At 70.0% G+C, this 110,590-nt stretch carries 116 protein-coding genes, 1 tRNA gene, 1 pseudogene and 1 riboswitch (1 of these 119 only partly in view); of the genes and pseudogenes, 69 read left to right on the top strand and 49 right to left on the bottom strand.

Annotated features, from left to right (window positions below; translation table 11 throughout):
• Together Q9R27_RS02995 and Q9R27_RS02990 are read left to right on the top strand one after the other, a co-directional pair.
• Positions 1–54 carry the 3' end of a hypothetical protein gene (locus Q9R27_RS02995; RefSeq protein WP_311250832.1) on the top strand. The gene continues 261 nt to the left of window position 1, outside the view, so only the last 54 of its 315 coding nucleotides appear in the window; the start codon falls outside the window, past its left edge; its stop codon occupies positions 52–54.
• The gene (locus Q9R27_RS02990; protein ID WP_311250831.1) at positions 51–326 is read left to right on the top strand and encodes a hypothetical protein; all 276 of its coding nucleotides are present in this window, start codon (positions 51–53) and stop codon (positions 324–326) included. The genes Q9R27_RS02995 and Q9R27_RS02990 overlap by 4 nt, the downstream gene beginning before the upstream one ends.
• 10 nt (positions 327–336) lie before the next feature.
• Here the strand turns inward: Q9R27_RS02990 and Q9R27_RS02985 are convergent, their stop codons facing one another.
• The 3 genes from Q9R27_RS02985 to Q9R27_RS02975 all read right to left on the bottom strand — a co-directional run bounded on the left by Q9R27_RS02985 (position 337) and on the right by Q9R27_RS02975 (position 2,840).
• Positions 337–957 (bottom strand): SecDF P1 head subdomain-containing protein, encoded by a 621-nt coding sequence (locus tag Q9R27_RS02985; protein ID WP_311250830.1) that lies wholly within the window; start codon positions 955–957, stop codon positions 337–339.
• A 104-nt stretch (positions 958–1,061) separates the two neighbouring features.
• Positions 1,062–1,838: an SDR family NAD(P)-dependent oxidoreductase gene (locus tag Q9R27_RS02980; RefSeq protein WP_311250829.1), complete on the bottom strand. Its 777-nt coding sequence runs from the start codon at positions 1,836–1,838 to the stop codon at positions 1,062–1,064.
• Between the two features lie 159 nt (positions 1,839–1,997).
• Positions 1,998–2,840 carry a DUF2249 domain-containing protein gene (locus Q9R27_RS02975; protein WP_311250828.1) on the bottom strand — a complete coding sequence of 281 codons (843 nt, stop codon included), beginning with the start codon at positions 2,838–2,840 and terminating at the stop codon, positions 1,998–2,000.
• Positions 2,841–2,910: 70 nt separating this feature from the next.
• Here Q9R27_RS02975 and Q9R27_RS02970 point away from each other — a divergent pair, with 70 nt between their 5' ends.
• The gene (locus Q9R27_RS02970; RefSeq protein ID WP_311250827.1) at positions 2,911–3,630 is read left to right on the top strand and encodes a helix-turn-helix domain-containing protein; all 720 of its coding nucleotides are present in this window, start codon (positions 2,911–2,913) and stop codon (positions 3,628–3,630) included.
• Positions 3,627–6,302, top strand: a complete 2,676-nt coding sequence (locus Q9R27_RS02965; protein WP_311250826.1) for a multicopper oxidase domain-containing protein — start codon at positions 3,627–3,629, stop codon at positions 6,300–6,302. The genes Q9R27_RS02970 and Q9R27_RS02965 overlap by 4 nt, the downstream gene beginning before the upstream one ends.
• On the opposite strand, the gene Q9R27_RS02960 is transcribed toward Q9R27_RS02965, so the two are convergent.
• Complete coding sequence (locus Q9R27_RS02960; protein ID WP_311250825.1) at positions 6,243–7,190, bottom strand: SGNH/GDSL hydrolase family protein; 948 nt, start codon at positions 7,188–7,190, stop codon at positions 6,243–6,245. The two genes, Q9R27_RS02965 and Q9R27_RS02960, sit on opposite strands and share 60 nt — an antisense overlap.
• 134 nt (positions 7,191–7,324) lie before the next feature.
• Between Q9R27_RS02960 and Q9R27_RS02955 the strand changes: the two genes are divergently transcribed.
• On the top strand, positions 7,325–8,911 hold the full coding sequence (locus Q9R27_RS02955) for an AMP-binding protein (protein ID WP_311250824.1): 1,587 nt from the start codon (positions 7,325–7,327) through the stop codon (positions 8,909–8,911).
• A 99-nt stretch (positions 8,912–9,010) separates the two neighbouring features.
• Here Q9R27_RS02955 and Q9R27_RS02950 read toward each other — a convergent pair whose 3' ends face one another.
• The 6 genes from Q9R27_RS02950 to Q9R27_RS02925 all read right to left on the bottom strand — a co-directional run bounded on the left by Q9R27_RS02950 (position 9,011) and on the right by Q9R27_RS02925 (position 14,399).
• Complete coding sequence (locus tag Q9R27_RS02950) at positions 9,011–9,472, bottom strand: OsmC family protein (protein WP_311250823.1); 462 nt, start codon at positions 9,470–9,472, stop codon at positions 9,011–9,013.
• A gap of 191 nt (positions 9,473–9,663) precedes the next feature.
• Positions 9,664–10,437, bottom strand: a complete 774-nt coding sequence (locus tag Q9R27_RS02945; RefSeq protein WP_311250822.1) for an ABC transporter ATP-binding protein — start codon at positions 10,435–10,437, stop codon at positions 9,664–9,666.
• Positions 10,434–11,453, bottom strand: a complete 1,020-nt coding sequence (locus Q9R27_RS02940) for an iron chelate uptake ABC transporter family permease subunit (RefSeq protein WP_311250821.1) — start codon at positions 11,451–11,453, stop codon at positions 10,434–10,436. The genes Q9R27_RS02945 and Q9R27_RS02940 overlap by 4 nt, the downstream gene beginning before the upstream one ends.
• Positions 11,450–12,445, bottom strand: coding sequence for an iron ABC transporter permease (locus Q9R27_RS02935; RefSeq protein ID WP_311250820.1), 996 nt, complete (start codon positions 12,443–12,445; stop codon positions 11,450–11,452). The genes Q9R27_RS02940 and Q9R27_RS02935 overlap by 4 nt, the downstream gene beginning before the upstream one ends.
• Entirely contained in the window at positions 12,442–13,386 is a 945-nt protein-coding gene (locus Q9R27_RS02930; RefSeq protein WP_311250819.1) for a siderophore-interacting protein, read from the bottom strand. Before Q9R27_RS02930 ends, Q9R27_RS02935 begins: the two co-directional genes overlap by 4 nt.
• The gene (locus tag Q9R27_RS02925; protein ID WP_311250818.1) at positions 13,383–14,399 is read right to left on the bottom strand and encodes an ABC transporter substrate-binding protein; all 1,017 of its coding nucleotides are present in this window, start codon (positions 14,397–14,399) and stop codon (positions 13,383–13,385) included. Before Q9R27_RS02925 ends, Q9R27_RS02930 begins: the two co-directional genes overlap by 4 nt.
• Before the next feature lie 190 nt (positions 14,400–14,589).
• On the opposite strand from Q9R27_RS02925, the gene Q9R27_RS02920 reads away from it, so the two are divergent.
• The gene (locus Q9R27_RS02920; protein ID WP_311250817.1) at positions 14,590–15,399 is read left to right on the top strand and encodes an AraC family transcriptional regulator; all 810 of its coding nucleotides are present in this window, start codon (positions 14,590–14,592) and stop codon (positions 15,397–15,399) included.
• A 166-nt stretch (positions 15,400–15,565) separates the two neighbouring features.
• On the opposite strand, the gene Q9R27_RS02915 is transcribed toward Q9R27_RS02920, so the two are convergent.
• A complete protein-coding gene (locus tag Q9R27_RS02915) occupies positions 15,566–15,844 on the bottom strand; it encodes a MoaD/ThiS family protein (RefSeq protein ID WP_311250816.1) in 279 nt (92 codons plus the stop codon).
• A gap of 130 nt (positions 15,845–15,974) precedes the next feature.
• Positions 15,975–17,240 (bottom strand): threonine synthase, encoded by a 1,266-nt coding sequence (gene thrC, locus Q9R27_RS02910; RefSeq protein ID WP_311250815.1) that lies wholly within the window; start codon positions 17,238–17,240, stop codon positions 15,975–15,977.
• A 9-nt stretch (positions 17,241–17,249) separates the two neighbouring features.
• Positions 17,250–17,390, bottom strand: a riboswitch (SAM riboswitch).
• Positions 17,391–17,500: 110 nt separating this feature from the next.
• Between thrC and otsB the strand changes: the two genes are divergently transcribed.
• Positions 17,501–18,352 (top strand): trehalose-phosphatase, encoded by an 852-nt coding sequence (gene otsB / locus Q9R27_RS02905; protein WP_311250814.1) that lies wholly within the window; start codon positions 17,501–17,503, stop codon positions 18,350–18,352.
• Here the strand turns inward: otsB and Q9R27_RS02900 are convergent.
• Both Q9R27_RS02900 and Q9R27_RS02895 read right to left on the bottom strand, forming a co-directional pair.
• Positions 18,340–18,867 carry a LytR C-terminal domain-containing protein gene (locus Q9R27_RS02900; RefSeq protein WP_311250813.1) on the bottom strand — a complete coding sequence of 176 codons (528 nt, stop codon included), beginning with the start codon at positions 18,865–18,867 and terminating at the stop codon, positions 18,340–18,342. The two genes, otsB and Q9R27_RS02900, sit on opposite strands and share 13 nt — an antisense overlap.
• A gap of 4 nt (positions 18,868–18,871) precedes the next feature.
• Positions 18,872–19,174, bottom strand: a complete 303-nt coding sequence (locus Q9R27_RS02895; protein ID WP_311250812.1) for a DUF3263 domain-containing protein — start codon at positions 19,172–19,174, stop codon at positions 18,872–18,874.
• 231 nt (positions 19,175–19,405) lie between these two features.
• On the opposite strand from Q9R27_RS02895, the gene Q9R27_RS02890 reads away from it, so the two are divergent.
• The 3 genes from Q9R27_RS02890 to Q9R27_RS02880 are packed head-to-tail and all read left to right on the top strand — an operon-like array spanning position 19,406 to position 22,324.
• Positions 19,406–19,822: a cyclic nucleotide-binding domain-containing protein gene (locus tag Q9R27_RS02890; protein WP_311250811.1), complete on the top strand. Its 417-nt coding sequence runs from the start codon at positions 19,406–19,408 to the stop codon at positions 19,820–19,822.
• A 3-nt stretch (positions 19,823–19,825) separates the two neighbouring features.
• Positions 19,826–20,863 carry an adenylate/guanylate cyclase domain-containing protein gene (locus Q9R27_RS02885; protein ID WP_311250810.1) on the top strand — a complete coding sequence of 346 codons (1,038 nt, stop codon included), beginning with the start codon at positions 19,826–19,828 and terminating at the stop codon, positions 20,861–20,863.
• A 30-nt stretch (positions 20,864–20,893) separates the two neighbouring features.
• Positions 20,894–22,324, top strand: coding sequence for a trehalose-6-phosphate synthase (locus Q9R27_RS02880; RefSeq protein ID WP_311250809.1), 1,431 nt, complete (start codon positions 20,894–20,896; stop codon positions 22,322–22,324).
• Between the two features lie 66 nt (positions 22,325–22,390).
• On the opposite strand, the gene Q9R27_RS02875 is transcribed toward Q9R27_RS02880, so the two are convergent.
• Entirely contained in the window at positions 22,391–23,986 is a 1,596-nt protein-coding gene (locus Q9R27_RS02875; protein WP_311250808.1) for an FMN-binding glutamate synthase family protein, read from the bottom strand.
• A gap of 55 nt (positions 23,987–24,041) precedes the next feature.
• Between Q9R27_RS02875 and Q9R27_RS02870 the strand changes: the two genes are divergently transcribed.
• Positions 24,042–25,412, top strand: coding sequence for an alpha/beta fold hydrolase (locus tag Q9R27_RS02870; RefSeq protein WP_311250807.1), 1,371 nt, complete (start codon positions 24,042–24,044; stop codon positions 25,410–25,412).
• A gap of 184 nt (positions 25,413–25,596) precedes the next feature.
• On the opposite strand, the gene Q9R27_RS02865 is transcribed toward Q9R27_RS02870, so the two are convergent.
• Positions 25,597–27,234 carry a hypothetical protein gene (locus Q9R27_RS02865; protein WP_311250806.1) on the bottom strand — a complete coding sequence of 546 codons (1,638 nt, stop codon included), beginning with the start codon at positions 27,232–27,234 and terminating at the stop codon, positions 25,597–25,599.
• 135 nt (positions 27,235–27,369) lie between these two features.
• On the opposite strand from Q9R27_RS02865, the gene Q9R27_RS02860 reads away from it, so the two are divergent.
• From Q9R27_RS02860 to Q9R27_RS02830, 7 genes and pseudogenes are all read left to right on the top strand, one after another.
• A complete protein-coding gene (locus Q9R27_RS02860) occupies positions 27,370–28,692 on the top strand; it encodes an MFS transporter (RefSeq protein ID WP_311250805.1) in 1,323 nt (440 codons plus the stop codon).
• Positions 28,689–30,113 (top strand): aminotransferase class V-fold PLP-dependent enzyme, encoded by a 1,425-nt coding sequence (locus Q9R27_RS02855; RefSeq protein WP_311250804.1) that lies wholly within the window; start codon positions 28,689–28,691, stop codon positions 30,111–30,113. Before Q9R27_RS02860 ends, Q9R27_RS02855 begins: the two co-directional genes overlap by 4 nt.
• A 204-nt stretch (positions 30,114–30,317) precedes the next feature.
• Positions 30,318–30,656: a hypothetical protein gene (locus Q9R27_RS02850; RefSeq protein ID WP_397219640.1), complete on the top strand. Its 339-nt coding sequence runs from the start codon at positions 30,318–30,320 to the stop codon at positions 30,654–30,656.
• Positions 30,566–30,823, top strand: a complete 258-nt coding sequence (locus Q9R27_RS02845) for an AMP-binding enzyme (RefSeq protein ID WP_311250856.1) — start codon at positions 30,566–30,568, stop codon at positions 30,821–30,823. The genes Q9R27_RS02850 and Q9R27_RS02845 overlap by 91 nt, the downstream gene beginning before the upstream one ends.
• The gene (locus tag Q9R27_RS02840; protein ID WP_311250802.1) at positions 30,810–31,496 is read left to right on the top strand and encodes a TetR/AcrR family transcriptional regulator; all 687 of its coding nucleotides are present in this window, start codon (positions 30,810–30,812) and stop codon (positions 31,494–31,496) included. The genes Q9R27_RS02845 and Q9R27_RS02840 overlap by 14 nt, the downstream gene beginning before the upstream one ends.
• 39 nt (positions 31,497–31,535) lie before the next feature.
• Complete coding sequence (locus Q9R27_RS02835; protein WP_311250801.1) at positions 31,536–31,787, top strand: hypothetical protein; 252 nt, start codon at positions 31,536–31,538, stop codon at positions 31,785–31,787.
• A pseudogene (locus tag Q9R27_RS02830) lies at positions 31,715–31,975 on the top strand (SDR family NAD(P)-dependent oxidoreductase); the annotation flags it as partial. The gene Q9R27_RS02835 and the pseudogene Q9R27_RS02830, both read left to right, overlap by 73 nt.
• A 221-nt stretch (positions 31,976–32,196) precedes the next feature.
• On the opposite strand, the gene Q9R27_RS02825 reads toward Q9R27_RS02830, so the two are convergent.
• Entirely contained in the window at positions 32,197–32,892 is a 696-nt protein-coding gene (locus Q9R27_RS02825; protein WP_311250800.1) for a uracil-DNA glycosylase, read from the bottom strand.
• A gap of 106 nt (positions 32,893–32,998) precedes the next feature.
• Between Q9R27_RS02825 and Q9R27_RS02820 the strand changes: the two genes are divergently transcribed.
• A complete protein-coding gene (locus Q9R27_RS02820; protein ID WP_311250855.1) occupies positions 32,999–33,724 on the top strand; it encodes a class III extradiol ring-cleavage dioxygenase in 726 nt (241 codons plus the stop codon).
• Between the two features lie 37 nt (positions 33,725–33,761).
• Here Q9R27_RS02820 and Q9R27_RS02815 read toward each other — a convergent pair whose 3' ends face one another.
• Positions 33,762–35,321, bottom strand: a complete 1,560-nt coding sequence (locus Q9R27_RS02815; RefSeq protein ID WP_311250799.1) for a succinic semialdehyde dehydrogenase — start codon at positions 35,319–35,321, stop codon at positions 33,762–33,764.
• A gap of 11 nt (positions 35,322–35,332) precedes the next feature.
• The gene (locus tag Q9R27_RS02810) at positions 35,333–36,961 is read right to left on the bottom strand and encodes a GMC family oxidoreductase N-terminal domain-containing protein (RefSeq protein WP_311250798.1); all 1,629 of its coding nucleotides are present in this window, start codon (positions 36,959–36,961) and stop codon (positions 35,333–35,335) included.
• Positions 36,962–37,140: 179 nt separating this feature from the next.
• On the opposite strand from Q9R27_RS02810, the gene pdxY reads away from it, so the two are divergent.
• Positions 37,141–37,992 (top strand): pyridoxal kinase PdxY, encoded by an 852-nt coding sequence (gene pdxY, locus Q9R27_RS02805; RefSeq protein ID WP_311250797.1) that lies wholly within the window; start codon positions 37,141–37,143, stop codon positions 37,990–37,992.
• A 20-nt stretch (positions 37,993–38,012) separates the two neighbouring features.
• Here pdxY and Q9R27_RS02800 read toward each other — a convergent pair.
• A tRNA-Thr gene (locus tag Q9R27_RS02800) sits at positions 38,013–38,088 on the bottom strand.
• Between the two features lie 172 nt (positions 38,089–38,260).
• Between Q9R27_RS02800 and Q9R27_RS02795 the strand changes: the two genes are divergently transcribed.
• Complete coding sequence (locus Q9R27_RS02795) at positions 38,261–39,409, top strand: glycosyltransferase (protein WP_311250796.1); 1,149 nt, start codon at positions 38,261–38,263, stop codon at positions 39,407–39,409.
• Between the two features lie 25 nt (positions 39,410–39,434).
• Here the strand turns inward: Q9R27_RS02795 and mptB are convergent, their stop codons facing one another.
• From mptB to Q9R27_RS02770, 5 genes are all read right to left on the bottom strand, one after another.
• Positions 39,435–40,874 (bottom strand): polyprenol phosphomannose-dependent alpha 1,6 mannosyltransferase MptB, encoded by a 1,440-nt coding sequence (gene mptB, locus Q9R27_RS02790; protein WP_311250795.1) that lies wholly within the window; start codon positions 40,872–40,874, stop codon positions 39,435–39,437.
• A gap of 208 nt (positions 40,875–41,082) precedes the next feature.
• Positions 41,083–42,759 (bottom strand): metallophosphoesterase, encoded by a 1,677-nt coding sequence (locus tag Q9R27_RS02785; RefSeq protein ID WP_311250794.1) that lies wholly within the window; start codon positions 42,757–42,759, stop codon positions 41,083–41,085.
• Entirely contained in the window at positions 42,752–43,702 is a 951-nt protein-coding gene (rlmB, locus tag Q9R27_RS02780; protein WP_311250793.1) for a 23S rRNA (guanosine(2251)-2'-O)-methyltransferase RlmB, read from the bottom strand. The genes Q9R27_RS02785 and rlmB overlap by 8 nt, the downstream gene beginning before the upstream one ends.
• Positions 43,702–45,156 (bottom strand): cysteine--tRNA ligase, encoded by a 1,455-nt coding sequence (gene cysS / locus Q9R27_RS02775; protein ID WP_311250792.1) that lies wholly within the window; start codon positions 45,154–45,156, stop codon positions 43,702–43,704. Before cysS ends, rlmB begins: the two co-directional genes overlap by 1 nt.
• Positions 45,157–45,270: 114 nt before the next feature.
• Entirely contained in the window at positions 45,271–46,038 is a 768-nt protein-coding gene (locus tag Q9R27_RS02770; RefSeq protein WP_311250791.1) for an SDR family oxidoreductase, read from the bottom strand.
• A gap of 29 nt (positions 46,039–46,067) precedes the next feature.
• On the opposite strand from Q9R27_RS02770, the gene ispF reads away from it, so the two are divergent.
• Positions 46,068–46,571 carry a 2-C-methyl-D-erythritol 2,4-cyclodiphosphate synthase gene (ispF, locus tag Q9R27_RS02765; protein ID WP_311250790.1) on the top strand — a complete coding sequence of 168 codons (504 nt, stop codon included), beginning with the start codon at positions 46,068–46,070 and terminating at the stop codon, positions 46,569–46,571.
• Positions 46,572–46,649: 78 nt separating this feature from the next.
• On the opposite strand, the gene Q9R27_RS02760 is transcribed toward ispF, so the two are convergent.
• Positions 46,650–47,213 (bottom strand): hypothetical protein, encoded by a 564-nt coding sequence (locus tag Q9R27_RS02760; RefSeq protein ID WP_311250789.1) that lies wholly within the window; start codon positions 47,211–47,213, stop codon positions 46,650–46,652.
• A gap of 195 nt (positions 47,214–47,408) precedes the next feature.
• Positions 47,409–47,894, bottom strand: a complete 486-nt coding sequence (locus Q9R27_RS02755; protein ID WP_311250788.1) for a CarD family transcriptional regulator — start codon at positions 47,892–47,894, stop codon at positions 47,409–47,411.
• A 213-nt stretch (positions 47,895–48,107) separates the two neighbouring features.
• Here Q9R27_RS02755 and Q9R27_RS02750 point away from each other — a divergent pair, with 213 nt between their 5' ends.
• The 3 genes from Q9R27_RS02750 to Q9R27_RS02740 all read left to right on the top strand — a co-directional run bounded on the left by Q9R27_RS02750 (position 48,108) and on the right by Q9R27_RS02740 (position 50,395).
• Positions 48,108–48,896, top strand: coding sequence for a UbiA family prenyltransferase (locus tag Q9R27_RS02750; RefSeq protein ID WP_311250787.1), 789 nt, complete (start codon positions 48,108–48,110; stop codon positions 48,894–48,896).
• Positions 48,897–48,971: 75 nt separating this feature from the next.
• Positions 48,972–49,652, top strand: coding sequence for a hypothetical protein (locus Q9R27_RS02745; RefSeq protein ID WP_311250786.1), 681 nt, complete (start codon positions 48,972–48,974; stop codon positions 49,650–49,652).
• Positions 49,652–50,395 (top strand): phosphoglyceromutase, encoded by a 744-nt coding sequence (locus tag Q9R27_RS02740; RefSeq protein WP_311250785.1) that lies wholly within the window; start codon positions 49,652–49,654, stop codon positions 50,393–50,395. Before Q9R27_RS02745 ends, Q9R27_RS02740 begins: the two co-directional genes overlap by 1 nt.
• A gap of 128 nt (positions 50,396–50,523) precedes the next feature.
• On the opposite strand, the gene Q9R27_RS02735 is transcribed toward Q9R27_RS02740, so the two are convergent.
• The 3 genes from Q9R27_RS02735 to phoU all read right to left on the bottom strand — a co-directional run bounded on the left by Q9R27_RS02735 (position 50,524) and on the right by phoU (position 52,584).
• A complete protein-coding gene (locus Q9R27_RS02735; protein ID WP_311250784.1) occupies positions 50,524–51,159 on the bottom strand; it encodes an NAD(P)H-binding protein in 636 nt (211 codons plus the stop codon).
• Positions 51,156–51,848 carry a hypothetical protein gene (locus Q9R27_RS02730; RefSeq protein ID WP_311250783.1) on the bottom strand — a complete coding sequence of 231 codons (693 nt, stop codon included), beginning with the start codon at positions 51,846–51,848 and terminating at the stop codon, positions 51,156–51,158. Before Q9R27_RS02730 ends, Q9R27_RS02735 begins: the two co-directional genes overlap by 4 nt.
• Positions 51,849–51,933: 85 nt before the next feature.
• Positions 51,934–52,584 (bottom strand): phosphate signaling complex protein PhoU, encoded by a 651-nt coding sequence (phoU, locus tag Q9R27_RS02725; protein WP_311250782.1) that lies wholly within the window; start codon positions 52,582–52,584, stop codon positions 51,934–51,936.
• Between the two features lie 121 nt (positions 52,585–52,705).
• Between phoU and Q9R27_RS02720 the strand changes: the two genes are divergently transcribed.
• From Q9R27_RS02720 to Q9R27_RS02710, 3 genes are read left to right on the top strand one after another with little or no spacing between them, the layout of a single operon-like run.
• Complete coding sequence (locus tag Q9R27_RS02720) at positions 52,706–53,836, top strand: ATP-binding protein (RefSeq protein WP_311250781.1); 1,131 nt, start codon at positions 52,706–52,708, stop codon at positions 53,834–53,836.
• Complete coding sequence (locus Q9R27_RS02715; protein WP_311250780.1) at positions 53,833–54,513, top strand: response regulator transcription factor; 681 nt, start codon at positions 53,833–53,835, stop codon at positions 54,511–54,513. The genes Q9R27_RS02720 and Q9R27_RS02715 overlap by 4 nt, the downstream gene beginning before the upstream one ends.
• A gap of 60 nt (positions 54,514–54,573) precedes the next feature.
• Positions 54,574–55,857, top strand: coding sequence for a peptidase C39 family protein (locus Q9R27_RS02710; protein WP_311250779.1), 1,284 nt, complete (start codon positions 54,574–54,576; stop codon positions 55,855–55,857).
• Here Q9R27_RS02710 and Q9R27_RS02705 read toward each other — a convergent pair.
• From Q9R27_RS02705 to Q9R27_RS02695, 3 genes are all read right to left on the bottom strand, one after another.
• The gene (locus tag Q9R27_RS02705) at positions 55,841–56,380 is read right to left on the bottom strand and encodes a YbjN domain-containing protein (protein WP_311250778.1); all 540 of its coding nucleotides are present in this window, start codon (positions 56,378–56,380) and stop codon (positions 55,841–55,843) included. The two genes, Q9R27_RS02710 and Q9R27_RS02705, sit on opposite strands and share 17 nt — an antisense overlap.
• The gene (gene mshA, locus Q9R27_RS02700; protein WP_311250777.1) at positions 56,367–57,620 is read right to left on the bottom strand and encodes a D-inositol-3-phosphate glycosyltransferase; all 1,254 of its coding nucleotides are present in this window, start codon (positions 57,618–57,620) and stop codon (positions 56,367–56,369) included. Before mshA ends, Q9R27_RS02705 begins: the two co-directional genes overlap by 14 nt.
• Before the next feature lie 127 nt (positions 57,621–57,747).
• Positions 57,748–58,197, bottom strand: a complete 450-nt coding sequence (locus Q9R27_RS02695) for a hypothetical protein (RefSeq protein WP_311250776.1) — start codon at positions 58,195–58,197, stop codon at positions 57,748–57,750.
• 108 nt (positions 58,198–58,305) lie between these two features.
• On the opposite strand from Q9R27_RS02695, the gene Q9R27_RS02690 reads away from it, so the two are divergent.
• The 3 genes from Q9R27_RS02690 (at position 58,306) to Q9R27_RS02680 (ending at position 61,610) form a co-directional block, all read left to right on the top strand.
• Positions 58,306–59,052: an SDR family NAD(P)-dependent oxidoreductase gene (locus Q9R27_RS02690; protein ID WP_311250775.1), complete on the top strand. Its 747-nt coding sequence runs from the start codon at positions 58,306–58,308 to the stop codon at positions 59,050–59,052.
• Between the two features lie 67 nt (positions 59,053–59,119).
• Complete coding sequence (locus Q9R27_RS02685; RefSeq protein WP_311250774.1) at positions 59,120–59,809, top strand: aspartate/glutamate racemase family protein; 690 nt, start codon at positions 59,120–59,122, stop codon at positions 59,807–59,809.
• Positions 59,810–60,275: 466 nt separating this feature from the next.
• Positions 60,276–61,610, top strand: coding sequence for an AarF/ABC1/UbiB kinase family protein (locus tag Q9R27_RS02680; protein ID WP_311250773.1), 1,335 nt, complete (start codon positions 60,276–60,278; stop codon positions 61,608–61,610).
• Positions 61,611–61,629: 19 nt separating this feature from the next.
• On the opposite strand, the gene Q9R27_RS02675 is transcribed toward Q9R27_RS02680, so the two are convergent.
• Positions 61,630–61,980 carry a protealysin inhibitor emfourin gene (locus tag Q9R27_RS02675; protein ID WP_311250772.1) on the bottom strand — a complete coding sequence of 117 codons (351 nt, stop codon included), beginning with the start codon at positions 61,978–61,980 and terminating at the stop codon, positions 61,630–61,632.
• A gap of 148 nt (positions 61,981–62,128) precedes the next feature.
• Between Q9R27_RS02675 and typA the strand changes: the two genes are divergently transcribed.
• Positions 62,129–64,066 carry a translational GTPase TypA gene (gene typA, locus Q9R27_RS02670; RefSeq protein WP_311250771.1) on the top strand — a complete coding sequence of 646 codons (1,938 nt, stop codon included), beginning with the start codon at positions 62,129–62,131 and terminating at the stop codon, positions 64,064–64,066.
• 132 nt (positions 64,067–64,198) lie between these two features.
• Here the strand turns inward: typA and Q9R27_RS02665 are convergent, their stop codons facing one another.
• Entirely contained in the window at positions 64,199–64,444 is a 246-nt protein-coding gene (locus Q9R27_RS02665) for a hypothetical protein (RefSeq protein WP_311250770.1), read from the bottom strand.
• Positions 64,445–64,719: 275 nt separating this feature from the next.
• Between Q9R27_RS02665 and Q9R27_RS02660 the strand changes: the two genes are divergently transcribed.
• Positions 64,720–64,956, top strand: coding sequence for a type II toxin-antitoxin system Phd/YefM family antitoxin (locus tag Q9R27_RS02660; RefSeq protein ID WP_311250769.1), 237 nt, complete (start codon positions 64,720–64,722; stop codon positions 64,954–64,956).
• A gap of 96 nt (positions 64,957–65,052) precedes the next feature.
• Positions 65,053–65,541 carry a hypothetical protein gene (locus tag Q9R27_RS02655; protein WP_311250768.1) on the top strand — a complete coding sequence of 163 codons (489 nt, stop codon included), beginning with the start codon at positions 65,053–65,055 and terminating at the stop codon, positions 65,539–65,541.
• Here Q9R27_RS02655 and Q9R27_RS02650 read toward each other — a convergent pair.
• Both Q9R27_RS02650 and Q9R27_RS02645 read right to left on the bottom strand, forming a co-directional pair.
• Positions 65,514–66,950, bottom strand: a complete 1,437-nt coding sequence (locus tag Q9R27_RS02650) for an MFS transporter (RefSeq protein ID WP_311250767.1) — start codon at positions 66,948–66,950, stop codon at positions 65,514–65,516. The two genes, Q9R27_RS02655 and Q9R27_RS02650, sit on opposite strands and share 28 nt — an antisense overlap.
• A gap of 198 nt (positions 66,951–67,148) precedes the next feature.
• Entirely contained in the window at positions 67,149–68,768 is a 1,620-nt protein-coding gene (locus Q9R27_RS02645) for an ABC transporter substrate-binding protein (RefSeq protein WP_311250766.1), read from the bottom strand.
• Between the two features lie 196 nt (positions 68,769–68,964).
• Between Q9R27_RS02645 and Q9R27_RS02640 the strand changes: the two genes are divergently transcribed.
• The gene (locus Q9R27_RS02640) at positions 68,965–69,696 is read left to right on the top strand and encodes a sulfite exporter TauE/SafE family protein (protein WP_311250765.1); all 732 of its coding nucleotides are present in this window, start codon (positions 68,965–68,967) and stop codon (positions 69,694–69,696) included.
• A gap of 130 nt (positions 69,697–69,826) precedes the next feature.
• Here Q9R27_RS02640 and Q9R27_RS02635 read toward each other — a convergent pair whose 3' ends face one another.
• From Q9R27_RS02635 to Q9R27_RS02625, 3 genes are read right to left on the bottom strand one after another with little or no spacing between them, the layout of a single operon-like run.
• Positions 69,827–71,827: an ABC transporter ATP-binding protein gene (locus Q9R27_RS02635; RefSeq protein WP_397219637.1), complete on the bottom strand. Its 2,001-nt coding sequence runs from the start codon at positions 71,825–71,827 to the stop codon at positions 69,827–69,829.
• Complete coding sequence (locus Q9R27_RS02630) at positions 71,824–73,554, bottom strand: ABC transporter ATP-binding protein (protein WP_311250764.1); 1,731 nt, start codon at positions 73,552–73,554, stop codon at positions 71,824–71,826. Before Q9R27_RS02630 ends, Q9R27_RS02635 begins: the two co-directional genes overlap by 4 nt.
• Entirely contained in the window at positions 73,554–74,162 is a 609-nt protein-coding gene (locus Q9R27_RS02625) for a helix-turn-helix domain-containing protein (RefSeq protein WP_311250763.1), read from the bottom strand. The genes Q9R27_RS02630 and Q9R27_RS02625 overlap by 1 nt, the downstream gene beginning before the upstream one ends.
• A gap of 113 nt (positions 74,163–74,275) precedes the next feature.
• On the opposite strand from Q9R27_RS02625, the gene Q9R27_RS02620 reads away from it, so the two are divergent.
• Positions 74,276–74,923, top strand: coding sequence for a response regulator transcription factor (locus Q9R27_RS02620; RefSeq protein ID WP_311250762.1), 648 nt, complete (start codon positions 74,276–74,278; stop codon positions 74,921–74,923).
• Between the two features lie 67 nt (positions 74,924–74,990).
• On the opposite strand, the gene Q9R27_RS02615 is transcribed toward Q9R27_RS02620, so the two are convergent.
• The 8 genes from Q9R27_RS02615 to Q9R27_RS02580 form a co-directional block, all read right to left on the bottom strand.
• Positions 74,991–77,021 carry a methyl-accepting chemotaxis protein gene (locus tag Q9R27_RS02615; protein ID WP_311250761.1) on the bottom strand — a complete coding sequence of 677 codons (2,031 nt, stop codon included), beginning with the start codon at positions 77,019–77,021 and terminating at the stop codon, positions 74,991–74,993.
• On the bottom strand, positions 77,018–77,482 hold the full coding sequence (locus Q9R27_RS02610; RefSeq protein WP_311250760.1) for a chemotaxis protein CheW: 465 nt from the start codon (positions 77,480–77,482) through the stop codon (positions 77,018–77,020). The genes Q9R27_RS02615 and Q9R27_RS02610 overlap by 4 nt, the downstream gene beginning before the upstream one ends.
• Positions 77,479–79,899 (bottom strand): chemotaxis protein CheA, encoded by a 2,421-nt coding sequence (locus tag Q9R27_RS02605; protein WP_311250759.1) that lies wholly within the window; start codon positions 79,897–79,899, stop codon positions 77,479–77,481. Before Q9R27_RS02605 ends, Q9R27_RS02610 begins: the two co-directional genes overlap by 4 nt.
• Before the next feature lie 272 nt (positions 79,900–80,171).
• The gene (gene csrA, locus Q9R27_RS02600; RefSeq protein ID WP_311250758.1) at positions 80,172–80,405 is read right to left on the bottom strand and encodes a carbon storage regulator CsrA; all 234 of its coding nucleotides are present in this window, start codon (positions 80,403–80,405) and stop codon (positions 80,172–80,174) included.
• A 160-nt stretch (positions 80,406–80,565) separates the two neighbouring features.
• Positions 80,566–81,054, bottom strand: a complete 489-nt coding sequence (fliW, locus tag Q9R27_RS02595) for a flagellar assembly protein FliW (RefSeq protein WP_311250757.1) — start codon at positions 81,052–81,054, stop codon at positions 80,566–80,568.
• Positions 81,051–81,941 carry a flagellar hook-associated protein FlgL gene (gene flgL / locus Q9R27_RS02590; RefSeq protein WP_311250756.1) on the bottom strand — a complete coding sequence of 297 codons (891 nt, stop codon included), beginning with the start codon at positions 81,939–81,941 and terminating at the stop codon, positions 81,051–81,053. The genes fliW and flgL overlap by 4 nt, the downstream gene beginning before the upstream one ends.
• Positions 81,941–83,329: a flagellar hook-associated protein FlgK gene (gene flgK, locus Q9R27_RS02585; protein WP_311250755.1), complete on the bottom strand. Its 1,389-nt coding sequence runs from the start codon at positions 83,327–83,329 to the stop codon at positions 81,941–81,943. Before flgK ends, flgL begins: the two co-directional genes overlap by 1 nt.
• Positions 83,330–83,331: 2 nt before the next feature.
• Positions 83,332–83,811: a flagellar protein FlgN gene (locus Q9R27_RS02580; RefSeq protein ID WP_311250754.1), complete on the bottom strand. Its 480-nt coding sequence runs from the start codon at positions 83,809–83,811 to the stop codon at positions 83,332–83,334.
• A gap of 272 nt (positions 83,812–84,083) precedes the next feature.
• On the opposite strand from Q9R27_RS02580, the gene Q9R27_RS02575 reads away from it, so the two are divergent.
• From Q9R27_RS02575 to Q9R27_RS02555, 5 genes are all read left to right on the top strand, one after another.
• Positions 84,084–84,935, top strand: coding sequence for a FliA/WhiG family RNA polymerase sigma factor (locus Q9R27_RS02575; protein ID WP_311250753.1), 852 nt, complete (start codon positions 84,084–84,086; stop codon positions 84,933–84,935).
• 107 nt (positions 84,936–85,042) lie between these two features.
• The gene (locus tag Q9R27_RS02570) at positions 85,043–86,164 is read left to right on the top strand and encodes a flagellin (RefSeq protein WP_311250752.1); all 1,122 of its coding nucleotides are present in this window, start codon (positions 85,043–85,045) and stop codon (positions 86,162–86,164) included.
• 149 nt (positions 86,165–86,313) lie between these two features.
• Positions 86,314–87,633 (top strand): flagellar filament capping protein FliD, encoded by a 1,320-nt coding sequence (gene fliD, locus Q9R27_RS02565; protein ID WP_311250751.1) that lies wholly within the window; start codon positions 86,314–86,316, stop codon positions 87,631–87,633.
• Positions 87,634–87,644: 11 nt separating this feature from the next.
• On the top strand, positions 87,645–88,043 hold the full coding sequence (gene fliS / locus Q9R27_RS02560) for a flagellar export chaperone FliS (protein WP_311250750.1): 399 nt from the start codon (positions 87,645–87,647) through the stop codon (positions 88,041–88,043).
• Entirely contained in the window at positions 88,040–88,393 is a 354-nt protein-coding gene (locus Q9R27_RS02555; protein ID WP_311250749.1) for a hypothetical protein, read from the top strand. Before fliS ends, Q9R27_RS02555 begins: the two co-directional genes overlap by 4 nt.
• A gap of 133 nt (positions 88,394–88,526) precedes the next feature.
• On the opposite strand, the gene Q9R27_RS02550 is transcribed toward Q9R27_RS02555, so the two are convergent.
• On the bottom strand, positions 88,527–89,573 hold the full coding sequence (locus Q9R27_RS02550; protein ID WP_311250748.1) for a chemotaxis response regulator protein-glutamate methylesterase: 1,047 nt from the start codon (positions 89,571–89,573) through the stop codon (positions 88,527–88,529).
• A gap of 129 nt (positions 89,574–89,702) precedes the next feature.
• On the opposite strand from Q9R27_RS02550, the gene Q9R27_RS02545 reads away from it, so the two are divergent.
• The 28 genes from Q9R27_RS02545 to Q9R27_RS02410 all read left to right on the top strand — a co-directional run bounded on the left by Q9R27_RS02545 (position 89,703) and on the right by Q9R27_RS02410 (position 110,418).
• A complete protein-coding gene (locus Q9R27_RS02545; protein ID WP_311250747.1) occupies positions 89,703–90,575 on the top strand; it encodes a protein-glutamate O-methyltransferase CheR in 873 nt (290 codons plus the stop codon).
• 4 nt (positions 90,576–90,579) lie between these two features.
• Entirely contained in the window at positions 90,580–90,963 is a 384-nt protein-coding gene (locus tag Q9R27_RS02540) for a response regulator (protein ID WP_311250746.1), read from the top strand.
• Positions 90,960–91,433 (top strand): chemotaxis protein CheX, encoded by a 474-nt coding sequence (locus tag Q9R27_RS02535; protein ID WP_311250745.1) that lies wholly within the window; start codon positions 90,960–90,962, stop codon positions 91,431–91,433. The genes Q9R27_RS02540 and Q9R27_RS02535 overlap by 4 nt, the downstream gene beginning before the upstream one ends.
• Positions 91,430–91,795 (top strand): response regulator, encoded by a 366-nt coding sequence (locus tag Q9R27_RS02530; RefSeq protein ID WP_311250744.1) that lies wholly within the window; start codon positions 91,430–91,432, stop codon positions 91,793–91,795. The genes Q9R27_RS02535 and Q9R27_RS02530 overlap by 4 nt, the downstream gene beginning before the upstream one ends.
• Positions 91,795–92,274 carry a hypothetical protein gene (locus Q9R27_RS02525; RefSeq protein ID WP_311250743.1) on the top strand — a complete coding sequence of 160 codons (480 nt, stop codon included), beginning with the start codon at positions 91,795–91,797 and terminating at the stop codon, positions 92,272–92,274. The genes Q9R27_RS02530 and Q9R27_RS02525 overlap by 1 nt, the downstream gene beginning before the upstream one ends.
• A 209-nt stretch (positions 92,275–92,483) precedes the next feature.
• Complete coding sequence (locus tag Q9R27_RS02520) at positions 92,484–92,837, top strand: flagellar basal body protein (RefSeq protein ID WP_311250742.1); 354 nt, start codon at positions 92,484–92,486, stop codon at positions 92,835–92,837.
• Complete coding sequence (locus tag Q9R27_RS02515) at positions 92,837–93,229, top strand: flagellar basal body rod C-terminal domain-containing protein (protein WP_311250741.1); 393 nt, start codon at positions 92,837–92,839, stop codon at positions 93,227–93,229. Before Q9R27_RS02520 ends, Q9R27_RS02515 begins: the two co-directional genes overlap by 1 nt.
• Positions 93,229–93,540, top strand: a complete 312-nt coding sequence (gene fliE, locus Q9R27_RS02510; protein WP_311250740.1) for a flagellar hook-basal body complex protein FliE — start codon at positions 93,229–93,231, stop codon at positions 93,538–93,540. Before Q9R27_RS02515 ends, fliE begins: the two co-directional genes overlap by 1 nt.
• A gap of 2 nt (positions 93,541–93,542) precedes the next feature.
• Positions 93,543–95,138, top strand: a complete 1,596-nt coding sequence (fliF, locus tag Q9R27_RS02505) for a flagellar basal-body MS-ring/collar protein FliF (RefSeq protein WP_311250739.1) — start codon at positions 93,543–93,545, stop codon at positions 95,136–95,138.
• 2 nt (positions 95,139–95,140) lie between these two features.
• On the top strand, positions 95,141–96,151 hold the full coding sequence (gene fliG / locus Q9R27_RS02500; RefSeq protein WP_311250738.1) for a flagellar motor switch protein FliG: 1,011 nt from the start codon (positions 95,141–95,143) through the stop codon (positions 96,149–96,151).
• Entirely contained in the window at positions 96,135–96,860 is a 726-nt protein-coding gene (locus Q9R27_RS02495) for a FliH/SctL family protein (RefSeq protein WP_311250737.1), read from the top strand. The genes fliG and Q9R27_RS02495 overlap by 17 nt, the downstream gene beginning before the upstream one ends.
• 85 nt (positions 96,861–96,945) lie before the next feature.
• Positions 96,946–98,262, top strand: coding sequence for a FliI/YscN family ATPase (locus tag Q9R27_RS02490; protein WP_311250736.1), 1,317 nt, complete (start codon positions 96,946–96,948; stop codon positions 98,260–98,262).
• On the top strand, positions 98,259–98,708 hold the full coding sequence (locus Q9R27_RS02485; RefSeq protein WP_311250735.1) for a flagellar FliJ family protein: 450 nt from the start codon (positions 98,259–98,261) through the stop codon (positions 98,706–98,708). Before Q9R27_RS02490 ends, Q9R27_RS02485 begins: the two co-directional genes overlap by 4 nt.
• Positions 98,705–99,643 carry a transglycosylase SLT domain-containing protein gene (locus Q9R27_RS02480; protein ID WP_311250734.1) on the top strand — a complete coding sequence of 313 codons (939 nt, stop codon included), beginning with the start codon at positions 98,705–98,707 and terminating at the stop codon, positions 99,641–99,643. Before Q9R27_RS02485 ends, Q9R27_RS02480 begins: the two co-directional genes overlap by 4 nt.
• Before the next feature lie 434 nt (positions 99,644–100,077).
• Complete coding sequence (locus Q9R27_RS02475; protein ID WP_311250733.1) at positions 100,078–100,833, top strand: flagellar hook-length control protein FliK; 756 nt, start codon at positions 100,078–100,080, stop codon at positions 100,831–100,833.
• Between the two features lie 11 nt (positions 100,834–100,844).
• Positions 100,845–101,273: a flagellar hook capping FlgD N-terminal domain-containing protein gene (locus Q9R27_RS02470; RefSeq protein ID WP_311250732.1), complete on the top strand. Its 429-nt coding sequence runs from the start codon at positions 100,845–100,847 to the stop codon at positions 101,271–101,273.
• Positions 101,274–101,312: 39 nt separating this feature from the next.
• Positions 101,313–102,167 carry a flagellar hook-basal body complex protein gene (locus Q9R27_RS02465; RefSeq protein ID WP_311250731.1) on the top strand — a complete coding sequence of 285 codons (855 nt, stop codon included), beginning with the start codon at positions 101,313–101,315 and terminating at the stop codon, positions 102,165–102,167.
• Positions 102,168–102,478: 311 nt separating this feature from the next.
• A complete protein-coding gene (locus Q9R27_RS02460; RefSeq protein WP_311250730.1) occupies positions 102,479–102,760 on the top strand; it encodes a flagellar FlbD family protein in 282 nt (93 codons plus the stop codon).
• Entirely contained in the window at positions 102,760–103,518 is a 759-nt protein-coding gene (locus Q9R27_RS02455) for a flagellar motor protein (RefSeq protein WP_311250729.1), read from the top strand. Before Q9R27_RS02460 ends, Q9R27_RS02455 begins: the two co-directional genes overlap by 1 nt.
• Position 103,519: 1 nt before the next feature.
• Complete coding sequence (locus Q9R27_RS02450; protein ID WP_311250728.1) at positions 103,520–104,431, top strand: flagellar motor protein MotB; 912 nt, start codon at positions 103,520–103,522, stop codon at positions 104,429–104,431.
• The gene (gene fliL, locus Q9R27_RS02445; RefSeq protein ID WP_311250727.1) at positions 104,428–104,862 is read left to right on the top strand and encodes a flagellar basal body-associated FliL family protein; all 435 of its coding nucleotides are present in this window, start codon (positions 104,428–104,430) and stop codon (positions 104,860–104,862) included. The genes Q9R27_RS02450 and fliL overlap by 4 nt, the downstream gene beginning before the upstream one ends.
• 107 nt (positions 104,863–104,969) lie before the next feature.
• Positions 104,970–105,950 (top strand): flagellar motor switch protein FliM, encoded by a 981-nt coding sequence (locus tag Q9R27_RS02440; protein ID WP_311250853.1) that lies wholly within the window; start codon positions 104,970–104,972, stop codon positions 105,948–105,950.
• The gene (fliN, locus tag Q9R27_RS02435) at positions 105,947–106,798 is read left to right on the top strand and encodes a flagellar motor switch protein FliN (RefSeq protein WP_311250726.1); all 852 of its coding nucleotides are present in this window, start codon (positions 105,947–105,949) and stop codon (positions 106,796–106,798) included. Before Q9R27_RS02440 ends, fliN begins: the two co-directional genes overlap by 4 nt.
• A 3-nt stretch (positions 106,799–106,801) precedes the next feature.
• Positions 106,802–107,374: a flagellar biosynthetic protein FliO gene (locus Q9R27_RS02430; RefSeq protein ID WP_311250725.1), complete on the top strand. Its 573-nt coding sequence runs from the start codon at positions 106,802–106,804 to the stop codon at positions 107,372–107,374.
• Positions 107,371–108,201 (top strand): flagellar type III secretion system pore protein FliP, encoded by an 831-nt coding sequence (gene fliP / locus Q9R27_RS02425; protein WP_311250724.1) that lies wholly within the window; start codon positions 107,371–107,373, stop codon positions 108,199–108,201. The genes Q9R27_RS02430 and fliP overlap by 4 nt, the downstream gene beginning before the upstream one ends.
• Positions 108,202–108,206: 5 nt before the next feature.
• Entirely contained in the window at positions 108,207–108,476 is a 270-nt protein-coding gene (gene fliQ / locus Q9R27_RS02420; protein ID WP_311250723.1) for a flagellar biosynthesis protein FliQ, read from the top strand.
• 3 nt (positions 108,477–108,479) lie between these two features.
• Complete coding sequence (locus tag Q9R27_RS02415; protein WP_311250722.1) at positions 108,480–109,250, top strand: flagellar biosynthetic protein FliR; 771 nt, start codon at positions 108,480–108,482, stop codon at positions 109,248–109,250.
• Between the two features lie 4 nt (positions 109,251–109,254).
• The gene (locus tag Q9R27_RS02410; RefSeq protein ID WP_311250721.1) at positions 109,255–110,418 is read left to right on the top strand and encodes an EscU/YscU/HrcU family type III secretion system export apparatus switch protein; all 1,164 of its coding nucleotides are present in this window, start codon (positions 109,255–109,257) and stop codon (positions 110,416–110,418) included.
• Positions 110,419–110,590: the final 172 nt, after the last annotated feature.

Here is a 110,590-nt window from a genome sequence, read left to right as displayed (position 1 = left end):
GGCACCTGTGCCTGCCTGCCGTGGGCCGCGCTGATCGCAGATGACCTGCTGTGAGCCAGGACGTGCTGGACCGTCGTGCGCCGTTCGGCGCGGGGCTCTTCGGGCCTGCCAGCGTGGTGGCCGTGGCGATCGGGATCAGCCTCTCGTTTGCGCCGTGGTTGACCGACATCCCGGGCGGCTGGTGGTGGTCGATCGGCTGGCCGCTGCTGGGCGTGGTCGCGTTGCCCGTGCGCGGCGTGGTGCGCCAGGCTGGCGTCGGCACGCTCGCCTCGGCACTCACCTGGCCGGTGTGGTGGCTGTTCTTCGGCGTACTGGGGCTCTTCTAGGCCGCACGACCTAGCGCCCAGTGATGCTCGCGGCGAGGTCGGTCGCCTCCTGCTCGGTGAAGTTGCCGGCGATGTCGGTGCCGTCCTCGAGACGGACGCCGCAGTCGATGGTGACCGCTGGTGCGCTGACCAATTCACCGTCGGCCATGATCGCGATCCTATTGCCGGGGTCGCCGGTGCCGGCACAGCCCGCTGCCTCGGTCAGGTCACCGAACCTGGCATTGCCTTCGTCGGTGAACTCGATCCTGACCACCCAACCGACACCGTTCTCCGGCATCTCGGCGGAAGCGCTGAGCACGTCCGCCTCGGTGAGGGCAGCCGGCCCGATCTCCAGGACCGCCCCGTCGGCCGCGACCACGATCGCGTTCCCTGCCTCGCTCGGCTCGGCGTCCACACTGTCGGCCGCGGCCACCACCGGGTGGATCCCCAGCGCCACGGTCGGTGCAGTCGGCGAGGTTGAGGTGGGCTCGTTCGAAGCTGGCCAGTCCGAAGCGGGCTCCTCCGAAGCAGGCACCGTCTCCGACGAGCCGGGCGCGTCGGGGTCCTGCTCACCGCTCGATTCCGCGTCACCACATCCGGCCAGGGGCAGGAGCAGGAACAGGGCCGCAACACCAGTCGCGATCGGGCGCATGGGACGACACTAGACCCTGCTCGTCGCCCCCGAGCGCTTCGAAGCAGGACGGCCCGCCCCGGACGCGGAGTCCGTGGCGGGCCGTCGACCGACGCAGGTGTCAGTCACTTGGGTGGCATCCGGATGCCACCGTCGACGCGGATCACCTCGGCGTTCATGTAGGAGTTGGTGATGCACTCGACCACCATCGAGGCCAGCTCGTCCGGCACGCCGAGGCGCTTGGGGAAGAGCACGCTCTCACCGAGCTTGGCCTTGAACGCCTCGGCGGCCTCGCCCTCGCCGTAGATCGGGGTGTCGATCAGGCCGGGGGCGACGGTGTTGAGGCGGATGCCGGCCGAGGAGAGGTCACGCGCGACCGGCAGCGTCATCCCGACCACGCCACCCTTGGACGCGGAATACGCCGCCTGGCCGATCTGGCCGTCGAAGGCGGCGACCGAGGCGAGGTTGACGATGGCGCCGCGCTGGCCGTCGGCGTCCGGCTCGTTCTGGCTCATCTTCGTGGCCGCGAGACGGACCATGTCGAAGGTGCCGATCAGGTTGATGCCGATCACCTTGGTGAACGCACCCAGGTCGAAGGCCGAGTCGTATTCGCCGTCGCGGCCGATGGTGCGCTGGGCCCAGCCGATGCCGGCGGAGTTGACCACCGCACGCAGCGGGCCGAGCTCGACGGCCTCGTTGACTGCGTTGCGGTTCTGCTCGGTGTCGGTCACGTCCACGCTCACGAAGACGCCGCCGATCTCCTGGGCCAGGGCCTGGCCCTTCTCGGCGTTCAGGTCCGCGACGACGACCTTGGCTCCCTTGGCGGCCAGCTGGCGGGCCGCGGCGGCACCGATCCCCGAGGCCCCACCGGTGACGATTGCACTTGCTCCATTGATGTCCATGGCGCCGATGCTAGATGAACCATTCCACGAGGTCTTGAGCGGCGTGGGGACCATTCGCCAGCGCGGAAGGTGTCCGGGGTCGGCGTTCACCACCCCCGGACAGGCTCAGCCTGCGCGTTGGGCAGTTTCACAGGTGAGCCTGTGGTTCTGCCCAAACGATCAGCCCGGGCGTCGCGTGATCAACAGACGCCAGTCCTCCGGCCCGCGCTGCAGGTAGTCGACCTCGAAGACGCCGGGCTGGCGACCCTCGAGCTGCCGCAGCAGCGGGATCGGATCGTGCGGGGCGACCAGGACCAGTGCCTTGCCGGGGCGGACGGCGTCCAGGGCACCGAAGACGGTGGCGTGCCGGATCGCATGAGGCACCACGCGGGCGTCGAGCTCGGGGAAGCCGGAGACGTCCCGTTCACCGCAACCGCACTCACCGTGCTCGTGGCCGGTCGCCTCACCCGTTGCCTCGACGTTGGGGAGCGGATGTCCGTACCCGTCGTCGGTGATGCGCGGGCCCGCATCGCGAGCCTCGCCGACCAGGCGGACGAGTTCGTGGTGCACCTCGGCAAGCGAGACCCCGGGATGACGCACCAGCAAGGGCACCAGCTGGTCGTTGACCTTGGTCAGGTGGGTGGCGAAGAGCTGCCGCAACGCGGCGGTGTGCAGCGCGACCTCGATGCCGTCGTCGGCACGACCGATCTGCTCGACCAGGTCGGCGATGATTCGGTGCTCGACCACCATCGCCTCGACCAGCAGGCGTGCCTCGGTGATGTCGGCACCGGCCCGGCACAGGGTCTCCTCGGCGGCCCGGACGTGGGGCACGAGCAGTTCGCGGCACCACTCGAGCAGGCTGGCGCGGGCGCTCATCGCGGCCTCGGTCGAGGTGGACCGGGCAGCGGTGGTGACCAGGTCCACCTTCAACCCCAGGGCCCCGTCCATCTCGGCGTGGTGGGCGACGATGCGTTCTGCGGCCTGTGCGTCGGCTTCCGACGAAGCCAGGACCAGGTCTTCCATGACGGGCCTCCTGTTGCTGGGGGACCACCGGGCTGGCGATCCGTACCGAGAATTTACTACACTTTATTCCGTGAAAAATAATCTGCGGTCACCGGGCCGCTTGGGGCCGCGCACGGGCGCCTCGCGCCGCCCCCTCTCCACCTCACGCCAGGCGTTGCTCGATCGTCTCCGCATCCAGTCCGAGCCGACCACCCTGGCCGCACTGGTCAAGCTCTCCGGGCTGCACCCCAACACCGTCCGCGAGCACCTCGACGCCCTGGTCTCGGCCGGGCTGGTCCGGCGCGAACAGGAGCCACCCTCCGGCCGCGGCCGTCCACCATGGCTCTACCAGGCCGTGGACGAGGAAGCGACCAACGAGTACGCCGTCCTGGCCTCCGCCCTGGCCGGCGCCCTGGCCCGCAGCAGCGACGACCCCCACGCCGCAGGGGCAGAGGCGGGCCGCGCCTGGGGCAGCCGCCTGGCCCGTGACCGCGGTGCATCGCCCACCTCTCCCGAGGCGGCCCGCACCATGGTGCTCCGCCTCCTCGACGAGATGGGATTCGCTCCCGAACCCACACCGGGCGACGAGGACCGGATCCGGCTCACCCGGTGTCCCCTGCTCGAGGCCGCCCACCGGCATCCCGAGGTGGTCTGCGGCGTACATCTGGGCATCATCGACGGCGCGTACGCTGAGCAGGGGGTGGTCGCCGCAGGGACCGAACTGCTCCCCTTCGCCGAACCCGGTGCCTGCCGCCTCACCCTGCCGATGCCGCAGGCGATGGTGCCCGGACCGGGCACGGAGACCCGGTGAGGATCCAGGCTTCGCCGCCGCCCGCAACGACGCGGAACCCACGCGGCTTCTGGCCGATGCGCGACCTCCCGGTGATCGGATGGCTGCTGGCCACCATCGTGGTCGCCCTGGTCCACCCCTGGTTGCCGGCACCGCGCTGGCTGCTGATCCACCTGACGCTGCTCGGCGCGGTGACCCACTCGATCCTGGTCTGGAGTCGCTACTTCACCGACACCCTGCTCCGCTCCCCCGCCGATGCCACCCGTGGGCCGCAGAACGCCCGCCTGGCGCTGCTGGACCTTGGCGTCCTGGCCGTCGTCGCCGGCGTGCTGACCGGTTGGTGGCCGGCAACCGTGCTCGGCGGGGCCTCGGTCCTGGTCGCGGTCGCCTGGCACGGCGCTGCCCTGGCCCGCCGCCTGCACGCCGCCCTGTCGCGGCGCTTCGCGATGGTGGTGCGCTTCTATGTCGCGGCCGCAGCCCTCTTCACCGTCGGGATCGTGATCGGTGTCCTGGTCGCCCGGGTGCAGGCCGACCCGTGGCACGAACGCCTCCTGGTCGCGCACGCGAGCACCAACCTGCTCGGCTGGATCGGGCTCACCGTCCTCGGCACCCTGGTCACCCTGTGGCCGACGATGCTGCGCACCCGGCTCGCGGACGGCGTGGAACGGGCCGCGCGCCGGGCACTGCCCGTGCTGCTGGTGGCCATCGCCGTGACCGTCGCCGGCGCCCTGGCCGGTTCACCCCGCGCGTCGGCACTCGGCCTGGCCTGCTATCTCGCCGGACTGTCCTTGCTCGCCCCCGGCTTCGTCGCTGCTGCCCGCCAGCGCCGCCCCACGTCGTACGCCGCGGCCTCGGCGCTGGGCGCCGTCTGCTGGCTGGTGCTCTGCCTGGTCCTGCTGGTCGCCGGGTTCGCGGTGGCCGCCGACTGGGCGGAGGCCGGATCCTGGTTCGAGCGGTTCACCCCGTTCCTGGCCGCGGGCTTCGGCGCCCAGGTGCTGCTCGGGGCGATGTCCTACCTGGTCCCGGTGGCGCTCGGCGGCGGGCCGCGCGCGGTGGCCACAGCGACCCGGGCAATGGATCGTGGCGGCCTCTTCCGGGTCGGTGTCGTCAACGCCGGTCTCGTGGCGTGCCTGGTGCCGCTGCCGGCGATCGTCCGGGTGGCCTGCTCGGTGCTGGTGCTGGCAGCGCTCGCCTCCTTCCTGCCGCTGATGATGCTGGCGATCAAGGCGTCGGTGACCACCCGTCGCCAGCAGGCCGAGGAGCCAGCCAGGACACCGATGCCTCCCGTGGTGGCCACCGGCAACCCGCTCGGCGCCCTGGCCCTGGCCTGCTGCCTGGTCCTGGCCGCTGTCGCCGGCGGCACCGTGGTCGACCAACGCCTCGGTCCGGGTGCCGGCTCGATCGCGGCAGGTGTCGCCGCGACCGGCGAGACCACCGTGGTCGAGGTCGAGGCCCGGGACATGGCGTTCTTCCCCTCCCGGATCGAGGTGCCGGCCGGCAACCGGTTGGTCATCGAGGTGCGCAACACAGACACCTCCGAGGTGCACGACCTGGTCCTCGATGACGGCACCGACAGCGGGCGGCTGGCGCCCGGGGAGAGTGCCCGCCTGGAGATCGCCGTGGTGGGGCGCGACGTGGCCGGCTGGTGTTCGGTGCTCGGACACCGCCAGATGGGGATGACCCTGGAGATCATCGCCCTCGGTGCGCCTGTTGCTCCGACTGCTTCCGGCGCGGACGGCGGGACCGGTGGCCATGGTGGGCACCAGCACGGGCCCGCCGACGGCGCGCCGGCCGTGGTGGACCCGCATGCCGAACCGGATGCCGACTTCACGGCGTACGACGCGACCCTGCCGCCGCTGCCCGAGCCGACCGGCGTGCCGAGGGTGCACCGCCACACGTTCCGGATCAGCGACACCGTGGCCGAGGTGGCGCCGGGCGTCACCCAGACGCTGTGGACCTACCAGGGCAGTGCGCCGGGGCCGACCCTGCACGGCCGCGTCGGGGATCGCTTCGAGATCACCCTGGTCAACGACGGGACCGTGGGCCACTCGATCGACTTCCACGCCGGCGCGCTCGCCCCGGACGAGCCGATGCGGACGATCCCACCCGGGGAGAGCCTCACCTATGTGTTCACCGCGACCCGCGCCGGGATCTGGATGTATCACTGCGGCACGATGCCGATGGCTGCCCACATCGCCAACGGGCTCTTCGGTGCCGTGGTGATCGAACCCGCGGACCTGACGCCCGTGGACCGGTCGTGGGTGCTGGTCCAGTCCGAGTTCTACCTCGGCCCCGCCGACGCCGGGGTCGACCTGGCCAAGGTGCAGGCCGAGACACCCGACCTGGTGGTCTTCAACGGCTATGCCAACCAGTACGACCACCAGCCGTTGACCGCGCGCGTCGGTGAACGGGTGCGGATCTGGGTGCTCGACGCGGGCCCGAACCGGAGCAGTTCGTTCCACGTGATCGGTGGCCAGTTCGACACCGTCTGGCTGGAGGGTGCCTACCACCTGCGCCAGGGCGAGGGCGCGTTCGGCGAGGAGGACGGCGGCAGCCAGGCCCTCGGCCTCTTCCCCGCGCAGGGCGGCTTCGTCGAGCTCACCTTCGACGAGGCCGGGCACTATCCGTTCGTCTCACACCTGATGGTCGACGGCGAGCGGGGCGCGCACGGGATCGTCCGGGTCACCGACTGAGGGCGCCTCGCCCTCCGTGGCGTCGTCCGCGGTTGTGTCGTCGTCCGCGGTTGCGTCGCCGGCGGCGGGCGCATGGTGGCCCAGCGGCAGCGTCTCCGCGGCACCCAGCGCCGCCAGCACCGAGGGCAACATCGCCTTCGCCGTCCTCTTGTAACCGGTCGAGGAAGGATGGAAGCGGTCCAGGCTGAACATCTCGTCCGGGTTGGTGATGAAGAACGGGCCCACCACCGTCGACAGCGACACGGCGTACGCACCCTCGGCCAGGGCTGCCGCCTGCTGGGCGTGGGCCAGCGTCCGCGAAGCCCGTGACCCCAGGGCGCGCAGCGGTTGCGGCACCGGGCGCAACATGCCCAGGTCGGGGCACGTGCCTACCACGACGCCCGCGCCGCGCCTGCGCAGCAGGCGGATCGCCTCCCGCAGGTGCGCCACCGACTCGCTCGTCGCCACCCGGTGGGTGACGTCGTTGCCGCCCACGATGATCACCGCGACATCGGGCCGATACGACGTCCGCAGCCCGGCGACCTGGTCGGCCAGGGCACTGCTCTCCGAGCCGACCACGGCCGCGGTCCGCAGGCGCACCGAACGGCCGGTGGCCCGGGCGACGTACTTCGCGAGCCGAGCACCCGGGGTGTGGCCGGGCGATTCGGCGCCAAGTCCGGCCGCGATCGAGTCGCCGAGCAGCAGCAGGTCGACCGGGTCGCCGAACCGCTTCTTGTAGACCTTGTCCGCCCGCGGCGCCTCCTCCCCCAGTGGCTTGCCGATGGCCGCGCGTGCGGCCGCGGCCTGGCGGACCAGCAGGTGGCGCGAGCCAGCGACGAATCCAGTCGCGCCCGCCAGGCCGACCAGGCCGAGCAGCACGACGTCGGGGACGTTGTCACGGATGCGCATCGTGCCCAGTTCAACCATGGCCAGCGATCGGCGCGGCCAACGCGGGCTGTCCGGCGGGTGAAGGTTGTGGGGTGTTCACCCCATTCACTGGGAATGACTTGATGAGAACACGTTCTAGTTGGCATCCTTGGGGCGTGACCCAGACCACAGGACCCCGCCGCCCGATCAACCTTGCCGACCTGCTGGAGGCGATGGCCGACACCATCGGCGACCGGGTGGCCATCAAGTCGATGGAGCGCGACTACACGTTCGCCGAGATCGACGAGCGGGCCACCCGTCTGGCCAACCACATGGTCGGCCTGGGCGTGCAGCCAGGCGATCACGTTGCCGTCCACGCGACGAACTGCATCGAGTGGGTCGACGCCTGGTATGGCCTGATGAAGGCACGCGCCGTGCCGATCAACATCAACTTCAAGTACCTGCACGACGAGCTGGCCTATCTCTACGACAACTCCGACTGCGTGGCCGCGGTGATCGCGCCCGAATACGTCGACGCGGTCAAGGCGCTCGACCTGCCCACCCTGCGCGAGATGGTCGTCATCGGCGAGGAGTACGACGCCGCGATGGCCGCCGCCTCCCCCGAGCGGCAGGTGCAGGGACGCTCCGGCGACGACCACTACGTGATCTACACCGGTGGGACCACCGGCAACCCGAAGGGCGTCGTGTGGCGCCAGGAGGACTTCATGCGCGCGGCGCTGAACGCCAGCCGGTTCGGCGCGCCGTTCGACTCCATCGAGCAACTCGCTGCCGAGGCCGCCGCCAACGAGAACCCGATGACCCTGCTCGCCTGCGGCCCGATGATGCACGGCGGCAGCCAGTGGATCATGGGCAACGGCCACGTCGCGGGCTATGCGGTGGCGCTCTACACCGAGCGGAACTTCAGCGCGGAGACGATCCTGGACCTGGTCCAGAAGGCCGGCGTCGGCTCGCTTACCTTCCTCGGCGACGCGATGGGGCGCCCGGTCGCGGAAGCCATCCTGGCCGAGCCCGACCGCTGGGACCTCTCCTCGCTGGCGGCCGTCTCCAACGGTGCCGCTCCCCTCTCGGAAGGTGTCCGCGACGAGATCCGCAAGGCGTTGCCGGGCCGGTTCATCCTCGACTCCTACGGCGCCTCCGAGTCCGGGGCGACCGGGTCGCGGATGGACGACGGGTCCGAGGGCCCCTCGGGAGCCCCGAAGTTCTCCGTCGGCCCCGACGTGGAGGTCTTCGACGAGAACCTGAAGCCGGCACCGGTCGGCGTACGGGGGATGCTCGGCCGCTCCGGCGCCGTACCGCTGGGCTACTACAAGGACGAGGTGAAGTCGGCGGCGACGTTCAAGGAGATCGACGGCGTCCGGTGGTCGATCCCCGGCGACTTCGCGCGGCGCGAGGAGGACGGCTCGGTCACCGTGCTCGGGCGCGGATCGGTGAGCATCAACACCGGCGGCGAGAAGGTGCACCCCGAGGAGGTCGAAGCGGTGCTGCTGCGCCACGAGGACATCTTCGACGCCGTCGTGGTCGGCACCGCGCACGAGCGCTGGGGCCAGCAGGTCACTGCCCTGGTCCAGAAGCGCGAGGGCACCGAACTCACCGAGGACGAGGTGCGCGAGCACTGCCGCAGCCTGATCTCCAACTACAAGGTGCCCAAGGTGGTCTTCTTCGTCGACGAGGTGCCACGCACCCCGGTGAGCAAGGTCGACTACCCGGCCAGCATCGAACTCGCCAAGCGACTCATCGGCTGACCGTCGAGGCGGCACGTGTTGACGCGGTACGACGCCGAGGCGGCACGTGTTGACGCGGTACGACGCCGAGGCGGCGTCAATTGACGCCGACTCGCCGTTTCAGCAGGCGGTCACCACGGGTTCGTGGGTGACCGGGAAGTTCACCGAGGCCGCGATGAAGCAGTTCTCCGCGGCCTCGGCATGGATCGCCACCGCGGTCTCCACCTGGTCCGCGGCGGCCACCGTGACCCGGGGGCGCAGCACCACCGAGGTGAACCGGCCACCCTGGCCGACCTGATCCAGGGTGGCCACCGGCTGATCGTCGTACGCCGTGACCACGACGCCGTGGTTCACCGCCGAGTGCAGGTAGGACAGGCAGTGGCACTGCGCCAACGCCGCCAGGAGCATCTCCTCCGGGTTCCAGCGGGAGGCGTCGCCGCGGAATGTCGGGTCGGCCGAGCCTGCCAGATCGGGCTTGCCGGTGGCCCGCAGGAGCACGTCACGGCCATAGTCGCGATAGCCGCTGGTGCCGGTGCCGCGGTTGCCCTGCCAGGTCATGTCGAGGCGGTAGTGGTGCTCCATCCACCCATCCTTGCGCATGCCTGGCCCGCGGCCCCGGCGCGACGGCGTACGGCGGCACTTGTGCGGTGCTGTGGCGCGGCGTACGGCGGCACTTGTGCGGTGGTGTTGACGGAAACGGGCACACAGCCCTACTCAAGCGACGAAGACTCCGCGTTACAGGCGCGTGCAGGAGGAAAGGCTCCGCCGGTGAGTCAGTCGGCCGGGACCACCATCGGGGTGCCGGTGACCGGGTCCGGGACCACGACGCAGGCCATCGAGAACACGTCCTCGACGGTCTCCGCCGTGATCACCTCGGCCGGTGGCCCCGCGGCCACCACCGTGCCCTCGCGCATCGCCACGACATGGTCGGCGAAGCGGCAGGCCTGGTTCAGGTCGTGGAGCACGACGACCACGGTCCGGCCCTCGTCGACCTGCCGACGCAGCAGACGCAGCAACTCGTACTGGTGGGCGATGTCGAGGAACGTGGTCGGCTCGTCCAGGAGCAGGTACGGCGTCTGCTGGGCCAGCACCATCGCCACCCAGACCCGCTGCCGCTGGCCGCCGGAGAGTTCGGAGACCAACCGGTCGGCGAGATCGCTGCCCCCGGCCGACTCCATCGCAGAGGCGACCGCGTCCTCGTCCGACGGATTCCAGGTGCCGAGCAGGGACTGGTGGGCATAGCGGCCACGGCGCACCAGCGCCTCGACCCGGATCCCCTCCGGGCTGACCGCGACCTGCGGCAGGAACCCGAGTTCGCGGGCAACCTCCCGGGCCTTCCACGCTGCCACCGGGCGCCCATCCAGTTCCACGGATCCGGCCCGCGCCGCCTGGAGGCGGACCAGCGAGCGCAGCGTGGTCGACTTGCCACAGGCGTTCGGTCCGATGATGGCGGTCAGCGCGCCGTGCGGCACCTCCAGGTCGAGCCCCTCGACGACCAGGCGGTCGCCGTACCCCAGGCTCAGCCCCTGGGCACGCAAGCGGTTCATCGGCGGATCTCCTTCGTCAAGAGCCACAGCAGGTAGAGGCCACCGACTCCGGTGGTCACCACCCCCACGGGCAGCATGGTCGGTGCCAGCAAGGACTGGGCGATCAGGTCGGAGCCGGTGAGCAGGAAGGCCCCGGTCAACGCCGCCGGCAACAGCGGTACGCCGGCAGCCGCGGCCAGGCGACGACCGATCTGTGGCGCGGAGAGCGCAATGAAGACGATCGGCCCGGCGACGGCAGTGACCGTGGCGGAGAGGCCGACGCCGATCAGGACCAGCAGGATCCGCAACCGCGGCAGGGTGATCCCCGAGGTGACCGCGAGCTCGTCACCGAGGGCAGCCTGGTGCAGCGGCCGCGCGAGCACAACCAGCAACCCGGACAACGCCACGATCACGGTCACCGGGGCGTCGATGTCGACCCAGTCCAGGCCGTTGAGCGAGCCGGCCTGCCAGACGCTGGCCGAGATCGCGATGTCGAGGTCCGAGCGCAGGATGATCCAGGAGTTGACCGCGGTCAGGACCGCCTGGATCCCGATGCCGATCACGATCAGCCGCAAGCCGGAGAATCCGCCACCGGCGGAGAGGAGGTAGACCACCAGCGCCGCGCCGAGTCCGCCGCCGATCGCGGCAAGCGTGATCGTCGCCTCGCTGGCCACTGTGAGGCTGAAGACGAGGAGCACCCCGGTATAGGCGCCGGCGTCCAGCCCGATGATGTCCGGCGCGCCCAACGGGTTGCGGGTCAGGTTCTGGAAGATCGCACCGGCCAGGCCCAGTGCTGCCCCGAAGACCAGTGCGGCCACCACCCGCGGCATCCGCCACTGGGTCACCGAGACCCGGATCGGGCCCTCGCCGCGCAGTGCCGCCAGCACGTCGCCGGGCCGGTCCCAGCCGCTGCCATAGCAGAGGGCGGCCAGGACGACGGCCAGGGAAAGGACGGCCAACACGGCGCACACGACGGCGGTCCGGGCATCAATCCGCAGCACGTGTCCGGCCCGCAGGCGCACCTTCAGGATGCTCATCCGCCCACCGTCCCGTGACGGCGTACCACCCAGATCAGCACCGGGCCCCCGATCACCGCGGTCAGGATCGCCACCGGCACCTCCCCGGTCTCGAGCAGCACCCTGGCCAGGATGTCGGCCGCGACCGTGAGCAGGGGACCGGCGACCAGGCAGAGCAGCATCAGCCAGCTGATCGAGGCCTGGCTGAACCGGCGTACCACGTGCGGCACGATCAGGCCCACGAACATGATCGGCCCGGCCACCGCAGTGGCGGTCGCGGCAAGGATCGTGGCGACCAGCAGCGTCAGCACCCGGACCCGGACGACCTTGACCCCGAGGCCATGGGCCACGTCGTCGCCCAGCATCACCGCACCCAGCGGTGGTCCCAGGAGCAGCGCGGCCAGCAGGGCGATCGCCAGCACCAGGCAAGGCAGCAGCAGCGGCAACTGCTCCCGGCCGGCCAGCGAGCCGACGGACCAGAAGCGGTAGCGGTCGAAGGTGGCCGGGTCGGTCAACCGGATGCCGATCGAGAGCCCGGCCAGCACTGCGGTCAGCGCCACGCCGGCCAGCAGCAGGCGCAACGGGTCCGCTCGCCCGACGAGCTGGACCGCGAACGCCGCCACCGCAGCGCCGACGAAGGCAACCACGAGCGTGGCCACCTGCCCCGACGCGTCGAAGTAGCGGGTCGCCACCACCACCGCGAAAGAGGCCCCGGCGGTGATGCCGAGCAGGCCCGGCTCGGCGAGCGGGTTGCGCGTCAGCGTCTGCACCAGGGCGCCGGAGAGGGCCAGTGCGGCCCCGACCAGGATGGCGAGCATGGCCCGCGGCAACCGGACACTGCGCACGGTGATGTGGGCGCTGTTGCCGTCCTCGGGAGAGACCAGCGCGCGCAGCGACTCAGTGACGCTGACGTCGCCCTTGCCGACGGTGAGGCTGACCAGGACGACGCCGACCAGCAGGATCAGTCCGGTCCCCACGGCCACCGCCGGGGTGCGGTACGTCGTGCTGCTCACGCGCCGTGCTGCTCCGCGTGGTCGTGCCCGTGTTCGTGTTGGTGATCGTGGTCGTGGGCCTCCTCGCCGTCGGCCAGCCCCTCGTCGTCGTGATCGAGCTCGACCGCTCCACGCTTCCAGTATCCGGTGACCAGGCTGTCGATGCCCTGCTCCTTCGACCAGCGGCGCAACGGCTTGATGTCGCCTGCCTCGCCGGCTGCGAAGAGGAAGGTATCGCCCGGGTCGGCCCCGGCCAGGTCGAGCTCGGCGACTGCCGTGGCCAGCTGCGAACCTCCGGCCCGCGGCAGCCACGCGACGGTGAGGCCCGGGCGCGACGGCAGCGGATAGTCGACCTCACCGGGATGGTCGTGGTCGACCAGCACGTGGACCGCGACACCCCGCTCCTCGATCCAGTCCCCCTCCTCCAGCCAGCGCGCCAGCGCCGGCAGGGCGGTGGTGTCGATGGCGAAGACATAGCAGGAGTAGGTGTGCGCGAAGGCGAGTGACCCGGGTGGACCGGCCAGCACCACCTCGTCGCCGGGCTGGGCGCCGACCGCCCAGTCCGAGGCGAGGCCACCGGGGTGCAGCACGATGTCGAGGTCCAGTTCCCCCGCGGCGGGGTCGTGGCGACGGATCGTGTACTTGCGCATCGGCGGCGCCGGGGCACTCCAGTCGAGCATCAGCCGGTCCGGGTCGTACGTCGGATCGTTGCGGGTGCCGTCCTCGAGCGGGAAGACCACCCCGACATGGTCATCGCAGGCGTGCGAGTGCAGCCGGGCGATCTCCGGACCGGCCAGGGTGAGCCGCAGCATGTGCGGCGTCACCTCGGTGCGGGCGAGGACCGTGGTGGTCCGGATCCCCACGGGATAGGGCACCCGGACGGTGCCGCGCCCACGGTCCTGGTGGGCGCGGACCGCGGGCTCGGGGTCACGGCGTACGTCGTTGCCGCGGGCCTCGGTCACGGGGCGAGCTCGTCGGCGAACGCGCCGCCGAACGCCTTGTCGATTGCCTCCAGCGTGATCATTGCCGAGGCGTACGTCGCGGCCTCGGTGTATTGCAGCGCGATCACGCGACCAGCCTGCACCGCAGGCAGGTTCTGCCACAGCGGCGAGTCGAGGACGTACTGCACCTCCGGCGAGACGGACCCGTCGACCTCGATCGTGTAGGTGATCCAGTCGGCGTCGCCGAGGCTGGCAGGGAGCTCCTCGATGGAGGGATACTCGCTGACCTCTGCCGAACCGCCAGCGCTGGCGTCCTTGACCTCGCCGTAGTAGGTCACCCCGATGTCACCGGCGATGTTGGTCCCCCACGAGCCCGCGAACTCGCGCTGGAACTCGCCCGCGGTGATGTCGCCATAGGCGCCGACGTGGCCGAACTCCAGACCGTCCAGGACATCGGCGTACTTCGCCTTCAGCTCGTCCGCCCGGGCATAGTAGGCGTCCTTCTGCTCCTCCCAGTTGCTGAGCACGCCGGCCGCCTCGGCCTGGCGCCCGCCCAGTTCCTTCCAGGAGTCCGGGACGCTCGGGCCCAGAACGACGACAGGGGCGACCTGCTCGAGGCGCTCCATGTTCACCGAGCCGAGCACCGGCAGGGGCACGCCCAGGATGATCACGTCGGGGTCGACCTTCTCGACCGCGTCGTAGTTGATGCTGTCCGCGGTCTCGCCCATGATCTTCTCGGTCGACTCATAGGTCTTGAGGTCCTCATCCGTCATCATCGCGGTGCCGCGACCCCACTCGGAGATCCCCACCAGCGGGGCGTCAGCCTCGAGCATCACGGGAACGGCGTACCCCGTGGCGACGACGCGCTTGGGCTCCTTGGGGATCACCACCTCTCCGTTCTCGGCGGTGATGGTGATCGTCTCGCCCTCGACCTCGGCACTCTCCTCGCCGGCCCAGCAACCGCTGAGCGAGAGGCCCATGGCGGCCGTGGCGACGAGGACGGTGGCGCGGCGGAGCAGGGAATGCGAACGCATGGAAATCCTTCTTCTCGGCGAGCCGCCGGCCTGACACGCGGCGGCTCCGGACTGCGGGCCCACGAACGTGGTTGCACGCACAGCGGGACCCAGCGGATCCCGGAGCGAGGTTAGGTTAGCCTTGCTATTGCTGGAGTCCGTGTCGCAGAGGAGTCAGATGGTGTCGCCGAAAGGACAACCCACCTCCCTCGTGGCACCCCTGACCGCCTCCGATGTCGGCGAGATCACAGTCGAGGACTATGGCTACGGCCTGGGGCCGCCGAACGGCATCCTGGTGCTGCGCTATCCACCGGCCGCGACGATCCCTGACTTCCCCGAGGGGCGCGACGACTTCCTGCACCAGGTCTTCTTCTCCCCCGACGGTGCCCTGGTCGTACGCCGCGGCGAGACCAGCCACTTCCTCTCCTCCACCGAGATGCTGTGGGTGCGCCGCGGTGCCGTCATCGAGGTCCGTGGCCTGGGCCTGCAGACCGTGCTGCGCACCTGCGTACGGGAGGCACCCGCCCGCCTGACCCGGCACGGTGCTGCCGTGCTGGCCCCCAGCCGGCAGGTGCGCGAACGGATCCTGGCCCTCGCCCGTCCGGGGGTGAGCCAGGCCGAGGGGCTGCAGGCCCGCGCCGAGATCTTGGAGGGGCTCTGCGCCAGTCCGGCGGCCGAGGTCGAACACGCCGCCAGTGCACCGATGACGCCCGCTCGGGCCGTGGCACGCGCCCTGCGCGTCGACCCTGCCGACCCGACCGGCCTCACTGCATGGGCCGAGCAATTGCACGTCAGCCCCAAGACCCTCCAGCGTGACATCGAGCGGCAGTTCGGCCTCACCTTCACCACGCTGCGCACCCAGATCCGGCTCAGGGCCGCACTCGCCCTGCTCCCCGGGCTCTCGGTCACCGAGACCGCGCACCGGGTCGGCTATGGGAGCGCGTCCGCCTTCGTCGCGGCGTTCACCCGCGAGTTCGGCCAGTCACCGGGCCGCTACGGGCAGGCGCCGCTCGCCGGCTGAGCCCGCCCGGCTCCGCTGCGTACGTCGTGGCCCGAGCTCGTGCGGTGGTGTGGCGCGGCGTGCGGCGGCACTTGTGCGGTGGTGTTGACGGAAACGGGGCGCACAGCCCTCCTCAAGCGACGAAGACCCCGCGTTACAGCCGGGAAGGGAAGGAAGCGGCGGGCGGTCAGCAGCCGCCGGCCACGGCCGGGATCACCGACACCTGGGCACCAGCCGGAGTGGGGGTGTCGAGGTTCTCCAGGAAGCGGACGTCCTCGTTGCCGACGTACACGTTGACGAAACGCCGCAGCGCCCCGCCCTCGTCGAGGATGCGGGCCTTGATGCCGGCGAAGTTGGCGTCGAGGTCGTCCAGCACCGCGGCCAGGGTGTCGCCGGTGGCGCTCACCTCGGACTCGCCGCCGGTGTAGGTGCGCAGGATGGTGGGGATGCGGACGGAGACGGACATGGACTTCTTCCTTTGCTGCGTTGCTTGGTGAGCGTCGTCAGGTGGGTGCGGCTGCACGGCGGATCCGCGCAGGCGACGCCGGGAAATCAACGATTGAGCTTTCGAGCATCAACGAGTGAGCGTTCGTGGGTCAGACGATGTTGGCGGCGACGAAGGCGTCATACGCCGGGGCGATGGTGGCCCGGGCGCCGACGCGGTCGGAGATCGCGTCCAGGGTCTTCAGGCCGTGACCGGTGTTGATCACGACGGTCTCCAGGAACGGGTCCAGCTGGCCGGTCTCGACGAGCTTCTTGAGTACGCCGACGGTGGTGCCGCCGGCGGTCTCGGTGAAGACCCCCTCGGTGCGGGCCAGCAGCACGATCGCCTCGCGCACCTCGTCGTCGGTGATGTCCTCGACCGCACCACCGGTGCGCTTGCAGACGTCGAGCACGTAGATGCCATCGGCAGGGTTGCCGATCGCCAGCGACTTGGCGATCGTGTCGGGCTTGACCGGGCGGATTGCGTCCACGCCGGACTTGAAGGCGACCGAGACCGGCGAGCAGCCCTCGGCCTGGGCACCGAAGACCTTGTAGGGCTTCTCCTCCACCAGGCCGAGCTTGATCAGCTCCTGGAAGGCCTTGTCCACCTTGGTCAGCTGGGATCCGGAGGCAACCGGGATCACGATCTGGTCGGGCAGGCGCCAGCCCAGCTGCTCGGCGATCTCGTAGCCCAGGGTCTTGGACCCCTCGGCGTAGTAGGGGCGGACGTTGACGTTGACGAACGCCCATCCGTCCTCCTCGCCAGCGATCTCCGAGGCGAGCTTGTTGACGTCGTCGTAGTTGCCGTCGACGGCGACCAGGTTCTCGGTATAGATCGCGGAGTTGACCTGCTTGGGCTGCTCCAGGTTGCTCGGGATGAAGACGACCGTCTTGATCCCGGCCCGGGCACCGGCCGCGGCGACGGCGTTGGCGAGGTTGCCGGTCGAGGGGCAGGCGAAGACCTTCGCGTCGAGCTCGCGGGCGGCGCTCAGGGCGCAGGCCACGACGCGGTCCTTGAACGAGTTCGTCGGGTTGGTCGAGTCGTCCTTGACCCAGAGGTTCTCGATGCCGAGCTCGCGGCCGAGGTTGTGCGCCTTGAGCAGGCGGGTGAAGCCGGGCTCCATGTTGGGGCTGGTCTCGATGTCGGACGGCACCGGCAGGAGCGCCTTGTAGCGCCAGATGTTGCGGGGGCCGGCCTCGATCTCCTCGCGGGTCACGGCCGGGAAGTCGTAGGCAATCTCCAGCGGGCCGAAGCACTCCGGACAGGCATAGTGCGGACCGAGGTCGATCTGGTGGCCGCACTCGCGACAGGAGAGGGCCGTGGCGTGGCCGAAGGCGCCGTCCCGCAGGGTCCGCTTCTCAATGGTGCTCGCGCTCATGAGTCCTCCTCCTCATCTTCCCCGTCGACGTCTCTCGTCGCGGGCCGGAATTAGCACCGTTTCCACGACTGGTCCGACGGGCGGATCAGGGGACTCGTGGCGGTTGCCGGGACTTCACTGGGCCGTTCCCTCAGTCCCTCTCGATGAGCTGTGCAGAACACTACGCACTCGTCTCAACATGTGCACATCGATTCCGCCATCCGGACAGCGCGGTCCAGGCCCCCGCCGCCGGGCCGACCGGCTGTGGTTGGCTGGTCGTCATGGAGTACCTCTCCGCCGCTGCGGGTGACCGCTGGCATGCCGTGGCTGCTGCAGCCGCCGGCACGGTGATCGGACTGGACTTCGACGGCACCCTGGCCCCGATCGTCGACGACCCGGCCCAGGCCAGGCTGCACCCGCAGGCACACGGCGTACTGGTGGAGCTGGCGGAGGTCTTCGCCGGCGTCGCGATCATCACCGGGCGCCCGGCCCGGCAGGTGATCGCACTGGGCGAACTCGACGACGTCGCCGACGCCTTCACCGAGCGGGGCACGGTGCTCCACGTCCTGGGCCAGTACGGCAACGAGACCTGGTCGTCGCAACAACGGCGCATCGTCTCCCCGCGCCCGCCGCGAGGTCTGGGCGCATTCCTGGCCGACCTGCCGGCGACCCTGCGCGCGGCCGGGGCCCCGGATGCGTACGTCGAGGAGAAGGGCCTGGCGGTCGCCGTCCACACCCGCCGCCTGCCCGACGGACCCGAGGCGTTCGGCCGGCTGATGACGCCGTTGCGGCAACTCGCCACCACCCACGGCCTGGTCCTCGAGCCCGGCCGGAGCGTGATCGAGGCCCGCGCACCCGGAACCCACAAGGGAGACGCCGTGGTCCGCCTGGCCCGTGAACTGGACGCTTCGGGCTTCCTCTTCGCCGGCGACGACCTGGGCGACATCGAGGCCTTCGCCGCCGTGGCAGAACTCCGTGGCGCCGGACTGGCGACCCTGCTGGTCTGTTCCTCCTCCGACGAGCAGGGGGCGCTGCTGTCCCTGGCCGACATCGCGGTGCCGGGGCCCGACGGCGTACTGGACCTGCTGCGCCGGCTCAGTGCCGACGCGCGGGAAGCCGCTCAGCCCTCGTAGTCGGCCGTCAGGATGACGGTGAGCCGGTCGCCCTTCATCGGGTCGACGGCGGGGACCAGGCGGTCGATGCCCAGGTCCTTGGCGAGCAGTTGCGCCTCAGCCTTGAGCCGGTCCGGGTAGTAGACGGTCGAGGACGGGATGTTACCGCCCTGCCAGTCGTCGACACCGACGACCTGCCAGCCGGCGTCACCGGCCTTGGTGCTGGTCCGTCCGGCGAGCCCGTTGATCCGGGAGCGGTTGTAGATCTCGACGAAGATCTCACCGCGCTCCACGACCGGTTCCTCCGGCGTGGGCGTGCTGGTCGGCTCGGCGCTGGGGCTCTCCTCCGGCGCCTCGGGCGCCTGGGAGGCATCGGCGCTCGGGTCGTCGGCGGGCTGGGAGACGGTCGACATCTTGCCCTGGTCGTCGTCGCCGTTGGTGACCAGGAAGGTGATGCCGGCCATCGCCACCGCGACGATGCTGAGCATCACCAGCGGCGAGGGGACCGCCACCCCGCTCTCGTCGCGCGTGCGCATGGCCTCAGACCTCGAAGCCCAGTCGACGGGCAGAGCGCTGGCGCTGGCGGGCAGCGCGCAAGCGGCGCAGGCGGCGGACCAGCAACGGGTCGGCGGCCAGGGCCTCCGGGCTGTCGATCAACGCATTGAGCACCTGGTAGTAACGGGTCGAGGACATGTCGAACTTCTCCCGGACCGCCTGCTCCTTGGCGCCGGCGTACTTCCACCACTGCCGCTCGAACTCGAGGATCTCGGCGTCGCGCTCGGACAGCGCGGAGGAGGTTGCCCCTGCACTGACCGGCTGGTTGACGCTCTCGGCAGCTTCCATGCGCTTCGACCCCTCTACTTGCTGAACGGGTCCGCTTCCCCGGACTCCGGAACCCATACTAGACGGTGAATCACAAACATGTCATTCGTTGTTCGGCGAGTTGCCTGATGGTGCAGGAGTGGCGACTTTGGCCGTCCGTGGGCCCGCTCTGGACACTTGAGCCGTGTCCGGTAAAGATCTATCCGGGAGGGGAGTACGGCGCCAACGCCAACGCCTCGAGAGGAACCACACATGAACGACGACGCCATCCAGCGCCGCAAGCTTGCCGCGATCGACCGCTTCAGCAACCTGACCGACGCCGAGGTGCAGTCGATCGTCGACCGCGGTACGCCGGTCCGGATCCCCGCCAACTGGTCCCTGATCTGGGAGAAGACGCCGGCCGACAAGGCCTACATCATCATCGAGGGCGAGGTGTCGGTGCGCCGCAACGGCGAGGAGATCGCCCGCCTCGGTCCCGGCGACACGGTCGGCGAGACCGCCATCGTCACCCACAAGCTGCGCAACGCCAGCGTGGTGTCCCTGACCGAGCTCCAGGTCCTCCACTTCACCAGCGAGGCCGTCCAGGAGTTGCTCGGGATCGAGACGTTCCGCACCGCCCTGGAGCAGACCAGCCAGGACCGTCTGGCCAAGCCCGCTCCCCCGGCCTGAGCCGTGGTCGACGCCTCGGGGGCTGACGAAGCCACGGCTGCGCCCGAGGCGGTCGGGCCGGACCCGGAACTCTTCGCCGCCCTGGAGGCGACCCTGCTCGGCCAGGCACCCCACCTGACCCGGCCCGAGGTGCTCGAGCGGGCCGGGGTCAGCTTCGAGCACGCCCACGGGCTCTGGCTCTCCCTGGGATTCCCTCCCCCGGAGTCCGACGAGTCCCGCGTCTTCACCGATGCCGACGTGGAAGCCATCCGGATGCTCGGCGGCCTGATCGACGGCGGCCTGGTCGATTCCCGGCTCGAGTTCGCGCTGACCCGGAGCATGGGGCGCAGCTTCGCCCGGCTCGCCGAATGGGAGATCGCCGAGGTGGGCGCCGCCGTCCTGGCCTCCGACGAGGCCCTGGCGCTGGACCGGGTGGACGCAATCGTCGAGGCCGCCCTGCCGACCCTGGAGAAGCTGCAGAACTATGTGTGGCGCCGCCACCTGGCCGCCGCGGCCGGTCGCCTGCTGCTCCAGGCGACCACCGAGGAGTCGACGCTGATGGCGGTCGGCTTTGCCGACATCGTCGGTTACACCCGGCGCACCCGCAGCCTCGATGCCGAAGAACTCGGCGAGATGGTCGAACACTTCGAGGAAGGCGTGAACCTGCTGATCGCCGAGCACGGCGCCCGGATCATCAAGACCATCGGCGACGAGGTGCTCTTCGTCTGCGACGACCCCGTCGCCGCTGCTCGCCTGGGCCTGGCACTGGTGATGGCGCACGAGGAGGACGAGGAGTTCCCCGAGATCCGGGTCGGGATGGCCCACGGGCAAGTGCTCAGCCGCCTCGGCGACGTCTTCGGCGAAGTGGTCAACATCGCCGCCCGTCTCACCTCACTGGCCCGCCCCGGCCGGATCCTGATCAACCGCGACCTGGCCGACCTGGTCCGCGCGCACGACGAGGAGTTCCGGGTACGCCGCGCCCCCAGCCGCCCGGTGAAGGGATACAGCCGGCTGGAGACGTGGGCACTGAAGCAGCCGAAGAAGCCCCGCGGCGTCGGGTGAGGGCTTGCCCGATCTCGTTAGGGTTGACGCGTGACCAGCCCCGCCGCCGACCTCGTCATCGTGGCCAACCGGCTGCCCGTGGACCGCGTCACGCTCCCCGACGGCGGCCAGGGGTGGCGTCGCTCGCCGGGCGGCCTGGTCACCGCACTGGAGCCGGTGATGCGCAGCAACGACGGCGCCTGGATCGGCTGGACCGGGCAGGCCGATGACGACCCGGGGGCGTTCGTCGACGACGGCCTGTCCCTGGTGCCGGTGCCGTTGAGCGGAGGCGAGATCGAGGAGTTCTACGAGGGCTTCTCCAACGCCACCCTGTGGCCGCTCTACCACGACGTGGTCGCCAAGCCGGAGTTCCACCGCGAGTGGTGGGAGGCGTACGTCCGGGTCAACCAGCGCTTCGCCGAACGGGCCGCCGAGGTCGCCGCCCGCGACGCCACCGTCTGGGTGCACGACTACCAGTTGCAACTGGTGCCCCAGTTGCTGCGCGAACTCCGCCCCGACCTGCGGATCGGGTTCTTCCTGCACATCCCGTTCCCGCCCACCGAGCTCTTCGGCCAGATGCCGTGGCGCCGCGAACTCCTCGAGGGCCTGCTCGGGGCCGACGTGGTCGGCTTCCAGTTGACCGGGGCCGCGGGCAATTTCGTGCGCCTGGTCCGCCAGCGGGTCGGCCACAAGACGCACCGCGACCTGGTCTACATGCCCGACGGCCGCACCGTGCAGGCGATGGCGTTCCCGATCTCCATCGACACCGCGGCCTTCGAGGAACTGGCCCGCTCCGACTCGGTCACCGAGCGCGCCGCGGCGATCCGTACGGCGCTGGGCAACCCGGAGCGGATCCTGCTCGGCATCGACCGGCTCGACTACACCAAGGGCATCAACCCGCGCCTGCGTGCCTGGTCGGAACTCGTCGCCGAGGGACACTTCTCGGTCCGCGACAGCGTCTTCGTCCAGGTCGCGACACCGAGCCGGGAACGGGTGCAGCAATACCGCGTGCTGCGTGACGACATCGACCGCCTGGTCGGGCGGATCAACGGCGACCTGGGCCGGCTCGGCTCCCCCGCCATCGCCTACATGCACTCCTCCTTCCCGCGCCACGAGATGGCCGCGCTCTATCGCGCCGCCGACGTCATGGTGGTCACCCCGTTCCGCGACGGGATGAACCTGGTCGCCAAGGAGTACGTCGCCTGCCGCTACGACAACGACGGCGCGCTGGTGCTCTCCGAGTTCGCCGGAGCGGCCAACGAACTGCGCCAGGCCTGGCTGGTCAACCCCTGGGACATCAACGGGATGAAGGAGGCGCTGGTGGAGGCCACCCGCGCCGAGCCAAAGGAACTCACCCGCCGGATGAAGGCGATGCGCAAGACGGTCAGCGAGAACGACGTCGCGGCCTGGGCCAACCGGTTCCTGGCCGAACTCGAGTCCGCCCGGCCCGCGCACAACAAGAAGTTGCGTCCGGTGCGCTGACCGGTTCCGCCACGACCGCCCGGCGCACCCTCCGCTGCAGTGGCGCGGGCATCGGCGTGGTCGACCTCAGCCGCGGGCGCCGGTCCCGCTGGCCGAGCCCGAGCGTTCACCGGGCACCTGCTGGCGGTTCACCGACTCGCCGCGCATCAGCCGGCGTACGTCGTCGACGTGGTGCTCCGCCAGTCCGCCCCAACCCGGCTGGTAGCCGTACTGCTCGCCCAGGCCGATCCGCTCGCGCGTCCCGGTGACCAGGTCGATGTCGGCGGAGGTGATCAGTCCGGGGTGGACCACGCCGATCGCCTCGGAGACCTTGAGCAGGTCACGGCGCAGGGACTTGATGTAGTTGAAGGTGCGCACCGACTTGTCGGTCGGGTCCAAGCCGCGGGCCAGCCAGGGGTTCTGGGTGGCGACACCGGTCGGGCAGTGGTCGGTGTGGCACTTCTGGGCCTGGATGCAGCCCACCGCCAGCATCGCCTCGCGGCCGACGTTGACCATGTCCACGCCGAGCGCGAAGGCGACCAGGGCGTTCTCCGGGACCCCCAGCTTGCCGGCGCCGATGAAGGTGACGTCGTCGACCAGGCCCGCCTCGGCGAAGCGGCGATAGACCTCGGTGAAGGCAAGCCGGAACGGGAAGGCGACGGTGTCGCTGAAGACCAGCGGCGCCGCACCGGTGCCGCCCTCGCCCCCGTCGATGTTGACGAAGTCGACCCCCCGGTCACCCTCGGCGGCCATCGTCGTGACCAGGTCGTCCCAGAAGGCCAGGTCCCCCACGGCGGACTTGATTCCGACGGGCAGGCCGGTCTCGGAAGCCACCAGTTCGACGAAGTCGAGCATCGAGTCCACGTCATCGAAGGCGGTGTGGCGCGCCGGGCTGGCGCAGTCGACACCTTCCTCGATGCCGCGGATGCGGGCGATCTCCGCGGTGACCTTGGCGCCGGGGAGCATGCCGCCCAGACCGGGCTTCGCCCCCTGGGAGAGCTTGATCTCGATCGCCCGGATCGGCTCGGCATCGACCAGTTCCTTGAGGCGGGCGATGTCGAACCTGCCGTCCTGGTCGCGGCAGCCGAAGTACGACGTACCGATCTGGAAGACGATCTCGCCGCCCTGGCGGTGGTACGGCGAGAGCGCACCCTCGCCGGTGTTGTGCAGGCAACCGGCCAGGGCTGCGCCCTTGTTCAGTGCGGTGATCGCATTGCCGGACAGGGAGCCGAAGCTCATCCCGGAGATATTGACCACTGAGTTCGGCCGGAATGCCTTCGCGCGACCGCGGGCGGCGCCCATCACCTTGGCCGACGGCAAGGCCACCTCCTCGCCGGAGTGGCGGGCGGTGTGCGCCTCGACGTCGGCAAAGGTGCGGTGCTTGATGATCGGGTAGCCGACCACGTTCTCGACGTCGTTGTCGGTGCCGAAGCCGAAGTAGTTGTTCTCCAGCTTCGAAGAGGCATAGACCCAACTGCGCTGGTCCCGGTTGAACGGGCGCTCCTCGTCGTTGCTCGCCACGACGTACTGGCGAAGCTCGGGTCCGATCGTCTCGATCCAGTAGCGGAAGTTGCCGACGATCGGGAAGTTGCGCTTGATCGCGTGCTTCTTCTGCAGGACGTCATGGGCAGCCACCGCACCGAGCGCAGCCGCTCCCGTGGCAAGGATCGTGTTCCACTTCATGGTCCGTGTCTATCGATCTGCGGCGAATATGTCGAGCCTGCGGTACTTTTCGGACATGGACCTGATCCCCAAGCCGAACCAGGTCGTCAGCGCTGCCGCGAACGTGGCCCAGAAGGTGCTGTACGGCGGAGTGGCCGACCTGCGGAAGATGCCGCGCACCCTGATCGACGAGGGGTTGCTGCGGCAGGTCTACCACTACCGCCCCACCGGGACCGCGCAGGAGACCGGCGACCCGGTGCTGCTGGTGACGCCCCTGGCCGCGCCGTCGATCTGCTTCGACCTGCGCCGCGGCTGCTCGCTCGTCGAGCACCTGGTCACCTCGGGACGGCGTACCTATCTGGTCGAGTACGGCGAGGTGTCGTTCAAGGACCGCAACCTGGGCATGGAGCACTGGATCGACGAGGTCGTGCCGGCCGCGATCCGGGCCGCGTCCGCGCATGCCGGTGGCCGCGGCGTACACGTGATCGGCTGGAGCCTCGGCGGCATCTTCATGACTCTCGCCGCAGCGAACGACCCCGACCTCCCGATCGCCTCGATGACGGTCGTCGGCTCCCCCTTCGACGTCTCCAAGGTGCCGCTGATGGCACCGCTACGACCGCTGGTCCGGCTGGCCGACGGGCCCGTGCTGGGTGGCCGGACCCGCAGCGGGCGCGGCCCCGTGCAGCGCATCTACCAGTCGATGGGTGGCGCCCCGAAGCCACTGGTCCGCTGGGCGTTCCAGCTCAGCGCCGCCCAGAAGTTGGTCACCAAGCCCGTGGTGAAGTTGCAGAACCTCGACGACACCGAGTTCCTCGCCCAGATCGAGGCGGTGGACCACTTCACCGCCAACATGATCGCCTATCCCGGGCGCAGCTTCGGGCAGCTCTACCACCGCTTCTTCAAGACCAACGACCTGAAATACGGCTACTTCGAGTTCGGCGACCGACGGATCGAGATCGCTCGTGTCGACAAGCCGGTCCTCGTCTTCGGTGGTGCCAGCGACGGCATCGCCCCGGTCCCCTGCGTCAAGGCAGTGGTCCCCCTGCTCACCGGCTCGCCCGAGGTCCGCTTCGAGGTCGTCCCAGGTGGCCACCTCGGCATGCTCACCGGGCGAGCTGCCCGCAACACCACCTGGAGATTCATCGACGACTGGCTGGAGCAGTGGTCGACCGATGGTGCTGCGGATGGCGAGGATGCGGCTGGAGAGTCGGAGTCCGGCACGCGGGCACAATCCGGGGCACGGGCGAAGTCGCCCGCCGGGGCGAAGTCCGGCGCGCGAGCGAAGTCGCCGGCACGTCCCGCCCGGTCCACGAAGGAGCGTGGCGCGAGCGCGGACCAGGCCAGTCCGGACCAGGGCAGTCCGGAGCAGGACAGTCCCGAGAAGGGCATCGGCGCGAACCCGAAGCGTCGCTACGGCTCGGCCGGGTCCCGTTCCCTGGCGAAGTGATCCGCGCCCGACGACGTACCTGACCCGCCCTGGCGGCGTACCTGTGGTGCGGCGGTGTGGCGTGGCACTTGTGCGGTGCTGTTGCCTCTACCTGTGCGGCGCTGTTGACGCAAAACGGGCGCACAGCCCTGCTCAAGCGACGATGACCCCGCGTTACAGCTGGAATATCGGGCGGGGCGGGGCGTCAGAGGGCTTCGGCCATCGCTGCGCAAGCCTTGAGCCAGGCGTCCCGCGTCTTGGCGGAGAGTTGGCCGTACTGGATCACCGAGCCGGCGACCAGGGCCGGGTCATAGGGGATCCGGAAGACCGCGCGGGTACGCCGCTCGTAGACCTCGGTCAGGTCCTTGGCCAGTTGGTCGTCGACCTTGGCCGACGGGTCGCAGAGCACCGTGATCGTCTTGTTGCGGATGTCGGGGTGACCGGCATCGGCCAGGGCGTCGAGCATCCACAGTCCCGAGTAGCCGGTGTCCTCGCGCACCGTCGAGGTGACCACGATCAGGTCCGCGGTCCGGGCAGCGGCGAGCCAGTTCTCGGCGCGCAGGTTGTTGCCGGTGTCGACCAGGATCAGGTGGTAGAACCGCTCGAGCAGCCGGTGCACCGCGTCGAAGTCGTCGGCATGGATCATGCCGGTGACGTCCGCCCGCTCGTCGGAGGCGAGCACGTCGAAGTGGGCATCGCCCTGGCTGCGGACGAAGGCGCCCAGGTCGCCGATCCGTGACTCGTAGACGTCCTGGAACCGCTCCAGGTCATCGAGGAGTTCCCGGGTCGTGTTCGAGTGGCTGGCCCGCTCCCCGCGGATGCCGAGCGTGCCCCGGGTCTCGTTGTTGTCCCAGGCCACCACGCCACCACCGCGCACGGTGCCGAACGTGTAACCAGCCGCGAGCACGCTGGTCGTCTTCGCAGCGCCGCCCTTGGGGTTCGCGAAGACGATGGTGCGTGGTCCGTCGAACGAGCGCTGCACGGACGCGCGGCTCTCACGCCAGGATCGCTCCGCCTTGCCCATCTTCACCTTGACCAGCCCGAAGGTGATCTTGCGCAGGAAACCGCGCCACCCCCAGGTTGCCGGACCGATGTCGAGGGTGCGGTGCCGGTTGAGCAGGAAGTCCTGCGCCGTCGGCACCCGTTCGGGCACGTGCGGCATTTGCGGCCCGGCCTGCTGGTTGTGTTGCTGTGGGCCCTGGTTCTGCTGGTACGCCGCCGGAGCCTGCGGGCCGGGCCGTACGCCGGCAGGCTGCGCGCCCGGGTACCCGGGGTTCGCAGCCTGCGGAGGGAGCACGGGCTGCGCCGGACGGGTGTGCTGCTGCGCGCCACTGGGACCCTGGCCCGACTGCTGCTGGTGACGGCCGGGCTGCATCGGGGCGCCCTGGTGGTAGCCCTGCTGCCCCTGCGGAGGCTGGCCCTGGCCGAACTGCTGACCCTGACCAGGCGGCGGGGCCGACTGCTGCGGCGCAACCGGGGTGTTCCCGGTGGGCGGCCCGGACGGTGCTGGCTGCGCCGCCTGGCCCTGCGCAGCCGGCGCGGCCGGCGCGGCCGGCGCAGGCGTCGGCGCGAACTGCGACTGGCCGCCGCTGGCGACGCCGAATGGGTTCACCGGGACGGGGTCGTGCTCGACGATCTCGGCCGGAGTCGACGCGGGCGGTCCAGCCTCGGCGGCCGCAGGCGCCGCACCAGCGGCATCCGCGGACGCCGCCTCGGGTGTGCCCTCGTCCGGTGCACCCCCGACCAGCGCGGCCTGCGCGGAGGGTGCATCGCCCAGGCCCAGCGGGTCCGCGGGGTCCACCATCGGCATGGCATCGGGTCGTGGATCGGGCTCGTTCGACATTGCATCCTCCGAGATCTGGGCCTGTCGTCGCACACATTCTTGCATCGAGTCACCCGAGCGGCCGTGTTGCCAAACGGCCCCCGGCCCTGCCCGGCACGGCCCAGGCCGTGTTGGGCAGGGCCTAGGATCGGATCCATGCCAGAGCCACTCACCCGCGGCACCCGCTTCGGCTATGCCACGGGCTCGGTCGCCACCGGCGCATTCGGCACCGTTCCCGGCCTGATGCTGCTGCCGTTCCTGACCGACAACCTGGGCATCGGCGCCCTCTATGCGGGCCTGATCGTGCTGCTGCCCAAGGCCTGGGACGTCATCCTCAACCCGATCGCCGGCCGGATCAGCGACCGCACCAGCGACCCACGCGGCCCCCGGCGTCCGTGGCTGCTGCGCGGGGGCATCGGCCTGGCAGTGGCCTTCGCCCTGCTCTTCGCCGGCCCCTCCCTGGGGCCCGGGCTCGACGCCGTGTGGGTGCTCTTCTGGTTCCTGGCCTGCGCCACGGCGTACGCGTTCTTCCAGGTGCCCTACGTCGCGATGCCGGCCGAGATCACCGACTCCTACGACGAGCGCACCCGACTGATGTCGTGGCGGGTCATGGCGCTGGCCTTCACCATCATGCTGGCCGGCGCCTCCGCGCCCGCGATCCGCGACGCCGTGGGCGGGCGCGACGGCTATCGGGTGATGGGCGTGGTGATGGCGGGGCTGATCCTGATCGGCGTGCTCGGCTCCTACCACGGCACTGCCCGTACGCCGCAACGCCAGGTCGATGCCGGGGCCGGGACGCTGCGTGATCAACTCCGCGTGGTGGCCGGCGCCCGCGACTTCCGCCTGCTGCTGACCACCTTCGTGCTGCAGGCGCTGGCAACCGGGGCCATGCTTGCCGGGGTCGACTACATGGCCAGCGACGTGCTCGAGGACAAGGGCGCCACCACGATCCTCTTCATCTGCTTCGTCGGCCCGGCCCTGCTGCTCACCCCGCTGTGGGCGCGGCTCGGCGTACGGGTCGGCAAGAAGCGGGGATACGTCGCCTCCTCGCTCGTGCTCGCCACCGGTGCCGCCCTGGCCGTGGTGGCCCGCGAAGCGCCAGAGGCCGCGGTCTTCGTCGCGGTGGGCCTGATCGGGGTCGGCTATGCAGGGGCCCAGGTCTTCCCCCTGGCCATGCTGCCGGACGCGGCGGCCGCTGATGCACGGCGTACCGGGGAGAACCGGATCGGCGTCTTCACCGGGGTGTGGACCGCCGGCGAGACGCTCGGCCTCGCCCTGGGCCCGGGGCTCTTCGCGCTGATGCTGGCCATCGGCGGCTACCAGTCCTCCACCACCGGCGGCGCCGAGCAGAGCGACGCGGCGATCACCGCCATCGTGGTTGGCTTCTCCGTGGTGCCAGCCATCATCGTCCTGGCCTCGCTGTGGTGGCTGGGCCGCTACACACTGACCGCTGCCGACCTCGAGGAGCCCCTGGCATGAACGACGTACTCGCCCGACTGCGTGAGCTCCAGGCCGCGGACCTGCCGGTGCACGGCGGCCGCACCCTGGCCTACGTCTATGACTCCGGGCTCGCCGAGGTGGACGAGGTGGCCCGGGCCGCGGTGGCGGCGTACGCCGGGTCGAACGGCCTGGACCCGACCGCTTTCCCGTCCCTGCTGGCGATGGAGAACGACCTGGTCGGGTTCGCCGCGGACCTGCTGGACGCGCCCTCCTCCGCGGTCGGCACGGCAACCTCGGGCGGGACCGAGTCGGTGCTGCTCGCGGTGCAGTCCGCGCGCGACGGCGCACCGGGCGTGGAGCGCCCCAACATGGTGCTGCCCTCGACAATCCATGCCGCCTTCTTCAAGGCCGCACACTACTTCGGCGTCGAGGCCCGGGTGGCCCCGGTGGGTGCCGACTTCCGTGCCGACGTGGAGGCGATGGCCGCGCTGGTCGACGACTCCACCGTGCTGGTCGCCGGCAGCGCGCCCTCCTATGCGCACGGCGTGGTGGACCCGATCACCGAACTGGCAGCGATGGCTGCCGGGCGCGGGATCCGCTTCCACGTCGATGCCTGCATCGGTGGCTGGGTGCTCCCGTACGCCGCCCGTCTGGGGCGCGACGTACCGGGGTGGACGTTCGCGGTGCCCGGCGTCACCAGCATCTCGGTGGACCTGCACAAGTACGGCTACACCCCAAAGGGCATCTCGCTGCTGCTGCACCGCGACCCCGCACTGCGCCGCTCGCAGTATTTCGCCCATGCCGACTGGCCCGGCTACACGATGCTCAACTCGACGTTGCAGTCCACCAAGTCCGGTGGGCCGCTGGCTGCCGCCTGGGCCGTGGTGCAGCAACTCGGCAACGCCGGTTATGAGCGGCTCACCGCCGACGTGTTCGCCGCGGTGGACGCGATCGTTGCCGGCGTCGCCCGGATCCCCCACCTGCGCGTGGTGGCCGCACCGGACTCGACCCTGGTCGCGCTGGGGACCGACGAGACATGCGACCCGTTCACGATCTGCGACGAGATGGCCGCGGCCGGTTGGTTCGTCCAGCCCCAGATGGCCTTCGGTGGGCACCCGGCCACCATCCACCTCTCCGTCTCCGCCGCGACCCTGGGTGCGGTCGACGACTTCCTCGCCGCGCTGGTCGCCGCGGTCGACAATGCCGTGGCGGCGGGCCCGGTGGGGGTCGACCCGGAGGTGGTCGCCTTCATCGAGGCGCTCGACCCGACCGCCCTCAGCGATGCGGACTTCGATGGCCTGCTCGCCGCCTCGGGCCTGATCGACGCCTCGGCAGGTGGTGACCTGGAAGTCCCGGACCGGATGGCCGAGGTGAACGCGATGCTCGACGTGGCCTCGCCGCGGATGCGCGAGGCACTGCTGGTCGCCTTCCTGGACCGACTGCAGCGCCCTCGCCGCTGATCCCACGAACGCTCAATCGTTGCGCTTCGAGCGCTCGTGGGGCCTGTTGACAAGCACCCGGGATCACGCCTACCTTCCTGTTACCTGAATCACCTTTCAGATTCTCTCAGGAAGGCCCCGAGATGCGGATCAGGTGCTGCCGGGAGCGGCGCCCGCCCCTATCCGGACGTCGAGGTCCGCCTGGTCACCCCGGAGGCCGGCGAGGTGGTCCCCGGCCCGGGCACCGGCGAACTCCAGGTGCGCGGGCCCGGCGTCTTCGCCGGCTACCTCGGCGACCCGGCCGCCACCGCCCGGTCGATGGACGAGGGGTGGTTGCGCACCGGCGACCTGGCCGCCAGGGACACCGACGGCGGATCCACGATCGTGGACCGGCTGAAGAACATCTACATCTCCGGCGGGGAGAACGTCGCCCCGGCCGAGGTCGAGGTCGGCTATGCGCCGCGCACCCGTTCATCGCCGAGGCAGCCGTCCTCGGCACCGCCGACCCAGTCTGGGGCGAGGTCGGGGTCGCCTTCGTGGTGGCCCGCTCGGGCGCCGCGCTGACCGAGGCCGAGGTGAGCGAGCACGCCGCGAACCGCCTGGCCCGGTTCAAGGTGCCGCACCGGGTGCACCTGGTCGACGAACTCCCCCGCACCGCGCTCGGCAAGGTCGCCCGCGGCCAACTGCGCAACTCCATCACCAGCGAAGGGACCCACCATGGAAGGCCTTGACTTCAACGCACCCGGGCCCGCCGCTGGCGATGGCACCGGCGCGCCTGCGGAGAAGCCGCTGACCAAGCGCGGGGCCGCGACCCGGGCCAAGCTGCTGGACGCGGCGGAGCACGTCTTCGCCGAGCTCGGCTACCACGAGGCCTCGATCGTGAAGATCACCGAACGGGCGGGCGTCGGCCTGGGCACGTTCTACCTCTACTTCGCGAGCAAGCAGGCGGTCTTCGAGGCCCTGGTGATCGACCTGAACCGTCGGGTGCGCCACTCCATGGCCGAGGCGATGGCCGGCGCCGCCAACCGCCTGGAGGCCGAACGGGCCGGCTTCGCAGGCTTCTTCCGCTTCACCGCCGAGCACCCCGCCCTCTACCGCGTCGTACGTGAGTCCGAGTTCGTCTCCCCGGAGACCCTCAAGCTCCATTACACCCGGATCGTGGAGGGCTACGTGGAGGGGCTCACCAAGGCACAGGCCGTGGGCGAGGTCGACGACATCGACCCGTCCGTGGCGGCGTGGGCCCTGATGGGGATGGGTGAACTGATCGGGATGCGCTTCATCCTCTGGGAGCGCGACGCGGACGGCAATCCGCCCTCCGAGCTCCCGGCCGACGTCTTCGACAACATGATGCGCTTCATCAACAACGCGCTGGCACCCCGGCGCGAAGGAGGGGACCAACTGTGACGGACCAGGACCTGGTCGGGCGGCGGGCAGTCATCACCGGTGGAGCCAGCGGGATCGGCCGCGCCTGCGCTCGAACTCGCCGGCCGCGGCGCGAGCGTGGTGGTCGCCGACGTCGACGGGGACGCCGCTGCGTCGGTGGCCTCCCAGGCCGGCGGCGAGGCGTGGCAGGTCGACCTCTCCGACACCGACGCCCTGGTCGAGGCCTCCCTGGAGGCGACATCCTGGTCAACAACGCCGGCATCCAGCGGGTCAGCCCGATCCCCGACTTCGACCCGGAAGCCTTCCGGCTGATCCAGCGGATCATGCTCGAGGCCCCGTTCCTCTTGATCCGTGCGGTCCTGCCGGGCAGGTACGCCAAGGGCTGGGGCCGCATCGTCAACCTCTCCAGCGTGCACGGCCTGCGCGCCAGCGCCAACAGGTCGGCGTACGTCGCGGCGCAGCACGGACTGGAGGGGCTGTCCAAGGTGACCGCGCTGGAGGGTGGCCCGCACGGGGTGACCAGCAACTGCGTCAACCCCGCCTATGTGGGCACACGATCACCCTGGCCAAGGAAGGCGCCGCGGCGACCGCCGCCGCCATCCGCGAGGAACTGTCCTGACACGAACGCTCACTCGTTGTGTCGCGAACGCTCACTTCTTGATCTCCGAAAGCTCAATCGTCGTCGTCGCGCATCAACGAGTGAGCGTTCGTGGGGCCGGTTTCAGGGGTGCGCGGGCAGTGACCAGTCGACGGGCTCCCCGCCCTGCTCGACGAGCAACTGGTTGACCCGGCTGAACGAGCGGGAGCCGAAGAAACCGCGGCTCGCCGAGAGCGGGGACGGGTGGGCCGAGGCGACCACGGGCACGCCGCCCAGCCGGGGCTTCAGCGACTGTGCGTCGCGGCCCCACAGGATGGCGGCCAGCGGCCCGCCACGGCGCACCAGCGCGTCGATCGCGCATTCGGTGACCGCCTCCCAGCCGCGCCCGCGATGGGAGGCGGCTTCGCCGGGCCGCACGGTGAGCACACGGTTGAGCAGCATCACGCCCTGGTCGGCCCACGCGCCCAGGTCGCCGTGGGCGGCGCGGGGCAGGCCGAGGTCGGCCTCGAGCTCGGCATAGATGTTGGCCAGGCTGCGCGGGATCGGACGTACGTCGGGGGCCACCGCGAAGCTGAGGCCAATCGGGTGCCCCGGCGTGGGGTAGGGATCCTGGCCCACGACCAGCACCTTGACCTCGGCGAGCGGCCGCTGGAAGGCGCGCAGGACGTGGTCGCCGGCCGGCAGGAAGGGGCGTCCGGCGGCCAGTTCCTCGCGGAGGAACTGGCCCATCCGGGCGATCTGCTCGTCCACGGGCGCCAACGCCTCCGCCCAGTCCCGTGCAACGAGCCCCTTGTCGACCAGTCCTGCCAACGCGCTCATGGGGGTCACGATAGGCGACCATGGAATACAGTTTAGATTTCAACTATTGTGAGGGCATGACCACTACGAAGATGCCCGCCCTCTACATCGGCCACGGCGCCCCCCGCTGCTCGACGACCCGATCTGGTCGAGCCAGCTCGCCGCCTGGGCCAAGGACCTCCCTCGCCCCAAGGCGATCCTGATCGTCAGCGCCCACTGGGAATCCGCGCCGGTCAGCCTGACCGCCTCCGGTGTGCCCCTGGTCTATGACTTCGGCGGATTCGCGCAGAAGTACTACGAGATGACCTATGCCACCCCGGACGCCAGTGACCTCACGGCCCGGGTCGCGGCGATGATGCCCGACGGCGAACCGGTCCACCAGCACCGCAGCCGCGGCCTGGACCACGGCGCCTGGGTGCCGCTGAAGATCATGTACCCCGACGCCGACATCCCGGTGCTGCAGATGTCCCTGCCCACCAACGACCCGTACACGCTGCTCAAGCTCGGCGAGCGGCTGCGCCCGCTGCGCGACGAGGGCGTGCTGATCATCGGCTCCGGGTTCCTCACCCACGGCCTGCCGTTCCTCAAGGAGTGGAGCATCGACGCCGCCGCACCCGGGTGGTCGAAGGACTTCGACCTGTGGGCCGGCGAGGCCCTGGCCCGGGGCGACGTGGACGAGCTGGCGGCATACCGCTCGAAGGCGCCCGGGATGCCCTATGCACACCCGACCGTGGAGCACTACATCCCGCTCTTCATCACCCTCGGCGCTGCCGACAAGGCCGACGACCCCGGTGAGCAGAAGATCGACGGCTACTGGATGGGCCTGGCCAAGCGTTCGCTCCAGGTGGCCTGACCCGGCACGAACGCAACGCAACGAGTGAGCGTTCGTGTCAGCGGATGCCGAGCTTGCGCATCACCCGCAGGCCGATGATCTGCTGCTTGACGTTCTCCTCGAACGGGACGCCCTCGGGGGCGCCCATCACCTGCTTCTTGAGGATGCCGACGTTCTGGCAGTCGGTGTACTTCAACAGGCCCTGGTCGCCGTGGCGCGCGCCGACGCCGGACTGCTTCACGCCGCCGGACGGGGTGCCCTTGGAGGCGTACGCCGTGGCAAGGATGTCGTTGATGTTCACGTTGCCCGAGTGGATCCGGCGCCCCACCCGGATGGCGTTGTCGATGTCGCCACCCCACACGGAGGCGTTGAGGCCATAGTCCGTGTCGTTGGCCAGGGCGATCGCCTCGTCCTCGGTGCGATAGCGGTGCAGCGCCACCACCGGGCCGAAGGTCTCCCCCACGCCGGCCAGCATCTCCTTGGTGACGCCCTCGAGGATGGTCGGCGCATAGAACGCCGGCCCGATTTCCGGCAGTTCGCGTCCGCCGGTCAGCACCGTGGCGCCCTTGGCAACGGCGTCCTCCACGTGCGAGGCCACCCGGTCCTTGTGGTCGACCGAGACCAGGGAGCCGACCTCCGGGTCGAAGTCGTACGCCGCACCCACCACAAGCGCCTCGGTCGCCTCGACGAAGCGGCGCTTGAAGTCGTCATAGATGGTGTCGTGGATGTACATCCGCTCGATGTGCATGCAGATCTGCCCGGTGTTGCCGAAGGCCCCGAAGAGGGCACCCTTGACCACGTCGTCGAGGTTCGCGTCCGGAAGCACGATCATCGGGTTCTTGCCGCCGAGCTCGAGGCAGGCGCCGATCAGGTTGCGCCCGGCCCGCTCCCCGATCACCCGGCCGGTGTTGGTGGAGCCGGTGAACATCACATAGTTGGCGTTGTCGATCAGCGTCGGGCCGACGTCCGGCCCCTCCCCGCAGACCACCTGGAAGAGGCCCTTGGGCAGGCCCGCCTGCTCCAGCAGTTCGATGCCGTACAACGGCGAGAGCGCAGTCTTGTTGTCCGGCTTGACCACCACGCCGTTGCCGGCGATCAGCGCCGGGATGGCATCGGAGATGCCGGTGGCGAAGGGGAAGTTCCACGGCGCGATGATCCCGACGACGCCCTTGGGCTGGCGGGTCTCCAGCGACGAGGAGACCATCGGCACCGGGCCGGCGTGCTTCTTCGGCGCAAGCACCTTGGGGGCGCGCTTGATGTAGTAGCCGGCCACCATCGGGATGTCGAGGGTCTCCTCGAACGCCATCCGGCGGGCCTTGCCGGACTCCACCTGGATCAGGTCCACGATGGTGGAGTTGTGCTTGAGCACCAGCGAGTGGAACTTCTTGAAGACCTTGAGCCGCTTCTTCAGCGGCCACTGCGACCACTCGGCCTGGGCCGCGCGGGCGGTGGCGAACGCCTGCTCGATGTCGGCCGGCGTCGACTGCGGGAGCTCGACGAGGACCTCGCCGGTGTAGACCTCGGTCAGCTTCCAGGTGCCCCCGGAGGTCGACGGCACCCGCGAGACGAGGCGCTCGAGGAAGCGGTCGGTGACGGCGGCTGGGCGGGTCAGGGCCATGGTGTTTCCCCTCAGTTGCTCTCGGACAGGATGATCTCGCCGGCCTTGTCGCCGATCATCATCGACGGGGCATTCGTGTTGCCGCCGGTGATGCTCGGCATGATCGAGGCGTCGGCGACCCGGAGGCCCTCGATGCCCCGGACCTTGAGGTCGGGCCCCACGACAGCGCGCTCGTCGACACCCATCCGGCAGCTGCCGACCGGGTGGTAGACGGTGGTCACCCGGCGCAGCGCCTCGGCGCGCAGGGACTCCCCGGAGTACGACGGACCGGGCTCGTACTCCTCCTTGACGTGCTTGGCGATCGCGGAGTCCGCCATGATCGAGCGGATCATCTCCATGCCCTCCACGATCACGTCGAGGTCGTCCGGCTCGGCGAGCAGGTTCGGGTCGATCAGCGGCGCCTCCAGCGGGTCGTTGCTGGCCAGGCGCACCGTGCCCCGGGAACGGGGGCGGATCAGCGTGGAGAAGACCGACAGCGACGGGCGCTTGTCCGGGGACAGCCGCGCCGGCTCGTCCTGGAACGGCGGGTAGGACCACGGGATCGCGAAGAGCTGCAGGTCCGGGACCACACCGTCGGAGAGCGACGTGTGCACGAAGCCGCCGGCCTCGAAGACCGAGTGCGACAAGAAGGTGCTGCCGGGCTTGAGCCGGTCCTTGATGATGCCGCCACCGAAGTGGAGCGCGGTGGATCGGTGCGGCGAGTTGTCCACGGCGTACGTCATCGGGACGAAGAGGTGGTCGTGCAGGTTGTCGCCGACCGGCAGGTCGGCCAGGGTCCGGATGCCCTTCTCCTCCAGGTGCGCGGCCGGGCCGATCCCCGACAGCATCAGCAGCTGCGGGGAACCGAAGGCGCCGGCAGAGAGGATCACCTCGCGACGGGCCCGGACCGTACGGCGTACGCCCTTCTTGTCCAGCACCTCGACGCCGGTGGCGCGGCCGTTGGTGACCACGACCTTGGAGACGGTGCCGCGCTGCTGCACCTCGAGGCTGGGCAGCTCCGCCTCGGTGAGGTAGCCGCGTGAGGAGGAGTAGCGCAGGTTGTTCCCGGTGTTCTCCTGGATCACGTGCATGCCGAACTGCTCGGCGCCGTTGTAGTCACTGTTGACCGGCACGCCCAGCGCCGAGGAACCGGCAGCGATGAAGGTCTTGGCCGCGTCGCAGATGTCGCCGTTCTCGAGGACCTTGATCGGGCCTCCCTTGCCGCGGTACTCACTCGCGGGGCCGGCCCAGTCCTCCATCCGCTTGAAGTTCTGGAGCACGTCCTCATAGCCCCAACCCTTGTTGCCCTCGGCCTCCCAGGAGTCGAAGTTCTCCTTGTTGCCGCGCACGAAGATCATCCCGTTGACCGAGCCGGAACCACCCATCACCTTGCCGCGGGTGGCGGGGAGCTTGCGGTCCAGGACGTGCTTCTGCGGGGTGGTGTAGAAGCCCCAGTCGAAGCGGCTTTTCAGCTTCGGGTCGCTGTAGATCATGGTGATCATGCCGGGACGCTTGAACATGATCGACCGGTCGCTGCCGCCGGCCTCGATCATGATCACCGAGTGCCCGGCCTCGGCCAGGCGGCCGGCCACGGCACAACCGGCGGAGCCGGCTCCGACCACGACGTAGTCGGCTTCGCTGGAGTACGGCTTCTTGCCCATGTGTTCCTGTCCTCTTCTGCATCCGGGTGTGGCGCGGCCCACACGCGGATTCACTGTAACAAGTTCTAGTTTCCGGGGGAAGGGCAAACCGACCGTCGGTATGTGACTCGGGAGCCCGCCTGCCGGCGCGGCTGCCACCGGCTTGGGGCCATGCCCCACCCGGGTGCCAGAATGAGCGGGTGAAGGTGCTCTCCATCCAGTCCTCGGTCGCCTATGGCCACGTCGGCAACTCCGCGGCAGTCTTCCCGCTGCAACGCCTCGGCCATGAGGTGTGGCCGGTCTTCACCGTGCACTTCTCCAACCACACCGGGTACGGCGCCTGGCGCGGTCCGCTGCTCTCGGCCGACGACGTACGCGAGGTGATCACCGGGATCGAGGAGCGCGGCGTCCTGGACCAGGTCGACGTCGTGCTCTCCGGCTACCAGGGCGGCGAGGAGATCGGCGGCGTCATCCTCGACGCAGTGGCCCGGGTCAAAGCAGCCAACCCGCAGGCCATCTATGCCTGCGACCCGGTGATGGGCAACGCGAAGAGCGGCTGCTTCGTGCACCCGGCGATCCCGGACCTGCTGCGCGACCGGGTGGTCCCCCACGCTGACCTGATCACGCCCAACCAGTTCGAGCTCGGCTACCTGACCAACACCTCTCCCCGCTCCCTGGCCGAGACGCTGGACTCGGTCGATCTGGCCCGCGCGATGGGGCCGAGCACGGTCCTGGTGACCAGCGTCGAGCAACCCGACGCACCGGAAGGGACGATCGAGATGCTGGCCGTCACCGACGACGGCGCCTGGCTGGTGCGTACGCCGCACCTGCCGATCAAGGCCAACGGCTCCGGCGACCTGACCGCCGCCCTCTTCACCGCGCGGCTGCGCGCCACCGGCGACCCGGCGTACGCACTGGCCGCCACCGCGAGCTCCGTGCTCGGCGTGCTGCAGGCGACCGTGGACTCCGGCGAGCGCGAACTGCAGATCGTGCTCGGCCAGGAGGCGATCGCCAACCCGGCCATGGAATTCGAGGCGACGCAGGTGCGGTGACCACACCGCAGGCGGTGGATTGGAGCCGGTGACAGGAGTCGAACCCGCGACATCCTCATTACAAGTGAGGCGCTCTACCAACTGAGCTACACCGGCATGCCGTCCGTGACGGCGCGCCCATGCTAGTGGGTATCGCCGCAGGTTCGTCGAGGGTGGTCCGTGCCGTGACCTCCGTCCGTGCCCGGGGCGCAGGTGCTGTGGCAATGCGACACGTGACATCCACCCGGGCACAACACCTCGTTCATCCGCACGGTGCAGATTCATGCCCATGCGCATTGCCCAACTCGCCAACTTCTTCGGCCCCGCCTCGGGCGGCATCAAGACCGCGATCAACGCGCTCGGCACCGGCTATGCCGCGGCCGGCGCCCAGCGGATGCTCCTGGTGCCCGGTCCGGTCGACGCCCGCCTGGAGAGCGCAGCTGGCCCCGTGGTCCAGTTCCGGGCGCCTCGGGTGGGTGGCGGCTATCGGTTGATCGTGGAGCCGTGGCGGGTGATCGCCGCGCTGGAGGAGTTCGGCCCGACCTCGATCGAGGTGAGCGACAAGTCCACCCTGCTGCCGCTCACCCGGTGGGCGCGGCGCAACGGAGTCGGCTCCCTGCTCTTCTCCCATGAGCGACTCGACCTGATGCTGGGCATGCGCACCGGCTTCGGGGAGACGGCGCGCGTGGCGATCGGGATGCACAACAAGATCCTGGTCCGCCAGTTCGATGCCGTGGTGGTCACCTCCCGGTTCGCGCAGCGTGAGTTCTCCGCGGCTGCCGCCAGCGCCGGGAAGCCGGTGCACCGGATCCCGCTGGGCGTGGACCTGGTCGACTTCTGCCCCGCTGCGGCGCTGGAGGCGGATTCAGTCATGCCACGGCGACGTGACGACGTACTCCGCCTGGTCCACGTCGGCCGGCTCTCGCGGGAGAAGAGTCCCCACCTGGCGGTGGCCACTGCGGTGGCGCTGCACCGCCGCGGCGTACCGGTCCACCTGGATGTGTACGGCGAGGGGCCCCACCTCCACGAACTCAAGGCCATCGCCGGCGACGCATCGGTCACCTTCCACGGCCACATCTGCGGTCGCCGCGCGCTCGCCGCCCGGATCGCATCGGCCGACATCGCGCTCTCGGTCTGCCCCGGCGAGACCTTCGGCCTGGCCGTGCTGGAGGCCCTGGCCTGCGGCACCCCGGTGGTGACGGCCTCCGTGGGCGGCGCCAGCGAACTCGTCGACGCCGACTCGGGTGAGCGCGGTGCCCCGGATCCGGACTCCCTGGCCGACGCCGTGCTCCGGCTGGCCGCGCGCGACGTCGTACGCCGCCGGGCGGCCGCCCGGGCCCGGGCCGAGCAGTTCGCCTGGTCGACCACGGTGGACCGGATGCTCGCGGTGCACGCCACCCTCGGCGCCGGCATCGGCACCGAACTCGCCACCGCCTGACCCGGGCCCGGCCCACCGGGCGCGTTCAGTCGGCCGGCTGGGCGATGTGGGCGATCCGGGAACGGGCCCGCGTGGTCAGCAGCACGATCCCACCGAGCGCGGCCGCGCAGGTGCTGCCGACCACGATGATCAGGTAGGCGCCGTGCAGCGACGAATCCAGCGGCGCGACCAGGCCGGCGACCACCGAGAGGGCGATCAGGAAGACGGTGCCCGAGCGCCCGAGCCGATGCACGGCCAGGAAGGGCACCAGCCACAGGAAGTACCACAAATGCACCACCGGGCTGAGCAGCAACGAAGCGGAGACGATGAAGACCGTTGCCGCGATCCCCGTCGACCGGTCGCCGGTGCGCCAGCGCAGCGCCACCCAGCCGGCCACGACCAGCGCCGCCACGGTGGCCAGGGCCCGCGTCCACTCCAGGAAGAATGCCTCGGGCGCCCCCGCCCCGAGTCCGCGGGCGATCAGATCGACGACGCCACCGAGCACCGTCGGCGCGGAGAGCGGTGTGTTGACGGTGCCCGGGACGGCCAGCGCGGCGAGCCACCCGGTGCCCAGGCCCCAGATCGCGCCCAGCCCCCACAGGGTGCCGATGGCCACCACGCCGACCGCCACCAAACGGCGTACCCGCTGCGCGAGGGTGGCGGCGAGCGGCAACGAGACCAGCGCGACCGCGATGCAGATCAGGCCTCCCGGCAACTTCACTGCGGCCGCGGCGCCGCCCAGCGCTGCAGCCCACGGCCATCCCCGCTCTTCGGCCACGACCAGGGCCGCGGCCATCAGGCCCACCATCAGCAGGTCGTTGTGGAGCCCGCCGACACCGTTGGACACCATCAACGGCGAAGCCAGCACCAGCCCCGAGGCCAGCGCCGGGTTCACTCCGTTCCAGCGCGCCAGCCGGGGCAGCGCCCAGGCCAGCAGCACCAGGCCGATCATGGCGACGCAGCGGTGCGCGATGACGAGGACCCATGGGTCTGCCGTGAGCCGGGCGGCGATGTCGCCGAGGATCAGCGGCAGCGGACCGTACGGCGTCGGGGTGTTCATCCACTGGGGATCGACTGCCTGGCTGATCGGTCCGCGCAGCACGCCGGGCCCATGCTCGTACGGCGACATGTCGAGCGTGGTGAGCATGCCCTGGGCCGCATAGCTCCAGCCGTCCCGGGAGAAGAGCGGTGGGGCGATCAACAACGGCAACGCCCACACGACGGTCGCCTGGCGGACCAGGCCGAGTGCCTCCGCCTGCTCCCCCGCCCCCGCCCCGGCAGCGTGGCGACAGAGCCGGATCCACGCGGCCGCCAGCATGCCGAGGCCGACCAGGACGACGGCCAGGCCGAGCATCCGGCCAGCGGTCGAGCCACGCAGCAGGAGCAGGGGATCCAGGTGCAGCACCCGCGCGGATCGCGGCAGTGGCGAGACCACCATGCCGCCCGCCAGGACGAGCAGTGATCCGATCATTCCTCGCGTGAGCATCCCGGCGATGCTCGCCCGCGCCGACGTCCATCATGCGACCGTGCTGCGAGGGCCGGGTGAATGGTGTCCGAACAGGGCCTGCGGCTCGCTCCCCTTGTGCGGTGCTGTTGACGAAAACGGGGCGCACAGCCCTACTCAAGCGACCGTTTCCCCGCGTTACAAGGAGAAGGGGACGGGCGTCGTACGAGGAGAGGAGGAGGCGGGACGCCTACTCGCCGGGCTGGGACTCCGGCGAGGGATCGGCCGGCGCCGTCGGCCGGTCGGGGGCCGCCGGCGAGGTGTCTTCGTCGGTGTCGGCAGGTGCCAGGGCACCACCGGGCAGCGCCACCCCGGCCTCGCCGCCACCGTCGGGCGGCAATTCAAAGGTCAGCTCGACCCAGTCCTGGACGGTGAAGTAGCCCGTGGTCTGCAGGGTGACCACCTGGATGCCGACCGGGCGACCGTCGCGATAGGTGATCAGCGACATCTCGGCGGCACGGCGCAACTTGCTGCCGACCGCGATCGCGTACGCCGCTCCCCCGGTGGTGCCGTTGGTGAACTGGTAGCCGACCTCGCCGTTCTCCCCGAGCACGGCATCGGGCCCGGTCTGCACGTGGATGTGCCCGGCCACGGCCAGGTCGACGCAGCCACGGGCCAGTGATTCCTTGGCCATGTTGATGTCGTGGACCATCAGCGTGCCGACCCGGTCACTGGCACAGAGGATGTCGGCGATGTAGGCGCTCTTCTCGCCGATCGTCATCCCGACCTGGTCGCGCCAGTTGCCCAGGCCGCTGGAGCGCGGGTCGTTGAAGGAGGCGAACCTGCCCATCGGCTCGGTGTCGATCGGCTCATGGGTCGCGACCGTCCAGCCCAGGTCGGCCATGTAGGTCTCCACGAAGTCGCCGCTGTCGTGGTTGCCGACGATCGAATAACGGTGCTCGAAGTCCTCGAAGGCATCGGCGAGCGAGTCGAGGGAGAACGCCTCCCAGCGCGCCCCGGTCGAGGTGTCGTCACCGGCGTCGAGCACGACGGTGGCCCCGGCCCGGTCCGCTACGGCACGCACCACCGGGTCCATCCCGATGTTGTCGTGGCGGTCCGAGACCAGGATCGCGACGGTCTCGCCCTCGCCGGGGTCGCGGACCGTTATGTCGGCGGCGCGGTCCCTGGCCGCGGCATAGAAGGCGTGGCTGGACTGGTAGGTGTCGATGGCGCTCATCACCAGTCGGCGGGTGCCCTCGGCGGAGAGCGAGCCCTGGATCTCGATGCCGCGCACTTCGTCGGGCATCGGCACGCCGGGCAGGTATTCGTCCAGGGTGAGCCAGGTCGTCGCGTCGACCACGCTCGGCTGGCCGGCCTGCCACGACTTGTTGACCAGCACCACGCCGGCGCCTGTGCACACCACGATCACCAACCCCGAGGTGGCGATGCGACGCAGGCGGGTGTGACCGAGCAACTGGCGACGCCGATTCTTGCCGATCAGGAACCAGATGCCGATCGGCAACAGGGCGAGCAGCCCACCGCGCACGGACGCGTCGATCGCCATCCGCTTCAGCGCACCGGTGACCAACCCGATCTGGGCATCGGGCTGGCTGGCGATGAATGCATAGCGCTCGACGGCCTCCTCGATGCTGCCGGCCTCGGTCTTGCCGAGCACCACGTTCACCCCGAGCGGCGCGCCCGAATCCATCCGTACGTCGGGCAGGAACGGGCCGGTGCGCAGCGTGACGTAGCCCGAGAGGGTCGGGCTGATCACCGCGTCATGGCTGGCCACGCTGATCTGGGTCTCGGAGGAGAAGAAGATGCCCACCGAGGCCGGGATCGCCATCGCGAGCCACGCGACGACATAGACCAGCACCCGCAACGCGCCGCGCTTGCGGTCCCTGGACGTGGTGGCTGGCTCAGGCACGGGCCTGTGCGATGGCGTAGAGCGCCACGGAGGCGGCCACGCCTGCGTTGAGGGATTCCAGGCTGTTCGCCATCGGGATCGAGACCAGTTGGTCGCAGGTCTCGGAGACCAGGCGTCCCAGCCCCTTGCCCTCCGAGCCGACCACCAGGACCAGCGGACCATCGGCCAGGTCGAAGTCGGGCAGCGCGACCTCCCCGTCGGCCGCCAGCCCGACGACCATGCAGCCCGCCGCCTGGTAGGCCTTCAACTGGCGGACCAGGTTGACCGTCTGGGCGACCGGGAGCCGGACCGCAGCACCGGCCGACGTCTTCCACGCCGAGGCGGTCATCGAGGCGGCCCGCCGCTCGGGGATGACGACGCCGTGGGCGCCGAAGCCCGCAGCGGAGCGGACCACCGCACCGAGGTTGCGCGGGTCGGTGACCGAGTCGAGCGCAACGATCAGCGGCGGCTCGCCGTTGGTCGCTGCAGCATCGAGGAAGTCGGCCGGGTCGGCGTACTCATAGGCCGGGATCCGGGCGGCGAGTCCCTGGTGGACCGCTCCGCCGGTGAGCCGGTCCATCTCGACGCGGGAGACCTCGAGCAGCGGGATGCCGGCATCCGCGGCCAGGCCGAATGCCTCGCGCAGGCGCCCGTCCCGCTCGGTGCCCTCGACGACATAGATCGCGGTGGCGGGCATGCCGCCGCGCAGCGCCTCGACCACGGAGTTGCGCCCGGCCACCCATTCGGCGTCCGAGCCCTTGGTGACCTTCCGCTTGGGGCGGGCCGCGGCGGACTTGTCCACCTTGTTGCGCTGCTTGTAGACCTTGTGGTTCGGGCGGTCGGCGGCCTTCGGGGTGGGTCCCTTGCCCTCGAGACCGCGGCGTACCCGGCCGCCGGACCCCACCGCCGGGTTGCCCTTGGCGGACTTGCGGATCGCGCCCTTGCGCTGGCTGTTGCCGGCCATCAGTTCCTGCCCTCGCCCTGGTCGTTGCCCAGCGACCACTGCGGTCCGCTCGGGGTGTCGGTGATCTCGATCCCGGCCGCCTTGATCCGATCCCGGATCGCGTCAGCAGCCGCATAGTCCTTCTCCGCGCGGGCCTGGTCGCGCTGCTCCATCAGGCCGGTGACCAGCACGTCGATCGCAGCGGTCCACCGCTCGCCATCGGCGGCACCGCGCTCGGCGAAGTCGTCGGGGTGCAGGCCGAGCACGTCGAGCATGGCCAGCACACTGGCCAGGTTCTCCGCCAGCGCATCCGGCTCGGCCAGGAGCTTGTTGCCCTCGCGCACGGTGTTGTGCAGCACCGCCACCGCGGCCGGGGTGCCCAGGTCGTCGTCCATCGATGCGACGAACTCCGCGGGCAGGCCGGCCAGCAGCCCTGCTGCGGGAAGTCGCGCCGGCCGCTGGCCGAGCACCTGCTCTGCGCGGGCGACGTACGCCTGGATCCGGCGGAAGCCGACCGCCGCCTCGGTGAGCGCCTGGTCGGAGAACTCCACGTTGGAGCGATAGTGCGCGGCGACCATGTAGAAGCGCAACTCGGCGGCGCTGACCCGCTGCAGCACGTTGGGCACCAGCAGCGAGTTGCCCAGCGACTTGGACATCTTCTCGCCGGCGGTGGTGATCCAGGCGTTGTGCATCCAGTACGTCGCGAAGCCGCGGCCGGCGGCACGTGACTGGGCCAGTTCGTTCTCGTGGTGCGGGAAGCGCAGGTCCAGCCCGCCACCATGGATGTCGAAGGTGTCGCCGAGGTATTTGCCGGCCATCGCGGAGCATTCGATGTGCCAACCCGGACGGCCCCGGCCCCACGGCGAGGGCCAGCTCGCCGTGGCCGGTTCGCCGGCCTTGTGGCCCTTCCACAGCGCGAAGTCGCGGGGGTCGCGCTTTCTCGAGGCATGGTGCGGGTCGACATCTCCGCTCGCCTCCATGTCGTCGACCCGCTGGCCGGTCAGTTCGCCGTAGGCCGACCACGAGCGGACGTCGAAGTAGACGTCACCCGACCCGTCCTCGGCGGCGTACGCGTGGCCGCGCTCGATGATCTGGGCGATCAGTTCGACCATCTCGGGGATGTGCCCGGTGGCGAGTGGTTCGTACGTCGGCGGGGCGACGTTGAGCACGGCATAGGCGGCGCCGAGCTCGCGGGCCATGTCGTAGGCGAGGTTGTACCAGGGCCGGCCCTGCTCGGCGGCCTTGATCAGGATCTTGTCGTCGATGTCGGTAATGTTGCGGATGAAGGTGACCTCATAGCCGCTCGCCCGCAGCCAGCGCTGCAGCACGTCGAAGTTGACCCCGGAGCGGATGTGGCCGACGTGCGGCTCGGACTGCACGGTGAGCCCGCAGGCATAGATCGAGGCCTTCCCCTCCTCGAGGGGCGTGAAGTCACGGACTTCACGGGTCGCGGTGTCATAGATCCTCAGGCTCACCCGGTCAATCCTAGGGGTTGTGCGGGTGCTGGGCCGATTCGAGCGCTCCCGGGACAGCACCGGAAAATTCGCACCACGTGCAAGGGATCCGGTGCCATCTCGGACTTCTCCGGCTCAGACGCCATAGCCCCCGTCGACGTCCAGCTTCTGCCCGGAGATGAACCCGGCAGCCTCCGAGGCCAGGAAGACGACCGCCTCGGCGATGTCGTGGGCGGTGCCGAACCGGCGCAGTGGAATGTTGTCGCGGGTGATCGCCAGGGCGTCTGCGGAGAGGTCGCCGGAGTCGATCAGCCGGGCCGCCATGCCGTCGGTGAGCATCCCCGGGCCGACGGCGTTGACCCGGACCCCGAACCGGCCCTCCTCGGCAGCCAGGCCCCGGACCAGGGCCTCGACGGCTCCCTTGGGGCCCGAGGAGAGCCCGTCGCGGACCGGATAGCGGGCGGTCGCTGCGGTGGTGACCGCCACGATCGACCCCTTGCTGACACGCAGGTGCGGCAGCGCCGGGTGCACCACGTTGAAGAAGCCCGCGGTGTCGGCCTGCAGCTGCGCCGCCATCTGCTCCGGCGCGACCCGGGACAGGTGCACCATCGGCACGTGCGGCCCGGCGGCGTGCACCAGCGTGTGGATGCCGCCGTACACCGCCGCCACCGCGTCCACCACCTCGGCGCTCTCGACGGCGGAGGCCACGTCGAGCCGGTGTGCGGAGGAGCGCGCGCCCCACCCGGTGGCGGCCTGGGCGATCGCGTCGGCCGCCTCCTGATTGCCACGGAAGGTGACCGCCACGTTGCTGCCTCGCTCGGCCAGCAGCCGCGCCACGGAGGCACCGATGCCGCCACTGCCGCCGACGACCAGTGCCGCGCCTTCGCTGGGGAATCCGCTCATGGGTCCATGGTGTCAGGCATCATCGTGTGGTGACCTCGACACCCGCCAACGCGCCCCGGATCGGCATCGGCACCGACGTACACCGCTTCGCCCCCGGGCGTCCGATGATGCTGGCCGGCCTGGCCTGGCCCGGCGAACCCGCCGGGCTGGAGGGCCACTCGGACGCCGACGTGGCGGCCCATGCGGCCTGCGACGCACTGCTCTCGGCGGCTGGCCTGGGCGACCTGGGCACCAACTTCGGCACCGCCGAGCCGGAATGGGCCGGCGCCTCGGGCACCGCCCTGCTCGCCGAGACCGTACGCCGGGTGGTCGACGCCGGCTTCACGGTCGGCAACGTGGCGATCCAGGTGATCGGCAACCGCCCCCGGCTGGGTGCGCGGCGCTCCGAGGCCGAGGTGGTGCTCTCCGAGGTGGTCGGTGCGCCGGTCTCACTGTCCGCGACCACCACCGACGGACTCGGCCTGACCGGGCGCGGGGAGGGCGTGGCCGCGATCGCCACCGCCCTCCTCCTCCCACGAACGCTCACTCGTTGATGCGCGAAAGGTCAGTCGTTGCGTTCTGGGGATCCACGAGTGAGCGCTCGCGACGCAACGATGGAGCGTTCGTGGGACCTAACCAGCCCGGACGCACTCCCAGGTGCCGCTGATCTCGATGCCATCGGTGTCGGCGACCTCGAAGTCGCCGCCGAGCCAGTCGTCGCGGATCCGCATCGTCCCGGTCAGCACCTCGGGCCACTCCACCCCGGCGACGGGGAAGAAGACCAGCCGCGCGGCGTACTCGCCGGGGGCCTCGACCTGCTCGTCCGCGGCCAGCACCAGGCCCATGAAGTCCCTGCGCAGGCTGTCGCTGACGCTGACCTGGTAGCTGCCCGCGCGGCCGCGGTTCTCCTCGACCGATCCCTCCTGGGGACCCGTCGGTTCCTGGCCGCACGTCATCCAGGCATCCCACTGCTCCGGATCGTCGAGCACCGTCGGCGTCATCTCGGTCGCGAACGTCGTCTCCGCGCCCTCCGGCGTACCGGCCGCGAAGAGGCCGGTGACCCGGACCGCCTCCAGTTGCTGACCCTGCAGGGAGATCGGATCAGCCGCCGCGCCCGGCGATGAACTGCACCCGGCCACCACCCCGGCGACCACGAGGACTCCAGCCACCACCCCCCGGACCCCGACACCTGTCATGGCGGCATACCTACCCAGCCCACGAACGCTCAATCCTCGATGCTCGAGAGCTCAATCGTTGCGCCTTGGAGATCAACGATTGAACCTTCGGACATCCATCATTGAGCGTTCGCGACGCAACGAGTGAGCGTTCGTGGGAAATGCAGCGGAGCCCCCGCAGGTGCGGGGGCTCCGAGGTTGATTCGGTGACGCAGCTCAGCTGGCGAGGACCTCATCGAGGATGGCTTCTGCCTTGTCCTCGTTGGTGCTCTCGGCCAGTGCCAGCTCGGAGACGAGGATCTGGCGAGCCTTTGCCAGCATCCGCTTCTCCCCAGCCGACAGGCCGCGGTCACGCTCACGGCGCCACAGGTCGCGGACGACCTCGGCAACCTTCATCACATCGCCCGAGTGCAACTTCTCCAGGTTCGCCTTGTAGCGGCGCGACCAGTTGGTCGGCTCCTCGACGTGCGCGGCGCGGAGGACGTCGAACACACGGTCGAGCCCCTCCTTGTCCACGACGTCGCGAACCCCGACCAAGTCAAGGTTGCACGCAGGGACCCGAACGACCAGGTCCTGCTGGGCGACGATGCGGAGGACCAGGTATTCCCTGTCTTCCCCCTTGATGGTGCGCGTCTCGATGTCTTCGATGACCGCTGCGCCGTGATTTGGGTAAACAACCGTTTCGCCGACGGTGAATGTCATGTGCCAAGTACCCCTTCCTAGGTGACCAGTCTAACACGGATCCGGAGCACCCCTTTCCGCGTTTGCGCAGGTCAGGTGCCATATCCGGGCTTGACAGAACGGCAACCCTTGTGGTGGGCAAGCGTCACCGACCGGCGGCAGGCGCCGAATTCGGGGCGCCGGATCCGGCGGGGACGGGTGCATTGATGCGACCTCTGGTCAATACTGCGTGCCATGCCTGTCAAGAAGTACAAGCCGGCGAAACGCGTCCGTGGCGGCCACAATCCACGGCTGCTCGACGAGGCCCCCTTCGACCTGGGCCGCTCACTCCCGGTCGCCCTGGTCCGGGCCAGCCACGCACGGCAGGCACTGCTCGTCGCCGTCGGCGTCACCGTCGCCGCGGCGCTCTCCGGCCGCAGCACCCGTGAGGTCGGCCTCGTGCTGATCACCGTGCTGGTCGGGCAACTGGTGATCGGGCTCCACAACGACGTGGTCGACGCGCGCCGCGACCGGGAACACTCGCGGGAGAACAAGCCCGTGGCCGAGGGCTACCTCGACCGCAGCAACGCCGGTTTCACCATCATGGTCGGCATCCTGCTGGTGATCCCGCTCTCGATCGCCAACGGAACGGCGGCCGGCATCGCGCACCTGGCTATCATCGCGCTGGCGATGCTCACCAATGCCGGCGTGCTGCGGCGTACCCGCTTCTCGTTCGTGCCGTGGGCGATCAGTTTCGGCCTCTTCCCCGCCTTCCTCTCGTACGGCGGCTGGGGCGGCGAGGGCAGCGGCGGCGCCCCGACCATCGCGATCACCCTGGCCGCGGCACTGCTCGGTGTCGCCCTCCACCTGCTCCGCTCCCTGCCCGGTCTGGTCGACGACAACAAGGACGGCAGCAGGAGCCTGCCGCTCACCATCGCGCTGCGCACCGGCGCGCCCCGCCTCATGCTGCTCTCGATGATCCTCACCGGCGTCGCCCTTGCCCTGCTCATCGTGGCAGCCCTCACCTCCGGACTCGTCCGGTGAGCGATAGGGTGTCACCCGAACGGTGCGGTCCGTCCCCGACGCGGTCCGCCTGACTTGACGACAAAGGCCTGCCAGATGAAGCTTCGCACCCGGTTCGCACGCGCCACCGCTGTCGGCGCCCTCGTGCTCCTCACCCCCGCGCTCACCTCGTGTGGCATGGATTTCGCCACCGACAAGGTCTACACCCCCGCTCCCGGGGCCAACGACCGCAGCGAGCGCGTCGACGTCCTCAACGCCGTGATCGTGGCCACCGCGGACGGCTCCGGCACCCTGGTCACCACGCTGGTGAACAACGACGTCGTCCAGGCCGGCGAGCCCTCCGGCTCCGCCGACCGTGAGCTGACCACCATCACCAGCGAGGGCGGCACTGTCGAGTTCACCGGCCCGGTGACCATCAAGGCAGCCGGCCACGTCCGGTTCTCCAACGACCCGGTCACCTCCGACCGCGACGGGATCGACCTGCCGGGCATCCGGGTCACCGGCAGCTTCAAGATCGGTGACTTCGTCCCGGTGACCCTGCAGTTCAACGAGGGCGAACCGGTCACTGTCGAGGCCCCCGTCGTGCCCAACAACGGCCACTGGGCCTGCCAGGACGGGCCGGAGCTCACCCCGAACCACCTCGATGAGTACGCCCACCACGAGCCGCACACCGTCACCTGCCCCGAGCCGGCCGGTACGACGGAGGAGGCCATCCAGGCGGACGCCGACGCCGAAGCCGAGGCAAACGCTGACGCCAGCGGCACGGAATCCGAGTGATGGCCCACACCCTGATCCTGCTCCGCCACGGCGAGAGCGAGTGGAACGCGAAGAACCTCTTCACCGGCTGGGTCGACGTGGCATTGACCGAGAAGGGTCGTGCCGAGGCGGTCCGCGGCGGCGAGCAACTCAAGGCCGCCGGCCTGCTCCCCGACGTGGTGCACACCTCGCTGCAGCGGCGGGCGATCAACACCGCCGCCCTTGCACTGGATGCCGCTGATCGCCACTGGATCCCGGTCAAGCGCAGTTGGCGCCTCAACGAGCGCCACTACGGCGCACTGCAGGGCAAGGACAAGAAGCAGACCCTGGCCGAGTTCGGCGAGGAACAGTTCATGACCTGGCGCCGCTCCTTCGACACCCCACCCCCGCCGCTGGACGACGCCAGCGAGTTCTCCCAGGCCGACGACCCGCGCTACGCCGACCTCGGCGACGAACGTCCCCGCACCGAGTGCCTCAAGGACGTCATCGCCCGCATGCTTCCCTGGTGGGAGGCCGAGATCGTCACCGACCTGCGCTCCGGCAAGGTCGTGCTGGTCGCCGCCCACGGCAACAGCCTCCGCGCCATCGTCAAGCACCTGGACCAGATCGGTGACGAGGAGATCGCAGGCCTCAACATCCCGACCGGAATGCCGTTGGTCTACCGCCTCGACGAGGACCTGCGGCCCACCGTGGCCGGCGGCGAGTACCTCGACCCCGAGGCTGCCGCAGCGGCTGCCGCAGCGGTCGCGAACCAGGGGCGCTGACCCCCGGCATACGACGCCGGCGTACGACGTACCGAGCGACATGCAGTTCGGACGATCTCACTACGCCCTGAGCGGCAACCACTGCTCCAGCGCGCCGAACTGCATGTCCGTCCGCGCGGGGCAGCGCCTCACAGGCTCGCGTTGACGACGACCTGGATGCCCGGCCGCGGCCGGGCGATCGCCTCGAGCAGCGCGGCGGCCACCTGGTCGACGTGGACCGGTCGCACCCGGGCCGGCAACAGCGGCGCGACGTGACGACTCGCCTCGCCGAGCCGGTCCCCCAGGGTCGTCGTACGGGTGCGCCGCCCACCCAGCAGCGCCGAGGGGCGCACGATGGTGAGGGAGTCGAAGCCCAGCGCAGCCAGGTCCGACTCGGCCTCGCCCTTGGTGCGCAGGTAGAGGTTGCGCGAGGTCGCATCCGCGCCCACCGAGGAGACCAGCCCGTACGCCGTGGCCCCGGCGGCCCGGGTCAGTTCGCCGATCCGGACCGGCAGCGCGTGGTCGACGTGGCGGAACGCCGCCGCGGTCCCGGCCTCCTTGCGCGTGGTCCCCAGCGCGCAGACCACGGCGTCGACCTGCCACCACTCGTCCGTCGGGTCGAGGTCGGCGAAGTCGACGACCGGATTGATCAACTCCGGCGTGGTCGTGGTGAGCGGCCGGCGGGTGGGCGCGACGACCCGCTCGAGCCGGGGGTCGGCCAGGGCCATCTCCAGCACCCGGGAACCGACCGCACCGGTGGCGCCCGCGATCAACACAGCGGTCACGACGCGTTCCCCGTCCCGGCAAGGCTCCAGCGATAGCGGCTGGTCGGCACCAGGTCCAGTCCCTGGTCGGCGCCCATCCGGGCCACGCTGGCCATCAGTTCGGCGATCCTCCGGTCGCGCTCGGCACGGTCGCCCCGGCTGCCGTAGAAGGCGTGGCTGTCGCTGATCGCCTCCATCGGGAAGTGTTCCTCGACGATCCCGGAGACCACCGGGGTCGCCTCGGTGAGCCGCTCCAGCACCACGTTCTGCACATAGGCGCTGGTGTTCTGGGTGCGGATCGCGATCGGCGTGTGCTCGACCATCCAGTAGTCCAGGTAATCCTCGGGCGCCATCGCCTCCGGACGGCGCAGCAGCGCGACCTGCGCGAGGACGTCGGCGCGGGTGCCATCGGCGACCCGGGCGCCATCGAGCCGGACGTGCTCGGCGACCGACCAGGCATGCACCTCGTCCTCCCCGGTCGCCCGGCGTACGACGTCGATCACCGCCCCGGGTGAGCCTGCGGTCCACACCGACACCAGCGCGGTCACGGGCGCGGCCGGGCCGAAGCGGAGCGCCTCGGCGACCGGTGCGTCGTCGACGTTGACCTGGAGCGCGGTGGCTCCGGTGGCGGCGAGCCCGTCACGCAACGGCTCCCCGCGCAGTACGTCGTCGAGCCCGGGCCGGTGGAGCGCGATGATCACCTTCGTCACGCGCGGAAACTAGCATGCCGGGCCCGTTGGCAGTCCTGGATCGTCCTGCTCGGTGGCAGGCTCCGGCGTCCCGAGCCCGGGAGCGTCAGGCGTCGGCGGGGATCTCGCCGGTCACGACGAAGACGACCCGACGGGCCGAGGAGACCGCGTGGTCGGCGATCCGCTCGTAATAACGGCCCAGCAGGGCCAGGTCGACCGCGGCCTCGATCCCGTCGTTCCACTGGTTGTCGAAGAGCTGGCGGAAGGTCTCGCGGCGCAACTGGTCCATCTCCTCGTCATCACTGACCAGGTCGTGGGCCGCGGCCAGGTCGCGGGTGGTGATCACGTGGGCGACCTTGCCGGCCATCTCCTGGGCGACGGCGGCCATGCTCCGGATCGTGGGCCGGGCCTGCTCGGGGACGGCGATGTCGGGAGCGCGCAGCCGGGCGATCTTGGCGATGTGGACCGAGAGGTCACCCATCCGCTCCAGGTCGGCGACCATCCGCAGGGCCGCCACCACGATGCGCAGGTCGCCAGCGACCGGGGCCTGGAGGCTGAGCAACTCGAAGGCCTTCTCCTCGACGTCCTCGCGGGCCAGGTCGATCTCGACGTCACCGGAGATCACCGCCTCGGCGACCGCAACGTCGCTGGTGAGCAGGGCATCGGTGGCGCGCCCGACGGCGGCCTCCACCCGGGTGGCAATGGCGGCCAGGTCGGCGAAGACGGACTCGAGTTCCGCGCGGAAGACTTTACGCATGCGGCAGAGGCTAGGCAGCCTCTCCGACCTCCGGCCGGTGATCATGTGAACGCAGCGTGAACAGACGGTTCTCACACCGGCCCCGGGCTCCGTCATCCCGGAGGATGGCTACGATCGTGCTGTGCCGTCGCCCCAGGTGATCCTCTCCGTGCTGCTCGCGATGTGCATGATCGCCGGCGTACTGGTGGCCTTCCTCTACAGCGAGCGACAGCAACGCGCCGTACCACCGACCCCCGAGCCACTGGTGCCGGCCGGCGCCGCCGCGGTCCTCTCCGTGCTGCGCTCCAGCGGTGTCCTCCTCGACGACTCCGACCTGGTCCTGAAGGCATCTGCCCCGGCCTATGCACTGGGCCTGGTCCGTGGCGACCGTCTCACCGTCGACGGACTCATCGAGATGGTCGCGGAGGTACGCCGTGACGGGCAGATCCGCGAGGCCGAGTTCGAGATCCCCGACCGCTCCGGCAGTCCCTCCCGGCACATCAATGCCCGGGTCGCACCGCTGGGCGCCCGGATGATCCTGCTCCTGGTCGAGGACCGCACCCGCGAGCGCCTCATCGAAGCGGTACGCCGTGATTTCGTCGCCAACGTGAGCCATGAACTGAAGACGCCGATCGGCGCGATCAGAATCCTGGCCGAGGCAGTCCAGGACGCCTCGGACGACCCGGAGGCCGTGGAGCACTTCGCGGGCCGGATGATCACCGAGAGCGAGCGACTCACCCTGCTGGTCCAGCAGATCATCGAACTCTCCAGGCTCCAGGCCGACGACCCGCTCAACGAGCCTCACCCGATCGACGTCGACGACGTGGTGGCGCTCGCCCTGGCCCACGTCCGCACCGATGCCGAGTCACGCAACGTCGAGGTGGTCTGCACGGGCGAGACCGGGCTGGAGGCACTCGGCGACGCGGACCAGATCTCGATGGCAGTGAGCAACCTGGTCGCCAACGCGGTCACCTACTCCCCCGACGCTGCCCGGGTCCTGGTCACCACCCGGGCAGCGGACGGCTGGATCGAGGTCGCCGTCACCGACCAGGGCATCGGCATCCCGTCCCAGGAGATCGACCGGATCTTCGAGCGCTTCTATCGGGTGGACCCTGCCCGGCACCGCTCCACCGGCGGCACCGGGTTGGGGCTCTCCATCGTCAAGCACGTCGCGGCCACCCACGGAGGCGACATCCGCGTATGGTCCGTCGAGGGCCAGGGTTCCACCTTCACCCTGGTCCTTCCCCAGAAGATGCAGGAGGAACGTCCGTGACACGCGTGCTCGTGGTCGAGGATGAAGAGAGTTACAGCGATGCGCTGGCCTACATGCTGCGCAAGGAGGGGTTCGAGGTTGCCATCGCCAACGACGGCAACCAGGCGCTCACCGAGTTCGACCGGGCCGGCGCCGACATCGTCCTGCTCGACCTGATGCTACCGGGGATCCCGGGCACCGAGGTGTGCCGCCGGATCCGCCAGGTCTCGGCAGTCCCGGTGATCATGGTCAGCGCCAAGGACGAGGAGGTGGACAAGGTCGTCGGCCTGGAACTCGGCGCGGACGACTACGTCACCAAGCCCTATTCGCCACGGGAACTGGTCGCCCGGATCCGGGCAGTGCTGCGGCGCGGTGCCGCCGAGGAGGCCCTGGACACCGGGATCCTGGAGGCCGGGCCGGTGCGGATGGACGTCGAGCGACACGTGGTCACCGTCGACGGTCGCGAGCAGAAACTCCCGCTCAAGGAGTTCGAGCTCCTCGAGATGTTCCTGCGCAACCCGGGCCGGGTGCTCACCCGGGGACAGTTGATCGACCGGGTCTGGGGCTCGGACTACGTCGGTGACACCAAGACCCTCGACGTACACGTCAAGCGGCTGCGGGCCAAACTGGAACCGGACCCGGGTGCCCCGACCTTCCTGGTGACGGTGCGGGGACTGGGCTACAAGCTCGACCTGTGACCCGATAACAATTCATTCACTCCCCTCCCACCAGCCCCAATGGTCACCTAGAGTGCAGCCATGTCCCCTGCGTCCGCACGCCGTTGGTCCTTCCGCTCCCCCGTCCGGGCGGCAGCCGCGGCATCTGCACTGGCGCTGGCTTGCGTCGCACTCACACCGACCGCCGCACCAGCAGCCTCCCCCACCACCTCGATCCGGCACATCACCAGCACTGCCGACTTCCAGGCCGGCACGCTGCAGGGGGCCGTGGCCAGCAACGGTTCCCTGCGCATCGCGTCCTCGCCGCTGGGCACGACCACCTTCAAGGACCCGCATTCGGGGAAGAGCGGCCGCTATGACTACGGACGATTCACCTCGCCCTGGATCAGCACCGGGATGGACGCCACCAGCCTGATCCCGTCCTGGAACGCACAGACCGACGGATCGACCTTCCTGCGCGTCTTCGTCCGCACCAAGTCCGGGTCCACGGTGAGTTCCTGGGACTCGGTCGCCACGTGGGGCATCTCGGAGACACCCCTGGCCCGCAACTCCGCGCCGAGCCAGCCCGATGACCTGAACCAGTTGCTGACCGACACCCTGGTCAGCAACGGATCGTCGCGGATCAACGCCTGGCAGGTCCAGGTCGACCTCTACCGCATCGCCGGGACCACCCGGACACCGGTGCTCCACTCCCTGAGCGCCGTGGCCGCGACGTACAAGAAGCGGACGCCGAACAGCACCAGCAAGACCACGATGACCCGGACCGTGGAACTGGACGTGCCGACCTCATCACAGATGACGCACCGCGGCCACTTCCCCCAGTGGGGTGGCGGCGGCGCGGCGTGGTGCTCTCCGACCTCCACCTCGATGGTGCTGCGCTACTGGAACCTCGGTCCGCCGGCATCGGCTTGGTCCTGGGCGGACGAGGCGAGCGGCCACGTGGACCATGCAGCCCGTTACACCTACGACCATGAGTACGGCGGTGCCGGGAACTGGCCGTTCAACGTGGCGTACGCCGCCCACTACGGCGCCCAGGGATTCGTCACCCGGTTGTGGAGCCTCCCGGACGCCGAGACCTTCATCAAGGCCGGGATCCCCATCGTGGTCTCGGTTGCCTTCGGCAAGGGCGAACTCCCCGGCGCACCGATCTCCTCCACCAATGGCCACCTGATGGTCATCGTCGGGTTCACAGCCGACGGCCGCGTCATCGTCAACGACCCTGCGGCTGCCAACGACGCCCAGGTGCGGCGTACCTATCCACGCAAGGAGTTCGAGGCGGCCTGGTTGAAGGGATCCGGCGGTGTCACCTATGTGATGGCCCCTGCCTCGCACCCGCTCCCGCCTGTGTTCAAAGGCCGCTGGTAGGACCTGCCGCCCCGGACTCGCTCTCCAGCCACCCGCGGAACGCCTCGAGGTTCTTCGTCGACTCGCCCCGCGAGGTGCGCCACTCCCACTCCTTGCGGATCGAGGAGGCAAAGCCGAGCTCGAGGATCGTGTTGAACGACTCGTCCGCCGTGCTCAGCACGGTGCCGAGCAGCTGGTCCAGGTCGTCGACGGCGTCCAGCGGCAGCCGTCCGTCGAGGTAGATGTCGCCGTGCCGGTCGACGGCGAACGCGACGCCGTAGAGGCGCAGGTTCTTCTCCAGCAGCCACTGGTGGACGCCGGCATGGTTCTCGTCAGGGTTGCGGCAGACGAAGGCGTGGATGCCCAGTGCGTGCCGCCCGACGTCGACGCGGACGGGGGTCTGCAACTTCCGTTCCCCGGGCAGGGCGAAGGAGAACATGCCGGCGTCGTACTCGAACTCGACCTCGTTCTCCTCAAGCCAGACCCGCACCCGCGCGACGTACTCGGCGGGGGCCTGGTCGGCGAACTCCTCAGACCCGGACATCGGGCGCCTCCTTCATCAGTCCTGCCGCCCGTTCATAGACGGCCAGCGTGCGCTCGGCGGTGCGCTCCCAGGAGAACTGCCGTGCCTGCTCGCGGGCGCCGGCAGCGAGGTGGTCGCGCAGTTGGGGGTCGCGGACGATCTTGCGCAGGTGTGCCGCCCACTCGACCGGGTCGTGGCTGTCCACCAGCAGGCCCGAGACGCCGTCGTTGACCACGGTTGGCAGGCCACCGACGGCAGCGGCGACCACCGGCGTACCGGCGGCCTGTGCCTCGACTGCGACCAGGCCGAAGGATTCGTTGTGCGAGGGTACGGCGACCAGGGTGGCCGCCGCGCACCAGTCGGCCAGCACCGCCTGGACCACTGGCGGCACGAACCGGACCACGTCGTCGAGGCCAAGGTCGCGGGCGAGTTCGGCGAGCGACTCGGGATGCTCCAGGCCCGATCCCGACGGACCGCCCACGATCGGCACCAGCAGTTCGTTGCGCAACCCCGGGTCATCGGCCAGAAGCACCGCCACCGCACGGAGCAGTACGTCGGGTGCCTTCAGCGGTTGCAGCCGCCCGGCGAAGAGGAGGACCTGGGTGTGCTCGTCGATGCCGAGCCGTTCCCGGGCGCCGGGCCTGGGCCGGAAGACGTCGAGGTCGACGCCGGGGTGAACCACCTCGATCCGCTCCGGGTCGGCTCCGTAGAGGTCGCGCAACTGCCCGGCCTCCAGGTCGGTGTTGGCGATCAGCATGTCGGCAGCCTCGACCACCTGCTCCTCGCCGAGCACCCGGGCCGCGGGCTCGGGGGCGTCGCCGGTGGCCAGCGCGGCATTCTTCACCTTCGCCATCGTGTGCATGGTGTGGACCAGCGGGACTCCCCAGCGGTCGCGGGCCAGGGCGCCCACCTGTCCGGAGAGCCAGTAGTGGGAGTGGACGGCCGCGTAATGGCCGGGCAGGTGCGCCGCCTCGGCCCGCATCACTTCACGCGCGAAGACGCACAGTTGCGGCGGGAGCTCGGCCTTGGACAGGCCCTCGAAGGGACCGGCATGGACGTTGCGGACGATGATGCCCTCGCCGACCTCGATCAACGGCGCCAGCCGCGAGGAGGTGGCCCGGGTGAAGATGTCGACGCCGACGCCGCGCGCGGCCAGGCGCCGCGCGAGCTCGAGGACATAGACGTTCATCCCGCCGGCGTCACCCGTCCCGGGCTGGTCCAGGGGAGAGGTGTGCAGGCTGATCATCGCAATCCGGCTCATCACTCACCTCCTCGTCCGCGTGGGCCAACAACCCGACCGGGCCAACTATTCCACGGTGGCGGTGTAGTCGTCCCCGAGCCGGCACGTGCTGACGCCGTACGACGCCGAGGCGGCACGTGTTGACGGCTCAGATCGCGTGGGTGCCGCCACTGCCGGAAGGCGCAGGGGGTTCCGGGTCGGTCACGGCACTCGCCGGGCCCCAGCGCTTCGGGCCCGCGGGAGCTGGGGCGTCGCCGTCCTGGTCACTCTGGTCGCCCCTGCCACCAAGCGCTGCCACGGCCAGGCCCAGGCCGATCGCGGCGACGGCGACGACCAGGTCGGCCGCCTCGGTGTCGATCGCGGAGCGCAGCGTTGCCCAGACCGAGCCGAGCAGTGCCACCACGCCGATGCTGACGATGCCCTGGAGCCACAGCGGTGCCCTGGGTACGACGCGCAGCCCCAGCACCAGCACGGCCAGGGCGAGCAGCCCGGCCGCGCTCCACTTCAGGATGTCGGCCCCCGCCTGGTCCTCGATGAAGTGGCGCGCCAGCAGGCAGGCGCCTCCGAGGACGGCAGTGATGCCGGCAACGACGTGCACGACGAGCAACCTCCTGAGGGACGGAGCCGGATCCCCCAGTCTGCCGGGCCGCTCCACGCCTGTCATCCCCGGTGGCCCTGCGCGGCGGCGTACGGGCAGAATCGGGGCATGAGCCAGCAACGCACTGCCGTCGTCACCGGAGCCTCCAGCGGGATCGGGGAAGCCACCGCCCGCACCCTGGCCGCCGAAGGGTTCCGGGTGGTGCTGGCTGCCCGGCGCCTGGACCGACTCGAGCGGACAGCAGCCGAGATCGGCGGTGTCGCCTGCGCTTGCGACGTGACCGATCCCGCGTCGGTGGCGGCGCTGGCCGAGGCGGCCGGCCCGGTGGTGCACGTGGTGGTCAACAACGCCGGCGGCGCCTTCGGGGTGGACCCGATCGAGACCGCCGATCCAGCGCAGTGGCGCCAGATGTACGACGTGAACGTGATCGGCCTGCTCCAGGTCACCCAGGCGCTGCTGCCCGCGCTCCGCGCCTCCGGGGACGGACTGGTCGTCAACATCGGCTCGACCGCAGGCCGGGTCGCCTATGAGACCGGCGGGGGCTACACCGCGGCCAAGCACGCCACCAAGGTGGTCACCGAGACGATGCGTCTGGAACTGGTCGGCGAGCCGATCCGGATCAGCGAAGTGGCGCCGGGGATGGTGAACACGCCGGAGTTCTCCCTGGTCCGTCATGGCGGCGACCAGGCTGCCGCCGATGCGGTCTACGCCGGGGTTCCCGACCCGCTCGTGGCCGCGGACGTGGCCGATGCGGTCGCCTGGATCGCGACGCGCCCGGCGCACGTGAACATCGACGAGCTGGTGATCAAGCCGCGGGCCCAGGCCGCCCAGCACAAGGTGCACCGGACGAGTTGAGCCTTTGCGGCACGCCGGTTTTGGCGAAGAGGTGGCATGAACTGCTGTCTCAGGGGAGACTGCGCGTGTGCAGACCATCGGACTGATCGGCGGCATGAGCTGGGAAAGCAGCGCTGCCTACTACAAGCAACTGAACCTGGGCGTCGAGAAGCGACTCGGTGGCTATTCCTCTGCCCGCACGGTGATGTCATCGGTGAACTTTGCCGAGGTCACCGAACTGGGCAAGAACGAGGACTGGGACGGCGTCGCGGAAATCCTGGCCCAGGCCGCCCGAGGGGTGGAGCGCGCCGGGGCGGACTTCCTGATGCTGTGCACCACAACGTTCCACCGGGTGGCCGAGCAGGTCGAGGCCGCGATCGGGATCCCGTTGCTCCACCTGGCCGACGTGGTCGCCCAGGACTGCGTGGCCAACCGGGTGGAGAAGGTCGCCCTGGTCGGCACCTCGTTCGCGATGTCACGGACCTTCTTCACCGACCGGATCGCCTCGCACGGCCTTGAGGTGATGGTCCCGGACGAGTCGCGCCACGACATGATCAACTCGGTCATCTACGACGAACTGGTCCACGGCCGGATCCTCGACATCTCGCGCCGCAAGTTGGTCGAACTGATCGACGGCCTGTGGGACGACGGCGCCCAGGGCGTGATCCTGGGGTGCACCGAACTGGAACTGCTCATCGAGCAGGCCGACGTCGAGGTTCCGCTCTTCCCGTGCACCACTCTGCACGTGCAGGCCGCGCTCGACCGTGCGCTGGCCTGAGCGCGAGGAGTGAGCCGGAGGTACGCCGAGGAACGAGGTGTGCCGCAGGCGAGCCCCGCAGCGCTCGGCCCAATCCAGCGCTGGCCTGAGCGCGAGGAGTGAGCCGGAGGTACGCCGAGGAACGAGGTGTGCCGCAGGCGAGCCCCACAGCGCTCGGCCCAATCCAGCGCTGGCCTGAGCGCGAGGAGTGAGCCGGAGGTACGCCGAGGAACGAGGTGTGCCGCAGGCGAGCCCCACAGCGCTCGGCCCAATCCAGCACCGGTCGACGGCGCACCCACCACCGCTAAACCATGTGGACCACGTGGTTGAGCACTGACTGTTGGGGTGCGCGGGGTGATGTGCGCGATCTGGAAACGAGTTGCTATGCCATTCACTGTCACCTGATGCCCGCAAACGACACAGCAGTGTTGATCCCGGGCCGGCGGCCGGGGTTTGTGGCGACGCCTGGATGGCTAGGCTCAGCATCATGAAGGACGAACCGCGGGACACGCCGATGCGCAAGTCGGCCCTCGGCCGCACGGTTCGCCTGGCGACCTTGCCCGCGGCGTACGCCGGACGCACCACGCTCGGGGTCGGCAAGCGCCTGGTCGGGCGACCCGCGAACGCGGTGCTGACCGAGGTCCAGCAGCGCACCGCCGATCAGATCTTCGCCGTGCTCGGCGAACTCAAGGGCGGCGCGATGAAGTTCGGCCAGGCGATGAGCATCTTCGAGTCCGCACTTCCCGATGAACTCGTCGGCCCCTACCGCGATGCGCTGACCAAGCTGCAGGACTCCGCTCCCCCGATGTCGCAGCGGATGCTGGAGCAGGTGCTGGTCGAGGACCTCGGCTCCGACTGGCGCTCGATGTTCACCAGCTTCGACGAGCGGCCGATCGCGTCGGCCTCGATCGGTCAGGTGCACCGCGCGGTCTGGTCCGACGGCACGGATGTGGCCGTCAAGGTGCAATATCCGGGCGCGGCCAAGGCGCTGCGCTCCGACATCAAGCAACTCGGCCGGATGGCCCGCCTCTTCACTGTGCTCGCCCCGGGCATCGACATCAAGCCGCTCCTGGCCGAGGTCGAAGACCGGATGGCCGAGGAACTCGACTACACCCTGGAGGCGACCTCCCAGCAGGTCTTCGCGGGCGAGTTCGCCGACGACCCCGACTTCGTGGTGCCGCGGGTGCTCGGCAACAGCCCGCGCGTCCTGATCACCTCGTGGATGGAGAGCACCGGCTCGCTCGCGCAGGTGGTCAAGGAGGGCACGCCTGCCGAGCGCGACCACTACGGACAGCTCTACGCCCGCTTCCTGGTCGCCGGCCCGACCCGGACCGGCCTGCTCCATGCCGACCCCCATCCCGGCAACTTCCGGGTGCTCGCCGACGGCCGCCTGGGCGTCGTGGACTACGGCGCAGTGGCGCGCCTCCCCGACGGGTTCCCCCGTCCCCTGGGTGAGTTGCTCTCCCGCGCCGTCGACGACGACTGGGATGCGGTGACCGCAGGGTTGCGCGAACAGGGCTTCCTGCTCCCGAAGGTCGACTTCACCCCTGAGGACCTGGCCGACTACCTCGGTCCATTCCTGGTGGCCGCCCAGAGCGAGGAGTTCACCTTCTCCCGTGAGTGGTTGCGCGCCCAGACGGTGCGCGTGGCGACACCCACGCAGGAAAACATCTCCCGGGCCTTCAAGCTGAACCTGCCGCCGGATTACATGCTGATCCACCGGGTCTGGCTCGGCGGCTTCGGCGTGCTGTGCCAACTCGAGGCGACGGTCGGCTTCCGCGGGCTGCTGGCGGAGTACGTGCCGGGCTTCTCCCCCGCCTGACTCGCAGCGGGCACGGGCGTCAGGAGGTGGTGCCGAGCTCGAGGACCAGCTCGACCAGGCGGCGTACGTCGCCGTGCACCTGGGACTCGGCGAGCACCACCGGATCGGCGCCCGCGACGGTGATCGTGTAGCCGAACCTGTCCGGATGCGGCCTGCCCGACGGCGTACGCACCGCGAGCAACCGGGCCAGCAGCCCGCGGCCCGGGCGGACCCGCGCCACGAGCGCCTGCACCTCCGCGACCCGCGCATCGGCCCGGCCCGCGGCAGGGTCCAGGTCGACCCGGCCACTCACGGCACGGCCGGTGATCCCGCCGGTACGCCGCACCTCGACGTACCCGGGCACCGTGTCGCCGTCCACCGCCTCGTCCATGGCTCCAGTGTGCCCGGGCGTCCCCGACGTGACCCAGGACATGGCCGCTGCGGCGGTTGCGATTTTCAGGGCATCGGGCCCCAGCCACTAGGATGGACCGGCCTGCGGGAGGCGTGGGCCAGTCCACACGAAAGCACACGGCCACCGCATGTCTGCAAGCCCTGAATCAGCGAGCCCCGAATCAACCACGACGCAGCGCATCGACCTGCGCAACGTCGCCATCGTGGCCCACGTCGACCACGGCAAGACCACCCTTGTCGACGCCATGCTCCACCAGGCTGGGGCCTTCACCGCCCACCAGGCCGAAGGCGTCGCCGAGCGCGTCATGGACTCCGGTGACCTCGAGCGCGAGAAGGGCATCACCATCCTCGCGAAGAACACCGCGGTGCACTACGCCGGGCCGGCCGCGCAGGAGTCCGTCGGCGGGCCGATGGTGATCAACATCATCGATACCCCCGGCCACGCCGACTTCGGTGGCGAGGTCGAGCGCGCGCTCTCCATGGTGGACGGCATCGTGCTCCTCGTGGACGCCTCCGAGGGGCCTCTGCCGCAGACCCGCTTCGTGCTCCGCAAGGCGCTCAACGCCGGCATGCCGGTGATCCTGGTGGTCAACAAGACGGACCGCTCGGACGCCCGGATCTCCGAGGTCGTGGACGAGACCTACGAGCTGTTCATGGACCTGCTCGACGACTCGCACAGTCAGGACGCGCTGGACTTCCCGGTGGTCTATGCCTCGGGTCGCGCCGGCGTCGCGGGTCTGGAGCAGCCGGAGAACGGCGCGCTGCCGGACTCGGAGAACCTGGAGCCGCTCTTCAAGACGATCCTGGAGACCATCCCGGCCCCGACGTACACCGAGGGCGCCCCGCTGCAGGCGCACGTCACCAACCTCGACTCCTCGCCGTTCCTGGGCCGCCTGGCCCTGGTCCGCGTCCACCACGGCGAGCTGCGCAAGGGCCAGACCGTGGCCTGGATGCAGCGCGACGGCCAGGTCAAGAACGTGAAGGTGACCGAGCTCCTGGTCACCGAGGGGCTGGAGCGCAAGCCCGGTACGTCGGCCGGTCCCGGAGACATCGTCGCCATCGCCGGGATCCCGGAGATCACCATCGGTGAAACGCTGGCCGACCCGGAGACCCCGGTCGCGCTGCCCCTGATCCACGTCGACGAGCCGGCAATCTCGATGACCATCGGGACCAACACCTCTCCCCTGGTGGGCCGGGTCAAGGGCGCGAAGGTCACCGCTCGCCTGGTCAAGGATCGCCTCGACTCCGAGCTGATCGGCAACGTGTCGCTGCGGGTGCTGCCGACCGAGCGCCCCGACGCGTGGGAGGTGCAGGGCCGTGGCGAGCTGGCGCTGGCGATCCTGGTCGAGCAGATGCGGCGCGAGGGGTTCGAGTTGACCGTCGGCAAGCCACAGGTGGTGACCCGCGAGGTCGACGGCAAGATCCACGAGCCGTTCGAGCGCCTCACCATCGACGCCCCCGAGGAGTTCCTCGGCACCATCACCGAGCTGCTGGCCAACCGCAAGGGCCGGATGGAAGGGATGACCAACCACGGCACCGGCTGGGTGCGGATGGAGTTCGTGGTCCCTGCGCGTGGCCTGATCGGCTTCCGCACCGACTTCCTCACCGAGACCCGCGGCACCGGCATCGCGCACCACATCTCCGAGGGGTACTTCCCCTGGGCCGGCGAGATCCGGGCCCGCAACAACGGCTCCCTGGTCGCGGACCGGGCTGGCGCCGCCACGGCGTACGCGATGACGTCGCTGCAGGAGCGCGGTGTCCTCTTCGTGGAGCCGACCACCGAGGTGTATGAGGGCATGATCGTCGGGGAGAACTCCCGCGCCGACGACATGGACGTGAACATCACCAAGGAGAAGCAGCAGACCAACATCCGCTCGGCCACCTCGGACAACTTCGAGAAGCTGATCCCGCCGAAGCGCCTCTCCCTGGAGCAGTGCCTGGAGTTCTGCCGCGACGACGAGTGCGTCGAGGTGACGCCCGACAGCGTCCGGATCCGCAAGGTGATCCTGGACCAGAACGAGCGCGCGAAGATCGCGAGCCGGGCGCGCAAGGCGAACAAGGGCTGAGCAGCCCGGACAACGCGGAAGGTCCCCGCCATCTGGCGGGGACCTTCCGCGTTCGTACGCCGCGGTGCATCGCCACCTGACCGTGTGCCGCTCCTGGCGATGCATCGGCAGGAGCAGGACTGGGCGGTCGGTTCAGGCGCTGCGCAGGTAGCGCACCAGTGCCCGGCGCACCAACTCCTGGGGAGATTCCCCATCATGCTCGGCACGTGCGACTATCTCGTCCAACAGGTCAGTGGGCACCGACGGCGCTTCTCGTGTGTGCGGGTTGGGTTCGCCCGGACGGCCATCGAGGTCATGGCCGCGTTCGGCTTCTGCCGCGGCCCTCGCAATCTGGTCTCCACTCAGACCAGAAACGTGGTCAGCCATCTCAAACATCATCGTTGCCCTCCTCTCGGTTGATACTTCTTGCGCACCTTCATCGCATGGATCACGACTTCCACGCCAACATCGCCCGGGATGGAAACGATTTCCAGCGGCCTGCCAGCGTCGTCCACTCCGAGGTAGAGCCATTTGTCCGGGTCCTCAACGTTCGGGAGCCAGACCGGGAGTTACACCATGACCGGGGACGTCACCCTTCCGCGTTCGTACGCCGCGAGTGCCCGCCGAGCGCCGTGGTAGTTACGTAGTACGTTGGTGGAGAGGAGGTGGGAACCATGAGTGTCGTCAACGCACGTACGGTCAACCAATCCCCGTCGAAGGTGAAAACCCTGGCCGCGGATCGCCCTGTCTTCATCACTGACCGGGAGCGCCCCACCCTGGTGGTCCTGAGCATCGATCACTACGAGCACCTGACGGGCACGGGGAGCGTCCGCGAATCATTGCGCATGGACGAGGAGATCGACTTCGCCCCCGTGGTCTCCGGTCAACTCGGCCGGGTCGCAGGCCTGTGACCTACCTGCTCGACACCAATGTGGTCAGCGAACTCCGCAAGCCCTCCGCCGATCCCCACGTCGTACGCTGGGCCGACCAACTGACTGCCTGAGACCATGACCACTCCCCACAGTGTCATCGGCGGCTTCGACCGGGCCGGCCGGTGGTGGGTGCTGGCGTTGTTCGGCGCCGGTGGTGCAGCCCTGGGTGCGCTCCTCCCACTGCTGGCGGGCTGGGCCGCCGACGTGCGGTGGGTCCCGTTCCGGGGGCCGCTCAGGTTCCTCGGCTCCTTCGACCAGGAGTGGCTGGTCTGGGGGCGTCCGGCGCTGGGCCTCCTCCTCGGCCTTGCCGCAGCGGCCTGGGTGATCGCGGACTCCCCCGTCCTGGAGGTCGACGCCGGGCAGATCGTCGTACGCCGTCGCGGCGAGGTGGACCTGGTCATCGAGCGCGCACGGGTCAACGTCGTACACCGGAAGGGGTCGAAGACGGTGATCGAGGACGCCCGGGGTGAGAAGCTCTTCGAGGGCGACGTCGAGGGCGGCCGCACCGCCATCCGCGATGCCCTGCTCGCCCACGGCTATCCGTGGGACGGCCCCCGCGACTGAGCGGCCGCGGTCTCCGCCGCACCGCGTTCGCGCATCCGCGCCCGTGCCGGTCCGGCCAGCGCCAGGCAGGCCAGGGCAGCGACCAGCGAGACGCCCAGGCCGACCGTGGCGGCGGCGACGTAACCGCGCTCCTGCGGCGCGCCGGAAGCCGACGCGGAGTGGACCAGCAGCACCGCCGACAAGGCGCTGCCGATGGAGAAGCCGATGTAGCGCAGCACCACGTTGAAGCCGATCGCACTGCCCGTCTGCACTGCTGGCACGACGCGAGCCATCAGCCACGGAATCGAGTTGAAGGTCATCCCGTTGGCCAGGCCACCGATCGCCATCACCACCGCGACCTGCCACACCTGGTCGTGCGCCACGATGAGGAACAGGTTGCCGCCGGCAAAGGTGGCGCACCCCAGCGGCAGCAACAGGTCGGGCGGGATGCGGTCGGCGAGCCGGAGCGACACCCTGGCCCCGATCGCGCTCGCCACGGCGTACGGGACCATCATCAGCCCGGCCACCGTCACCGACCGGCCGAGCCCGAAGCCGGTGGCGGGATCGATCTGGACCAGCACCACCACCGTGGTCATCAGCAGATACATCCCCACCCCGGCCAGCAGCGCGGCCAGGTTGGCGCCGACGGCGCCAGCACGTACGGCGAGGCGCAGGTCGACCAGGGGGATCCGGGCGCGGAGCAACCATGCGGCACACGCACCCAGCAGGGCGAGCCCGACCAGGCCGCCGCCGGCCACCCGCGCCGAGGTCACGCCGAACGTCGGGGCCTGGGTGATCGCCAGCAGCAGCACGACCAGCCCAGCGGCCAGCAACGCTGCACCCACCCAGTCCACCGGCCTGCTGGTGGATTCGGTGGCTGGCGGCACGGTGAGCATCGCCAGGACCAGGGTGGCCAGGCAGGCGGCCGCTGCCACCGCGAAGGCGCCCTTCACTCCGAGGAGGTCGGCGAGCCCGGCCGCGATCGGGAAACCGAGCCCGGCGCTGACCACCGTGCTCAGCGAGATCATCGCCATCGCCTCGCGCTGGCGGTGTGCCGGCAGCGCATCGCGGGCCACAGCAATGGCGAGCGGGTTGATCGCAAAGCCGATGCCCTGCAGCGCGCGGCCACCGACCAGCGCTTCGAAGCCGAGCGGCAAGGCGGCGAGCAGGCAACCGACGGTGACCAGTCCGAGCGCGCCGAACATCACCCCGCGCCGACGGCGACCGGTGCCCAGTGCCCCGATCAACGGCGTGGTCACCGCACCCGCCAGGAGCGTTGCCGTCAACGACCATTGGGCGGTGTCGAGGGACACCTCCTCGTGGGCGGCAATGTCGGGCACCATCGGCGCTCCGAGGCTCGCCACCACGCCGGTCACCATGGCCATCGTGAGCAGTCCGGCCCACAGGGCGCGATCGGTCTGCAACGGCATGTGTCCCAGCGTGGCGCGGCACCGGTGGCCTGTCCGGATCACTCCCGCTGGGCAGCACCGGCAGCGCAACGATTGAGCGTTTGCGGCGCAACCATTGAGCGTTCGCGGCGCAACCATTGAGCGTTCGTGGGAAACAGGTGGGCCCGGCCCCCCTTTCGAGGAGCCGGGCCCGACCGTTCTTTCAGGAGCTGGTCAGGCTCACTTCTCGATCCATGCCTCGTCGAAGAGGATCAGGGTCTCACTGCTGGGCTTGATCCCGTGGACGTCCTCGTTCCACACGTTGACCATGGCACCGGCGTTGATCGCCACACCCGGGGCGTCGCTGGCCCAGAGCGCCTCGATCTTGGTGAGCGCCTCCTTGGCCGAGGCCGGGTCGCCGGCCTGCTGCACCTCGGCGATCAGCGCGTCCATCTCCGCGCTGGCGTAGCCCCCGACGTTCACCGGGGAGTAGGTGCTCAGCGCCGAGTGGAGCCGGCCGGCCACGTCCTCGTCGTGGATCGAGGTTGCCGCAGCGGCGATGTCGAAGTCGTGGTCGACGTAGATCTTCTGGACCTGGTCGGCGATGTTGGTGACCAGGTCGAGGGTGACCTCGAAACCGACCGCCTCGAACATGGCCTTCATCGCTTGGGCTCCGGCCTGCGAAGCAGGCTGGTTGTTCCCCACAATGGTGACCTTGCCGTCGAAGCCGTCGGCCTTGGCCTCCTCGACGAGCTTCTTGGCGGCCTCGGGGTCGACCGCCATCGGCTCGACGCCGGTGGACCATTCCGAGTCGGGACCGATCAGGGTCTTGCTCGGATCTCCGGCACCGTTGGCAGTGCGCTCCAGATAGATCGTCGGGTCGAAGGCGAGGGCCAGTGCCTGACGGACACGCGGGTCGGCCGTGGGGTGTCCCTCACGGGCGTTGAACCACAGGTTGTTGGCGAGGCCTGCATAGGTCACCGCTCCGGGGAGGTCACCCTCGATGACCTCGTCGACCAGCGCGGTGGCGCGGATGAAGGTGACGTCGACGCCATTGCTCTTCAACGTCTCATAACCGGTCTGGTCGGCCCCCAGGACCATGAACTCGATCTTGTCGAGGTTCGGACGCCCGTTCCAGTAGTCCTCGTTGGCGACCACGACGGTCTTCTCCTGCGGTGCATAGCTCTCGAAGACGAACGGTCCGGCACCAATCGGCTTGAACGCCTCGGGGTCGGCGTACGCAGCGGGAGCCAGGATCATGCCGACACCGTTGGTCAGCACGATCGGGAACCGCGGCCAGGCCTGGTTCATCTCGATCTGCACGGTCAGCGGGTCCACCGCGGTCATCGACTTGATCTGCGACTTGGTGAGCAGAGCGTGCAGTCCGTAGGCGTTGGTGTAGTAGGTGATCGAGCCGATGACCGCCTCGGCGTCCAGCGGCGTGCCGTCGTGGAACGTGACCCCCTCGCGGAGCTTGATCGTCCACGTGATGTCATCCGAGCTCTCCACGGACTCGGCCAACTGAGGGACGAACTCGTCGGTCGCCGCGTCGTAGCGGACCAGGGTGTCATAGACGGCGGCCATGATGTTGCCGCCGGTGGATCCGGTCGGATAGGTCTGCGTCGGGTTCAGGGTGCGCGCCTCGCCGTACTCCGAGACGCGCAGGGTGCCGCCCTGCACCGGGTCACCGGCATCGTCCTGGACGTTGATCAGACGCGTGGTGTAGTCGACGGAGCCGGGCGCGTCGTCCTTGTTGCCCGAGTTGTTGTCGTCCGAGGTGTCGGCGCACCCGGTGACAACCAGGGCCGTCGCCGCGAGCAGGCCTGCCCACCGCACGCGGCGCGAGATGCGTGTCTTCACTGTTCCTCCATGTCTCACCGGTGGTCCGAGCTCACCTGTTCCGTGTCTTGGGTCACAGCGTGGATGCCAACCGCCCGCCGCCTCCGGCTGCATCCCACTCACCGGGAAGAACATCGGCCGACCCTCCGCGTCGCCCGTTCCCGGACCAACGGGACACCCTCCGACGCCCCGGGATGGCCTCGCCTACTGTTCGCACGTGAGCGAACTCGTCATCCTGGCCGGCAGCGCCCTGGGCATCTTCGTGCTCGCGGCGATCGCCCAGGCCGTGAGCGGGTTCGGTGCTGCCATGATCGCGATTCCGCTGCTGTTGCTGGTCGTCGATCCGGTCACCGCGGTGGTCGCGGCGACCTGCGTCAGCACGGTGCTCTCCGCCTATGGGTGGCACCGCGAACGGGACCACGTGGTGGTCCCCCTGGTACGCCGGCTCACCGTCGCCGCGATCGTGGCCATGCCGGCGGGACTCGCCGTATTGCTCCTGGTCGAGGCCTCCACGCTGACCCGGCTGATCGGGGTGATGCTCGCGATCACCGTGCTCGCCCTCGCGTTGCGCCTACACCTGCCCGCCGGGCGCCGCTCCCAGGTGGCCGCGGGCGCTGCCAGTGGCGCGCTGCTGACCTCGACCGGGATGAACGGGCCGCCGCTGGTACTGCTGATGCAGGCCACCGGCGAACCCCCGCGGCGGGTCCGCGCCAGCCTGCAGGCTGCCTTCGCCCTGCAGGACGTCATTGCCGTCGCGCTCTTCGCGACCGTCGGCAAGGTGACCGGCGAGGTGCTCCTGGTCTCGGCCATCGGTGTGGTCGGGATGCGCCTGGGCTGGGCCCTGGGCGACAAGGTCTTCCACCGGATCAGCGCCGGCGGCTTCCGAGTGGTCGTGCTCGTCGGCCTGGCCGCGGCCGCTGCCTCGTCCCTGGTGATGGCCGGGCACTGATCGGCGTACGCCGGGGCGCGCGTCGTACGCCGGGCCGCCCGGGCGCATATGCACCGTTCCGGCCCCAGAACAGCGCACCCTGGGGACGTTCGGGTGCACATGCACCCGAACGGTGCGCGCAGCAGCGGACCTACGCCTCCATCGGCGCCGCGAACTGCGAGCGATACAGCCGCGCATAGGCGCCGCCGGCAGCGACCAGTTCGTCGTGGGTGCCCTGCTCGACGATCGCGCCCTCCTCCATCACCAGGATCAGGTCCGCATCGCGGATCGTGGAGAGCCGGTGCGCGATCACGAACGACGTGCGGTCGCTGCGCAATGCCCCCATCGCCTGCTGCAGGAGCAACTCGGTGCGGGTGTCGACCGACGACGTCGCCTCGTCCAGGATGAGCAGCGCCGGATTCGCCACGAACGCCCGGGCAATGGTGATCAGTTGTCGCTCGCCGGCGCTGATGTTGCCGCCGTCCTCGTCGATCACCGTGTCATAGCCGTCGGGCAGCGAGTGCACGAAGCGGTCCACGAAGCTGGCCCGGGCCGCCTCGAGGATCTCCTCCTCGCTGGCGTCGAGGCGCCCATAGGCGATGTTGTCGCGGATCGTGCCCTCGAAGAGCCAGGCGTCCTGGAGCACCATCCCGATCTGCTGGCGCAGCGCGGCCCGCGACATCGCGGAGATGTCCACCCCGTCCAGGGTGATCCGGCCGGCGTCGACCTCATAGAAGCGCATCACCAGGTTGACCAGCGTGGTCTTGCCGGCACCGGTCGGCCCGACGATCGCGACGGTCTGGCCCGGCCGCGCGACCAGGTCCAGGCCAGTGATCAACGGCTGGTCCGGGTGGTAGGAGAACGAGACGTCCTCGAAGACGACCTCGCCGTGGCGCTCCGCCAGCGGTGCGGGTGGCGCGTTGCCCTCAAGGCGCTGCTCGTCAGCGTCAAGGAGTTCGAAGACCCGCTCCGCGCTGGCCACCCCCGACTGCAGCAGGTTCATCATCGAGGCCACCGCGGTCAGCGGCTGGGTGAACTGGCGGGTGTACTGGATGAACGCCTGCACCTCGCCGAGGCTCAGCGACCCATTCGCCACCCGTACGCCGCCGACCACGGCGATCACGACGTAGTTCAGGTTCCCGATGAACATCATCACCGGCATGATCAGCCCGCTGATGAACTGCGCCCTGAACGACGCCTCGTAGAGCTGCTCGTTCTCCTCGGCGAAGATCCGTTCCGACTCCGGCTGGCGACCGAAGACCTTGACCAACGCGTGGCCGGAGAAGGTCTCCTCGATGTGGGCGTTGAGCTTGCCCGTACGCCGCCACTGGGCGATGAACTGCGTCTGCGAGCGCTTCATGATCGCCGCCGTGGCGAGCATCGAGACCGGCACGCTCACCAGCGCGATCAGCGCGAGCAGCGGCGAGATCCAGAACATCATCGCGAGCACGGCGACCACCGTCAGCAACGAGCTGAGCAACTGGCTCATCGTCTGCTGCAGGGTCTGGCTGATGTTGTCGATGTCATTGGTGACCCGGGAGAGGAGCTCGCCGCGCGGCTGGGCGTCGAAGTATTCCAGCGGCAGCTCGTTGACCTTGGTCTCGACGTCGGAGCGCATGTCGCGCACCGTTCCCTGCACCACGTCGTTGAGCAGGAACCCCTGGATGAACGAGAGCAGCGAGGAAGCGACGTACAGGCCGAGCACGACCAGGAGCACCGAGGCGACCGCCGAGAAGTCCACGCCCACACCGGGGACGAAGTCCATCGCGGCGAGCATGTCGGCCAGTCGGTCATCGCCCGAGGCCCGTACGCCGGCGATCACCTGCTCCTTGGAGCTGGCCCCGTCGAACTCGTTGCCGAAGAGCCCGGCGAAGATCAGGTCCGTGGCATGGCCGAGGATCCGGGGGCCGAGTGCGGTCAGCACCACTGCACCGACGGCAAGGACGGCCACCGCGATCGCCTTGACCCGGTAGGGCGCCATCCGCCGGACCAGGCGCTTCGCGGACGGGCCGAAGGTCATCGCCTTCTGCCCCACCATGCCGCCACCCATCGGCCCGCGACCGGGCCCGGGGCCGGCCGACTGGATCCGCTCGGTCTCCTTCAGCCGCGCCCCGCCCTTGCCGGCCGTGCCCTGCGCTTCCTGCCCGCTCACGCTGCTTCCTCCGCGGTCAATTGGGACTCGACGATCTCCTGGTACGTCGCACACCCGGCCAGCAGTTCGTCGTGCGTGCCGCGCCCCACGATCTCGCCGTCCTCGAGGACCAGGATCAGGTCCGCGTCGCGGATCGTGGAGACCCGCTGCGCCACCACCAGCACGCAGGCGTCCCGGGTCGCCGGGGCCAGTGCCGCGCGGAGCCGGGCATCGGTGGCCAGGTCGAGGGCGGAGAACGAGTCGTCGAAGAGATAGATCCGGGGGCGGCGTACGACGGCGCGCGCGATGGCGAGCCGCTGGCGCTGACCCCCGGAGAAGTTCCCCCCGCCCTGGGCCACCGGACTCTCCAGCCCGTCGGCAAGCGCCCGGACGAACCCGTCCGCCTGGGCGATCTCCAGCGCCCGCCACATCTCGTCCTCGGTGGCATCGGGCTTGCCGTAGCGCAGGTTCTCCGCGATGGTGCCGGTGAAGAGGAAGGCCCTCTGTGGCACCAGCCCGATCCGCGACCACATCGCCTCCTCGTCGTGGGCACGGACATCGACACCGTCGATGCGCACCGTGCCGGCCGTGGCGTCGAAGAGCCTGGGCACCAGGTTGACCAGCGTCGACTTCCCGGACCCGGTGGAGCCGATCACCGCCACCGTCTGACCGGACCCAGCCTCGAAGGTGATGTCGCGCAGCACCGGCTGCTCCGCACCGGGGTAGGTGAACTCCACCCCCTCGAACCGAAGCATGCCGACCGGCTCGGGCCGCGCCCCGTCCTCGGCGAGCACGACACTGCTGTCGGTGTCGAGCACCTCGGCGATCCGATCGGCGCAGACCGCCGAGCGCGGGATCATCATCAGCATGAACATGCCCATCATCACCGACATCATGATCTGCATCAGATAGCTCAGGAACGCGGTCAGTGCACCGACCTCCATGTGGCCGTCGTCCACCCGGTGGCCACCGAACCAGAGCACCGCCACACTGGCCACGTTCACCACCAGCATCACCAGCGGGAACATGGTCGCCATCCAGCGCCCGGCCCGGATCGAGACGTCGGTGAGGTCGTCGTTGGCCCGGGCGAAGCGCTGCACCTCGTGCGGTTCGCGGACGAAGGCACGGACCACGCGGATGCCGGTGATCTGCTCGCGCAGCACCCGGTTGACGCCGTCGATGCGCTCCTGGACGAGGCGGAAGTTCGGCACCATCCGCGACACCACCACGCCGACAACGACGAAGAGTGCCGGGATCATCACGGCCAACAACCAGGAGAGCCCCAGGTCCTCGCGCATCGCCATCAGGATCCCGCCGACCATCATGATCGGCACGGCGACGGCCATGGTGCAGGTCATCAGGGCGAGCATCTGCACCTGTTGTACGTCGTTGGTGCTGCGGGTGATCAGTGACGGCGCTCCGAACTGGGTGACCTCGCGCCCGGAGAAGGTGCCGACCCGCGCGAAGACGGCGGCGCGCAAGTCGCGTCCGAACGCCATCGCGGCGCGGGCGGAGAACCAGACGGCGACCACCGAGCAGGCGATCTGGAGCAGCGAGACACCGAGCATGATCGCACCGGTGCGGATGATGTAGTCGACGTCGCCCACCGCGATGCCGTCGTCGATGATGTCGGCGTTCAGGCTGGGCAGGAAAAGCATCGCCACGGTGCTGGTGAACTGCAGCACGACGACGATCGCGATCCACGCCTTGTACGGCGCCAGGTAGGTGCGCAGGATCCGGAGCAGCATCAGGCATCTCCCGCCTTGAGGTCCGCATGATCGCCGAGCATCACGCCGCCGACGATGATGTCGGCGATCTGATCCGCACTCAGGTCGGTCTCCGTCTCCATGCCGGGATGGCGGGAGCCGAAGACCAGTGACCGGAGCACGGCCGCGGCGGTGGCCGGCGGGACGCGCAACCGGTCGGCGTACGGCGCGAAGAGGTCGGTGAGCATTGCGAGCAGCTCGCGGTTGGCCCGGACCAGGAAGTCGGGTGGATCCTCGTCGCCCGTGGCGGGGCGGCCCTGTTTGAGCAGATAGCCGCGCACCGCGAACATCACCATCATCGCGCGCTGCATCTGCACGGTGAGCGCTTGGGAAGCCAGACGAACCCGCTCGCGCAGGTCATCGGTCGCGGCGAGCATCGCCTCGAACTCCTCGCGCCCGTGCGCCGGGTGGATCGCCTCCTCGGCGACGGCCAGCATCAGCTCGGTCTTGTCGGCGAAGGCACGGAAGATGGTGCCCTCGGCGATGCCGGCCGCCTCGGCGATCAGCCGGGTGCTCACGTCACCCCCGTGCTCGATCACCAGGGGGACGACGGCATCGAGGATCGCCTGGCGACGGTCGGCTGGGGTCATCGGTCTGGCTCGTCGAGTCACAGGAGACGACTGTAAATGAGTGAGCACTCACTCACAAGTGGTTTTTCTGGAAACCACCGCGCCGGAGTCCCCTCGTGCGCGAGGATGAGCCCATGAGTGCGCCACCGATCCGGGTCTTCCTGCTCGACGACCACGAGATCGTCCGCCGCGGCGTACGGGGCCTGCTCGAGGCGGAGGGTGACATCGTCGTCGTCGGCGAGGCCGGGCGTGCCAGCGGCGCCGCCGAGCAGATCCTGGCGCTGGCGCCCGACGTGGCCGTGCTGGATGCGCGCCTGCCGGACGGATCCGGGATCGAGGTCTGCCGCGAGGTCCGCTCGGCCGACCCCGCGATCCGGGCCCTGGTGCTCACCAGCCATGACGACGACGAGGCGATGTACGCCGCGATCCTGGCCGGGGCGGCTGGCTACGTGCTCAAGCAGATCGAGGGGTCCTCGCTGGTCAGCGGGATCCGCCTGGTCGCCCGCGGGCACTCCCTGATCGATGCCGCGGGCGCGCAACGCCTGGTGCATCGTGGGCCGGCGAGCCCCGCCGCAGCGGGCCTGGAGCGGCTCACCGAGCGGGAACGCGACGTCCTCGCCGCCCTCGCCGATGGCCTGACCAACCGCCAGATCGCCGAGCGGCTGCACCTGGCCGAGAAGACCGTGAAGAACCATGTCACCCGGTTGCTGGCCAAGTTGGGTGTCGCACACCGGACCCAGGCCGCGCTCTATGCCGACCGGAGCCGTTCGACGCCAGCCTGAGCCACACGCGACGTGGTGCCCGCCGCCCGGCGGTGAGGGCCGCCGGGCGACGGAGGTCAACAGGGGTTCAGACCTCGAACTGTCCGACCAGCTGGCGCAACTCCGCAGCAATCCCGGCCAGGCCGGTCGCGGAGGCCAGTGTGTTCTGCGCGCCCTGGCTGGTGTCGTCGGCAGCGCGGGCCACCTGGGTGACGTCCTCGGCGATGCCGTTGGCGCCGGTGGCCGCCTCGGTCACGCTGCGGGCGATCTCGTTGGTGGTGGCGGTCTGCTCCTCGACCGCGGAGGCGATCGAGGCCTGGATGTCGTTGATCCGCCCGATCACCTCGGAGATCTCCGCGATCGCCGCGACCGCGCCCTCGGTGTCGCCCTGGATCGCGACGATCTTCTGGCTGATGTCCTCGGTGGCGCGGGCGGTCTCCTTGGCCAGTTCCTTGACCTCGTTGGCGACCACGGCAAAACCCTTGCCGGCGTCGCCGGCCCGGGCCGCCTCGATGGTGGCGTTGAGGGCGAGCAGATTGGTCTGCTGGGCGATCGAGGTGATCACCTTGATCACCTGTCCGATCTCGGCACTGGACTCACCCAGCGAGGTGACGGTCTCCTGCGCGGAGCTGGCCACCTGCACAGCGCTGGTCGCAACGGTGGCGGCATCGGTGGCGTTCTTGGCGATCTCGCGGATGCTCGCGGTCATCTCCTCGGCCGCGCTGGCCACGGTCTGGATGCTGGCCGAGACCTGGACCGAGGCGCTGGAGGCGCTGCCGGCGCGCTCGGAGGTGGAGGCAGCCCCCTCCCCCATGCCCTGGGAGAGGATGGTGAGCTGCTCGGAGGAGACGGCGAGCGAGTCCGCCGTACGTCCGATCTCGTCCATGCTGCGGCGCAGCTTGCCCAGCAGCGACCCGAGGCCCGCGGCGAGCTGGCCGATGGCGTCCTCACCCGAGACCGGCACCTGGCGGGTCAGGTCACCGGCCTCGGCGGCCCGGACCACCTCCAGGACCAGGTCGACCTTGCGGGCCAGTTCGGCCGATGCCGCCCGGTCGGCGGACTCCCGCTCGATCCGCTCCACCGCCGCGGAGACGAGTCGCCCCACGTTGCGCAGCGCCTCGAGCCGCTGCTCGGAGGGCTCGAGCGTCTCGGTGGCGAAGAAATCCATCGTCGCGATCACCCGGTCATCGACGATGATCGGGAAGCAGACCCCGGACCTGACCCCGACGCGCTGGGCGACCGGCGCCCGCACGCAGTCGGTGACCTGGCCGATGTCGGGGGTGAAGACGAGTTCCCGCGCGGCCCAGGTGCGGCCGGACAGGCCCACGCCCTCGGGGAAGGAGGCGGCCAGGGTGACCTCGCGGAACTCGGGTCCGGCGTCTCCGGACTCGAGGCTGAAGCACAGCTCCTGGCTCTCCACATCGACGGTCCAGTAGGAGCCGTAGGCCCAGCCGAACTCGTCGCGGACGGTGTCCAGGGCGACCTGGACGGCCCGCTCGACGCTGGTCGCCGCGGAGAGACCGGTGAGCACCTTGTTGACGGCGGCCGTGTCGGCGGCGGCCTCGTTGCGCTCACGCTCGGCGCGGGACCGTTCCTCGTCGGCGACCACGCGGTCGGTGACGCCGACCCAGGAGACCATTGCTCCGGTGAAGGTGCCGTTGTCGCGCACCGCGCTGATCACCAGGTCGGCAGTCTCTCCACCGACCTGCACCTCGGTCGCGTACGGCAGTTGGTCCGGCACGTCCCAGAACGAGGCGAGCACGTCCGGGTCGGTCCCGAGCAAGGTGAAGAACGGCGTGATGTCGGCGCCGACCAGCTCGTCGACCGACACCGGCAGGAAGGCTTCCAGGGGGCGCAGCTTCTCCACGGCCTTGTCGTTGGCATAACGGATCCGCTTGTCCACGTCGACCAGGAAGACCCGGGCGGCGAGGCCGTCGAGCACCGAGCGCACCTGGGAGAAGGGGTCACCGTGCGGAGCGGCCTTCTCGACACTCCCATTGACCAGGCTGGCCCGGTCGGCCGTGGCCCGGCCAGCGGTCGCGGTGGACTCCCCACGCTCGGTGAGCTCTTCGTCGGATCCGGCGCCCAGGACGCTGGGCGCGATCTCGAGGTCGGTCATGGGGTGCCTCCGGGGGTGGGCGTTGCGGGCGGGACGTCGACCGCGCGGTCGGGGTCGAGGATGAGGAGCAGGGAGCCGGAGAGGGCGATGACGCCCTTCACGGCATGCTGGATGGTGGGCGGCACCGTGCCGGGCACGGGCTCAAGCGAGCGGTCGCCGGTGTCGATGACGTCGCCGATGTCGTCGACCAGGAGGCTGATTACCTCGCCGTGGTTGCGCACGATCACGTTCATCGCCGGCACGTCGTCCTCGCGCGGTGGCAGGCCGAGCCGGCTGCGCAGGTCGAGGGCGGTGACGATCTGGCCGCGCAGGTTGATCAGACCGTGGATCGCGGCCGTCGAGCGTGGCACCGGGGTCATCTCCTGGTGGCGCAGCACCTCCTGCACGTGGTCCACCTCGACGCCGAAGTCGAGGCCGGCGACGGTGAAGGTGCAGAACTGGGACTCGAGCGTCGTGGTCATCGCGCACCTGCCAGTTCGACGACGGCGGCCAGGTCGACCAGGTCGGTGACCCGGTCCTGCACCACGGCCGAGCCCAGGACGCCCTCGCGGCGACCGACGTCGCTGCGGACCAGTTCGGTCTCGACCACGTCGAGCACCTGGTCGATCACGATGCCCACCCGGTGGGCTCCCAGTTCGTGGACGATCACGTTCACCTTGCTCCGCTCGCCGGGTGTGTCGACCAGGCCGATCGCCGGGGCGAGGCGGACCAGCGGCAGGATGCCATCGCGATATTGCACGACCTCCCCGGCTCCGGAGTGCTCCAGTTGGGCGATGTCGAACTCCTCGAGCCGGGAGACGTCCACCAGGGGCATCGCTGCACGGCGACCGGAGGCGATCTCCATCACCAGCAGCGCCGTACGGTCCGTGGAGGCTGCCTGCCTGGCCGTTTCCTCGGCGGCCGTCGCGGCCAGGTTCCGGTGCTGCGCGAGCCCGGGTACGTCGAGGATCAGCGCCACCCGGCCGTCGCCCATGATGGTGGCGCCGGCGTAGAGGTCGAGCCCCTTCAGCAGTCGTCCGATCGGCTTGACCACGATCTCCTGGGTGTCCTGTACGTCGTCGACGCAGAGCCCGAAGCGGGTGTCGTCGGCCTGCACCACCACGACGGTGAGGGACGCATCGGGAGCGCGGTCCCGCCAGTCGCGGAACTCCCCTGTTCCCGTGGCCAGCGCTTCGGTGAGTGAGACCAGCGGCAGCAGGTGGCCGCGGAGCCGCATCACCGGGGCGCCGGCAAGGAACTCGACGTCGCGCTCGAGTGCGTCGCCCTCGACCTTGACCAGTTCGACCAGGTTCGACTGCGGGATCGCGTAGCGCTCGCCGTCGTGGGCGACGACCAGCGCCGGGATGATGGCCAGGGTCAGCGGGATCCGCACCCTGACCGTGGTGCCCTGCCCGACCTTGCTGACGATGTCGACCGTGCCGCCGATCCGTTCCAGGTTGGTGCGGACCACGTCCATGCCGACGCCACGGCCGGACACGTTGGTGACCGCTTCCGCGGTCGAGAAGCCGGGGCGGAAGACCAGGTTGACCAATTCGCGGGGATCCATCCGGGCCGCGGCGTCCGCGGTGATCACTCCTCGTGCAATGGCCACCTCGGCAACTCGGGCAGGGTCAATGCCCTTGCCGTCGTCGGTGATCTCGATGACCACCTGGCCGCTCTCGTGGCTGGCCTGGAGCAGCAACCGTCCCTTGGGCGGACGGCCCTGGGCGATCCGCTCGGCGGGCGGCTGGATGCCGTGGTCGAGAGAGTTGCGGACCAGGTGGGTCAGCGGGTCCCTGAGTGCTTCGAGCAGGGAGCGGTCGAGCTCGGTCTCGTGACCCTCCATCTGCAGCTCCACCTCGCGGCCGAGCTGGCTGGCGAGGTCACGGACGATGCGCGGCATCTTCGCCCAGACCTGCCCGATCGGCTGCATCCGGGTGGCCATCACGCCCTCCTGGAGCTCGCTGACGACCAGGTCGAGGCGCTGGGCGGCGCGGCCGAGTTCGAGGTCCTCGCCGGTGTCGGTGCGTTGCAGGATCTGGTTGCGGGTGAGCACCAGCTCGCCGACGAGTTGCACGAGTGAGTCCAGCAGGCCGACGTCGACGCGCACCGAGCTCTCCGCAACGGAGCGCTTGTGTTCCTCGACCTCGGATTCCTGGGGTGCCTCGAATGCCCGGGCGGGGACGGTGGGTGCTGGCGCGGTGGGTGCTGCTGCCGGCGGGGCCGCTGCCACAGCAGGCGCCGTGGACGCGACCTGGGCCGCCGGGGCCGCCGCAGCCACTGCCGGCGCAGGGGCCGCCGGGGCCGCTGCCACGGCAGGAGCAGCCGGGGGAACCACCGGCGGCGCCGACGCTGCCACGGGGGTGGGAGTCGCCTCGGCAGCGGGAGTCGCCGTGGGCTCGGGCACCACGTCAGGCACCGGAGCCGGCTCGAGCACCGGGGTCGGCACGGGCTCGGGCGCTGTCACGGACTCGGGCACCGCGTTCACCTGCGGAGCTGGGGCAGCCTCTCCCTCCAAGGCTGCCTTCAGCTCCGCGACCACGACATCGACATCCACCTGGTCCGAGGCGTCCTGCCCGCTCTCCTCGATCACGGCCAGCAGGGCCCGGACGGTGTCGACCATCCGCAGCAGCGTCCCGGTCAGCGCAGCAGAGAGTTCCATCTCCCCGTCGCGCAGTCGGGAAAGGAGGTTCTCACCGACATGGGTCAGTGCTTCGAGGCGCCCGAAGGCGAGGAAGCCGCTGGTCCCCTTGATCGTGTGGATGGTGCGGAAGATGCTCGAGAGCAGCTCACGCGATCCCGGATCCTGCTCCAGCGCGACCAGGTCCCGGTCCAGCTGGTCGAGGTTCTCGTGGCTCTCCACGAGGAACTCGGCGATGATCTCGGCGTCGTCGTCCATGCTCCCTCCCTTCCGTCACCGGTTTCATCGGCAACGAGGACGCGGAGTTGAGCAGTTCAGGCGCGCATGAGGCCGCGACTCCCCAGCGCCGAGCACCAGCACGCAGCGCCTAGCGCCAGCACGCAGCACGCAGCACGCAGCACGCAGCACGCAACGATGTCGTTCACCGTCACCAGGTGACGGCAAACGACACGACAAGGCCCTGGCCGGGCCGGCGCCCTCGCGGCCGCGCACCGGATGAACGTCGCCTGGCCGTCGTGGCCGGGCCGGCGTCAGTCCTTCTTGCGCAGCGCCTCGGCCAGGGAGGCGACTGCGGAGGCGCTCGGGGAGGCAGCCTCGCGGTTGCTGGAGGCCAGCTGCTCGATGAGTTCGGCACGCTGCACGGAGACGCTACGGGGCGCGTCGATCCCGACGCGGACCATGTCCCCACGCACCTCGAGGATCGTGATCACGACGTCGTCGCCCACGCGGACCGACTCCCCGGCCTTGCGACTCAGCACCAGCATGGGCACACGCTATCGCTTGCCTGGCCGCGGCGTACACGAACGGTGGCGTGGAGCGGCAACCGTTCCAGCGAAGAAACGTGGCGCGACACGCCGCGAACACGGCGTGTCGCGGCGATTTCTGTCCACGTACGGGTCGTCCGGTGGAGCGACACCGCCCGCCTCAGGCGACCAGCGGGGCCGCGATCGGATGCCGGTCCTCGTCCAGGATCACCTGGGCGGCACGCAAGTTGGTGGTGTTGACGACCACCGGGGCGACCAGGTTGGCGGTGGTCGAGGCGAGTGAGTCGCCGGGGGTCAGCACCAGCAGCACCAGCGCCTCCTCGGCCGAGGTGAGGCCGAGCAGGTTGGCGTCCTCGTCGTCGATGACCGGCTCATAGTCGGCGAAGAACTGCCCCGGCGTGATCACCAGGAAGCGCAGGTCCTCGTGGTCCAGGGAGCGCAGTTCGCACAGTGTGCCGTCGTCGTCGAGGCGGACCAGGGCGAACCGCTGATCACCGTCGAAGCCCGGCATCGGTCTGGCCAGTTCGAGGACCGGGATGTCCGGGACGGCGTTGTCGGCGACGTCCTTCGCGACGGGGTTCTCCGGCACGTCGATGACCTCCTGCCCGGCCGGGCCGGACGACTCGATGGAGTGGATGGCCGTCATCATCGCAGATAGTCCATCAGCGAAGTGGACAGAACGCGCGCCGACGAGGCCAGGGCCGCCTGATAGGCGACGTCGGCCAGCTTGACCTCGATCGCCACCTTGATCAGGTCGACATCCTCGAGGTCGGAGAGACGGGCGGTCAGGGTGAGTTCGGTGTCGACGGTCGCGGCGAGCACGTCCTCGATCCGCTTCTGCCGGATCCCGACATCGGTCCGTGCGTCGACCAGCGCATCGAGCCGGCCGGCCAGGGCGGTGACGCCACTGCGGATCCCGGTCCCGTCGTCCGCACGCAGGGCCGAGGCGAGCGCCGCGAGGTCGTCGAAGAGCGAGGCGCCATCGGGGCCGAAGACGGCCGGGCCCTCGCTGTCCACGCGGACCTGTACGCCGTTCCCGATGGTCCGGTTGACTGCGGCCGGGGTGCCGACGTACGCACCGGTCTCGTCGTACGCCGTGGAGCCGGCCGTGACGCCGCCGAAGATCGGGCGTCCCAGATAGGAAGTGTTAGCCTGGGTGATCAGGCCCTCCCGGATCTGCTCCACCTCGATGGCCAGTGCTTCGCGGGCGGCCGGGCTCATCGCTCCGTCGTTGGCTCCCTGCAGCGCGAGTTCGCGGGCGCGGCGGACCTGGTCGGTCATCGAGCCGAGTGTGATGTCGAGCTGCCCGAGCCATCCGGCGCCGTCGCTGGCGTTCGCGGCGTACTGCTTGTTGGCCGCGGCCTCCGCACGGACCCGCATCGCCAGGATCGCGTCGGTGGGCGAGTCGGAGGGGCGCGAGAGGCGGCGCCCGGTGGACATCTGCTCCTGCAGCGAGGCGCTGCGCGAGGAGTTCATCTCGATGGCGGCCAGCGACTGGCGCATCATCATCGACTGGGTCACACGTCCGATGGCCATCAGCGCACCAGTCCGGTCCGGTTGATCAGCGTGTCGAGGACGGAGTCCATCACCGTCATCACCCGCGAGGCGGCCTCATAGGCGCGCTGGGCAGCGAGCAGGTTGACCATCTCCTCGTCGACACTGACGCCGGAGAGTGACTCGCGGCTGTTGTCGACCTGCTGGGTGAGCACGCGCTGGTTCTCCGCGAGCCGGTGCACCGAGGAGACCTCGGTGCCGAAGACCCCCACCAGTCGCTGGTAGGAGCCCTCGATCCCCGAGGCGAGGGAGAGCCGATCGGCATTGCTGCCGTCCAGTCCCCCGCCGGGGATCGCCGCGGCGGCCACCTGGGCGCCGTCGGTGATCGCGACCGCCAGGCTGGCCACCACGTCGGGCGGGGTGTAGGAGAAGAGTGCCTGGCCGGGGTTGCCGGCCTGGTCGAAGCCGGCCTGGTGCGCCGCGTTCATCTCGTCGGCGAACTCCTGGGCGACGGCGTCCAGGCCCGCGCGGTAGGACGGCAGCGTCGTGGTGAGCAGCTCGGCCAGGGCGCCCAGTTCGCCGCTGGTGCCGGTCAGCGGGGTGGTCCCGGTGGCGTCGACGACCGCGAGCGTGACGGCGCCGCTGCCGGTGCCGTCGGGGTTCACCCCGGTGGTGGCCTCGACCGTGGCGGCCCGGTTGCCAGTGACCAGGGCGACGCCGCCGATGCTGATGTCCATGCCGCCGTCGGGGCGCAGGGCACCCGTGGCACCGGTCAGCTCGGAGAGGCGCATCGCGATCCGGTCACGCTGGTCGAGCAGGGTGGCGGGGTCGATGCCGTTGCCGCGGGCCTCGGCGATCGACTGGTTGGTGCGGGCCAGGTCGGAGGCCAGGGTGTTGACCTCGCCGAGGCCGACCAGGACCTTGCCGCGCAGGGCCTCCTCCTCGGTGGCCACGTTGCGGTGTTGCAGGGCGAAGGAGTCGACCAGCGCGCCGGCCGCGCTGAGCACCTGGTTGCGCGCTGCCTCGTTGCCGGGGTTGTTGGAGAGGTTCTGCCAGGCGGCCCGATATTCGGCCAGGGCGGCGGCGACGCCGTTCGGGCCGGGCTCACCGATGCCGGCCTCGACCCGGTCCAGCGACGCGGCGCGGGTGTCCAGGTAGGTCTGGTTGCCGTGCTCCTTGCGTGCCCGTACGTCGAGGAACTGGTCGGCTATCCGGTTGATCCCGGCCACCTGTACGCCGTCCCCGACGCCGCTGCCGCGCGACCACAGCGCCGGCACGTCCTGGGTGGACATCGAGGCCGCCACCGCGCTGCGGCGTACGTAGCCCTCGGTGCCGACGTTGGCCAGGTTGTTGCTGGCCACGTCCATCGCCACCTGGCTGTAGCGCAGGCCGCTCAGTGCGGTGTTGAAGGAGGCCATGGTGCCCGCCATCGTCACAGGCTCCTGTCCACGAAGGTGCTGCGTGCGGCGGCGCTGACCTTGGAGCCATCGTGGCCGTAGCCCTCGATGCCGTCGCTCTCCAGATCGAGCAGCGCCTCGCGGGCGGCGCGGTAGCCAACCGTGATCAGTTCCCGGTTGGTGGCGGCCAGGGCACTGATGTCGCGGGTGATCGCAGTGAATGCCTCTCGGTGCTCGAGCAGGATGGTCTGCCACGGCTCGTCGACGGCCTCGGCCAGTGCGCGGAGGCTGGTGTTGTGCTCCAGGCCGACGGCGGCGGCTGCCTCGTCGGAGGCGATGGCGCGGAGCACCTCGGTCTCGCGCAGCGCGGTGAGGATCTTCTCCACGTCCTCGGCGGCCCGGGCGAGCCAGCGGGTTCGGCCCGAGGAGAGGACGAGTTGTTCGAGTTCGAGCCGGTAGAGCAGGGACTCCAGGAGTTCCCGCTCCCGCCACAGGATCGAGGACAGCTTCTCCATTCCGCTGCCTCCTCTCCTGGTGCGTGGGCCCCGGACGGTGTCGGCCGGGGTGCGGGCATGGACCTGCACTGGGGGTTCCATCGGCAGCGCGGGCGTCGGCCTGAGGGTTTTCTCCGGGGGCGTTCGGCCAGCGCCGGTCACCGGTCGGGCCAAGCCAATCGGATGACCCACCCGGAGGGGGTACCGGGACCAAGGTCCCTACTTCTCCTCCGACCGGCCAGTTCCGTCCGATTCTCCTCCCGCTGCGCGTGATCGCGGGACAAGGTTGCGCCATGGACACCACGACACACGGTGTTTCGATCTCGGCGGATCACCTCATCACGAGCACCATGCCCCTGGTCGGACACATCGTCCGGGAGACGATGGGACGCGTTCCCGGCCACGTCGACCGCGACGACCTCACCTCTGCCGGCCTGACCGCCCTGGTCCAGGCTGCACGCGCTTTCGAGGCCGGTCGCGGTGTCCCGTTCGCCCGCTATGCAGCGACCCGGATCCGCGGCGCGATCCTGGACGAGTTGCGCAGCATCGACTGGGCGTCGCGCTCGGTACGCCGTCGTGCCCGCTCCATCGACGAGGCGCGCAACCGCCTCGCCGCCGACCTGGGCCGGGTGCCGACCAACGAAGAGGTCGCCTCGCTGCTCGGGGTGGACCTCGACGAGGTGACCGCCAACGAGGACGACCTGCAGCGCGCCTCGGTGCTCTCCCTGCAGGCGGGCTCGGAGTCGACGCTGGACGAGCTGATCACCAGCCACGAGCCCGACCCGGCGCACGAGGTGGAGCACAAGGAGCAGTTGACCTATCTGGTCGAGGCGATCGCCGAGCTGCCCGAGCGGCTGCGGACCGTGGTCCAGGACTACTTCCTGGTGGAGCGGCCGATGGCCGAGATCGCCGAGGAACTGGGCGTCTCGGAGTCCCGGGTCTCGCAGCTGCGTGCCGAGGCTCTGGTGTTGCTGCGCGAGGCGATCAACCGCCAGCTGAACCCGGACCTGGCCGTCCCCCACGCCCGGCCCAACGGCGCGGCAGCCCGGCGCCGGGAGGCGTACTTCTCCGCGGTCGCCGAGCGCCACGCGGCCTCGCTGCGCCGGCCGCTGGCGCCGGTGCACCAGATCAACGCATCCGCCTGAAAATCTTCGTCCGGATCCCTCAGATGGGTTCCGGACCTGCCGAATGAAAGTTCGCAGCACCCAAGGACGGGAACTGTGAAAGCGACTCAATCCAGGAGGGAACCATCATGAGTCTTCGCATCAACCAGAACATCGACGCCTTCAACTCCTACCGCAACCTGTCGGTCACGCAGGGCCAGATGAGCAAGTCGCTGGAGAAGCTGTCCAGCGGTTTCCGCATCAACCGTGCCGCCGACGACGCTGCCGGTCTGGCCATCTCCGAGGGCCTGCGCTCGCAGGTCGGTGGTCTGAAGGTCGCGGCCCGCAACGCCCAGGACGGCATCTCGGTCGTGCAGACCGCTGAAGGTGCGCTGACCGAGGTCCACTCCATCCTGCAGCGGATGCGTGACCTGGCCGTCCAGGCATCGAACGATTCCAACAACGGCAACGCGCGGGCGAACATCACCGCCGAGGCCAACCAGCTCCAGTCCGAGCTGGGCCGGATCGCCTCGTCGACCAACTTCAACGGCACCAACCTGCTGGACGGCACCGCTGGCACGCTCGCCTTCCAGGTGGGCGCGGACGGCAATGCGAACAGCCGGATCGACGTGGACCTGACCACGGCCAACGTGGCCAACGTGGCCAACGCGCTGACCTCCGGTGGCGGCAACTCGTACGCCGTCGTCACCCCGACTGCGGTCACCGGCAACTGGACCTTCACCACCACGGGCGTGGCGGCCACCTCCACGGTCGCCATGGGTGCGGCCGGCAGCCTGCACACGGTCGACGACGTGGCCAGCAAGCTCAACGCGGACGCTGGCTTCTCGGCCAACTTCCGGGCCACGGTCAACGCCAACAACGAACTGGTGGTCAACGCCACCAACGGCGGCACCCTGGCCACCACTGCTCCGGGCACCGGCGGCGCAGCGGGTGCGGCCGTGGTGGGCGGCATCTCGTTCGCCAGCCACTCCGACGCCCAGGCGGCCATCGGTGCGATCGACTCGCAGATCCAGACGATCTCGACCGCTCGCGCCAACCTCGGTGCACTGCAGAACCGCTTCGAGCACACCATCAACAACCTCAACGTGGCCGTGGAGAACCTGTCGGCCTCCGAGAGCCGGATCCGCGACACCGACATGGCCGCCGAGATGATGAACTTCACTCGGGCCCAGATCCTGTCGCAGGCCGGGACCGCGATGCTCGCCCAGGCCAACCAGGCCCCGCAGGGCGTGCTGCAGCTGCTCCGCTGATCCACCGGTCGCGACCCGCGAGCCCCTGACGGGTCGCGATCCCCCGGCTCCGGCCGGACCCAAGCCCTCGGGCGAGGTGCGGGCCATTCGCTCCTCGCCCGAGGCGCATCGGGGGAATCAGTCTTGAGCAACGCGGAGCGGAGGATCCAATGGCGACCAGCAGCATCAGCGGCCTGGCGACTGGCCTCGACACGGCCGGCATCATCGACCAGCTGATGCAACTGGAGGCGCTCAGCCAGAACAAACTGGTCAACCGCCTTTCCGGGGAGAAGTCCACCCTGGCCAGCCTGCAGTCCCTCAACAGCGCCACCGCCGGCCTGGCATCCAAGGCGGCGGCATTGAAGGACCCCGCGAACTGGACACCGATCACCGCGACCAGCTCCCACGACTCAGTCCGGGTCAGCGTTGGTGCCGGCGCCCAGCAGAGCTCGTTCTCGATGAGCGTCGACCAGGTCGCCACCCGGCACCGGCTGCAGTTCACGGCCGCCGCTTCTCTTGACGACATCATCGTCGCCGGCGGCACCACGCTCCGGCTCACGGTCGGCGGAGAGACCCGGGGGCTCGAGACCGACGACGGCACCCTGGCGGGCGTGGTCCGGGCACTGAATGCATCCGGCACTGGTCTCACCGCCACCACGGTGAAGTTGGACGACGGATCCCACAAGTTGCTGGTCCAGAGCATCGGCACCGGGGCGGCAGAGCAGTTCACGTTGACCAACAGCGACGGGTCTGACCTGCTGTCCGGGGCCGTGGTGAACGCCGCGCAGGACGCACGGATCACGATCGAGGGCAACACGGTCCACTCCTCGACCAATACCTTCACCGACGTCGTCCCCGGGCTGACCATCACGCTGGGCGCCGACTCGGCCGGCTCCACCAGCCACGTCGTCGTCGGGAACGACGCGTCCTCGTCATTGAGCACGGTCAAGGCCCTGGTCGACCAGGTCAACTCCCTGATCGGCACGATCAGCTCCTCCACGTCGTACAGTGCGGTCACAAAGTCCAGCGGTCCCCTCGCGGGTGTCTCTGCCGCCAAGGCGCTGGCCACCGCACTGCAGGGCGCGCTCTATCCGGCGGACAACACGTCGATGGCCGGCTTCGGCCTGGAGGTCGACCGTTACGGCAAGTTCGTGCTCGACGAGGAGAAGTTCACCGCCGCGCTGACTGCCGATGCGGCCGCTGTCGCCGCTGCCTTCACCGGGGCGGGTGGCTTCGGAGCCCGCATCGAGTCGGTCGCCAAGGGGGCCAGCGACAGCGTCTCCGGCACCTTGACCGCAGCGATCACCGGCCGCAACAGCGCCATCTCCGACCTGGAGCAAGGCATCGAGGTCTGGGACCGTCGCCTCGAGTTGCGCCGCAGCAACCTGGAACGCCAGTACGCCGCCCTCGAGGTCGCCCTCGAGGCCATGAACTCCCAATCCAACTGGCTCAGCAGCCAGATCGCGTCCCTGAACAGCTCGAGCAGCTGAAGGAGCCTGAGATGAATCCCACCGCCCGCAACGCCTATCTGGCCTCGTCGGTGACCACGGCGAGCCCGGCCCGGCTGCTGGTGATGCTGCTGGAGCGGCTCGTGCTCGACATCGAGCGCGGGCTCGAGGCGCAGCAGTCCGGTGACCACCAGGCGGCACATAACCAGTTGATCCACGCGCAGGACATCGTGGTGGAACTCTCCACCAGCCTGCGCCCCGACGTCTGGGACGGGGCCGCGAACATGGCCGCCCTCTATGACTTCCTGGGCCGCCAACTGACCCAGGCCAACATCCGCCGCGACCCGGCCACGACGGCCTCCAGCCTCGAGCTGGCCCGGCAGATCTGTGACACCTGGCGCGAGGCGGCCCTGGTTGCCGCCGCGCCGGCTGGTGTGGTGGCCGCGGGATGAGGAATCGACCGTACGCCGCCTGGGCCGCGGCGCTGGACCAGCTCGAGGCCAACGTCGACGAGCTCGCGTTGTGGCTGGAGACCCTGGGGCCCCATGCCGCTGCCGAGGAGGTGCCCGAGATGGCGCCGCCAGCCCTGTTGAGCGGCCCGTGGACGGTGCCGGACCTGCCCGGGCCGATCCCGGTTGAGATGGTGCCCCGGGCCCAGTCGATCGCGGTGCGCCAAGCCGCCGTACGAGCCGCCCTCGAGGGCCAGCGCGACCACGTCCGCGACCACCTGCGCCTGGCCCGCAAGGTCGACGGCGCGACGGGTCGCCCGAGCCGGGCGGCGTACCTGGACCTCCAGGCCTGACCTCTCAGCCCCCGCTGCGGCGCCGCATGCGGTGCATATGCACCCGATCGGCCCTCGAATCACCGGATCTGGGGCCGTTCGGGTGCATATGCGCGCGAACGCGCCCGCCACCAACCCGGATAAGTGCCGGGCCTCAGCGGACCAGCGCCGACAACCGCGCCGCGACCCGGTCCAGCGGCACGACCTCGTGGGCCAGCCCGGCCTCGGCAACGGCGCCGGGCATCCCCCACACCACCGAACTGGCCTCGTCCTGGACCACCACCACGGCGCCTCGCCGGGCCAGGCCCTCGACACCGGCAAGGCCATCGGTGCCCATCCCGGTGAGTACGACGGCCAGGGTGTTGCCGCCGAAGGTGGCCAGGGCGGAGTCGAAGAGTACGTCGACGGCCGGGCGGCAGAAGTTGACCGGCTCGGACTGGTCCAGCCGGGCCACCACCCGGGGGCCCTCACGAACCAGGCGCAGGTGGAAGTCGCCGGGGGCGAGCAGCGCCAGCCCCGGTCGCAGCACGTCCCCGTCGGCGGCCTCGCGGACCTCGAGGCCCGAGAGGCGGTCGAGCCGTTCGGCGAGCATCCGGGTGAAGACCGGCGGCATGTGCTGCACGATCACGATCGGCACCGGGAAGTCGGCGGGCAGCGCGGCAAAGATCAGGGCCAGCGCGTCAGGGCCACCGGTGGAGCAGCCGAGCACGACCACTTCGGGGCCCTGGGCCAGGACCGACGCCGGTACGACGGGCGGTCGCGCAGGCGCGGTGCGCGGAGTGGCCGCGACGCGTCGTACGCCGGCCAGCGCCTTGACCCGTGGCACCAGTTGCTCGCGCACCATCGCCACGCCCTGGGCCACTCCCCCGGCCGTCGCCGACGGCTTGGTCAGGTAGTCCGAGGCGCCCAGGGAGAGCGCCTCCAACGTCTGGCGGGCGCCGCGCTCGGTGAGGGTGGAGAACATGATGACGGCCTGGCGCGGGTGCCGTTCCCGGATCACCTTGAGCGCATCGAGCCCGTCGAGTGCGGGCATCTCGATGTCCAGGGTGATCACGTCGGGAGCGAGTTCGTCGGTGCGCTCGATCGCCTCGAGCCCGTTGACCGCAGTGCCGACCACCTCGATCTCGGGGTCGTCGGCCAGCGCGGTGGTCACCAACCGGCGTACCAACGCCGAGTCGTCCACCACGAGCACCCTGATCACCCCTGACTGATCGGCAGCCAGGAGGTGTCGTTGAGGGATGCCGGCCCACCAATGCGGGTGCGCGCAGACTCAGTGCCCGAATGCGCCCGAATGCCTCAGGAACGTGCCCACCTGTCCGATCAGAGCAGCGTGACCCTCTCCCCCTCCAGCTTCGCTGCCATCGCGGCCCTCACCCGGCGTGAGACCGCGATGCTCTATGAGCCTGGCAAGGAATACCTCGTCGAGGCGAGGCTCCTCCCACTTGCCAGGGCAGCGGGCTGTGAGGATGTAGATGCGTACGTCGCACTGGTGCTGCGTGATCGGGTGCACCAGCAAGCGGCGATGGACGCGTTGACGATCAACGAGACCTCGTGGTTCCGGGACAACGCCCCCTACCAGGCGTTCACCGAGGTGATGTTGCCGGCGATGCTCCAGGCCCGCGCCCACACCCGGCAGCTGACGATCTGGTCGGCTGCCTGCTCCAGCGGGCAGGAGGCCTACTCACTGGCGATGCTGCTGGACCAGCACCTGCCGGCGGGGTGGAGCGCACGGATCGTGGCCACCGACATCTCGACCTCCATGCTGGAGCGGGTGCGCACCGGGCGCTATTCGATGGTGGAGATGAACCGTGGGCTGCCGGCCACGCTGCTGGTCAAGCACTTCACCCGGGTCGGTTCGGAGTGGGAGATCTCCGCGGACCTGCGCTCGATGGTGGAGACCCGCCACCTCAACCTGGCCGGGCCGTTCCCGGCACTGCCGACGTTCGACATCGTCTTCCTGCGCAACGTGCTGATCTATTTCGACCTCGACACCAAGCGGGACATCCTGCGCCGGGTGCGTTCGGTGACCAGCCCGGACGGCTACCTGCTGCTCGGCTCCACCGAGACCACCCTCGACATGGAGACGCACTGGATCCGCGAGCCCGCCGGACGGGTGCAACTGCACCGACCCATCGCGGGCCCGACCTCCGCCAGCGCGACCGCCGTGGCCCGCGCACCCCAGACCGCCCTGACAGGAGCCTGAAGCCATGCATGCGCTGATCATCGACGACTCCCGCACGATGCGGATCATCCTGCGCCGGATCCTCGGCGACCTCGGATTCACCACCGCCGAGGCCGGGGACGGCCAGCAGGCGCTCGACGCCATTGCCGCCGGACCGGTGCCCGACCTGTGCCTGGTCGACTGGAACATGCCGGTGATGGACGGGTACACGTTCGTGCAGCGGGTCCGGGCCAACGCCGAGCACCGCAACATCACGCTGATGATGGTGACCACCGAGAGCTCGCACGGCCACGTGGTCAAGGCACTCGCGGCCGGTGCGCACGAATACGTGATCAAGCCGTTCACGCCCGAGGCGATCACCGAGAAGCTGGAGTTGCTCGGCCTGGTCCGGAACGGGGTCCCGGCATGAACGCGCTGCACACCGTCACCACCCCCGAGGCCGAGGACGTCCTGGCCATGGCGGGCGAGGTCTGGGCGACGTTCCTCGGCGAGGAGCCGCTGCTGCCGGCCGGGCCGGCGGAGCAGGCGCCCGGCTGGTCGGCTGCCGTCACCGTGACCGGCGCGTGGCCCGGCATGGTGGTCATCGAACTCTCCACTGCCGCCGCGCATGCGGTGGCCACCCGGATGCTGGGTACGCCGCAGGCAGACGAGGCCGACACCACCGACGCCGTCGGTGAACTGGTCAACATCGTCGGCGGCAACGTGAAGAGCCTGATGCCCGAGCCCAGCGTGCTCTCCCTGCCAGTGGTGACCACGGGCCGGATCGCGGTGCCCACCGGCCAGGTCGAGGTGGTCCGCCTCGACCTGGAATGGCTGGGCGAGCCCGTGGCGCTGCGGGTGCACGCCCACGACGACTCCACCGAAGGAGGGATCCGGTGAAGATCCTGATCGCCGACGACAGCCGGGTGATGCGCCAGATCGTGCTGCGCACCCTGCGCCAGGCGGGCCATGACGGCCACGAGATCGTCGAGGCGGAGAACGGCCTGGATGCGTTCGAGAAGATCGCCGCGCATCACCCCGACCTGGTCCTCTCGGACTGGAACATGCCGGAGATGAACGGGATCGACCTGCTGGACCGGCTCCGCGCCAGCGGATCGACAGTCCCGTTCGGCTTCGTCACCTCCGAGGGATCACCGGAGATGCGGCAGCGCGCCGAGGCTTCCGGTGCCCTCTTCCTGATCGCCAAGCCGTTCACCCCCGAGGCCTTCGACGAGGCCCTGCGCGCCACCGGACTCGTCTGATGACCAGCCACCTGCCGGCACCGCTGCAGATCCGCGAACTGTTCGGTGACCTGCTCGGGCGCGAGGTGACCCTCAGCCCGTCCGCCCCGTTGGCGCCGGGCCCGGCCATGCCGGCCACGATCGCGTCGTACGTCGACGACGTGCTCCAGTTGCGTGCCCTGGTGGTCTGCGACCTGCCACTGTCGGCGTACGCCGGAGCCGCAATCGGCCTGGTGCCCCAGGGCCAGGCCGAGGACGCAATCACCGACGGAGCGTTGACCGACCCACTGGCGGAGAACCTCTACGAGGTGCTCAACATCGCCGCATCGCTCTTCAACGTGGACGGGGCCGCCCACGTGAAACTGCACGCGATGGCCCCCGCCGGCGGGCCGATGGACCCACAGCTGATGGCACGCGCCCTTACCCTGGGCCGCCGTGAGGACCTGGCCGTGAGCATCAATGGGTACGGCGACGGGCGACTCTCGATCGTCCTGGTGTGACTGCACCGCTGTTCGAGCACTGGATGATCATGCAGTCGGATGCATGAACGGATAGCCCAAAAGGACTATGCCGCCCACCCGACTGGTCACGATCACCGAAACCCCCAAAGGTTCGGGATCACGGGACCGAAGAGGACACACGAGCAAGGGATGGCTCACCCCCGCCGACGGAACGGCACCGCAACGACCGGATCCACCGGAGGTCGGGCATGTCCCTTTCTGGTCCAGACGCCATCACGAGCATCCTGCATGCCTCGATCACGGGCGTCTCGGTGCGGCAGAACGTCATCGCCGACAACATCGCCAACGTCGACACCCCCGGCTACATCGCCACCAGCGTCGACTTCGAGTCCTCACTGCGCTCGGCGATCGCTGACGGCGAGCTCTCCGGCATCGACATCGAGCGCACCGCCACCAACACCCCGGTCGGCCCGAACGGCAACAACGTCGACCTGCGCAAGGAGACCCTGGCCGCGGTGCAGTCCCAGTTCCAGTACCAGGTGCTCTCCCGGGCGATCACCGACCACCACAACCTGCTGAAGATTGCCGCAGGTGCCATGTGATGGGTGCCTTCGACACGCTCCGCATCGCCGGCTCCAGCCTCGGCATGCACCAGGTCTGGCTGGACACCCTGGCGCACAACATCGCCAACGTGAACACGGCGCGCAGCACCGACCAGACGGCCTTCCAGGCCCAGATGGTGATCGCCCGCTCCCAGGAGGGCGGCGGCGTCGAGGTCAACGGCATCGCCCTGAGCGACCCCACCGGCCGCGTCGTCCACGACCCCACCCACGAGCTGGCTGACGCCGACGGCTACGTCCGGCTGCCCGAGGTCGACCTGGCCAGCCAGATGAGCCAGTTGATCATGGCCCAGCGCGGCTACCAGGCCTCGGTCCAGGTCACCAAGAACGCACAGGAGACCTACTCCAGCGCCCTGCAGATCGGGCGTTCCTGATGAGCATCGGTGGCATCGAGTCCGTCGGCTTCACGCCGTACGTCGCCCCCCAGGTGGGCGCCCCGTCCACCGTGGCGCGGGCCGAGGGCAGCAGTTCCTTCTCCGACATGGTGATCGACGGCATCGAGCGGCTCGAGGGCGTGCAGGACAAGGCGGACGGCCTCGCGGTCCAGGCCGCCACCGGCAACCTGGAGAACATCCACGACTACACGATCGCCGCAGCCGAGGCGCAGGTCGCCACCCAGCTCACCGTGGCGCTGCGCAACAAGGCCGTTGAGGCGTTCACCGAGATCATGCGGATGCAGGTGTGAGGATGAAGCAGAACATCACCGCGGCCCTGGGCCGCTACCGCGACACCTTCAGCGCCTTCTCCACCGCGCAGAAGGCGATCGTGCTGATCGGCGCCGGAGCACTGCTCCTGGCCGGGTTCATGGTCTTCCGCTGGGCAGCCACCCCCAGCTATGCGCCGCTCTACGCCAACATGGCCTCCGCCGACGCCGCCGCCGTCATCGACGAGCTCGACGCCCAGGGCGTGAAGTACACGATCACCAACAACGGCTCCACGATCATGGTGCCCAAGGATGACGTCTACGCCACCCGGATCGCGCTGAGCGGCAAGGGCCTGCCCTCGTCCTCCAGCAACGGCGGCTATGAGCTGCTCGACGGGCAGAGCTTCACCACCGGCGAGTTCAAGCAGCAGACCGACTTCAAGCGGGCCATGGAAGGCGAACTGGCCAAGACCATCGAGGCGATGGACTCCATCAACACCGCCGTGGTCCACCTGGCCCTGCCCGCCCAGCGGGTCTTCGCCGACGAGCAGGACCCCGCCACCGCCTCGGTGCTGGTCAAGACCAGCCCCGGCACCAGCCTGGCCCCGCAGAACGTGCAGGCCATCGTGCACCTGGTCGCCTCCTCCATCGAGGGACTCGACCCGGCCCGGGTCACCGTCGCGGACGCCAGCGGCCAGGTGCTCACCACCGACGACTCCGTCACCGGCGCCGCCAGCACCCGCAACCAGCAGGTGCAGGAGTTCGAGACCCGGATGCGCAACCAGGTCCAGGCCACCCTCGACCGGCTCGTCGGACCCGGCAACTCGACGGTCCAGGTGACCGCCAACCTCAACTTCGACAACACCCGCACCGAGACCCGCACCTACACCTCCGACCCCGACCAGGCGCCGCTGTCGGAGACCACCCAGTCCGAGACCTACACCGGCACCGGCAACGACACCGGAGCCACCGGCGTCGTCGGTCCTGACGGCCAGATGGAGAACCTCACCGAGGGCGAGGGCAACAACTCCTCCTATTCCAAGGAGTCGACCACCCGCGACAACGCGGTCAACTCGACCACGGAGTTTCGCGAGACCGCCCCCGGCGGGGTGCAGAGCATGCACGTCGGCGTGATGATCGACAACCGTGCCGCGATGGCCCTGGACACCAACGAGATCAACCAGTGGGTGGTCGCTGCCACCGGCATCGACGCCGAGCGCGGTGACACGGTCCGGGTCTCCGCGATGCCGTTCGACCGCAGTGCCGAGGAGGCCATGCAGGCCGAACTCGACGCCGCCGCTGCAGCCGACGCCGCGGACCGCCGCAACGACCTGATCCGCGACGTCGCCCTGGTCGGCGCCGTGCTCCTCCTGGTCGCCTTCGCCTTCTGGCGCGAGCGCCGCCGCAGCAAGGAACGTGCCCGCGCCACGTCGTACGTCGTGGAGCAGCTGCGCAACGAGACCGCGCTGGCCGCCCCCGAACCCGCCCCCGAGATGGAGCCGGCGACCGCACTGCTGGCCCTGGAGGCCAACGAGGCGAGCGAGAACGAGCGTCTCCAGCACGAGCTGATCGACCTCGTCGAGCGCCAGCCCGAGGACGTCGCCGCCCTGCTCCGTGGATGGCTGGTGGACCGACCGTGAACATGGCACTCACCAGCACCGCCGGCGTACGCAAGGCAGCCATCCTGCTGATCCAGCTCGGCCGCGACCGCGCCTCCCAGGTGCTCTCCCACCTCAGCGAGGCGGACGTGGAGCGCGTCTCCGCAGAGATTGCCCGGCTCGAATCGATCAGCGGCACCGAGACCGAGCAGGTCCTGGCCGAGTTCCACGCGATGGCCCAGGCCCGTGCCCACATCAGCCAGGGTGGCCTGGAGTTCGCCCAGCAGTTGCTTGAGCAGTCGCTGGGTGCGGAGCGGGCCGGCGAGATCATGGAGCGGCTCAACGCCGCGGCGATCCAGATGCCGTTCCAGTTCCTGCACCGCGCCGACCCCTCGCAGCTGCGCAGCTTCATCGTCAACGAGCACCCGCAGGTGATCGCCCTGGTGCTGGCCCACATGACCCCGGACAAGGCCTCGCTGCTGCTCTCCGGCCTGCCCTCGGACCTGCAGGCCCAGGTGGCGCACAGGATCGCGGTGATGGACCAGACCTCACCCGAGATCATCCGGATGGTCGAGGCCCAACTGGAGCGGAAGTTCTCCTCCATGCTGCAGCCCAGCGAGCTCTCCCGAGTGGGTGGCGTGGACCCGCTGGTCAACATCATCAACCGCTCCGACCGCTCCACCGAGCGCCAGATCGTCGAAGGCCTGGAGGCGTTCGACGCCGCCCTGGCCGACGAAGTGAAGAGCCGGATGTTCATGTTCGAGGACATCGTCACCATCGACGACCGCTCCGTGCAGCAGGTGCTGCGCCAGGTCGACTCCGCCGAACTGGCCCTGGCCCTCAAGGGCGTGCCCGACGTGGTCCGCACCAAGATCACCAGCAACCTCTCCGAGCGTGCCGCGGAGAACCTGCTGGAGGAGGTCGAGTTGCTCGGCGCCGTCCGCCTCACCCAGGTCGAGGAGGCCCAGCAGTCGATCATCCGCACCATCCGCCAACTCGAGGAGCAGGGCCAGATCCTGATCCGCCGTGGGAACGACGATGACTTCGTCGAGTGAGGCCCGGGTGGGTGCGCCGGTGCTGCGCGGGGAGTCGGCCACCGCCGTCACCGTGCTGCCGGCCCCCGACCTGCGCCAGGGCACCTGGACCCGGCTGGGCACCGGCGCAGCCGTCGGCGACCCGGTCACCGAGCGGACCCTGGATGCACTGGCTGCGACCACTCGCGATGCCGCCCGCGCCCAGGGGTACGCCGTGGGGTGGGCCGAGGGCCGCCGGCGCGCCGAGGAACAGGCCCGCACCGAAGCCGCCGAGGTCGCCCGCCAGCACGCCGCGGACCGGGCCCGCCAGGCCAGCGAGCACGAGGCCGCCGTAGCCGCCCTGCACGCAGCCGCCGCCCAACTCCACGAGCAGGCCGCCCTGGTCACCGCCCGGATCGAGGAGCAGGGCACCGAACTCGCCTGGGCCTTGACCCGGGAACTGGTCGGCGCCGAACTGCGGATCGCGCCCGCCTCCGACGTCGTACGCCGGGTGCTCGCCGTCCTCCCCGACGAGCCGATGGTCCGCGTTCGCCTCCACCCGGGCGAAGCGGCCGCGCTGCCCGCGCGCGACCTGGCCGACCGGGGCGTCGCGGTCGACGCCGACGCGACCCTCGCACCGGGCGACGCCGTCGTCGAGTGCGCCGACCGGGTCATCGACCTGCGGATCAGCGCAGCCATGGAGCGGGTCGCTGCCGCGCTGGAGCAGGCACCCCACGGAGGCATCCGATGAGCGTGAGGAGCCCCCACGGAGGTACGCCGAGGGACGAGGTGTGCCGGAGTGAGGCACCGCAGCGGTCGAGCAGGAGGACGCAGCGATGAGCGTGCTGACTGCCCCGATCCGTGAGCGCGCCCTGGCCGCCACCGCCCCGCTCCGCCTGGGCCGGGTCGCCGAGGTGGTCGGTCTCCAGTTGCGCGTCACCGGCCTCGACGCCGCCATCGGCGACCTGGTCGAGATCTCCTCGGCCGACCCTGCCCAGGGGCCGGTGCTCGCCGAGGTCGCGGCCGGCACGCCCAGTGGTCTGGTCTGCCTTCCCCTCGGACCCACCACCGGGCTGCAGGTCGGCTCGCCGGTGCACCACAGCGGTGGACCGCTCACCATCGGCGTCGGGACCGAACTGCTCGGCCGGGTCCTCGACGGCCTCGGCCGCCCCAGTGACGGCGGGCCCAGCCTGGCGCACCTGGACCGGGTCAGCGTCGAGCACCCCGCCCCTGAGGCGATGGACCGCCCCCGGATTGACACCCAGCTCGGCCTCGGCGTCCGCGCACTGGACGCCCTGGTCCCCGCCGGGCGCGGACAGCGCCTGGGCATCATGGCCGGTTCCGGCGTCGGCAAGTCCAGCCTGCTCTCGATGATCGCGCGCGGCACCGAGGCCGAGGTCTCCGTGATCGCCCTGGTCGGCGAGCGTGGTCGCGAGGTCCGCGAGTTCATCGAGAACGACCTCGGACCCGAGGGGATGGCCCGCTCCGTGCTGGTGGTGGCCACCTCGGATGCCCCGCCGGTGGAGCGGCTCCGCGCCGCCTTCGTGGCCACCCGGATCGCCGAATGGTTCCGCGACGGCGGGCGGGACGTCGTCCTGATGATGGACTCGCTCACCCGGGTCGCGATGGCCCAGCGCGAGATCGGCCTCTCCGCCGGGGAACCGCCCGCCACCCGCGGCTACCCGCCGAGCGTCTTCGCGCTGATGCCGCGGCTGTTGGAGCGCGCCGGCACCAACCCGCACGGATCGATCACCGGCCTCTACACGGTGCTCGTCGAGGGCGACGACATGCAGGACCCGATCGGCGACACCGCCCGCTCGATCCTGGACGGACACGTGGTGCTCTCCCGGCGCCTGGCCACCTCCGGCCACTTCCCCAGCATCGACGTGCTCGAGTCGATCTCCAGGGTCACCTCCGCGGTCACCACGCGCGAGCAGCGCGCCGATGCCACCACGCTGCGCCGGATGCTGGCCGCGCACCGCGACGTACGCGAGCTGGTCGAGATCGGCGCCTACGTCTCCGGCGCCGATGCCGATGCCGACGCCGCACTCGCCCGGATGCCCGCGATCAACGCGTTCCTGCGCCAGGCGATGGACGACAGTACGCCGACCGAGGCCACCTGGCAGCGGCTCAACGCCCTGGTGGCGCCATGAGCGCCCGGCAGGCCGACGCCGGCATGCGCGCCGTGGCCCGGGTGCGCGGCGTACGTGAGCAGGACGCCCGACTGGGACTGACCGCGGCACTCGCCGAACGGCGCCAGTGCGAGCAGCGCGTTGCCGACGTACGCCGACGGCTCACCGCCGGCGACGGGTTCAGCGCCGGCACCGGGGCGGAGCTCGCCACCCGACGCGCCACGATGACCAGCCTGGGCGAGGAGTTGCGCTCCGCCGAGGAAGCGCTGGCCACCGCACACCGCCTGGCCACGGTCGCCCAGGGCCACTGGAGCGAGGCGAAGACCCGGCTCAGCGCAGTGGAGATGCTGCTCGAGCGCCGCGCTGCCGAGCGCCGCGTCGAACGGGCCCGCCGCGAGGCCGCCGAGCTCGACGACATCGCCGGCCAGCTGGTCCAGCGCCGCGCCCGCTCCGGGGGTGAGCGATGAGCGTCATCGACGTGCACGCCCGGATCCAGCAGATCCAGGTCCAGCTCGCCCAGCTGCATCAGGTCGGCCGCCCCGTCGCCGCCACCTCGACCGCCTTCGCCGAGCAACTGGCCGCCACCACCGCGACCACCCCCACCGAATCGGCGGGCGGCACGGTGACCGGTGACGCGGTCGTCGCCGAGGCGAAGAAGTACCTCGGCGTCCCCTACGTCTGGGGAGGCACCGACCCGGCCAGTGGCCTGGACTGCTCGGGCCTGGTCCAGCTGGTGCACAAGAATCTGGGCATCGACCTGCCGCGGGTCTCCTGGCAGCAGGCGACCGCCGGGCAGCCGGTGGCCGGCGGCCTGGCCAACGCCACGCCGGGCGACATCCTCGCCTTCGGCTCCCCGGTCGACCACGTCGGCATCTACCTGGGCAACAACCAGATGATCGAGGCGCCCCGGCCCGGCAAGAACGTCCAGATCAGCGAGGTGTGGGCGACTCCGACCGCGGTACGCCGCGTGGTTGCCGATGCCCCGGTCACCGGCGTCGCTGTCACTGGCACCGTCTCGCCGAGCACGCCGTACGCCGTCCTCTTCAACACCGCCGGCGCCACCCACGGCGTCAGCCCGGCCCTGCTTGCCGCCGTGGCCCGCCAGGAGTCCGGGTTCGACCCGAGCGCGGTCAGCCATGCCGGGGCACAGGGGCTGATGCAACTGATGCCCGCGACGGCGCGCGGACTGGGCGTGACCAACCCGTTCGACCCGACCCAGGCCGTCGACGGTGCCGCCCGGTTGCTGTCGGACCTGCTGGACCGCTTCGGCAGCACCGAACTCGCGCTGGCCGCCTACAACGCCGGTCCGGGTGCGGTGCTGCGCCACGACGGGATCCCGCCCTATCGCGAGACTCAGAACTACGTGTCCTCCGTGATGGGGATGTTGGGAGGCACCCGATGAGCATCCTGCCGCTGCTGCCGCCGACGGTATCGCCGGCCGCGCCGCTCTCTGCCGAGGCCGGCTCGGACGAGGCTGCCCAGGGGTTCGCCGCCCTGCTGGCTGGCCTGATGGGCGACGGTGCGCCGCAAGCGTCTCGTTTGCAGTCACCTGGTGACAGTGAACGACACGACAACGAGGGGGATTCACTGGCTGGTGCCGTGCTTGCGGATGTGCGTGGGGTGGCTGCGCTGGCTGTGGCTGGGGTGGGTGCCGCTCCTACTGATGTGCGTGGGGTGGCTGCCCCGGTTGTGGCTACGGTGGGTGCCGCTCCCACTGATGGTCGCGGGGTGGCCGCGCCGGTTGTGGCTACGGTGGGTGCCGCTCCCACTGATGGTCGCGGGGTGGCCGCGCCGGTTGTGGCTACGGTGGGTGCCGCTCCCACTGATGGTCGCAGGGTGGCTGCGCCGGTTGTGCCTGCTGCTGGTGCCGCGCTCGCCGATGGTCGTGGGGTGGCTGCGCCGGTTGTGCCTGCTGCAGGTGCCGCGCTCGCCGATGGTCGCGGGGTGGCTGCGCCGGTTGCGACGACGACCTCCAGCGCCTCGACCGCACCAGCGGCCCCGGGCGACCAGCAGGTCACAGCTACGCAGCAAGTCACACAGGCACAGCCGGTCACGGCAACGCAGGCCACCACACTCGGCCAGCCCACCCCGGGCGCCACTGCCGCCCCCGTGGCCCCGGCCACGGCCCAGGTCGCGGAGCAGATCACCCAACTGGTCACCAGCGCAGGCAGTGCCAACGGCACCCACCGGGTCACCCTCAAGCTGCAGCCGGAGCAACTCGGCGACGTACGCGTGGTGCTGACCGTGCGGGACGGGGCGATGCACGTGCAGCTCGCCGCCCACGACACCGCGGCCCGCACCCTGCTCGAGGACGCCCCCGAGTTGCGGCGCCTGCTCGACCAGCTCGGCGCAGCGGACTCCCGGGTCTCGGTGCGCGAGATGGGCACCACCGCCCAGGGTCAGGACGGCGCCTGGACCGGTGACCGCGACCAGGCTGCCGGCTCGGGCGGCCAGCACCAGATGGAGCACGACCGGGCACGGACGCCCGGCCACCACACCGCCACGGATGGCACCACCGATGCAGCCCCCGGGCTGCAGCACACCCGCCAGGCCACCCCGCACCCCGGTGCGGGACTCGACCTGACCATGTGAGGAGGGAAGCCATGTCCATCCCGGCAACCGAAGCGGTGTCCGGCGCGAGCGCCGGCATGTTCGGCCAGTCCGCCGTCAGCGCCTCGGCAGAGGACAAGCAGATGTTCCTGGAGTTGATGGTCGCGCAGTTGCGTTACCAGGACCCCTTGAACCCGACCGACTCCAGCGCGTTCCTGGCCCAGACGGCCCAGTTCAACTCGCTCGAGCAGATGACCAAGGTGGCCGAGGCCACCACCACCGCGATGAACATGCAACTGGCCTTCGGCGCCAGCGGCCTGGTCGGCAAGGACGTCACCTGGACCGACGCGGACGGCAACGCCGTCCAGGGCCGGGTCAGCGGCGTGACCTTCTCCAGCGAGGGCCCCCTGCTCGACGTCGACGGGACCCCGGTCGCCCTCACCTCCATCGCCGCAGTGCGCAACACCGACTCCGCCGCCTGATCCAGGACCACCGAACCTCCACAGACAAGGAAACACATCATGCTTCGTTCACTCTTCGCCGGCATCTCCGGACTGCGCACCAACCAGACCATGCTGGACGTCACCGGAAACAACATCGCCAACGCCAACACCACCGGGTTCAAGGCCAGCGGCACCGTCTTCTCCGACACCCTGAGCCAGATGCTCACCGGCGCCTCGGCCGCCAACGCGAACAACGGCGGCACCAACCCGATCCAGGTCGGGCTCGGCGTCCAGCTCGCCGCCACCCGGACCAACTTCCTGCAGGGCTCGGCCCAGATGACCGGCAACACCACCGACCTGATGATCCAGGGCGACGGGATGTTCGTCATCCGCGAAGGCAACGAGCAACTCTTCACCCGCGCGGGCGCGTTCAACTTCGATGAGACCGGCACCCTGGTCACCACCTCCGGCAAGCGCGTCCAGGGGTTCGCCCTCGACGCCGCGGGCCAGCCCACCGGCGGCCTGACCGACATCACGATGGACACCGCGAACGTGGTGCCGGCGGTCCCGGCCGGCGTCGAGCTGACGTCGTACAGCATCGGCAGCGACGGGATCATCCGCGGCGTCTTCGACGACGGCGTCCAGCGCAACCTGGCCCAGGTCGCGATCGCCGACTTCAACAACCCGCTCGGCCTGGAGAAGGTCGGTGACACCGCCTTCCGCGCCTCGGCCAACTCCGGCGCCCCCGAGATCGCCGTCGCCGGGCAGGGCAGCCGCGGCACCCTGATGTCGGGTGCGGTGGAGATGTCCAACGTCGATCTGGCCGCGGAGTTCACCAACCTGATCCTCGCGCAGCGTGGCTTCCAGGCCAGCTCGCGGGTGATCACCACCTCCGACTCGGTGCTTGAGGAACTGGTCAACATCAAGCGCTAGGTCATGGTGATGGGCGCCTGACTCCGCGCATTGCGGGCCACGGCGTCACCCGACACGACCCCGACCGGCGTGCCCCCGCGACCCCTTGCGCGAGGCACCCGGTCACCCCGGAGGTCCAGGTCCCCGGCGGTCCTGGCGAGCCACATCTCGCCGGCGGCTGTCGGGGACCTTCTTCATGCCGCGCAACGGGACGGCGTACCCGGGAGATCGACCACCCCCCACATCCCTCAGGTCACGGGCCTGGCTGCCGATGGTGATCCTCGAAGGGCCACGGACGGCCCCGAGCAGCAACAGCACAAGGACGGTGCGCCATGATTTCGTTGACCCGACTCTCGGGCTCCCGGTTCATCCTGAACTCGGACCTGATCGAGCGCGTGGACGCGACCCCGGACACGGTGGTCACCCTGGTCGACGGCAAGAAGCACGTCGTCCAGGAAGACCCGGCCGCGATCGTCACTGCTGTCCGCGAGCACCGGGCCTGGATCGTCGCCCTCTCCTCGGTGCTGCCGGCCACCACACCCGAACCCGACCTCGCCGAGGAACAGCCGTTCCTGGCGCCGGTGAAGACCCTGCCCACGAACCGGGAGGCGTGATGGATCCCGCAACCCTGCTCGGGCTGGGCCTGGCGTTCGTCTTCATCATCGTCGCCAACATCATCGAGGGCGGCAACCCGATGCACATGCTGCTCCTGCCGCCGATGCTGCTGGTCTTCGGCGGCACCATCGGGGTGACCATCGCCGGCGGCACCATGGCCGACATGAAGAACGCGGTGAAGTCCGCCAAGCGCGCCTTCACCGGCAAGACCGAGGCCGACGCCGACATCATCGAGACGATCGTCGACCTGGCCGACACCGCCCGCAAGGAGGGCCTGCTCGCCCTGGAGGACAAGCTCCGCGCGATCGACGACCCGTTCCTGGTCAAGGGCGTCACCCTCGCCGTCGACGGCACCGACCACGAGGAACTGCGCGACATCCTCGAGGCTGAGGTGCACGCCAAGAAGAAGACCGACAAGCAGTCGGCGAAGTTCTTCACCGACGCCGGTGGCTATGCGCCCACGATCGGCATCGTCGGCACCGTGATGAGCCTGGTCCACGTGCTGGGCAACCTGTCCAAGCCCGACGAGCTCGGCCACATGATCGCGGCCGCCTTCCTGGCCACCCTGTGGGGCGTGCTCAGCGCCAACGCACTGTGGCTGCCGATCGCGGCCAAGCTGAAGCGGATCAGCGACCTCGAGGTCAACCGGATGGAAATGGTGATCGAGGGCGTCAGCGCGATCCAGGCCGGATCCAATCCCCGGATCGTCGCGCAGAAGCTGCGCTCCCTGGTCAGCGACGACGCCGAGGCGGCCTGAGATGGCACGGCGGGGCAAGAAGCGCGAGCTCGAGGAGGAGCACGAGAACCACGAGCGGTGGCTGGTCTCCTATGCCGACATGATCACCGTGCTGATGGCGCTGTTCATCGTGCTCTTCGCGATGAGCCAGGTCGACGAGACGAAATATCAGGAACTCAAGGAGAGCCTGCGTTCCGGCTTCGGGCAGAGCGGCGTGATGATGCACGAGAAGAACACGGTGCTCAACGGCCAGGGCGCCACGGTCAGCAGCGCGATCGTCCCGGACGCGGAACTGGAGGGGCTCACCCCCGAGCAGGTGCAAATGGTCGACCGGGCCATCAACCGTGAGGAAGTCCTGGCCCACCAGCGCCGGGTCGCCGAGGCCCAGAACGAGGCCGACCGGCTCGACGAGGTACGCCGCCGGCTCGAGGCGGCCCTGGCCGCGCACGGACTCGAGGACGACGTACAGGCCACGATCGACGACCGCGGCCTGGTGATCAGCATGGTCTCGCGCCACGTCGTCTTCGACCTCGACCTGGCCACGCTGACCGACCGCGGTCGCGAGGTGGTCGACACGCTCGCCCCGGTGCTGCGTGACATCGACGACCCGTTGCAGGTCGACGGCCACACCAACCAGGCGCCGGGCAAGCCGCGCTACTACGCCTCGGACTGGGACCTGGCCTCGGCGCGGGCGATCACCGTGCTGCGCCACCTCAACGAGCAGGGCGGGATCGACAAGACCCGCCTCTCCGCCTCCTCCTACGGGATGGAGCGCCCCCTGGTCGACCCGGACAAGCCGGGCTCCCAGGACGTGAACAAGCGCGTCGACATCGTGGTGCTCACCTCGCTGCCGGCCGAATCGCGCGAACTGCTCGGCGAGCAGGACCCGCGCGCCGCCCAGACCAGCGCCAACGACGAAGGACGGACATCATGACCATGACCGCACTCCCCCAGGACCAGGCCGAGGCGACCGAGGAGCCGCGCTCGCGCAAGAAGCTCGCACTGGTCGTGGTCGTGGTGCTGCTGCTCGCCGCCGGTGGCGCCTGGCAGTTCCTGCTGCGCCCGAGCGGCCCGAGCGAACCGGAGCCCGGCCAGGTGCTGCCGTTGACCGCTCTCCAGGTGAACCTGGCCGGCGGTCACTACCTGCGCGTGGGGCTGGCGCTGCAACTGGCCGAGGGCGCGGACGAGGTGGACGGCTCGCGCGCCCTCGACATCACCATCGACCTGCTCAGCGGCCGCACCGTGGCCAGCGTCACCGACCCGGAGCAGCGCCGGGCACTCAAGGAGGAGCTCTCCACCCTGATCCGCGAGGCGTACGACGAGGAGGTCCTGGAGGTCTACTTCACCGACTTCGTGACCCAATGACCTGAGCGGAGGCATCCACCGATCGGTCAGGTCGGACCACCCGAACGGGCTGGTCCGAATGGGCTATCCGGCTCCCCCGGTGGGCCAGCATTTGCGGATTGCCTCAGGTGGATCCGTCGTACGCCGATCCCTCCGGCGTGAACCCGACCGTCGCACCACCCGCCCCCGAGCAGGGCCTGCGTGCGCGTCGGCGCGCCGCGACGAAGCAGCCGGTCGCCTACGACTTCCGCCGCCCGATCCAGCTCTCCCGGGAGCACTCGCGGATCCTGCAACTCGGCTTCGACTCGTTCGCCCGCCAGGCCACCACCCTGTTCACCTCCTCGCTGCGCCGGGTCTGCGAGGTCGGCCTCTCCTCGATCGACCAGCGCACGTACGCCGAATACATCGACTCGCTCGACCCGATGACCTACATGACGCTCTTCAGCGTCGACCCGATGCCGGGTGTGGGCATGGTCGAGTTGCCGCTGGCGGCAACCATGTCGTGCGTCGACCACATGCTCGGTGGGCCCGGCAGCGCCACCCAGCCGCTGCGCCACCTCTCCGACATCGAGGGTGCCGTGATGAGCGGCCTGGTGGAGCGCCTGCTCGGCGAGATGCGCTACGCGATGGCCCAGATCGTGGCCCTCGAGCCGCGCGTCACCGGCAAGGAATACAGCCCCCAGTTCGCCCAGATGGCTGCCGCGTCCGAGGTGATGGTGGTGACCGAGTTCGCCCTGCGCATCGGCGACCAGGCACACCGGATGACGCTGTGCCTGCCCTTCACCGGGTTGCTGCCGCACCTGGCCCAGGCCGCTGCCCCGGCGCCAGCCTCGGATCGCGAGCGGGCCCAGCGGGTGCGCGCCGCCGAGCTGCTGCGGGCCAGCTTCGACACCGTCCCGGTCGACGTCCACGCCCGCCTTCGCCCCACCGAACTGGGGCCCGACGTGCTCTCCGCGCTCACCGTGGGTGACGTCGTACGCCTGGCCCACCCGTCCTCGGCCCCGATCGACGTCACCGTCGACGGCACCGTCTTCGCCCACGCCACGATCGGGGCCCGCGGGCCCCGCCTGGCGGCACTGATCGTCGGCATCCCCCAGGAGGAATCATGACCAGCGACCTGACCGGCAACGAGCTCGCCCAGGCGGTCGCGGCGGAGGTCGCCGCGGTGCTCCCGGCCGCGCTCCCGCTCACCGCGTCGGTGGCACAGCCCGGCAACGAGCACGTCACGGCCGCCTTCGCCGGCGCCGTCGTGGCCGAGGTGAACGGCGCCCGCTCCGGCGTCGCCGCGATCCTGGTCGGCAACGACCTGGTCGAGGCGATGGCCAACTCGCCGCTCGGCGGGCTGGACCTGGCTGCCGCCACCCAGCCGGCCATCGACACGCTCGCCCGCAGCCTCTCCCTGGCCGCCGGCGCGGCCGCCCAGGTGGAGATCGACACCGTCGTCGCCACCATGGCCGGTCCGTTCACCGTGGTCCCGCTGATCGGTGCCGGCATCGACGCGGCTGTCCTGGTCCAGGACCGCCTCCTGGAGCAGGTGCGCGGGCCTGAGTTCACCGCCGGCGCAACCCCCGTCCCGCCCGCTCCCGCCCAGCCCACTTCGGCCGGGTCGCCGTCCGTCGGCACCGTCCCGGGGCAGGCGCACGCCCAGCCGGCGCCCGTGCACGCCGTCCCCACTCCCCAGCCGGAGCAGGCAGTCCCGGCAGCGGGCCGGCGTGGCATCGAGATGCTGCACGGCGTGGTGATGGAGGTGACCGTCGAGCTGGGCCGCACCCGGATGACGGTGCGCGACCTGCTCGCCCTCTCCCCGGGCGCCGTCCTGGAACTCGACCGCGCCGCCGGCAGCCCGGCGGACCTGCTGGTCAACGGCCGCCTGATCGCCCGCGGCGAGGTCGTCGTGGTCGATGAGGACTTCGGCCTGCGGATCACCGAGGTGCTCGACGAAGCGGCCGCGAGCTGACCCGTGCTCGAGCTCACCGTCCGCCTCGTCTTCTCGCTCGCGGTGGTCGTCGGCCTGTTGCTGATGATCGCCCGCCTGAGCGCGCGACGATTCCGCAGCCAGTCCGGGGCCACCATCACGGTGGTCCAGCGGCAGGCGCTGACCCGCTCCTCGGCGGTCTCGGTGATCAAGGTCGGTGAGCGAGTGCTGGTGCTGGGCAGCACCGACCAGCAGGTGAACCTGCTGGCCGAACTCGACCCGGACGAACTGGACCTGCCCGAGGCGGACCCGGCCGAGCACGAGGCGTCCGAGGACACCTCCGTCGACGAGGTCCTGCAGCCGCTGGGCCTGGACATCCTCGAGTCCCCGCGCACCGTGCCGGTCCCCGACCTGAGCGCACGAGTCGCCCGGGCTGCCGAGGCCGCGGCAACCGCGGACGCCACCGTCGTACGCCGTGGCGCACACCGCGCCCCCGGAGCGCGCAAGGCGACCCGGCGTACCCACCCGACCGCCTCGTCGGCGACCCCGCTGGCCGGCTCGATCCTGTCCCCGGACACATGGCGCCAGGCAATGGCGGCCCTGCGACGGGCATCATGACCAGCCCGGCGAGCGGGACGGCTCCCGCGCCGCGGCGCACCGGACGGATCGTGGCCCGCGCCCTGGTGCTCGGTGCCCTGGCGATCACCTTCTGGCTCACCCTCGGCGGCACCGCCCACGCGGACCCGGTCGGCCCCAGCGGCCCCGGCGGGCCGGGCAACGACGGCACCATCACGGTCAACCTGGACGGCCTGGTCGACAAGCCGACCAGTTCGGTCAGCGTCATCCTGACCATCACCCTGCTCTCACTGGCCCCCGCCATCCTGCTCACCTGCACCAGCTTCACCAAGATCCTGGTCGTGCTGGGCCTGACCCGCAACGCGCTCGGCTTGCAGCAGACCCCGCCCAACCAGGTGCTGACCGGGCTGGCGCTCTTCCTGAGCCTCTTCATCATGGGCCCGGTGCTGGGACAGATGAACGACGCCGGGGTGCAGCCCTACATGAACGGCGAGAAGTCCCTCTCTGCGGCGTACGACGACGGCATCGAGCCGCTGCGCGAGTTCATGCTCGCCAACGCCGGCGACGACGAGATCCAGTTGCTCACCACCGTCGCCAAGCGTGAGCAGCCCGCCACCCGCGCGGATGTCCCGATGACGACCCTGATCCCGGCCTTCGTGCTCAGCGAGCTGAAGGAAGCGTTCATCATCGGGTTCATCATCTTCATCCCGTTCCTGGTGATCGACATCGTCGTCTCCGGGGCGCTGATGGCGCTCGGCATGATGATGATGCCGCCGGTGATGGTCTCGCTGCCGTTCAAGCTGCTGCTCTTCGTGATGGTCAACGGCTGGGCCCTGGTGATCCAGTCGACGGTCGGAAGTTACGGATAGCTGCCATGACTGATACCACCGTCATCGAGATCGCCCTGCAGACCATGCTGGTCGCGCTGAAGCTGAGCGCACCCATCCTGGTCACCGCCCTGGTCATCGGCTTCACGATCTCGCTCTTCCAGTCGATGACCCAGATCCAGGAGTTCACCCTGGCCTTCGTGCCGAAGCTGGTCGGGGTCGGCGTCGCGCTGCTGGTCTCGGGCAACTGGATGCTGCACACGCTGATCTCCTTCACCCAGCAGCTCTTCGAGCGCATCCCCGGATTGCTGGCCTGAGCCATGGCCATCACCCTCGCCGGCGACGCCCTGGTCACGTTCCTGCTGGCCTCGGTGCGGATCATCACCTGGATCGCGATCGTGCCGCCGTTCTCCACCCGGGCCATCCCGGCGATGGCGAAGGTGGTGCTGGCCCTCGGCCTGGCCCTGGCGATGGCCCCGGTGCTGGGCACGCAGCGGGTCGACATGGGCACGGCTGCCTTGGTGATGAACGTGCTCACCCAGGTGCTGATCGGGGCAGCAATGGGGTTCGTCACCTATCTGCTCTTCATGGCGGTGACGATGGCGGGGTCGCTGGTGGACATGTTCGGCGGCTTCGCGATGGCGGCCGCCTTCGACCCGATGACGATGAACATGAACACCGTCTTCGGCAAGTTCCACCAGATGCTGGCCACGATGCTGCTCTTCGCCACCGGTGGGCACCTGCTGGTGATCGGCGGGCTGCTCAGCACGTTCCGCTTCCTGCCGCTGGGGTCGGCGCCCGAGAGTTCGACGATCACCGACGTGATCACCACAGCGTTCAGCCTCTTCTTCACCGTCGCGGTGCAGATCGCGCTGCCGATGATCGCGGTCCTCTTCATTGCCGACCTGGGCCTGGCGCTGCTGACCAAGGTGGCGCCGCAACTGAACGCGATCAACGTGATGTTCCCGGCCAAGATCGGCCTGACGCTGCTGCTGATCGGGCTCAGCTTCCCGGTGTTGCCGCACGCGATGGCGATGCTGGTCGACCTCGCCAACGAGGCGATGTTCGAGATCTCCGGCGGCGGGGGGTGATCCGGTGAGCGCGAGCAGTGGTGAGGAGAAGACCGAGAAGCCCACTCCGAAGAAGAACAAGGAGAACCGCAAGGAGGGCCAGGTCCCGCGCACCCAGGAGATCGGTGGCTGGGCCAGCATGATGGTGGTCGCGCTGGCGCTGCCGGCGTTGCTGAAGCGGGAGTTCGAGGCGCTGCACGGGCTCTTCGTCACGTCGTTGCGTGCCGGTGAGCATGCCGACGTCGCGATCGCGTTGAAGGTGCTCGGCCAGGGCATGTGGCATGCGTTCCTGGTGCTGGTCGTGCTCGGTGCCGCGGTGATGCTGCTCGGGGTCGGGGCGGCGCTCTCCCAGGGTGGTTTCTACCTGGCCACCAAGGCGATGAAGCCGAAGCTCTCCAAGCTCGACCCGATCAAGGGCGCCAAGCGGATCTTCGGGCCGCAGGCCTGGTGGGAGGGCGGCAAGATGCTGATCAAGTCAGCCCTGGTCGCGATCCTGGTCTATGCCGCGATGCGTGCCCTGATGCCGATGCTGGGTGGGTTCATCCCGATCCCGTCGATGCTGGAGATCGTCGGGCAGAACGCGCTGTCGATGATCCGCAACATCGCGCTGGCCGGCCTGGTGATGGGCGGGGTGGACTATCTGATCACCCGGCGTCGGATCGGCAAGCAGACCCGGATGACCAAGACCGAGGTCAAGCAGGAGCACAAGCAGTCCGAGGGTGACCCGATGCTCAAGGGCGCCCGCCGCTCGCGGCAACTGGCCGTCTCGCGCAACCGGATGCTCGCCGACGTCTCCAACGCCGACGTGGTCCTGGTCAACCCGACCCACGTCGCGGTGGCGCTCTCCTATGACGCCGAGAAGGGCGCCCCCCGGGTGGTGGCCCGCGGTGCCGGCGTGATCGCGGCGAAGATCCGCGAACGCGCTGCCGAGTCCGACGTACCCCTGGTCCGCGACATCCCGCTCGCCCGCGCCCTGCACTCCTCGACCGAGGTCGGCCAGGAGATCCCCGCGGAGCTCTTCGCCGCGGTGGCCCAGGTGCTCGCCTTCGTGATCAGCCGCCGTTCGCGGGGCCAGCTCGGCGGGGCCCACCGCAGCCCCCGCTCTGAGTCGGAACTCCCGGCCGTGCCTGCGATCGGCCGCCGACGGCGTACGCCCACCCGCGCGAACCCAGCCCCCGCGCCTGCCTGACCCGCCGAGGCGGCACGAGTTGACGCCGTACGACGCCGAGGCGGCACGAGTTAACGCCGCGTCTCAAGGGCCCGCCCGGCGCACATGCACCCTTTCGGCCCCGAATCGCCAGATTCCGGGGCGCCTCGGGCGCACATGCACCACTTCTGCCCGCAGCCGCGACGAGCTGCCG

The organism is Nocardioides sp. AE5 (genome assembly GCF_031844485.1).
In the GTDB taxonomy this organism is placed as follows: Bacteria; Actinomycetota; Actinomycetes; order Propionibacteriales; family Nocardioidaceae; genus Nocardioides.
The sequence above is the reverse complement of the archived record's forward strand: the minus strand, read 5'-3'. Positions and strand labels throughout refer to the sequence as shown.

What these genes read in the sequence shown, in the direction of transcription:
- Q9R27_RS02985 (WP_311250830.1), bottom strand. Translation starts at nt 957, where the DNA reads ATGCGCCCGATCGCGACTGGTGTTGCGGCCCTGTTCCTGCTCCTGCCC.
- Q9R27_RS02980 (WP_311250829.1), bottom strand. Translation starts at nt 1,838, where the DNA reads ATGGACATCAATGGAGCAAGTGCAATCGTCACCGGTGGGGCCTCGGGG.
- Q9R27_RS02975 (WP_311250828.1), bottom strand. Translation starts at nt 2,840, where the DNA reads ATGGAAGACCTGGTCCTGGCTTCGTCGGAAGCCGACGCACAGGCCGCA.
- Q9R27_RS02960 (WP_311250825.1), bottom strand. Translation starts at nt 7,190, where the DNA reads ATGCGCATCCGTGACAACGTCCCCGACGTCGTGCTGCTCGGCCTGGTC.
- Q9R27_RS02950 (WP_311250823.1), bottom strand. Translation starts at nt 9,472, where the DNA reads ATGGAGCACCACTACCGCCTCGACATGACCTGGCAGGGCAACCGCGGC.
- Q9R27_RS02945 (WP_311250822.1), bottom strand. Translation starts at nt 10,437, where the DNA reads ATGAACCGCTTGCGTGCCCAGGGGCTGAGCCTGGGGTACGGCGACCGC.
- Q9R27_RS02940 (WP_311250821.1), bottom strand. Translation starts at nt 11,453, where the DNA reads ATGAGCATCCTGAAGGTGCGCCTGCGGGCCGGACACGTGCTGCGGATT.
- Q9R27_RS02925 (WP_311250818.1), bottom strand. Translation starts at nt 14,399, where the DNA reads ATGCGTTCGCATTCCCTGCTCCGCCGCGCCACCGTCCTCGTCGCCACG.
- Q9R27_RS02915 (WP_311250816.1), bottom strand. Translation starts at nt 15,844, where the DNA reads ATGTCCGTCTCCGTCCGCATCCCCACCATCCTGCGCACCTACACCGGC.
- thrC (WP_311250815.1), bottom strand. Translation starts at nt 17,240, where the DNA reads ATGAGCGCGAGCACCATTGAGAAGCGGACCCTGCGGGACGGCGCCTTC.
- otsB (WP_311250814.1), top strand. Translation starts at nt 17,501, where the DNA reads ATGGAGTACCTCTCCGCCGCTGCGGGTGACCGCTGGCATGCCGTGGCT.
- Q9R27_RS02900 (WP_311250813.1), bottom strand. Translation starts at nt 18,867, where the DNA reads ATGCGCACGCGCGACGAGAGCGGGGTGGCGGTCCCCTCGCCGCTGGTG.
- Q9R27_RS02895 (WP_311250812.1), bottom strand. Translation starts at nt 19,174, where the DNA reads ATGGAAGCTGCCGAGAGCGTCAACCAGCCGGTCAGTGCAGGGGCAACC.
- Q9R27_RS02890 (WP_311250811.1), top strand. Translation starts at nt 19,406, where the DNA reads ATGAACGACGACGCCATCCAGCGCCGCAAGCTTGCCGCGATCGACCGC.
- Q9R27_RS02875 (WP_311250808.1), bottom strand. Translation starts at nt 23,986, where the DNA reads ATGAAGTGGAACACGATCCTTGCCACGGGAGCGGCTGCGCTCGGTGCG.
- Q9R27_RS02870 (WP_311250807.1), top strand. Translation starts at nt 24,042, where the DNA reads ATGGACCTGATCCCCAAGCCGAACCAGGTCGTCAGCGCTGCCGCGAAC.
- Q9R27_RS02865 (WP_311250806.1), bottom strand. Translation starts at nt 27,234, where the DNA reads ATGTCGAACGAGCCCGATCCACGACCCGATGCCATGCCGATGGTGGAC.
- Q9R27_RS02860 (WP_311250805.1), top strand. Translation starts at nt 27,370, where the DNA reads ATGCCAGAGCCACTCACCCGCGGCACCCGCTTCGGCTATGCCACGGGC.
- Q9R27_RS02855 (WP_311250804.1), top strand. Translation starts at nt 28,689, where the DNA reads ATGAACGACGTACTCGCCCGACTGCGTGAGCTCCAGGCCGCGGACCTG.
- Q9R27_RS02840 (WP_311250802.1), top strand. Translation starts at nt 30,810, where the DNA reads ATGGAAGGCCTTGACTTCAACGCACCCGGGCCCGCCGCTGGCGATGGC.
- Q9R27_RS02825 (WP_311250800.1), bottom strand. Translation starts at nt 32,892, where the DNA reads ATGAGCGCGTTGGCAGGACTGGTCGACAAGGGGCTCGTTGCACGGGAC.
- Q9R27_RS02815 (WP_311250799.1), bottom strand. Translation starts at nt 35,321, where the DNA reads ATGGCCCTGACCCGCCCAGCCGCCGTCACCGACCGCTTCCTCGAGCGC.
- Q9R27_RS02810 (WP_311250798.1), bottom strand. Translation starts at nt 36,961, where the DNA reads ATGGGCAAGAAGCCGTACTCCAGCGAAGCCGACTACGTCGTGGTCGGA.
- Q9R27_RS02795 (WP_311250796.1), top strand. Translation starts at nt 38,261, where the DNA reads ATGCGCATTGCCCAACTCGCCAACTTCTTCGGCCCCGCCTCGGGCGGC.
- mptB (WP_311250795.1), bottom strand. Translation starts at nt 40,874, where the DNA reads ATGCTCACGCGAGGAATGATCGGATCACTGCTCGTCCTGGCGGGCGGC.
- rlmB (WP_311250793.1), bottom strand. Translation starts at nt 43,702, where the DNA reads ATGGCCGGCAACAGCCAGCGCAAGGGCGCGATCCGCAAGTCCGCCAAG.
- Q9R27_RS02770 (WP_311250791.1), bottom strand. Translation starts at nt 46,038, where the DNA reads ATGAGCGGATTCCCCAGCGAAGGCGCGGCACTGGTCGTCGGCGGCAGT.
- Q9R27_RS02760 (WP_311250789.1), bottom strand. Translation starts at nt 47,213, where the DNA reads ATGACAGGTGTCGGGGTCCGGGGGGTGGTGGCTGGAGTCCTCGTGGTC.
- Q9R27_RS02755 (WP_311250788.1), bottom strand. Translation starts at nt 47,894, where the DNA reads ATGACATTCACCGTCGGCGAAACGGTTGTTTACCCAAATCACGGCGCA.
- Q9R27_RS02750 (WP_311250787.1), top strand. Translation starts at nt 48,108, where the DNA reads ATGCCTGTCAAGAAGTACAAGCCGGCGAAACGCGTCCGTGGCGGCCAC.
- Q9R27_RS02745 (WP_311250786.1), top strand. Translation starts at nt 48,972, where the DNA reads ATGAAGCTTCGCACCCGGTTCGCACGCGCCACCGCTGTCGGCGCCCTC.
- Q9R27_RS02740 (WP_311250785.1), top strand. Translation starts at nt 49,652, where the DNA reads ATGGCCCACACCCTGATCCTGCTCCGCCACGGCGAGAGCGAGTGGAAC.
- phoU (WP_311250782.1), bottom strand. Translation starts at nt 52,584, where the DNA reads ATGCGTAAAGTCTTCCGCGCGGAACTCGAGTCCGTCTTCGCCGACCTG.
- Q9R27_RS02710 (WP_311250779.1), top strand. Translation starts at nt 54,574, where the DNA reads ATGTCCCCTGCGTCCGCACGCCGTTGGTCCTTCCGCTCCCCCGTCCGG.
- Q9R27_RS02705 (WP_311250778.1), bottom strand. Translation starts at nt 56,380, where the DNA reads ATGTCCGGGTCTGAGGAGTTCGCCGACCAGGCCCCCGCCGAGTACGTC.
- mshA (WP_311250777.1), bottom strand. Translation starts at nt 57,620, where the DNA reads ATGAGCCGGATTGCGATGATCAGCCTGCACACCTCTCCCCTGGACCAG.
- Q9R27_RS02690 (WP_311250775.1), top strand. Translation starts at nt 58,306, where the DNA reads ATGAGCCAGCAACGCACTGCCGTCGTCACCGGAGCCTCCAGCGGGATC.
- Q9R27_RS02680 (WP_311250773.1), top strand. Translation starts at nt 60,276, where the DNA reads ATGAAGGACGAACCGCGGGACACGCCGATGCGCAAGTCGGCCCTCGGC.
- Q9R27_RS02675 (WP_311250772.1), bottom strand. Translation starts at nt 61,980, where the DNA reads ATGGACGAGGCGGTGGACGGCGACACGGTGCCCGGGTACGTCGAGGTG.
- typA (WP_311250771.1), top strand. Translation starts at nt 62,129, where the DNA reads ATGTCTGCAAGCCCTGAATCAGCGAGCCCCGAATCAACCACGACGCAG.
- Q9R27_RS02665 (WP_311250770.1), bottom strand. Translation starts at nt 64,444, where the DNA reads ATGATGTTTGAGATGGCTGACCACGTTTCTGGTCTGAGTGGAGACCAG.
- Q9R27_RS02660 (WP_311250769.1), top strand. Translation starts at nt 64,720, where the DNA reads ATGAGTGTCGTCAACGCACGTACGGTCAACCAATCCCCGTCGAAGGTG.
- Q9R27_RS02655 (WP_311250768.1), top strand. Translation starts at nt 65,053, where the DNA reads ATGACCACTCCCCACAGTGTCATCGGCGGCTTCGACCGGGCCGGCCGG.
- Q9R27_RS02650 (WP_311250767.1), bottom strand. Translation starts at nt 66,950, where the DNA reads ATGCCGTTGCAGACCGATCGCGCCCTGTGGGCCGGACTGCTCACGATG.
- Q9R27_RS02630 (WP_311250764.1), bottom strand. Translation starts at nt 73,554, where the DNA reads ATGCTGCTCCGGATCCTGCGCACCTACCTGGCGCCGTACAAGGCGTGG.
- Q9R27_RS02625 (WP_311250763.1), bottom strand. Translation starts at nt 74,162, where the DNA reads ATGACCCCAGCCGACCGTCGCCAGGCGATCCTCGATGCCGTCGTCCCC.
- Q9R27_RS02620 (WP_311250762.1), top strand. Translation starts at nt 74,276, where the DNA reads ATGAGTGCGCCACCGATCCGGGTCTTCCTGCTCGACGACCACGAGATC.
- Q9R27_RS02615 (WP_311250761.1), bottom strand. Translation starts at nt 77,021, where the DNA reads ATGACCGACCTCGAGATCGCGCCCAGCGTCCTGGGCGCCGGATCCGAC.
- Q9R27_RS02610 (WP_311250760.1), bottom strand. Translation starts at nt 77,482, where the DNA reads ATGACCACGACGCTCGAGTCCCAGTTCTGCACCTTCACCGTCGCCGGC.
- Q9R27_RS02605 (WP_311250759.1), bottom strand. Translation starts at nt 79,899, where the DNA reads ATGGACGACGACGCCGAGATCATCGCCGAGTTCCTCGTGGAGAGCCAC.
- csrA (WP_311250758.1), bottom strand. Translation starts at nt 80,405, where the DNA reads ATGCTGGTGCTGAGTCGCAAGGCCGGGGAGTCGGTCCGCGTGGGCGAC.
- fliW (WP_311250757.1), bottom strand. Translation starts at nt 81,054, where the DNA reads ATGATGACGGCCATCCACTCCATCGAGTCGTCCGGCCCGGCCGGGCAG.
- flgL (WP_311250756.1), bottom strand. Translation starts at nt 81,941, where the DNA reads ATGGCCATCGGACGTGTGACCCAGTCGATGATGATGCGCCAGTCGCTG.
- flgK (WP_311250755.1), bottom strand. Translation starts at nt 83,329, where the DNA reads ATGGCGGGCACCATGGCCTCCTTCAACACCGCACTGAGCGGCCTGCGC.
- Q9R27_RS02580 (WP_311250754.1), bottom strand. Translation starts at nt 83,811, where the DNA reads ATGGAGAAGCTGTCCTCGATCCTGTGGCGGGAGCGGGAACTCCTGGAG.
- Q9R27_RS02575 (WP_311250753.1), top strand. Translation starts at nt 84,084, where the DNA reads ATGGACACCACGACACACGGTGTTTCGATCTCGGCGGATCACCTCATC.
- Q9R27_RS02570 (WP_311250752.1), top strand. Translation starts at nt 85,043, where the DNA reads ATGAGTCTTCGCATCAACCAGAACATCGACGCCTTCAACTCCTACCGC.
- fliD (WP_311250751.1), top strand. Translation starts at nt 86,314, where the DNA reads ATGGCGACCAGCAGCATCAGCGGCCTGGCGACTGGCCTCGACACGGCC.
- fliS (WP_311250750.1), top strand. Translation starts at nt 87,645, where the DNA reads ATGAATCCCACCGCCCGCAACGCCTATCTGGCCTCGTCGGTGACCACG.
- Q9R27_RS02555 (WP_311250749.1), top strand. Translation starts at nt 88,040, where the DNA reads ATGAGGAATCGACCGTACGCCGCCTGGGCCGCGGCGCTGGACCAGCTC.
- Q9R27_RS02540 (WP_311250746.1), top strand. Translation starts at nt 90,580, where the DNA reads ATGCATGCGCTGATCATCGACGACTCCCGCACGATGCGGATCATCCTG.
- Q9R27_RS02535 (WP_311250745.1), top strand. Translation starts at nt 90,960, where the DNA reads ATGAACGCGCTGCACACCGTCACCACCCCCGAGGCCGAGGACGTCCTG.
- Q9R27_RS02525 (WP_311250743.1), top strand. Translation starts at nt 91,795, where the DNA reads ATGACCAGCCACCTGCCGGCACCGCTGCAGATCCGCGAACTGTTCGGT.
- Q9R27_RS02520 (WP_311250742.1), top strand. Translation starts at nt 92,484, where the DNA reads ATGTCCCTTTCTGGTCCAGACGCCATCACGAGCATCCTGCATGCCTCG.
- Q9R27_RS02515 (WP_311250741.1), top strand. Translation starts at nt 92,837, where the DNA reads ATGGGTGCCTTCGACACGCTCCGCATCGCCGGCTCCAGCCTCGGCATG.
- fliE (WP_311250740.1), top strand. Translation starts at nt 93,229, where the DNA reads ATGAGCATCGGTGGCATCGAGTCCGTCGGCTTCACGCCGTACGTCGCC.
- fliF (WP_311250739.1), top strand. Translation starts at nt 93,543, where the DNA reads ATGAAGCAGAACATCACCGCGGCCCTGGGCCGCTACCGCGACACCTTC.
- fliG (WP_311250738.1), top strand. Translation starts at nt 95,141, where the DNA reads ATGGCACTCACCAGCACCGCCGGCGTACGCAAGGCAGCCATCCTGCTG.
- Q9R27_RS02495 (WP_311250737.1), top strand. Translation starts at nt 96,135, where the DNA reads ATGACTTCGTCGAGTGAGGCCCGGGTGGGTGCGCCGGTGCTGCGCGGG.
- Q9R27_RS02490 (WP_311250736.1), top strand. Translation starts at nt 96,946, where the DNA reads ATGAGCGTGCTGACTGCCCCGATCCGTGAGCGCGCCCTGGCCGCCACC.
- Q9R27_RS02485 (WP_311250735.1), top strand. Translation starts at nt 98,259, where the DNA reads ATGAGCGCCCGGCAGGCCGACGCCGGCATGCGCGCCGTGGCCCGGGTG.
- Q9R27_RS02480 (WP_311250734.1), top strand. Translation starts at nt 98,705, where the DNA reads ATGAGCGTCATCGACGTGCACGCCCGGATCCAGCAGATCCAGGTCCAG.
- Q9R27_RS02470 (WP_311250732.1), top strand. Translation starts at nt 100,845, where the DNA reads ATGTCCATCCCGGCAACCGAAGCGGTGTCCGGCGCGAGCGCCGGCATG.
- Q9R27_RS02465 (WP_311250731.1), top strand. Translation starts at nt 101,313, where the DNA reads ATGCTTCGTTCACTCTTCGCCGGCATCTCCGGACTGCGCACCAACCAG.
- Q9R27_RS02460 (WP_311250730.1), top strand. Translation starts at nt 102,479, where the DNA reads ATGATTTCGTTGACCCGACTCTCGGGCTCCCGGTTCATCCTGAACTCG.
- Q9R27_RS02455 (WP_311250729.1), top strand. Translation starts at nt 102,760, where the DNA reads ATGGATCCCGCAACCCTGCTCGGGCTGGGCCTGGCGTTCGTCTTCATC.
- Q9R27_RS02450 (WP_311250728.1), top strand. Translation starts at nt 103,520, where the DNA reads ATGGCACGGCGGGGCAAGAAGCGCGAGCTCGAGGAGGAGCACGAGAAC.
- fliL (WP_311250727.1), top strand. Translation starts at nt 104,428, where the DNA reads ATGACCATGACCGCACTCCCCCAGGACCAGGCCGAGGCGACCGAGGAG.
- fliN (WP_311250726.1), top strand. Translation starts at nt 105,947, where the DNA reads ATGACCAGCGACCTGACCGGCAACGAGCTCGCCCAGGCGGTCGCGGCG.
- fliP (WP_311250724.1), top strand. Translation starts at nt 107,371, where the DNA reads ATGACCAGCCCGGCGAGCGGGACGGCTCCCGCGCCGCGGCGCACCGGA.
- fliQ (WP_311250723.1), top strand. Translation starts at nt 108,207, where the DNA reads ATGACTGATACCACCGTCATCGAGATCGCCCTGCAGACCATGCTGGTC.
- Q9R27_RS02415 (WP_311250722.1), top strand. Translation starts at nt 108,480, where the DNA reads ATGGCCATCACCCTCGCCGGCGACGCCCTGGTCACGTTCCTGCTGGCC.